This is a genomic window from Halobacteriovorax sp., assembly GCF_048381875.1.
In the GTDB taxonomy this organism is placed as follows: Bacteria; Bdellovibrionota; Bacteriovoracia; order Bacteriovoracales; family Bacteriovoracaceae; genus Halobacteriovorax_A; species Halobacteriovorax_A vibrionivorans.
In genome coordinates, this window is record NZ_JBLXBP010000002.1 from 575,613 (window position 1) to 690,955 (window position 115,343).

The 115,343-nt window shown below is 36.2% G+C and carries 122 protein-coding genes (1 of these 122 only partly in view); 44 read left to right on the plus strand and 78 right to left on the minus strand.

Annotation, left to right across the window (positions count from 1 at the left end; genetic code table 11):
* Positions 1-38: 38 nt before the first annotated feature.
* Entirely contained in the window at positions 39-947 is a 909-nt protein-coding gene (locus ACN5L8_RS07030; RefSeq protein WP_419172705.1) for a hypothetical protein, read from the minus strand.
* Between the two features lie 151 nt (positions 948-1,098).
* On the opposite strand from ACN5L8_RS07030, the gene gap reads away from it, so the two are divergent.
* The 3 genes from gap to tpiA are packed head-to-tail and all read left to right on the plus strand — an operon-like array spanning position 1,099 to position 4,080.
* On the plus strand, positions 1,099-2,118 hold the full coding sequence (gene gap / locus ACN5L8_RS07035) for a type I glyceraldehyde-3-phosphate dehydrogenase (protein WP_115361743.1): 1,020 nt from the start codon (positions 1,099-1,101) through the stop codon (positions 2,116-2,118).
* Positions 2,119-2,133: 15 nt separating this feature from the next.
* Positions 2,134-3,330 carry a phosphoglycerate kinase gene (locus ACN5L8_RS07040; RefSeq protein ID WP_120404196.1) on the plus strand — a complete coding sequence of 399 codons (1,197 nt, stop codon included), beginning with the start codon at positions 2,134-2,136 and terminating at the stop codon, positions 3,328-3,330.
* 24 nt (positions 3,331-3,354) lie between these two features.
* Positions 3,355-4,080: a triose-phosphate isomerase gene (gene tpiA / locus ACN5L8_RS07045; RefSeq protein WP_115361748.1), complete on the plus strand. Its 726-nt coding sequence runs from the start codon at positions 3,355-3,357 to the stop codon at positions 4,078-4,080.
* 12 nt (positions 4,081-4,092) lie between these two features.
* Here the strand turns inward: tpiA and ACN5L8_RS07050 are convergent, their stop codons facing one another.
* Together ACN5L8_RS07050 and ACN5L8_RS07055 are read right to left on the minus strand one after the other, a co-directional pair.
* Positions 4,093-5,199 carry a hypothetical protein gene (locus tag ACN5L8_RS07050; RefSeq protein WP_419172706.1) on the minus strand — a complete coding sequence of 369 codons (1,107 nt, stop codon included), beginning with the start codon at positions 5,197-5,199 and terminating at the stop codon, positions 4,093-4,095.
* 90 nt (positions 5,200-5,289) lie between these two features.
* Positions 5,290-6,177 (minus strand): endonuclease/exonuclease/phosphatase family protein, encoded by an 888-nt coding sequence (locus ACN5L8_RS07055; RefSeq protein WP_115361752.1) that lies wholly within the window; start codon positions 6,175-6,177, stop codon positions 5,290-5,292.
* A gap of 161 nt (positions 6,178-6,338) precedes the next feature.
* Between ACN5L8_RS07055 and ACN5L8_RS07060 the strand changes: the two genes are divergently transcribed.
* Positions 6,339-7,778, plus strand: a complete 1,440-nt coding sequence (locus ACN5L8_RS07060) for a phospholipase D-like domain-containing protein (protein WP_115361754.1) — start codon at positions 6,339-6,341, stop codon at positions 7,776-7,778.
* Positions 7,779-7,908: 130 nt separating this feature from the next.
* Positions 7,909-8,253, plus strand: coding sequence for a preprotein translocase subunit SecG (gene secG / locus ACN5L8_RS07065; protein WP_115361756.1), 345 nt, complete (start codon positions 7,909-7,911; stop codon positions 8,251-8,253).
* Positions 8,254-8,302: 49 nt separating this feature from the next.
* On the opposite strand, the gene ACN5L8_RS07070 is transcribed toward secG, so the two are convergent.
* The 3 genes from ACN5L8_RS07070 to ACN5L8_RS07080 form a co-directional block, all read right to left on the minus strand.
* On the minus strand, positions 8,303-8,995 hold the full coding sequence (locus ACN5L8_RS07070; RefSeq protein ID WP_115361758.1) for an ankyrin repeat domain-containing protein: 693 nt from the start codon (positions 8,993-8,995) through the stop codon (positions 8,303-8,305).
* A 92-nt stretch (positions 8,996-9,087) separates the two neighbouring features.
* Positions 9,088-9,558, minus strand: a complete 471-nt coding sequence (locus ACN5L8_RS07075) for a single-stranded DNA-binding protein (protein ID WP_115361760.1) — start codon at positions 9,556-9,558, stop codon at positions 9,088-9,090.
* A 210-nt stretch (positions 9,559-9,768) separates the two neighbouring features.
* The gene (locus ACN5L8_RS07080) at positions 9,769-10,194 is read right to left on the minus strand and encodes a hypothetical protein (protein WP_115361762.1); all 426 of its coding nucleotides are present in this window, start codon (positions 10,192-10,194) and stop codon (positions 9,769-9,771) included.
* Between the two features lie 385 nt (positions 10,195-10,579).
* Between ACN5L8_RS07080 and ACN5L8_RS07085 the strand changes: the two genes are divergently transcribed.
* From ACN5L8_RS07085 to ACN5L8_RS07115, 7 genes are all read left to right on the plus strand, one after another.
* Positions 10,580-13,312, plus strand: coding sequence for a Tad domain-containing protein (locus tag ACN5L8_RS07085; protein WP_419168832.1), 2,733 nt, complete (start codon positions 10,580-10,582; stop codon positions 13,310-13,312).
* Positions 13,313-13,436: 124 nt separating this feature from the next.
* Positions 13,437-14,384, plus strand: coding sequence for a histone protein (locus ACN5L8_RS07090; protein ID WP_419172707.1), 948 nt, complete (start codon positions 13,437-13,439; stop codon positions 14,382-14,384).
* A 68-nt stretch (positions 14,385-14,452) separates the two neighbouring features.
* Positions 14,453-14,695: a glutaredoxin family protein gene (locus ACN5L8_RS07095; protein WP_158536864.1), complete on the plus strand. Its 243-nt coding sequence runs from the start codon at positions 14,453-14,455 to the stop codon at positions 14,693-14,695.
* Between the two features lie 18 nt (positions 14,696-14,713).
* Positions 14,714-16,024: an HD domain-containing protein gene (locus tag ACN5L8_RS07100; protein ID WP_115361770.1), complete on the plus strand. Its 1,311-nt coding sequence runs from the start codon at positions 14,714-14,716 to the stop codon at positions 16,022-16,024.
* A gap of 50 nt (positions 16,025-16,074) precedes the next feature.
* Positions 16,075-16,749: a hypothetical protein gene (locus tag ACN5L8_RS07105; RefSeq protein WP_419172708.1), complete on the plus strand. Its 675-nt coding sequence runs from the start codon at positions 16,075-16,077 to the stop codon at positions 16,747-16,749.
* Positions 16,742-17,647 carry a hypothetical protein gene (locus ACN5L8_RS07110; RefSeq protein ID WP_115361774.1) on the plus strand — a complete coding sequence of 302 codons (906 nt, stop codon included), beginning with the start codon at positions 16,742-16,744 and terminating at the stop codon, positions 17,645-17,647. Before ACN5L8_RS07105 ends, ACN5L8_RS07110 begins: the two co-directional genes overlap by 8 nt.
* Positions 17,648-17,714: 67 nt before the next feature.
* A complete protein-coding gene (locus ACN5L8_RS07115) occupies positions 17,715-18,221 on the plus strand; it encodes a rhodanese-like domain-containing protein (RefSeq protein WP_115361776.1) in 507 nt (168 codons plus the stop codon).
* Between the two features lie 6 nt (positions 18,222-18,227).
* Here ACN5L8_RS07115 and ACN5L8_RS07120 read toward each other — a convergent pair whose 3' ends face one another.
* The 6 genes from ACN5L8_RS07120 to mreC form a co-directional block, all read right to left on the minus strand.
* Positions 18,228-18,713 (minus strand): MarR family winged helix-turn-helix transcriptional regulator, encoded by a 486-nt coding sequence (locus tag ACN5L8_RS07120; RefSeq protein ID WP_419168834.1) that lies wholly within the window; start codon positions 18,711-18,713, stop codon positions 18,228-18,230.
* A 78-nt stretch (positions 18,714-18,791) separates the two neighbouring features.
* Entirely contained in the window at positions 18,792-19,085 is a 294-nt protein-coding gene (locus tag ACN5L8_RS07125) for a hypothetical protein (RefSeq protein ID WP_115361780.1), read from the minus strand.
* Positions 19,086-19,149: 64 nt separating this feature from the next.
* Complete coding sequence (gene rodA, locus ACN5L8_RS07130) at positions 19,150-20,262, minus strand: rod shape-determining protein RodA (protein ID WP_115361782.1); 1,113 nt, start codon at positions 20,260-20,262, stop codon at positions 19,150-19,152.
* Between the two features lie 2 nt (positions 20,263-20,264).
* Entirely contained in the window at positions 20,265-22,283 is a 2,019-nt protein-coding gene (gene mrdA / locus ACN5L8_RS07135) for a penicillin-binding protein 2 (protein WP_120404189.1), read from the minus strand.
* Positions 22,283-22,813, minus strand: a complete 531-nt coding sequence (locus ACN5L8_RS07140; RefSeq protein ID WP_115361785.1) for a hypothetical protein — start codon at positions 22,811-22,813, stop codon at positions 22,283-22,285. The genes mrdA and ACN5L8_RS07140 overlap by 1 nt, the downstream gene beginning before the upstream one ends.
* Positions 22,810-23,700, minus strand: a complete 891-nt coding sequence (mreC, locus tag ACN5L8_RS07145; RefSeq protein WP_115361788.1) for a rod shape-determining protein MreC — start codon at positions 23,698-23,700, stop codon at positions 22,810-22,812. Before mreC ends, ACN5L8_RS07140 begins: the two co-directional genes overlap by 4 nt.
* Positions 23,701-23,830: 130 nt before the next feature.
* Here mreC and ACN5L8_RS07150 point away from each other — a divergent pair, with 130 nt between their 5' ends.
* From ACN5L8_RS07150 to ACN5L8_RS07160, 3 genes are all read left to right on the plus strand, one after another.
* A complete protein-coding gene (locus ACN5L8_RS07150; protein ID WP_419172709.1) occupies positions 23,831-25,294 on the plus strand; it encodes a peptidylprolyl isomerase in 1,464 nt (487 codons plus the stop codon).
* A gap of 24 nt (positions 25,295-25,318) precedes the next feature.
* The gene (locus ACN5L8_RS07155; protein WP_115361792.1) at positions 25,319-25,549 is read left to right on the plus strand and encodes a ferredoxin; all 231 of its coding nucleotides are present in this window, start codon (positions 25,319-25,321) and stop codon (positions 25,547-25,549) included.
* Between the two features lie 110 nt (positions 25,550-25,659).
* Positions 25,660-27,528: a hypothetical protein gene (locus tag ACN5L8_RS07160; protein WP_419172710.1), complete on the plus strand. Its 1,869-nt coding sequence runs from the start codon at positions 25,660-25,662 to the stop codon at positions 27,526-27,528.
* Between the two features lie 61 nt (positions 27,529-27,589).
* Here ACN5L8_RS07160 and ACN5L8_RS07165 read toward each other — a convergent pair whose 3' ends face one another.
* The 5 genes from ACN5L8_RS07165 to ACN5L8_RS07185 all read right to left on the minus strand — a co-directional run bounded on the left by ACN5L8_RS07165 (position 27,590) and on the right by ACN5L8_RS07185 (position 31,778).
* Positions 27,590-27,853 carry a hypothetical protein gene (locus ACN5L8_RS07165; protein WP_419172711.1) on the minus strand — a complete coding sequence of 88 codons (264 nt, stop codon included), beginning with the start codon at positions 27,851-27,853 and terminating at the stop codon, positions 27,590-27,592.
* A gap of 27 nt (positions 27,854-27,880) precedes the next feature.
* Positions 27,881-28,936, minus strand: a complete 1,056-nt coding sequence (locus ACN5L8_RS07170) for a hypothetical protein (RefSeq protein ID WP_205570967.1) — start codon at positions 28,934-28,936, stop codon at positions 27,881-27,883.
* 73 nt (positions 28,937-29,009) lie between these two features.
* Positions 29,010-30,149, minus strand: coding sequence for an acyl-CoA dehydrogenase (locus tag ACN5L8_RS07175; protein ID WP_115361795.1), 1,140 nt, complete (start codon positions 30,147-30,149; stop codon positions 29,010-29,012).
* A 2-nt stretch (positions 30,150-30,151) separates the two neighbouring features.
* Entirely contained in the window at positions 30,152-30,943 is a 792-nt protein-coding gene (locus tag ACN5L8_RS07180) for an enoyl-CoA hydratase/isomerase family protein (protein ID WP_419172712.1), read from the minus strand.
* Positions 30,933-31,778 (minus strand): 3-hydroxybutyryl-CoA dehydrogenase, encoded by an 846-nt coding sequence (locus ACN5L8_RS07185; RefSeq protein WP_419172713.1) that lies wholly within the window; start codon positions 31,776-31,778, stop codon positions 30,933-30,935. Before ACN5L8_RS07185 ends, ACN5L8_RS07180 begins: the two co-directional genes overlap by 11 nt.
* Before the next feature lie 248 nt (positions 31,779-32,026).
* On the opposite strand from ACN5L8_RS07185, the gene rpsT reads away from it, so the two are divergent.
* Positions 32,027-32,287: a 30S ribosomal protein S20 gene (gene rpsT / locus ACN5L8_RS07190; protein ID WP_419172714.1), complete on the plus strand. Its 261-nt coding sequence runs from the start codon at positions 32,027-32,029 to the stop codon at positions 32,285-32,287.
* 107 nt (positions 32,288-32,394) lie between these two features.
* Here the strand turns inward: rpsT and ACN5L8_RS07195 are convergent, their stop codons facing one another.
* Both ACN5L8_RS07195 and ACN5L8_RS07200 read right to left on the minus strand, forming a co-directional pair.
* On the minus strand, positions 32,395-33,345 hold the full coding sequence (locus ACN5L8_RS07195) for a hypothetical protein (RefSeq protein WP_419172715.1): 951 nt from the start codon (positions 33,343-33,345) through the stop codon (positions 32,395-32,397).
* Entirely contained in the window at positions 33,308-33,967 is a 660-nt protein-coding gene (locus ACN5L8_RS07200) for a hypothetical protein (RefSeq protein ID WP_120404183.1), read from the minus strand. The genes ACN5L8_RS07195 and ACN5L8_RS07200 overlap by 38 nt, the downstream gene beginning before the upstream one ends.
* 77 nt (positions 33,968-34,044) lie before the next feature.
* On the opposite strand from ACN5L8_RS07200, the gene ACN5L8_RS07205 reads away from it, so the two are divergent.
* A complete protein-coding gene (locus ACN5L8_RS07205; RefSeq protein ID WP_419172716.1) occupies positions 34,045-34,623 on the plus strand; it encodes a DUF721 domain-containing protein in 579 nt (192 codons plus the stop codon).
* On the opposite strand, the gene ACN5L8_RS07210 is transcribed toward ACN5L8_RS07205, so the two are convergent.
* Genes ACN5L8_RS07210 through ACN5L8_RS07255 form a run of 10 tightly spaced genes read right to left on the minus strand, consistent with a single transcriptional unit; the run spans position 34,597 to position 44,000 of the window.
* Entirely contained in the window at positions 34,597-35,223 is a 627-nt protein-coding gene (locus ACN5L8_RS07210; protein ID WP_419172717.1) for a methyltransferase, read from the minus strand. The genes ACN5L8_RS07205 and ACN5L8_RS07210 overlap by 27 nt on opposite strands.
* Positions 35,207-35,794, minus strand: a complete 588-nt coding sequence (locus ACN5L8_RS07215) for an L-threonylcarbamoyladenylate synthase (protein ID WP_419172718.1) — start codon at positions 35,792-35,794, stop codon at positions 35,207-35,209. Before ACN5L8_RS07215 ends, ACN5L8_RS07210 begins: the two co-directional genes overlap by 17 nt.
* Entirely contained in the window at positions 35,791-36,882 is a 1,092-nt protein-coding gene (locus tag ACN5L8_RS07220; RefSeq protein WP_419172719.1) for a hypothetical protein, read from the minus strand. The genes ACN5L8_RS07215 and ACN5L8_RS07220 overlap by 4 nt, the downstream gene beginning before the upstream one ends.
* 5 nt (positions 36,883-36,887) lie before the next feature.
* Entirely contained in the window at positions 36,888-37,961 is a 1,074-nt protein-coding gene (locus ACN5L8_RS07225) for a hypothetical protein (protein WP_115361816.1), read from the minus strand.
* Between the two features lie 10 nt (positions 37,962-37,971).
* Positions 37,972-39,342: an MlaD family protein gene (locus ACN5L8_RS07230; RefSeq protein ID WP_419172720.1), complete on the minus strand. Its 1,371-nt coding sequence runs from the start codon at positions 39,340-39,342 to the stop codon at positions 37,972-37,974.
* A 24-nt stretch (positions 39,343-39,366) separates the two neighbouring features.
* Entirely contained in the window at positions 39,367-40,119 is a 753-nt protein-coding gene (locus tag ACN5L8_RS07235; RefSeq protein WP_115361820.1) for an ABC transporter ATP-binding protein, read from the minus strand.
* The gene (locus ACN5L8_RS07240; RefSeq protein WP_115361822.1) at positions 40,120-40,920 is read right to left on the minus strand and encodes an MlaE family ABC transporter permease; all 801 of its coding nucleotides are present in this window, start codon (positions 40,918-40,920) and stop codon (positions 40,120-40,122) included.
* Between the two features lie 37 nt (positions 40,921-40,957).
* Positions 40,958-42,085, minus strand: a complete 1,128-nt coding sequence (alr, locus tag ACN5L8_RS07245) for an alanine racemase (RefSeq protein WP_419172721.1) — start codon at positions 42,083-42,085, stop codon at positions 40,958-40,960.
* Positions 42,082-43,434 carry a hypothetical protein gene (locus ACN5L8_RS07250; RefSeq protein WP_115361826.1) on the minus strand — a complete coding sequence of 451 codons (1,353 nt, stop codon included), beginning with the start codon at positions 43,432-43,434 and terminating at the stop codon, positions 42,082-42,084. Before ACN5L8_RS07250 ends, alr begins: the two co-directional genes overlap by 4 nt.
* Before the next feature lie 59 nt (positions 43,435-43,493).
* Positions 43,494-44,000: a shikimate kinase gene (locus ACN5L8_RS07255; protein WP_419172722.1), complete on the minus strand. Its 507-nt coding sequence runs from the start codon at positions 43,998-44,000 to the stop codon at positions 43,494-43,496.
* 98 nt (positions 44,001-44,098) lie between these two features.
* On the opposite strand from ACN5L8_RS07255, the gene ACN5L8_RS07260 reads away from it, so the two are divergent.
* The 7 genes from ACN5L8_RS07260 to acpP all read left to right on the plus strand — a co-directional run bounded on the left by ACN5L8_RS07260 (position 44,099) and on the right by acpP (position 49,667).
* Entirely contained in the window at positions 44,099-44,671 is a 573-nt protein-coding gene (locus ACN5L8_RS07260) for a YceD family protein (protein WP_115361830.1), read from the plus strand.
* A 113-nt stretch (positions 44,672-44,784) separates the two neighbouring features.
* Positions 44,785-44,994, plus strand: coding sequence for a 50S ribosomal protein L32 (gene rpmF, locus ACN5L8_RS07265; RefSeq protein ID WP_115361832.1), 210 nt, complete (start codon positions 44,785-44,787; stop codon positions 44,992-44,994).
* 148 nt (positions 44,995-45,142) lie between these two features.
* Positions 45,143-46,462, plus strand: a complete 1,320-nt coding sequence (locus ACN5L8_RS07270; RefSeq protein ID WP_419172723.1) for a cytochrome-c peroxidase — start codon at positions 45,143-45,145, stop codon at positions 46,460-46,462.
* 148 nt (positions 46,463-46,610) lie between these two features.
* Positions 46,611-47,609: a beta-ketoacyl-ACP synthase III gene (locus tag ACN5L8_RS07275; protein WP_115361836.1), complete on the plus strand. Its 999-nt coding sequence runs from the start codon at positions 46,611-46,613 to the stop codon at positions 47,607-47,609.
* Between the two features lie 17 nt (positions 47,610-47,626).
* Positions 47,627-48,580 carry an ACP S-malonyltransferase gene (fabD, locus tag ACN5L8_RS07280; protein ID WP_419172724.1) on the plus strand — a complete coding sequence of 318 codons (954 nt, stop codon included), beginning with the start codon at positions 47,627-47,629 and terminating at the stop codon, positions 48,578-48,580.
* Between the two features lie 8 nt (positions 48,581-48,588).
* Positions 48,589-49,353 (plus strand): 3-oxoacyl-ACP reductase FabG, encoded by a 765-nt coding sequence (fabG, locus tag ACN5L8_RS07285; protein ID WP_162929500.1) that lies wholly within the window; start codon positions 48,589-48,591, stop codon positions 49,351-49,353.
* 89 nt (positions 49,354-49,442) lie between these two features.
* On the plus strand, positions 49,443-49,667 hold the full coding sequence (gene acpP / locus ACN5L8_RS07290) for an acyl carrier protein (RefSeq protein ID WP_115361840.1): 225 nt from the start codon (positions 49,443-49,445) through the stop codon (positions 49,665-49,667).
* A gap of 50 nt (positions 49,668-49,717) precedes the next feature.
* Here acpP and ACN5L8_RS07295 read toward each other — a convergent pair whose 3' ends face one another.
* Entirely contained in the window at positions 49,718-49,978 is a 261-nt protein-coding gene (locus ACN5L8_RS07295) for a hypothetical protein (RefSeq protein WP_115361842.1), read from the minus strand.
* A complete protein-coding gene (locus tag ACN5L8_RS07300; protein WP_419172725.1) occupies positions 49,978-51,552 on the minus strand; it encodes a protein-glutamine glutaminase family protein in 1,575 nt (524 codons plus the stop codon). The genes ACN5L8_RS07295 and ACN5L8_RS07300 overlap by 1 nt, the downstream gene beginning before the upstream one ends.
* A 192-nt stretch (positions 51,553-51,744) precedes the next feature.
* Between ACN5L8_RS07300 and fabF the strand changes: the two genes are divergently transcribed.
* The 6 genes from fabF to ACN5L8_RS07330 all read left to right on the plus strand — a co-directional run bounded on the left by fabF (position 51,745) and on the right by ACN5L8_RS07330 (position 57,361).
* Positions 51,745-52,998 (plus strand): beta-ketoacyl-ACP synthase II, encoded by a 1,254-nt coding sequence (fabF, locus tag ACN5L8_RS07305; protein WP_115361846.1) that lies wholly within the window; start codon positions 51,745-51,747, stop codon positions 52,996-52,998.
* Between the two features lie 17 nt (positions 52,999-53,015).
* Complete coding sequence (gene glyA, locus ACN5L8_RS07310; protein WP_334678817.1) at positions 53,016-54,266, plus strand: serine hydroxymethyltransferase; 1,251 nt, start codon at positions 53,016-53,018, stop codon at positions 54,264-54,266.
* A 93-nt stretch (positions 54,267-54,359) separates the two neighbouring features.
* Positions 54,360-55,940 carry a YiiX/YebB-like N1pC/P60 family cysteine hydrolase gene (locus ACN5L8_RS07315; protein WP_419172726.1) on the plus strand — a complete coding sequence of 527 codons (1,581 nt, stop codon included), beginning with the start codon at positions 54,360-54,362 and terminating at the stop codon, positions 55,938-55,940.
* Positions 55,941-55,949: 9 nt separating this feature from the next.
* Positions 55,950-56,501, plus strand: a complete 552-nt coding sequence (gene nrdR, locus ACN5L8_RS07320) for a transcriptional regulator NrdR (RefSeq protein ID WP_233500255.1) — start codon at positions 55,950-55,952, stop codon at positions 56,499-56,501.
* Positions 56,479-56,955: a transcription antitermination factor NusB gene (gene nusB / locus ACN5L8_RS07325; protein WP_115361852.1), complete on the plus strand. Its 477-nt coding sequence runs from the start codon at positions 56,479-56,481 to the stop codon at positions 56,953-56,955. Before nrdR ends, nusB begins: the two co-directional genes overlap by 23 nt.
* Positions 56,956-56,959: 4 nt before the next feature.
* Positions 56,960-57,361, plus strand: coding sequence for a hypothetical protein (locus ACN5L8_RS07330; protein WP_419172727.1), 402 nt, complete (start codon positions 56,960-56,962; stop codon positions 57,359-57,361).
* On the opposite strand, the gene ACN5L8_RS07335 is transcribed toward ACN5L8_RS07330, so the two are convergent.
* From ACN5L8_RS07335 to ACN5L8_RS07355, 5 genes are all read right to left on the minus strand, one after another.
* Positions 57,358-58,122 carry a HEAT repeat domain-containing protein gene (locus tag ACN5L8_RS07335; RefSeq protein ID WP_419168846.1) on the minus strand — a complete coding sequence of 255 codons (765 nt, stop codon included), beginning with the start codon at positions 58,120-58,122 and terminating at the stop codon, positions 57,358-57,360. The genes ACN5L8_RS07330 and ACN5L8_RS07335 overlap by 4 nt on opposite strands.
* A 36-nt stretch (positions 58,123-58,158) precedes the next feature.
* On the minus strand, positions 58,159-59,181 hold the full coding sequence (locus ACN5L8_RS07340) for a hypothetical protein (protein ID WP_419172728.1): 1,023 nt from the start codon (positions 59,179-59,181) through the stop codon (positions 58,159-58,161).
* 119 nt (positions 59,182-59,300) lie between these two features.
* Positions 59,301-60,143 (minus strand): inositol monophosphatase family protein, encoded by an 843-nt coding sequence (locus ACN5L8_RS07345; RefSeq protein WP_419172729.1) that lies wholly within the window; start codon positions 60,141-60,143, stop codon positions 59,301-59,303.
* Positions 60,127-60,339, minus strand: a complete 213-nt coding sequence (locus ACN5L8_RS07350; protein ID WP_199506641.1) for a DNA gyrase inhibitor YacG — start codon at positions 60,337-60,339, stop codon at positions 60,127-60,129. Before ACN5L8_RS07350 ends, ACN5L8_RS07345 begins: the two co-directional genes overlap by 17 nt.
* Positions 60,336-61,136 carry an aminotransferase class IV gene (locus ACN5L8_RS07355; protein WP_419168849.1) on the minus strand — a complete coding sequence of 267 codons (801 nt, stop codon included), beginning with the start codon at positions 61,134-61,136 and terminating at the stop codon, positions 60,336-60,338. Before ACN5L8_RS07355 ends, ACN5L8_RS07350 begins: the two co-directional genes overlap by 4 nt.
* Positions 61,137-61,175: 39 nt before the next feature.
* Between ACN5L8_RS07355 and ACN5L8_RS07360 the strand changes: the two genes are divergently transcribed.
* From ACN5L8_RS07360 to ACN5L8_RS07370, 3 genes are read left to right on the plus strand one after another with little or no spacing between them, the layout of a single operon-like run.
* Positions 61,176-62,144, plus strand: a complete 969-nt coding sequence (locus ACN5L8_RS07360; protein WP_419172730.1) for an NAD(P)-binding domain-containing protein — start codon at positions 61,176-61,178, stop codon at positions 62,142-62,144.
* Positions 62,116-62,922, plus strand: coding sequence for a 3-methyl-2-oxobutanoate hydroxymethyltransferase (panB, locus tag ACN5L8_RS07365; protein ID WP_334678813.1), 807 nt, complete (start codon positions 62,116-62,118; stop codon positions 62,920-62,922). Before ACN5L8_RS07360 ends, panB begins: the two co-directional genes overlap by 29 nt.
* On the plus strand, positions 62,903-63,577 hold the full coding sequence (locus ACN5L8_RS07370) for a type III pantothenate kinase (protein ID WP_419172731.1): 675 nt from the start codon (positions 62,903-62,905) through the stop codon (positions 63,575-63,577). Before panB ends, ACN5L8_RS07370 begins: the two co-directional genes overlap by 20 nt.
* On the opposite strand, the gene ACN5L8_RS07375 is transcribed toward ACN5L8_RS07370, so the two are convergent.
* Positions 63,509-63,733, minus strand: a complete 225-nt coding sequence (locus tag ACN5L8_RS07375; RefSeq protein ID WP_133296935.1) for a hypothetical protein — start codon at positions 63,731-63,733, stop codon at positions 63,509-63,511. The two genes, ACN5L8_RS07370 and ACN5L8_RS07375, sit on opposite strands and share 69 nt — an antisense overlap.
* Positions 63,734-63,832: 99 nt before the next feature.
* Between ACN5L8_RS07375 and coaBC the strand changes: the two genes are divergently transcribed.
* From coaBC to ACN5L8_RS07395, 4 genes are read left to right on the plus strand one after another with little or no spacing between them, the layout of a single operon-like run.
* Entirely contained in the window at positions 63,833-65,059 is a 1,227-nt protein-coding gene (gene coaBC, locus ACN5L8_RS07380) for a bifunctional phosphopantothenoylcysteine decarboxylase/phosphopantothenate--cysteine ligase CoaBC (protein ID WP_419172732.1), read from the plus strand.
* The gene (gene panC / locus ACN5L8_RS07385; RefSeq protein ID WP_419172733.1) at positions 65,056-65,925 is read left to right on the plus strand and encodes a pantoate--beta-alanine ligase; all 870 of its coding nucleotides are present in this window, start codon (positions 65,056-65,058) and stop codon (positions 65,923-65,925) included. The genes coaBC and panC overlap by 4 nt, the downstream gene beginning before the upstream one ends.
* Positions 65,918-67,237 (plus strand): GTPase HflX, encoded by a 1,320-nt coding sequence (hflX, locus tag ACN5L8_RS07390; RefSeq protein WP_419172734.1) that lies wholly within the window; start codon positions 65,918-65,920, stop codon positions 67,235-67,237. The genes panC and hflX overlap by 8 nt, the downstream gene beginning before the upstream one ends.
* Before the next feature lie 30 nt (positions 67,238-67,267).
* Positions 67,268-67,621, plus strand: a complete 354-nt coding sequence (locus tag ACN5L8_RS07395; RefSeq protein ID WP_115361875.1) for a hypothetical protein — start codon at positions 67,268-67,270, stop codon at positions 67,619-67,621.
* A 3-nt stretch (positions 67,622-67,624) separates the two neighbouring features.
* On the opposite strand, the gene ACN5L8_RS07400 is transcribed toward ACN5L8_RS07395, so the two are convergent.
* Together ACN5L8_RS07400 and ACN5L8_RS07405 are read right to left on the minus strand one after the other, a co-directional pair.
* Positions 67,625-67,897 carry a peptidylprolyl isomerase gene (locus tag ACN5L8_RS07400; protein WP_334678807.1) on the minus strand — a complete coding sequence of 91 codons (273 nt, stop codon included), beginning with the start codon at positions 67,895-67,897 and terminating at the stop codon, positions 67,625-67,627.
* 99 nt (positions 67,898-67,996) lie between these two features.
* Entirely contained in the window at positions 67,997-68,344 is a 348-nt protein-coding gene (locus ACN5L8_RS07405; RefSeq protein ID WP_419168854.1) for a hypothetical protein, read from the minus strand.
* Between the two features lie 50 nt (positions 68,345-68,394).
* On the opposite strand from ACN5L8_RS07405, the gene ACN5L8_RS07410 reads away from it, so the two are divergent.
* Positions 68,395-68,682 (plus strand): hypothetical protein, encoded by a 288-nt coding sequence (locus tag ACN5L8_RS07410; RefSeq protein WP_115361881.1) that lies wholly within the window; start codon positions 68,395-68,397, stop codon positions 68,680-68,682.
* Positions 68,683-68,685: 3 nt separating this feature from the next.
* On the opposite strand, the gene ACN5L8_RS07415 is transcribed toward ACN5L8_RS07410, so the two are convergent.
* From ACN5L8_RS07415 to ybeY, 16 genes are all read right to left on the minus strand, one after another.
* Positions 68,686-69,489: a type II secretion system protein gene (locus ACN5L8_RS07415; protein ID WP_419172735.1), complete on the minus strand. Its 804-nt coding sequence runs from the start codon at positions 69,487-69,489 to the stop codon at positions 68,686-68,688.
* Positions 69,490-69,949: 460 nt separating this feature from the next.
* The gene (locus ACN5L8_RS07420; protein WP_419172736.1) at positions 69,950-71,683 is read right to left on the minus strand and encodes a 30S ribosomal protein S1; all 1,734 of its coding nucleotides are present in this window, start codon (positions 71,681-71,683) and stop codon (positions 69,950-69,952) included.
* Positions 71,684-71,846: 163 nt separating this feature from the next.
* The gene (locus ACN5L8_RS07425) at positions 71,847-72,995 is read right to left on the minus strand and encodes a glycosyltransferase (RefSeq protein WP_133296937.1); all 1,149 of its coding nucleotides are present in this window, start codon (positions 72,993-72,995) and stop codon (positions 71,847-71,849) included.
* Positions 72,995-74,080 (minus strand): DUF3108 domain-containing protein, encoded by a 1,086-nt coding sequence (locus ACN5L8_RS07430; protein ID WP_419172737.1) that lies wholly within the window; start codon positions 74,078-74,080, stop codon positions 72,995-72,997. Before ACN5L8_RS07430 ends, ACN5L8_RS07425 begins: the two co-directional genes overlap by 1 nt.
* Positions 74,073-75,164: a tetraacyldisaccharide 4'-kinase gene (lpxK, locus tag ACN5L8_RS07435; RefSeq protein WP_334678805.1), complete on the minus strand. Its 1,092-nt coding sequence runs from the start codon at positions 75,162-75,164 to the stop codon at positions 74,073-74,075. The genes ACN5L8_RS07430 and lpxK overlap by 8 nt, the downstream gene beginning before the upstream one ends.
* A 15-nt stretch (positions 75,165-75,179) precedes the next feature.
* Positions 75,180-76,316: a lipid-A-disaccharide synthase gene (gene lpxB, locus ACN5L8_RS07440; protein WP_419172738.1), complete on the minus strand. Its 1,137-nt coding sequence runs from the start codon at positions 76,314-76,316 to the stop codon at positions 75,180-75,182.
* Complete coding sequence (locus ACN5L8_RS07445; protein ID WP_419172739.1) at positions 76,313-77,260, minus strand: Gfo/Idh/MocA family protein; 948 nt, start codon at positions 77,258-77,260, stop codon at positions 76,313-76,315. The genes lpxB and ACN5L8_RS07445 overlap by 4 nt, the downstream gene beginning before the upstream one ends.
* A gap of 16 nt (positions 77,261-77,276) precedes the next feature.
* On the minus strand, positions 77,277-78,080 hold the full coding sequence (lpxA, locus tag ACN5L8_RS07450; RefSeq protein WP_233500256.1) for an acyl-ACP--UDP-N-acetylglucosamine O-acyltransferase: 804 nt from the start codon (positions 78,078-78,080) through the stop codon (positions 77,277-77,279).
* 17 nt (positions 78,081-78,097) lie between these two features.
* Entirely contained in the window at positions 78,098-78,574 is a 477-nt protein-coding gene (locus tag ACN5L8_RS07455; RefSeq protein ID WP_115361898.1) for a 3-hydroxyacyl-ACP dehydratase FabZ family protein, read from the minus strand.
* Between the two features lie 8 nt (positions 78,575-78,582).
* The gene (gene lpxD, locus ACN5L8_RS07460) at positions 78,583-79,605 is read right to left on the minus strand and encodes a UDP-3-O-(3-hydroxymyristoyl)glucosamine N-acyltransferase (RefSeq protein ID WP_419172740.1); all 1,023 of its coding nucleotides are present in this window, start codon (positions 79,603-79,605) and stop codon (positions 78,583-78,585) included.
* A gap of 76 nt (positions 79,606-79,681) precedes the next feature.
* Entirely contained in the window at positions 79,682-80,182 is a 501-nt protein-coding gene (locus ACN5L8_RS07465) for an OmpH family outer membrane protein (RefSeq protein WP_115361902.1), read from the minus strand.
* Between the two features lie 16 nt (positions 80,183-80,198).
* The gene (gene bamA, locus ACN5L8_RS07470) at positions 80,199-82,433 is read right to left on the minus strand and encodes an outer membrane protein assembly factor BamA (RefSeq protein WP_419172741.1); all 2,235 of its coding nucleotides are present in this window, start codon (positions 82,431-82,433) and stop codon (positions 80,199-80,201) included.
* Between the two features lie 156 nt (positions 82,434-82,589).
* A complete protein-coding gene (locus ACN5L8_RS07475) occupies positions 82,590-83,246 on the minus strand; it encodes an ABC transporter ATP-binding protein (protein ID WP_419168857.1) in 657 nt (218 codons plus the stop codon).
* Positions 83,247-84,440, minus strand: coding sequence for an ABC transporter permease (locus ACN5L8_RS07480; RefSeq protein ID WP_419172742.1), 1,194 nt, complete (start codon positions 84,438-84,440; stop codon positions 83,247-83,249). It abuts the gene before it with no gap.
* Positions 84,441-84,452: 12 nt separating this feature from the next.
* A protein-coding gene (gene prfB / locus ACN5L8_RS07485) for a peptide chain release factor 2 (protein ID WP_240406497.1) occupies positions 84,453-85,566 on the minus strand; the annotation gives its coding sequence in 2 pieces (ribosomal slippage) (positions 84,453-85,493 and positions 85,495-85,566; 1,113 coding nt in all).
* 17 nt (positions 85,567-85,583) lie between these two features.
* Positions 85,584-86,126: an rRNA maturation RNase YbeY gene (gene ybeY, locus ACN5L8_RS07490; RefSeq protein ID WP_334678799.1), complete on the minus strand. Its 543-nt coding sequence runs from the start codon at positions 86,124-86,126 to the stop codon at positions 85,584-85,586.
* 65 nt (positions 86,127-86,191) lie between these two features.
* Here ybeY and mazG point away from each other — a divergent pair, with 65 nt between their 5' ends.
* Together mazG and coaE are read left to right on the plus strand one after the other, a co-directional pair.
* Complete coding sequence (gene mazG, locus ACN5L8_RS07495) at positions 86,192-86,998, plus strand: nucleoside triphosphate pyrophosphohydrolase (RefSeq protein WP_115361912.1); 807 nt, start codon at positions 86,192-86,194, stop codon at positions 86,996-86,998.
* A gap of 1 nt (position 86,999) precedes the next feature.
* The gene (gene coaE / locus ACN5L8_RS07500) at positions 87,000-87,647 is read left to right on the plus strand and encodes a dephospho-CoA kinase (protein WP_334678798.1); all 648 of its coding nucleotides are present in this window, start codon (positions 87,000-87,002) and stop codon (positions 87,645-87,647) included.
* 205 nt (positions 87,648-87,852) lie between these two features.
* On the opposite strand, the gene ACN5L8_RS07505 is transcribed toward coaE, so the two are convergent.
* The 17 genes from ACN5L8_RS07505 to ACN5L8_RS07585 form a co-directional block, all read right to left on the minus strand.
* Positions 87,853-90,153, minus strand: coding sequence for a hypothetical protein (locus tag ACN5L8_RS07505; RefSeq protein WP_419172743.1), 2,301 nt, complete (start codon positions 90,151-90,153; stop codon positions 87,853-87,855).
* A 198-nt stretch (positions 90,154-90,351) separates the two neighbouring features.
* Positions 90,352-91,137 carry a FliA/WhiG family RNA polymerase sigma factor gene (locus tag ACN5L8_RS07510; protein WP_115361918.1) on the minus strand — a complete coding sequence of 262 codons (786 nt, stop codon included), beginning with the start codon at positions 91,135-91,137 and terminating at the stop codon, positions 90,352-90,354.
* A 16-nt stretch (positions 91,138-91,153) separates the two neighbouring features.
* A complete protein-coding gene (locus tag ACN5L8_RS07515; RefSeq protein WP_115361919.1) occupies positions 91,154-92,062 on the minus strand; it encodes a MinD/ParA family ATP-binding protein in 909 nt (302 codons plus the stop codon).
* 49 nt (positions 92,063-92,111) lie between these two features.
* Positions 92,112-93,587, minus strand: a complete 1,476-nt coding sequence (locus tag ACN5L8_RS07520; RefSeq protein WP_419172744.1) for a hypothetical protein — start codon at positions 93,585-93,587, stop codon at positions 92,112-92,114.
* A 1-nt stretch (position 93,588) separates the two neighbouring features.
* Positions 93,589-95,664, minus strand: coding sequence for a flagellar biosynthesis protein FlhA (flhA, locus tag ACN5L8_RS07525; protein WP_115361924.1), 2,076 nt, complete (start codon positions 95,662-95,664; stop codon positions 93,589-93,591).
* 22 nt (positions 95,665-95,686) lie between these two features.
* Positions 95,687-96,763: a flagellar biosynthesis protein FlhB gene (gene flhB, locus ACN5L8_RS07530; protein ID WP_419172745.1), complete on the minus strand. Its 1,077-nt coding sequence runs from the start codon at positions 96,761-96,763 to the stop codon at positions 95,687-95,689.
* A gap of 12 nt (positions 96,764-96,775) precedes the next feature.
* On the minus strand, positions 96,776-97,552 hold the full coding sequence (locus tag ACN5L8_RS07535) for a flagellar biosynthetic protein FliR (RefSeq protein ID WP_419172746.1): 777 nt from the start codon (positions 97,550-97,552) through the stop codon (positions 96,776-96,778).
* Between the two features lie 9 nt (positions 97,553-97,561).
* A complete protein-coding gene (fliQ, locus tag ACN5L8_RS07540; protein ID WP_419172747.1) occupies positions 97,562-97,831 on the minus strand; it encodes a flagellar biosynthesis protein FliQ in 270 nt (89 codons plus the stop codon).
* An 18-nt stretch (positions 97,832-97,849) separates the two neighbouring features.
* On the minus strand, positions 97,850-98,599 hold the full coding sequence (gene fliP, locus ACN5L8_RS07545) for a flagellar type III secretion system pore protein FliP (protein WP_419172748.1): 750 nt from the start codon (positions 98,597-98,599) through the stop codon (positions 97,850-97,852).
* A 36-nt stretch (positions 98,600-98,635) separates the two neighbouring features.
* Positions 98,636-99,805: a flagellar biosynthetic protein FliO gene (locus ACN5L8_RS07550; RefSeq protein ID WP_115361934.1), complete on the minus strand. Its 1,170-nt coding sequence runs from the start codon at positions 99,803-99,805 to the stop codon at positions 98,636-98,638.
* 12 nt (positions 99,806-99,817) lie between these two features.
* Positions 99,818-100,198: a flagellar motor switch protein FliN gene (gene fliN / locus ACN5L8_RS07555; protein ID WP_162929496.1), complete on the minus strand. Its 381-nt coding sequence runs from the start codon at positions 100,196-100,198 to the stop codon at positions 99,818-99,820.
* 16 nt (positions 100,199-100,214) lie between these two features.
* The gene (gene fliM, locus ACN5L8_RS07560) at positions 100,215-101,237 is read right to left on the minus strand and encodes a flagellar motor switch protein FliM (RefSeq protein WP_115361936.1); all 1,023 of its coding nucleotides are present in this window, start codon (positions 101,235-101,237) and stop codon (positions 100,215-100,217) included.
* Between the two features lie 63 nt (positions 101,238-101,300).
* Complete coding sequence (locus ACN5L8_RS07565) at positions 101,301-101,834, minus strand: flagellar basal body-associated FliL family protein (RefSeq protein ID WP_115361938.1); 534 nt, start codon at positions 101,832-101,834, stop codon at positions 101,301-101,303.
* A 291-nt stretch (positions 101,835-102,125) separates the two neighbouring features.
* Positions 102,126-102,404 carry an HU family DNA-binding protein gene (locus tag ACN5L8_RS07570; RefSeq protein ID WP_115361940.1) on the minus strand — a complete coding sequence of 93 codons (279 nt, stop codon included), beginning with the start codon at positions 102,402-102,404 and terminating at the stop codon, positions 102,126-102,128.
* Between the two features lie 119 nt (positions 102,405-102,523).
* Positions 102,524-102,961 carry a hypothetical protein gene (locus ACN5L8_RS07575; RefSeq protein ID WP_115361942.1) on the minus strand — a complete coding sequence of 146 codons (438 nt, stop codon included), beginning with the start codon at positions 102,959-102,961 and terminating at the stop codon, positions 102,524-102,526.
* Between the two features lie 107 nt (positions 102,962-103,068).
* The gene (locus tag ACN5L8_RS07580; RefSeq protein ID WP_115361944.1) at positions 103,069-103,863 is read right to left on the minus strand and encodes a DsbA family protein; all 795 of its coding nucleotides are present in this window, start codon (positions 103,861-103,863) and stop codon (positions 103,069-103,071) included.
* A 78-nt stretch (positions 103,864-103,941) separates the two neighbouring features.
* Positions 103,942-104,907, minus strand: coding sequence for a hypothetical protein (locus tag ACN5L8_RS07585; protein WP_120404163.1), 966 nt, complete (start codon positions 104,905-104,907; stop codon positions 103,942-103,944).
* A gap of 141 nt (positions 104,908-105,048) precedes the next feature.
* On the opposite strand from ACN5L8_RS07585, the gene ACN5L8_RS07590 reads away from it, so the two are divergent.
* On the plus strand, positions 105,049-105,690 hold the full coding sequence (locus tag ACN5L8_RS07590; RefSeq protein ID WP_419172749.1) for a hypothetical protein: 642 nt from the start codon (positions 105,049-105,051) through the stop codon (positions 105,688-105,690).
* A 3-nt stretch (positions 105,691-105,693) separates the two neighbouring features.
* On the opposite strand, the gene ACN5L8_RS07595 is transcribed toward ACN5L8_RS07590, so the two are convergent.
* Positions 105,694-106,845, minus strand: coding sequence for a SpoIID/LytB domain-containing protein (locus ACN5L8_RS07595; protein ID WP_412474087.1), 1,152 nt, complete (start codon positions 106,843-106,845; stop codon positions 105,694-105,696).
* A 79-nt stretch (positions 106,846-106,924) separates the two neighbouring features.
* Positions 106,925-107,764: a hypothetical protein gene (locus ACN5L8_RS07600; protein ID WP_419172750.1), complete on the minus strand. Its 840-nt coding sequence runs from the start codon at positions 107,762-107,764 to the stop codon at positions 106,925-106,927.
* Positions 107,765-107,925: 161 nt separating this feature from the next.
* Here ACN5L8_RS07600 and ACN5L8_RS07605 point away from each other — a divergent pair, with 161 nt between their 5' ends.
* On the plus strand, positions 107,926-108,138 hold the full coding sequence (locus ACN5L8_RS07605; protein ID WP_115361954.1) for a hypothetical protein: 213 nt from the start codon (positions 107,926-107,928) through the stop codon (positions 108,136-108,138).
* A 4-nt stretch (positions 108,139-108,142) separates the two neighbouring features.
* On the opposite strand, the gene uvrC is transcribed toward ACN5L8_RS07605, so the two are convergent.
* The gene (uvrC, locus tag ACN5L8_RS07610) at positions 108,143-110,023 is read right to left on the minus strand and encodes an excinuclease ABC subunit UvrC (RefSeq protein ID WP_115361956.1); all 1,881 of its coding nucleotides are present in this window, start codon (positions 110,021-110,023) and stop codon (positions 108,143-108,145) included.
* An 87-nt stretch (positions 110,024-110,110) separates the two neighbouring features.
* Here uvrC and ACN5L8_RS07615 point away from each other — a divergent pair, with 87 nt between their 5' ends.
* Positions 110,111-110,533, plus strand: a complete 423-nt coding sequence (locus ACN5L8_RS07615; protein WP_115361958.1) for a hypothetical protein — start codon at positions 110,111-110,113, stop codon at positions 110,531-110,533.
* Positions 110,534-110,745: 212 nt separating this feature from the next.
* Here the strand turns inward: ACN5L8_RS07615 and ACN5L8_RS07620 are convergent, their stop codons facing one another.
* Positions 110,746-112,626 carry a hypothetical protein gene (locus ACN5L8_RS07620; RefSeq protein ID WP_419172751.1) on the minus strand — a complete coding sequence of 627 codons (1,881 nt, stop codon included), beginning with the start codon at positions 112,624-112,626 and terminating at the stop codon, positions 110,746-110,748.
* A gap of 153 nt (positions 112,627-112,779) precedes the next feature.
* Between ACN5L8_RS07620 and ACN5L8_RS07625 the strand changes: the two genes are divergently transcribed.
* Complete coding sequence (locus ACN5L8_RS07625; RefSeq protein ID WP_334678792.1) at positions 112,780-113,328, plus strand: hypothetical protein; 549 nt, start codon at positions 112,780-112,782, stop codon at positions 113,326-113,328.
* A gap of 29 nt (positions 113,329-113,357) precedes the next feature.
* Here ACN5L8_RS07625 and ACN5L8_RS07630 read toward each other — a convergent pair whose 3' ends face one another.
* Both ACN5L8_RS07630 and murJ read right to left on the minus strand, forming a co-directional pair.
* Positions 113,358-113,798: a hypothetical protein gene (locus tag ACN5L8_RS07630; protein WP_419172752.1), complete on the minus strand. Its 441-nt coding sequence runs from the start codon at positions 113,796-113,798 to the stop codon at positions 113,358-113,360.
* Positions 113,799-113,898: 100 nt separating this feature from the next.
* On the minus strand, positions 113,899-115,343 hold the 3' portion of the coding sequence (murJ, locus tag ACN5L8_RS07635; protein WP_419172753.1) for a murein biosynthesis integral membrane protein MurJ. The gene runs 133 nt beyond the window's last position; only the last 1,445 of its 1,578 coding nucleotides appear in the window; its start codon lies off the right edge, out of view; its stop codon occupies positions 113,899-113,901.

The window sequence follows — 115,343 nt, forward strand, 5'->3', positions numbered from 1 at the left end:
AGCATATGGCCGAGTAAAAAGCTACGATATTAAAAGAGTTATGTTGTGACTTTAGTCACATCTGGAGAGCGAAATACTTGAAATAATGAGATAAGTTCCCGTTTTCTCTTATTCATGAAATTTTGATCTAGAATCGATGTGATTTCCTGATAGATCTCACGGTGCACATCACTGGCCTCATCAATTTCCGTATGGCCTTCTGACCTAAGAATATTAACAACATCAGTTTTTTGGTGATCACGCGCGACATTTGGGCCATCGTTAAAAATAAATGAGCGATCAAGGATATAGTTTAAATTCTTATCAACATTATTTGGAATGATATCATTATCAAAGCCTATAGAATCGAGAGTCACGAGTAGATCAACTTTTCGAAATCCACCTTCAATACTATTTAGGCGATTTGCTAAATTAACAACAGCATCTCCACCAAGTGAGTGACCAACTAAGACAATAGGCTCATTATCACCTCGTCTCATAATCTCCTCAAAGACTTGATCTTCATCTTGCCAACTAACAAATTCAGAATCAGAAAGGGACTTAGCGATATCCTCAAGTCCACCTTTTGAATTCAATGTTGAAAGGTGAAGCCCTTCTAGGAAATAGATAGCAGGCTTATTTATTGGTAATTTTGCATCTAAAGCATCTTTAAGTTCTTGGGCCTCACTAGGTCCATTACTCACTGGAGCACCAGCTGCTGACTTTGCAATCGTCGCCACAGCATCCACGGCCAGCTTCTTTCCTGCCGAGGCCAACGCAACAGCATCCTCAGATATCGATGCCTTAGCAGCAGTTTCAGCAATATCACCTACTTTCTTTGCCACTTCCTTAGCGGCCTCTTTTAACTCAGGAGCTTTTTCTTTGACGACGTTCTTAACACCCTTGTCGTAATCCGCTTTGGATTTATAGTGAATAAGTTTTGATGTGCTTTGATTATTGGTCTGCATTAGTAAAATTATACAGCGCTCACCACTTTATTGGGCAGTGAGCAAAAACGTCGCATATCCTTAGAAATATGTGCTTTCAGTAGGCAATCCCTCCTGATTGTGGCATATTACAGGGGAATTTTATTTTAATAATTAAGTACAGGAGTCAGGTATGTCTGGAAAAATCAGAATTGGTATCAATGGTATGGGCCGTATTGGTCGTACAGTTCTAAGAGAAATTTTTAATCGCAACATTGAAAACTTAGAAATCGTTGCTGTAAATTCTCCAGGTGATATCAACGACTACGTTCACTTAATTAAGTACGACTCAGTTTTTGGTCGATTTGATGGTGAAGTAAGTGTCGATGAAGCACATAAAATGCATGTTAATGGAAAAGAAATTTCTTTTCACAAATATAGAGACCCAAGTGAGATTCCTTGGACTCAAGACAAAGTTGATATCGTAATTGATGCTACAGGTGTTTTTAAGGATCAAAAGTCTCTAATGAAACATGTTACTGGATCTGTAAAAAAAGTAATCCTATGTTGTCCAGGTAAGGATGTTGATAACACAATCGTAATGGGTATCAATGAGAATACATACGATCCAGAAAAGCACACAGTTGTTTCAAATGCTTCTTGTACAACGAATTGCTTATCGCCAGTAGCAAAAGTTCTTAACGATAAATTTAGTGTCATCAATGGTCACATGACTACTGTTCACTCATATACAGGGGATCAAAATATTCTTGATGCTTCACACTCTGACCTTCGTCGTGCACGTGCAGCAGCTGTTTCAATGATTCCAACAACAACAGGTGCAGCAAAAGCTGTTGGTCTTGTTATTCCAGAACTAAAAGGAAAATTAGACGGTTTCGCAATCCGCGTTCCAACTCCAAATGTTTCTCTTGTTGATTTAACAGTAAATCTAGAATCAGAAGTTACAGAAGAAGAAGTAAACGCTGCTCTAAAAGAAGCGAGTGAAACTTCAATGAAAGGTATCCTAGGTTTTGAAACAGACCCACTTGTATCAGTAGACTATATGGGGATGAGAGAGTCTTCATGTGTTGATGCTTCACTAACGAAAGTTATTGATGGAAAGAGCGTTAAGGTTGTTACTTGGTATGACAACGAAGCTGGTTTCTCTAATCGTGTTATCGACCTTGCAAATTTCATCGGAAGCCAACTTTAAGAATTAGGAAAAACTATGGCATTACAATTTATTGACAGCATTGATGAGTCACAAATAAAAGACAAAAGAGTTCTAGTCCGCTTTGACTTCAATGTTCCATTGAATAAAGAAACGAAAGAGATTACTGATTCAACTCGAATTGATTATGCTCTTGAAACAATTAAGGTCATCCTAGAAAAAGGTGCTTCAAAATTAATTATGATGTCTCACCTAGGCCGTCCAAAAGGTGAAAGAAATGAAGAATTCTCTCTTGAGCCTGTTGCAACTTACCTTGCTGATAAGCTCGGAGAAGAAGTAACTCTTACTGAATCTTGCCTAGATCGCGGTATTAAAACTCTACTTAGTCTTAATTCAAATAAGATTATTCTTCTTGAGAACCTACGTTTCCATAAAGAAGAAACTGAAAATGACCGTGAGTTTGCACGTAAACTTTCTGAATATGCAGACGTCTATGTCAATGATGCCTTTGGTGCTGCTCACAGAAAACACGCTTCAACTTATGGAATAAATGCTTTCTTTAAGAATCGTGCATATGCAGGACTTCTTATGAAAAAAGAAATCGAGGCCCTAACAAAGATCACAGAAAGACCAGAGACTCCTTTTGTAGCAGTCGTTGGTGGTGCAAAAGTTAGTGACAAGATTAAAATTATTGAAAGACTACTTTCTAACGTATCAAATCTTCTTATTGGTGGGGCCATGGCCTACCCTTTCCTAAAAGCAAAAGGAAATGAAGTAGGTATATCTCTTTGTTCAGATGAAGACGTAAGACTAGCAAAGAAGATTCTGTCACAAAAAACAGCACATAAAATCGTTCTACCAATTGACCATTTAGGATCAACTGAATTTGGTGGGAAGCCACAAGTAATTGATAAAGTTGGTATTCCAAACGATCTTATGGGACTTGATATCGGAGAGCAAACTTCAGCTAAATATTCACAAATACTTTCAGGTGCTAAGACAATTCTTTGGAATGGCCCAATGGGTATTTTCGAAAATGAAGACTATGCTGGTGGAACACTTTCCATTGCAAAAGCTTTAAGTGAATCAGATGCCTACACACTAGTTGGCGGTGGTGATTCTGTAAGCGCAGTTAATAAGTCAGGACTTGCTGATAAGATGAGCCACGTTTCAACTGGTGGCGGAGCTTCTCTTGAGTTTATTGAGAAAGGTAGCCTTCCAGGAATTAGTGCTCTAAAATTTGGTGTTGAATAACTAAGAAATAATAAGGGATGAAATATGACTGAGAGAACGAAGTATATCGTAGGAAACTGGAAGATGAATCAAAATACGCAAGACGTTATCGCCTTCTTTGATGCCATCGACAGCACTAAACTTCGTCACGAAGCATGGATTGCTCCACAAGCAATCCACATCCCTATTTGCCTTCAAAATACAGATGACTTCAAAATTGGTGCTCAAAATTGTGCCACTGAAAATAGTGGAGCTTTTACAGGTGAGATCTCACCTGCTTCACTAAAAGATATCGGTGCAGAGTTTGTCATTATTGGCCACAGTGAAAGACGCTCAATTTTTAAAGAAGATGATCAAACACTTAATAAGAAAACAAAGCTAGCTCTTGAAAATGACCTATTTGTTATCTTCTGCATTGGTGAAACACTAGAAGAAAGAGAAGCTGGAAAAGTTGAAGAAGTTCTTGCAACACAACTTGCCCAAGGTTTAGCTGGAGTTTCAAGCGAAAAAATAATTATTGCATATGAGCCAGTTTGGGCAATTGGAACTGGTGTAACTGCTAGTCCAGAGCAGGCACAAGAGGCCCATGCATTTATTCGCCAATATATTAATGAAAACCTCTCTCTTGATGGAGAGAAAACATCGATTCTCTACGGTGGATCTGTTAAGCCAGCAAATGTAGAAGACCTCCTATCTTGTAAAGATATTGATGGAGGCCTTGTAGGTGGTGCTGCCTTAAAAGCAGACAGCTACTTAGGATTACACGTTTAGTAAGATAAAAGCTTAGTAAACTCTCACTTTCATTTCTTCTGAATCATTGCAACTTAGCTCATCATAAGTTACTAAGTCTTCATGCCCTGGAACTGTTCCCCTTGGTAAGTAGAGATTCTTTGTTATACCTAAGATTTCTCCATCAGGTTTTGCAAAGACTCGCCAATCAGTTCCCCATTCAGAATTAAAATCAAATTCTCCTAAATATTGCTTATCATCTGAATAATGAATCATGCTATCAACATGTAGTTTTAAATCACGACGTGAAATATCTGGGTGATATGGAAGATAGAAATTAAACTCCTGACGATCACCAGCTTTTCCCCCTGGAAGAATTTTTAAAATTCTTTCATTGTTTCTAATAGCAACTGGAGCCGAGTCCTTCTCTAAGATTCTCACTCCGCTTACATAGAAGCCATCTTCTTTACCGCATCGAAAGTACTTATTAACCGTCAGGTATTCTCCTGAAGCATAGAAGTCACTACGAAATAGAATCGAGTTTATCAAACGATCAGCTTTCTTCTTTTTTAAGAAGAATAAGCGCTTCTTAGCATAGCCAAGAGAGCCAACAGAAGCTTTTAGAGATTCCCTTAATCCCTTTCGAGCATCAATCTTTTCTTTAAATGAATGAGTCATTAGGTTTGGATTGTAGCGGTAATGTCCCTGGCGATAAATTTCTCTAAGGATTCCATCTGCATCGCAACCAACAAGTCCAAGAAACCTTAAATTTGGATGTACTGATTTAAATAACTCCTTAACATCCTTTCCGTTAATACTTAAAACTGCTCCCGTATTATTTGAGCCCGTCGTGTACTGATTTGTACCAGCAGCATGAGATGCCCAAAAGACAGCAATATTATTTGGATTGTGAAGTTCTCTTCGCAATTGATGAAAGTCAACAGCGTGTTTTACGACGATATTGTAACCAGATCTTCTAAAGTGCTTTTTGAAAATCTTTTCTAGTTTACCATCGATTTTCCAATCTTTTGGACGATACCAAATTCTTGGGGTTTCAAGTGAAGTTAATAAAACGACGTTTGGTACTGTTTCCTGAGCATATGTGAACTGGGCAGAAAGAAACGTCAAAACTGAGAGTGACAAAATTAATATAGTTTTCATGGCCAAGAAATTATCACAAAAATATGAACGCACAGGCCTAAGAAAACTTAATTTCAATTGTTAATATTTTTTAACCTTTAAGCTTCTACTCTATTTCAGGTCTAATCGAAAACTTACAGGACAGTGATCTGAAATAAATCTCTTATACCATGAGAGGTTCTCTAGCCTCTTTGCATTTGGGATACTCTTTCCACAAGTGCGCCAGACTTCAACATAGCGAGAGTTAAAACGATTTGAAACAAAGGCGTGATCAAATGAATGACCTGAGGTATTTGAACGATAAGTCCAATCGTAGTCACTAGTTCTTCTTGAAAGTCCAATTGAGTCGAGCTGCTTTCCAATTAACTCAAGGTCTGATTTTTCAAGCTCTGTCGAATAAGTTGGATACGAGTTTAAGTCACCTGCTATAACAAGTGGAATACTTTCATTTTTAAACTCTTTTATTCTTTTAATAAGTGTTTCAACTTGATGCATACGAACATTTGTACTGTATGGGCCAGCTTTTAAATGAAGGCCAACTAAGTGAAGTAGCGGCTTCTTAGAATAGCGATCAATTACCTTTCCATAAATCGCAGGCCTTAAGAAGGGACGGTTTTCAATAAGAGGAAAAATATAGTCATCATCACCCTTTACCGGAACAATATCGAGAGTCTTCTTTAAACAAATCATTAAATGTTGATGATTAAATTGCTCGTGATTATATGTCACACAATGATGTCCAAGCCCATCCATTAGATCTGCTAAGCGGGCCGTATCAATAATTTCTTGAAAAACAAAAATGTCAGTATTGATATATTTAGTTGTGAGAAACTCTTTAATAAAGGGGTCGCGATATTCATCACCACGGTGACCACTAATCTCCCCTCCAAGACCATACCAACGAATATTGAAGGTCGTGATTTTTAAACTGCTTGCGGCTATATTTAAACCAACAAGCGCACAGGCCAACCATGGCCATACTCTCTTAAGTTTTCCCATATAAAAATGGTAGATAAGAGATTACCGATGGTCAAAATAATTTTAATAGTAAGTAGCTGATTTTACGTCTATGTAATTTTATTTATTGAAAAATATTCTCGAGTCCTTCTCAACTTATATTAGCTAGGATACACAAAGCTGAAACCAATTAGGGAGAATACATGAAAAAGCTAATTATCCTTGCACTTTTCGCCTCGAATATCTTTGCAGGTACAAGCTTCTGGGCCCTTTTCTCACCTCATCAAGGTGAAGAAGCCTTTAATCAAATTTATCAGGCCATTGAAAACTCTAAGAGTAAGGTTTGGCTAACAGTCTATAGTTGGTCTGACTCAACTGTTGCAAAAAACCTAGAAGTTGCTTGTCTTTCTGGTGTTGATGTAAAAGTCGTTCTCCATCCGGCCCTTAGACGAAAGTCGAGAGTAATTGATTACGCAACGGCAATTGAAGATGCTGGTTGTGGTGTAAAAGTTTCAGTTAAAAATATGCATGAAAAGTTTTCTATTGTTGATGATGTATGGGCCTTCAACTCAAGTGCCAATCTTTCAGGTGGAGCCAAGTCACGTTATTCTGAAAACTTTATTTTCAATAATGACACAAGTCCAGAAGGACGCCTTGTTATCAAAACATTAAATCGTGAATTCAAATTCCTTTGGAACTCTTCAAAAGATCTTTATACAAATAAAGATGCAAAGGAAGATAATCAACCAGCTCTTGATTTAGTTGATCTAACAAATAATCCTGATGCACAGGAGAATCCTAGCTTTGTTTCAAGTTCTATGAACTTTAAATATAGCGAATATAGCAAGACAACAAAGAGCTACAAAAGTGGACGCTATTACCGTGTCTCTTCAAGAAAGGTTAATAAAAAGAGAACGTGGTTTGTTCGCGATGCTATGCTGAAGCTTATTAATGAAGCTCAAGAAAATATTCTTGTAAACGTAAACCACCTTGTCATTGAAGAAGTTTCAGATGCTTTAATTGAAGCAGTAAAGCGTGGAGTTGATGTAAGGATTGTCGCTGATAACCAGGAATATAAAAGTGGAACAAGCTCAAAAGAGATGGTTCCAAATTTTGTCAATGATTGGTTAGAGCTTGAAGGTAACGAAGGTAAGGTTCCACCAGTAAGAATTAAGTACTATTCTCACGCTCCTTCTCCAAGGCATTGGGCCTTAAACCACCACAAGTATATGATCTTTGATTATAACGAAGATGACTTCTCTAAGACAAAATTAATGAGTGGATCATATAATATATCTGAAACTGCTGAGCATTCTCAGTATGACAATATGTTCACTTACTCTGGAGAAACTTTCTCAAATCTCTTTGAAGACTTTAAAGGTGAATTTGATAATCTTTGGGGACTTAACCGCGACGAAAACGATAGGCCAACAAAAGAAGCTTGGGACCGTGTAGCAAAACCATATAATGGGCGTATCTATCTTCATACAAAAATGCCAGTGTCACTGACTTGGCCAGAAATTGAAGAAGTTCGTAGCGCTGTCTACCAAGCAGCACCTACGTTCTTCCGTGATGCTTACCGTAAAAGAGATTGTTACTTCTTTGATATCGAGAAACAAGTCTTCTCTGGTTGCCCTCGCTAGTCGAAATTCATTCATTTTAATAAATTATCATTTCATAACTCACTTGGTCATAGACAGTACTTGTCATGGCCAAGTTGAGTTGATATAAATTGTTGTTAATTTGTCTAAAATATTTAAAGGAATATAGATTATGGTTACTGGATTAATGATTTTTCACGGTGTTATTTCAATCCTTCTTATCGTTACTGTTTTACTTCAGTTTGGTAAAGGTGCTGAGGCAGGACTTCTAGGTGGTGCATCAGAAGCCGTTTTCACAGGTAGCCAGCAAGGAAATATCTTAAGCAAGGTTACTGTTGTTCTTACGATCCTATTCCTAGGTAATTGTATTCTACTAGCAAAGATTCAATCAGGTGGAGAAACAAAATCACTTCTTGATTCAGCAGCGCCAGTTGCAGCTCCTCTTAACTCTGATGCTCAAGCACCAGCGACAGCTCCAGAAGAAACTAAGACTGAGCAAGCTCCAGCTACAAAATAATTTCAAAAAGAAATTCATATAAAAGAAAAGCTCCCGATGGGAGCTTTTTTTATCTGCGATTGATTAATTTTAAAATTGAGTTTAATTCCATCTCTTGCGCATATTGAGCAACGCTCTTACCTGAAGCATCTGGAATATTTGGATCTGCCTTTAGTCGAAGAAGTGCTCTTACATTTTCAAAGCGATTATTCTTTAAAGCAATGTGAAGAGGTGTATCCCCTTGACCATTTTTCTTATTAACATCAAGACCTTTCTTCTTCACAATATAGCGAATCGACTCTGGTGTTGATTTTTTGGCCATGGCAAATAGACTTGCTGGCCTTCTCTTCTTATGAACTTCGCTTACTTCTGGAATCGAAGCGATGCCGCGAGACTTTCTCGCTTCAGATGCCTTAGCTTCCTCAACAAGCTGACGCTCATGCTTAAACTTATCTTCCACAAAAGTAACTTCATAATCATTGATTACAAATGAAGTATTTTCAATTTCATTTAGATTAACTTGCTCAAGGTCCCAATCTTTTTCGGTTTGAACAACTCTCTTTGGCTTATCATCTTTAATTCTGAGCTCTTCTTCGGAAAGCCCATAAAGGTCTGCAAGATAGCGATATTCTGCTTCTTCAGTTTCTGATAAAAGCATCTCATTGCTTTCGACCTTGTTTAAAGGCAGTAGGTCTCCATACTGCTCAAGACTTCCGCAAGACACTAAAATAGTAAGTAATGTTAAAATTCTTAACTGACTCATCAACTCACTTATCGCCAATAATTAAGAATTTCTTTAGAAAATAGTAAGGCCTCCGATTGGAGGCCTTAAGTATTGAAAATGTTTAGTATTTTCTAAAATGGGATGTCATCAGCAGTGAATGAAGCATTTGATGAGATATCATAACCTTGGTTCATATCATCTTGCTGCTTTGGCTCTTGGTTAAAAGAGTTGTTATTATTTTGCTGACCCATTGAAGCGCCTTGACCTGCACTTGCGTTTCCACCTAGGAATTGTACAGTTCTAGCGTTGATCTCAGTTGTGTATCTCTTGTTACCATCTTTGTCTTCCCAAGATCTTGTTTGAAGTTGACCTTCAAGATAAGCTTGGCGACCTTTTGCTAGGTATTGACCACATAATTCAGCTAGTTTTCCCCAAACAACAACTCTGTGCCATTCAGTTCTTTCTTGTTTTTGTCCATTCTTGTCTGTCCAAGACTCACCTGTTGCAAGTGAGAAATTACAAACAGCCATTCCAGATGGCGTGTACTTAAGCTCAGGATCTTGTCCTAAACGTCCTACTAAGATAACCTTGTTTACACTCATTTCGTTCCTCCAATTTCTTCGCGTATAACCGAAACAATCCTTTAGAATTCAGCTATAACCGCAAGGTTGTGTATTAGTTAAAATACATTACTAGAATAATACGACTTTCACCTATCTGAGAAGTCATAAATGCTAATGCAAATAAAAAATTACTTACGGCTGCGTCAAGAGCCCGAAATGAGATATCGAATAAATTGGAGATTCTAAATATTATTGAGTCATGTCTTCAAAAGCTTGGTCAACATTGTCAGGAGAGATTTCTCCATGGCCACCTTTTGTCTGCCAAAACTCTTTTACCTTTGCCTTTGCAATGCGAACATCTTTCTTATACCAAGAAGCGTCAAATCCACAATGAGGGCATGGAATTTCTTTTTTAAAAGTTAAGCGAAGAGTTGCTTCAAATCCTGCCCAATAAAGAAAGAAAGAGAAGACTCCAGCAAAACTCATGAATGGATAAAGAATTGCAGTTGTCACAACTGTCAGCATGAACATCTGTAGATAGTTCTTTGCATCTAGATGTGGATTGGTAACGACCGCTCTTTGAGTGCGACAAAGAGGACAGAAGAATTCAATATGAGCTTTCTTAAACTTATAAGTTCTCGACTCTAATGGATTAAAAGAATTCAATGTCTTCAATGGTCGCCCTCCTAAGCAGTGACAAAGTTAAAAACTTCGACTCCCCCATTTTACCAATATAAACGAGCATTTATAAGCAGGTAAAAAAGGTACCAGGCCTTGTCCTTATTCATCCATGAGCGAACAAAGCCTAGGCCTGGTAGTGATAAGCCCCTGAAATAAGGACTTAAAGAATGACCGAAAGGCCAAAGTAAGGTGGTTAGCCTTGCCTGTACCAACGTTCTACATCCAGGGATCAGGCACCATATCCTTGGTACCCTTAATAGATACAAGTTCAATGCCAAGATAACTCAGTGCAACTAACTGAAAATAGAAAGTGTTCATATGAATTGACGCATAAACGACACTTTCGGTAGCATTAAGTTACCAGCAAAATTAAGGCATTATGACACAAGCAAAAAATAAGCATCATTCACAAGTAATTAAAAATAGGAAGGGACAGATTAGTGTCTTCTTTGGTGTTACCCTTGTAGCAATTTTCTCATTTATAGCCTTTGTGGTTAATGTTGGATTATTCGTAAAAGCAAAGATCAATATGCAAAATGCAGTTGACTCTGCTGCATGGTCAGGAGCGGCCGCTCAAGCAAGACAGCTCAGCAATATCGCCTACCTCAATTGGGAAATGAGAAATACTTATAAGGAATGGATGTTTAAGTATTATGTTCTCGGTCAACTGGCCAATGAGAACACTCATGAAACTACTGGTGGAAACCAGATGAACTTTGCCCTTAAACGATTTGACGAGACGGGAGCAGGATTCAGTAGTGGTATTCAAGGCGACCATTATAATATTCCATCAATATGTCTTCACTTCGGTTCTGAAAATAATGAAAACCTTTGTACTATTTATCAGATCCCAGGACTTCCACGATTTCATGTTGCAGGTATTCCTGACGTTAGTGAAGAATTTGAAGCGACGATGAGTGCCTTTGTTGATTTAAAAGCAAAGAACTGTATGGTTCGTTCAACTTATAATTTCTCGGCAGCAAAGAATTATGCTTTTGCTGCGGGTGTTTCACAAAACGATATTCCTATAGCAGCAGCAGATCGTACAGGCTCATGGATTCAATCAATGGAACTGGCCCTTCGCATGAGAAATCTTGAAATGATTGTTAACCGTCCTCCTATAACAGAAGGTATTTGTGGTGGTGGCGGAGCCCCCGGCTGTCTTAACCCGGAAGTACTTAATAATGAAAATCAATCAATGGGGATTCCAATGAATGATCGGCCACTAAAAGCATATATGGCCGCCATGAAAAATATCTCCGGTGGAGTTTTTAAAAATAATACCGCTTTTGCCAATACATTTGTTCTCTACGAGTTAGCACCAGATACTTATAACCCTTCTCCACAATCCCTATCTAATTTCTTAATTCCAAACGATGCATCGTATACCAATGGAGAAACGGTTGTTTCGGCCAAGAGATATCTTGACCTCATCCCAATGGTGATGAACTTCTCAACATTCTTTACAACTTTTGCACCAACGACAGAAGCACTTTCGACTCTAGGTGTATCTGATAGTAGTGGAACGGCCGCTGAAGCCTCATGTGCCTCAACTAAGACGGCCTTTCCTGTTCCTGGCTATATTCTAGGATTTTACAAGAACCCTCGTGTTGTCACTTACTATGCAGTAAAAGCAAAAGCTCAATACACAGGTCTTTTAAACCCATTTGGAAAACCAATTGAGATGGCCGCTTATGCTGCTGCTAAGCCTTTTGGTGGAAGAATAGGGCCAGCACTAGTTGCACCAGGCTCTGAATATTCTGAGTCCAGCTACAATATTCCAAGAAGTGACAATAGCGGAGGATCACGTAGTACCGATTATATTATGGGCTTTAGTACTACAAATGACCCAAGACTTGAAGATGGGGCCAAAGTTCAGGGGCTACCACTTCCCGCTTCAAATGATTTCTTCTTAGATGTAAGCTCTTCCGATATTGCAATTGGTGGTGTTCCTTCAAATGTCGATACGAAGTTCACTCTTCCTAATATGATTTATAATCTCAACTCTGAAACAACAAACGATGGAAGGCTTCAAAACCTCCCATATAATACAGATCTCAATAGTCCAGCGCCAGTAACAGCAGGGCTTTTCACAAGACAACAATACGAAGACCTAAGAAGAAATATACCTAATTATACTGGGATGCAGGCCGGTGTTTCAGCTCAGGATCTAATTGAGAGTTATAAGAATGTAAGATCTCCTACCAATTATGACGTTCTAAATTATATGGTTCCAACACTTCTTGAGCTTGAGACAGATGATGATGCTGAACACTACTCAACACATCGCTACTTTAACCGTGATAATGAAACGATAGGATATTTCGCTCCGCTATTTCACGCAAACCTTCTCTTTAAAGACCAGTCTAATGTAAAGGGAGTACTTTACAGCTATATTGAAGGCCTAAAGGATTCAGTTATTGTTTATCGTAAGGCACTACAAGCCTATGCTCAAAAAGTAAGAGAAACTCCTGCTCAAGAAGCAGATGCCTATGTTGCCGCTTCAAAGGCCATCTTCAATGAAGATACAGATGGCGATCCTAGCGATGTCTCAACTGGAACAATTGGTGGACCTTTTGGAAATTGCCAAAAACAAAGTATCGCCTCTCGCTTTAGCTATTTTATATTAGGTGAAGACCAGCCACCATCGGAAGATAATTGTAATACCGCTCCTCTAATAACAACAATTGGTGAGTACTTAAACAATTTTCGAGGAAGCTCAAGCTTGTTCTATATAACGTCATATAGACAAAACAACAACGCACAGGGTCCAACGCCACTCCTCAATAATAATTTAATGAGAACTGGATACTCACCAGGAAAGGATTATGGTTCAGAAAATAATGGCCGTTCATCAAATCCTCTATCAGGACGTGACCGTAACCAGCGACGTAATGCCTACTCTACAAAGTTAATAAGTCTCGACTCGATTTCTAGCACAGATGTCGGCTATGGGAATAATGTTTCAAATTACCTGGAGTCTCAAAGGGGCTTTTCACCAGAAGGTGAAACACCGCGTACTCCTGAAGATATCAAGACAGGAGCAGATACTATTTACAATCTACTGCCAAGAGAACAGCTTAGTGAATTTGGTAGTGACTTATTCTTTTAACAAAATTTCCTATTTGCCCTTAAAATGGCCTCTATTGACCTAAAGTCAACAAAAATAGCTTGCGAAAATTTAAATTTCTTTTATATACTAGGGTCGATTCTAAAACTTTATCGCGAGGTAAATAATGGCAAAGAAGAAAGCGGCCAAGAAAAAGGTAGCCAAAAAAGCTACAAAGAAAAAAACTGCAAAGAAAGTAGCTAAAAAAGCTACTAAGAAAAAAACTGCAAAAAAAGTAGCTAAGAAAGCGACAAAGAAAAAAACAGCAAAGAAAAAAGTTGCAAAGAAAGCAACGAAGAAAAAAACGGCCAAGAAAAAAGTTGCCAAAAAAACTACAAAGAAAGCAACAAAGAAAAAAACGGCCAAGAAAAAGGTAGCCAAAAAAGCTACTAAGAAAAAAACTGCAAAGAAAGTAGCCAAAAAAGCTACTAAGAAAAAAACTGCAAAAAAAGTAGCTAAAAAAGCGACAAAGAAAAAAACTGCAAAGAAAGTAGCTAAAAAAGCTACAAAGAAAAAAACTGCAAAGAAAGTAGCTAAAAAAGCTGCTAAGAAAAAAGTAGCAAAAAAAGCGGCTAAAAAAGTAGCAAAGAAAACTACGAAGAAAACGACGAAGAAAAAGACTGCTAAAAAAGCAACAAAAGCTTCTCCAAAGAAAAAACAAACAAAAGCAGAAAGAGAAGCGGCAGCAGCACTTTCTCGTGAAGAGGCCATTGCTAAATACAAAGCTGAGCATAAAGCTGAACTAGAAGCTCAATTAGCAGATTCACTTAAAGAATATGAAATTGAAGATAAACTAGCTGAAGCCGAAGAAGCAAAAGTTGAAACGATTGAGGAAGCTGAAGGAAGCGTTGCTCTTGAAGCGGCTGAAAATTACAACGATCCAGGCCCAAATCTTCAAGAAGAATATAACCCAGATGATGAGCAAGACGAAAAAGATGATATGAGTTTTGGTTGGGGTTATAACGATGCTTTTGACTCTCCAGAAGAGGAAGTATCAGCAGATGATCTAGATGAAGATGAGCGCTATGCACTTGGCCTAGAAACATCTGATGATGATAAAGATGATTTATATTAAGATTTATTTACATCGATTATAAAATGATAAAAGCGGCTTCGGCCGCTTTTTCTGTTTGGGATAAAATTATGAAACTAGAACTATACTATTACGACTCATGTCCTTTTTGCCAAATTGTCCTTCAGGCAGTGAAAGAACTAGATATTAATCTAACTTATTGCGATATAATGAATGACACATCAGCTCTAGAAAGGCATATTAAGACTACAGGACGACGTACAGTTCCTTGCTTATACATTGATGGAGAACCAATGTTTGAGTCGCGAGATATCATCAACTGGTTAACGCAAAACAAAGAAAAACTAAAATAAGCTTGAGGTTAAATCCAAATGGAAGTTAGAGACCCGGTACATGGATCAATCCATATTTTAAAAGAAGAAGAACCAATTATTCGTGCAGACTTTTTTCAACGTCTTCGCAATATTAAACAACTTGGCTTTTCTGAATATATTTTTCCAGGTGCCACTCATACTCGCTTCATTCACTCAATCGGTGTAATGAGAGTTGGAGAGATGTCATTTGACCGTCTTTTCAAAGGCGTTGAACTTACTAAAGAACATTTAAGAATCAAAGAAACTTTTAAGCTAGCATGTCTTCTACATGATATTGGACATGCCCCTTTAAGTCACTCAACAGAAGTGGTTATGCCAAAGCTTAAAGACCTTAAAATACCAAAAGAGTACCTTGTAGCAAGAGACCTTAACAGCGATCGTCAAGCAACACACGAAGACTACACTATCAAGGCCATTGCAGATAGTTCACTTGCTCATAGCCTAAGAGAAGTTGAAAAGACTTTTGGCGTTGAAAGAAAGTATATAGCAGACTTAATTCGCGGAGAAACAAGCGACCACGAATATTTCACAATAAATGGTATTAGCTACTTCCCACTTCTACATCAACTTGTTTCAAGTGAACTTGATTGTGACCGAATGGACTACCTTTTAAGAGATAGCTACTTCTGCGGAGTTAGCTACGGTTCCTACGATCTTGACTGGTTACTTGATAATCTCGAACCAGCTATTATCGATGGAAAAGCAAGCTTAGGTATTTCGGAAAGAGCAGTAATCACATTTGATGACTTCTTACTAAGCCGCTACCACATGTTTATTATGGTTTACTTCCACTACCGCGCTGTTTGTCTTGAAAAGCTTCTACAAAGATATTTTAAAACTTCACCATATGAGTATTTAATCCCTGCTGATATTGAAAAATATATTGAACACGATGATTACCATCTAATGAAGGTTCTTCGTCATTCAAACAATCCTTACGCGAAGGCCATTGTTAACAACCAAACTCCAGAGAAGATTTTTGAATCCTTTAATAGTTCACAACTAAAGACATTAGAGGAAGTTCAAAAGTACTTAGAATCCTTAAATATTGAAGTCATCCGCTCTTCTTCAACTGGCCGTCTATCGAAGTATTATGCAGCAGATAAGCCAAATAATAACGAATACACGATGAAAGTAGTAAGAAATTCAAAAATGGGTGGACGTACAGAATACTTCGATATCAATGAAGCGACGGATCTTTTCCACAAATTTCAAAAGTCACATGCTATTAATCGCCTCCACTGTGACCTTGGGATGCTAAGCAAAGCTAATTTAGACGAAATTAATAAAATAATTTCTGCAAATTAATCTTTGAAAGTTTTTACTTAACTCTTCATCCTCGTCTATAATAAGAGGATATGAATAAGTTTTCACTTTATGTGCTATTAATTTTGCTCTATTTAGGAATCTCTAAGAGCTTCTCGCCCTCTGAGAAGAAGACAATCTATATTCCGAATGCAAATGCTTTTGCCTCTATTTTTAAAGGCTCCCCTATTTCAGTAATTCTTGAAAAAGAGTTCTCTACTGGTGCACTAATTAAAACTTATTATCATCAATATCAAATCATTCACGCCTTTAAAGCACCACAAAGATACAATATTAGAATCTCAAGAGACTTTCATCTTGAGAATAAGAAAAATATTGGGATGTCTCTTTTTAGAAGATTTGAAAACGGTGAAATCTCAACAGTTCCCCTACCTCCTGGTTCAATCTACATTGGTTCCCCTGCATATGGTACATGGAGAACTTCAGCCTCTGGTCAAAAAGTATGGCGCTTTCATCGAACATACAAAAACTTTCCAATGATCTTTCGCTGGGGAGACTTTACACCAACTTACAGCTTCTATCGAAAAATGATAGCTTTAGAAAAACTTGATACTCCTTTCTACGGACTAAATGATGAGTTTGGAACAGATGGAAAAGTGACTCAAGAAAATTACAAGTTAAAGAAGAATGTCAAAAGAGAAACTAACTTCAAAGATATTTTAAAGAAATATACCAAAATACCTAAATGGGACCTCAAGAATGAATGAGCTTTATGATAAATTAATTATTCGAGTTATATTTGCGCTCCTTATTTGCTTTATTGTTTATATTTATAAGCAAGCGCACCTTATTCTCTATCCTTCAATAAAGCATCAAATTCTTAAGAAATTTGCTCCATCTAAAAATTCAACAGATACTATACATCTCTTTGGTCGAATCATCGGTATTGGAATTATCTATTCAAATATTGTCATTAATGTATCTGATGGAGTTTACTTCGCTCTTGGACAATTATTTCTTGAATCGATTATGGTCATCATTCTCTACCTTGCTTCTCTATATATTTTAGAGAGTATTGTTTTGTACAACTTTGAATACGCAGATGAAGTTTTAAGGCGTAAGAACTATGCTTATGCGATCATTTGTTTTTCTCATTCTATTTCATTAGCCTATATTCTAAAGACTGTTATTAAGGTTTCAAATAGCTCTCTTATTATGACCGTTTTTCTCTGGCTATTTGCCATTGTTCTCATCGGCTTTTGTTCAAAGACATTTCAGATCATATCCAAGCTCTCGTTTAATCGACTCCTAGTTCAAAAAAGCTTGGCGGTTGCAATTTCTTACATGGGCTTTATTTTAGGCCTATGCATTATTATATCTTCAGCATTAGACCATTCATTACAAGATATTAAATGGTATACGATTCAGGTAATCTTAAAAATTCTACTTTCTATTATCATTATTCCAATTATTAGAAAGGGCCTTATTTGGGTCTTCTCAATTCAAGATGACCTTCAGGTTAAGAAAGATGAAACAGAAGAGAAAAAACTGAATGTTGAACTCGGTTATGGAATTTATGAGGGAGCGATTCTCTTCACTTCATGCTTCTTAACAACGGTTATTACTGGGAATATCTATTACGGAAATTTTTACCCGCTCTTCTAGCCGCGGCCTCATTCTCTCATCTTTAAGGTTTTTTAACCGAAATGGTTGGTAGAATGAGGAGGATTTCGTGGATTTAAAATACTTTCAAATGCTAGATTTTATCAATACAAGGCTTACTAATATTGAACGTAACCTTGCAAAGGTAGATGAGAAACTAGACTTCTCAGTTGCATTACAAAGAAATCACTTAATTCGTGTCAAAAATGGTGAATTCATTGATGATAATATGATCTTAATGGGACTTCCATATAACGATCTCTCACCTCGTCGCGCACTTGAAATTTATGAAGATAAGGATATGGATTATATTCTTCTTGATATTACTTCTAAAGGTTATGACAAACCAATTGAATTAGAAGGTGCAATTCACATTCCTTACGAAGAATTAGATCACCGCTATGTTGAGATCACAAATAAGACAACACCAATTCTCGTTATTAGTGAAGACGGCCTTAAGTCTATACAAGCTTGTGAAAAGCTAGTTAAGAAAGGATTCTTCAACGTTAATAACATCTCTGGTGGCTATAAGTTTTGGCCAGCAAATCAAGGTTCTGTTGTTTTGAAAGTTGCCTAAATACGTCTAGAAATCGAGAGAAAGATTTAATTGGATACGAGATTCAAGAGTATCTCTTTCCACGTTATTAAGCTTGTCGTGCATATTATCGAGAGTCGATAAAATTCGCTCAAGTTCAACTTCACCAATACGTCTTGAATAATTATTCTCGATTAGCTCTAATACGTCATAAAGTGAAAACTTAAACTTCTCACCATACTCCGTCAGATAAACTCTTTGCTCACGCTTATCAACTTCTGAAGACTTGCGAATAATGTAGCCACGTTTTTGTAATTCATTGAGATGGCTTGTCATTGTTTGTTTCTTTAAACCACAAGCTCCACCAATCTCTTTAATTGTTGGGCCTTCATTTTCACATGTATAAATAAGAATCTCGAGGAAACTAGGTCTTAGATCAGTAAAACCCTTATCCTGAAGATAAGATAAAATATGATTACTATAAATGCGATAGATTCTCTTAAGGAGACTACCAATTGCTGAAACGTTTTTCATTTCATACCTCGCTACAGCAATATTGTAGCGAGATCATTTCTCCATAGTCAAATATTAGTACTAAATTTAAATACGTTTTTAGAACGATCTTTCAAAGGCATGAATAAGATCATAAGGTACTGATTTTACAGCAGACATTTGCTGAGCAACTTCTTGCTGAATTTCACCATCTTGCATCATTCCATGGGTTGGTGAGTTAAGATCGGCCGTTTGGACATATTCAAAGTCAAGGCCCATCTGCCACATATCAGTTTTCAATCGATCAAATAATTCAAATTCTTCATTATGACCGAATGAATTGGCCATAACAGAACCCGATAAAATGCTAAGTAATGAGACAACTGTAAATAATTTGATCAACTTCTTTGCCATTTTTGCTCCATATTGCTGCTTTCTTTAATATAGTTGCAGGATTAATGCCAAATCGAAGCTGATCTTAGAAAAACCTTCTCGTATTGGAAATTGAAGTCGCTACACCGATACATATTCCAAAGGTCAATAATGAAGACCCACCATATGACATAAGAGGAAGTGGTAAACCTACAACCGGTAGTAATCCCATAACCATCCCCATATTGATAAAGGTGTGCCAAAAGAAAATACTCATAATTCCAATTATGGTGACGGATTCAAAGATCCTACTGACATTTACGGAGAGCCAGACAAATCGAAAAAAGAGAAAGAGGTATAAACCAATCAGAAGTATCGCTCCAAAGAAGCCATGTTCTTCATTATAGATTGAGAAAACGAAGTCAGTATGATTTTCAGGAAGATAATTAAGTGAAGCCTGAGAGGATTTTCTTAAACCTTTACCAAATATCTTTCCTGAACCAATAGCAATCTTTGATTGGATCGCATTGTAACCTGTCCCCTTAGCATCGGCCGTAGGATTTAAGAAAGTTCTAATACGATTTCGCTGGTACTCTTTTAATCCAAATTGATACATCACTCCCCCACTAAGAACTCCAACAAGTCCCAAGATAAGAAGTGTTTTCCATTTGAGTTTTCTAAAGAAAACCATTGTTGCAAATATAAGAAGAACAAGAAGTCCTGTTCCAAGGTCTGGCTCCACAACAATTAGAATGGTCGGAATAATGGCAAGGATTGCAGGTTTAATAAGATCCTTTAATCCGAGTTCAATATCAGGAGCGTAATTTCTAAAATAACGGGCCAAAATAAAGATCACTGAAATCTTCATAAATTCTGAAGGCTGAATTCTAATAGGCCCTATTAATAGCCATCGTCTTGCCCCCATTCCCTTATGACCAAGAACTAGTACTAAGACTAATAAGAGAATATTAAATAAATAGATCGGCCAAGCGAAACGATATAGATTTTGTGGATTAATAAAGCTAATAACAAAGGCAACAACAATTGAAAGTGCATACCAACCTAATTGAACTTTAAATAAGTTTGCATGAGCTGTACTGGCCGAAGCATGAGTTGCAGAATAGAGGTTTAGAATTCCAAAGAAAAAGATTACAAAACTCAAAAGAAAAAATGAGAAGTCATATCTTTTAAAAAATTCTTTGATATTAGATAAATCCATTATTAATCCTCTTCGCGTCCATTTTCTTCAGACTCTGAAGCTTGTTCTTCTTTCTTTTCTTTCTCTTCTTTTAATCGTTGAGCTTCTTCTCTCTTACGTCTTCTTTCTGCAAAGTATTTCTTCATAATGGCACGATCTTCTTTTGCATAAATTTGATGAAGATCTGGCATATACTTTTTCATATAAGTCGTAAGAACATCTCGAACAATTGGGCCCGCTGCACCTGAACCGGAACATCCGTGTTCAACGACAGCAGCAACTGCAACTCTTGGATTCTCATATGGTGCAAAGGCCACAAATAGACCGTGGTGTCTTTGGTTATATGGTTTTTCACTACACTTCGAAAATAGCTCTGATGTCGTCATTGAAATAACTTGAGAAGTACCAGACTTTCCGGCCATTTTAATACCTGTACCACGTACCCACCAACCTGTTCCTTTTGGATGATTGGCAACTTCATAAAGGCCTTGTCTGATGTCGACTAAAGTTTGCTCGCTAATGTCGGCCGTTTGAATGAGCTCTTCTTTATAACTTTTAATTATGTCACCTTTATTATTAAAAACTTCTCTCACAATTTGCGGCTTAAATACTTTCCCACCATTTGCAATGGCAGCATAAGAGACGGCCAATTGTAGAGGTGTTGCAAGAACATATGATTGACCGATTACACAACTTACAGTTTCACCGTCTTGCCACTTCTCACCAAAACGTTTCTCCTTCCATTCTCTAGTTGGAATAAGGCCAGTTGTTTCGCGAGGCAGAGCAATTCCTGTCTTTTCACCAAGTCCGAACATACGAGCATACTTTGCAAGGATATCAATATCCAGTTCAACAGCGATCTTATAATAGTAAACATCAACAGAGCGACGTAATGACTTATACAGATTTGTAATCCCGTGTCCAGATCGCTTCCAATCATTATAAGTACGACGTCCTAACCTGAAGCGAGGGCCACACATTATTTCATCTTTTGCTTTTATAATTCCCTCTTCGAGAGCAGCAATTCCTGTAAAAGTTTTAAAAGTTGAACCTGGAGCGTAGTGATCCTGAATTGTACGATCTCTTAGAGGACGATCAGGATTATTAATTAGCGAGTTCCAATACTCTGATGTTAATCCTTTAGAAAATTGTCCTGGGTCAAAAGAAGGACGTGATACCATTGTTAAAACTTCACCATTTCTAACGTCTACTGCTACAACCCCACCAACCTTTTCCTCAAGGGCCTTGTAGGCAGTAATTTGCATATCACGATCGATTGTTAATCTTAAATTATTTCCTGGTCTAGCTTTCTTATTTTGAATACCGGCCAAAAGATTACTCGTACCAATTGAGCGACGCATACGTCCTCTGGCATCGACTTCCATAATTTGGTATCCGTCTTCTCCACGTAAATAGCGATCAAAACGTTCTTCAATTCCGGCTTGTCCGATAAAGTCACCTAGCTTGTAATCAATATTATCTCTTTTACGATACCTTGGTAATTGGTTTTGAGAGATCTCACCAATATAGCCAAGTAAGTGTGAGCCAACTTCTTTATCTCGATATTCACGTGAAATAAATGTTTCGACCTGCACACCAGGAAGCTTTTCATTTTCAGTTTCGACAATGGCCACTTCTTTATTTGAAATATTCTTTTTAATTCTTACGGGACGGTATCTTGCTTGGCCACGATACTTCTTTAACGTTTTATAAATATCTTTCTCATCCATCTCAAGAATTTTTGAGAGCTTCTTTATAGTCTCTTTCTTATTCGTTAAATATTGAGGAATAATAACGAGGTCAAAACGAGGAACGTTATCAACAAGAAGTTGATTATTACGAGAAAAAATCATCCCCCTTGGTGCTTTAACTGTCTCTTTTCTTAAGCGGTTTTGAATCGAATATTGATACAACAGGTCCCCTTGATATATCTGTAAATACCAAAGGCGAATTAAGATAATCGCAAAAGCTAAAGTAATTAATGTAAATAGAATATCCGCTCGTGTCTTATGGGAGCGAACTACTTCTTCTTCAGCAAACATTAAACATTACTTCCCATAAGGCCTTCACCTTTCGTCTTCCATACCTTATCAAGTAAAGAGAAGAAAACTGGTGCCAATAAAGATAAAATTATACTCTCTGGAATAAAACGCCAAAACTTCTGAACAATATAATCAAAACTATCAAACTTTAAATACAGTAGTGATGAACTGATTAAGAACCAAAGAATTTGAAATATAAATGTAGTCAGCATCGTGATGAAGCTACTTGTAAAATGAAGTAGATCTCTTAAATATGCAATGACGATACAAATAAGAACACCTGCAATAGTCCCATACTCCCAACCTTCAATTGAGAAGAGTGAATGAACTAATTGAAGAGAGAGAATTATAAGAGCTAAGTAAGGAGTTTCTAATTTAAACCCAACATAGAGAACAATTAAGATATTAAATGGAATCATGTACTTATTAAGTCCAAATAAAGGAAGAAAGGCACTTGCCAAAACCTCTAAGACAATAAGGATTAAAACCGTAATTAATAAACGAATTGGGATATCTGATGACTTAATCATTTGTCATCTCCTTGTTCAGCGTTATTCTCTAGAGCTTGCCACTCCACTCTCTTTCTTTCTTGATCTTTTGTCGTTACAAGAACTGCAACTTCTTCAAGCTTTGAAAAATCAACCGCAGGAGTTACTTCAAGGTGCTGAGTAATCCCATAACTTTCACGTTCAATTTTTGTAATTCTTCCAACAGGAATACCTTTTGGATAAATATTTCCAAGACCAGAAGTGATAACAAGATCATTTAGGCGAACAGGATCAGTACGAACGACATACTTCATCACTGTTCTCCAGCCAGAATAACCTTCAAGTATTCCATAAGACCTTGTGCGATTTACAATAACATCAACGCGATTACTTGGATCAAGGATCGTTAAAATATCAGCGAAGTGATCTGTTAGACGGTATACATAACCAACAACACCTTCAGAAGTAACAACTGTTGACTGAAGTTTAATACCATCTTCAACACCTTTATTAATACGAATTACACGAAAGTCACTCGACGAGTCCCAGGCCACAACCTGAGCAGAGATCATTTCATGTTTTATCTTTTCTCCAAAATTTAAGATATCTCTTAAACGTCGATTTTCTTGCTCTAATTGCTTTAGTGCAAAAACCTCTTGCTTCAAGGCACCGATTTTTTCTTTCAGTGCAACATTTTCTTTCGACGCATTAACATTGAGCATATAATCTTCAAAAAAAGACGCGACATTTCCATATGCGTTGGAAATCCCTCTTTGAAGAGGTGCTAGTGTATCCATCATTACATTCTCGAAAATAGAGGCTTCTTTATAAGGGGCCTTACGTTTTGACACGCCGTAAAATGCAAGTGATAAGACAACGAGATTAATGATTAATTTGGTTCGAGATCCTTCCGATGCGATCAGCTTCATTCTAATCCTAAGTTGCTAATTTTTTTTATATTAAAATCGTACACAGGATTATTTAAACTGCCAATAATCTTTACGACCCACCTTATTTAAGTGATAATATCGGAAATCAAAAATTACATGGAGTGGTATAATGTCATCTAGTTTTCAGAAAAAATCATCGCAGATATTCCTGACTCTTTTTATCGGGATTATTGTAATTTCATTTATGGTTTCAGGACCAATGTTTAATACAGGTACACCTGATTCAATAGGAAGTGTTGCAGGTCATGATATAAAAGTTCGTGAATTCAATGCTGAAGTTCAAAGACAATCTGAGTTCTACGCAAATATTCTAAATGGTGGACAACCATTAACATCACAACAAATGTCTCAATATAAAGTTTATGACAATGCTATTAGAAACCTTGTTTTTCAAAAGTTAAGAATTGTTGTTGCTGATGATCTAGGAATTGTTGTTTCAAATGAAGAAGTTATCAACGATATTCAAAACCAGCCATATTTCCAAACAAATAAGCAATTTGATATCACAAAGTATAAAGCACTACTTTCATACAATAAATTCACTCCTGAAGATTATGAGAATGAAACGAAAGATCGTGTGGCCCTAAGAAGACTACAAAATATCGTTCAACACGTTCCTCTATCAAAAGGACTAGAAAACGAATTAAATGAATTATACCAAGACCAAAGAAATGCAAAAATTATTTCTTTAAAGCATAGTGAAGTTAGAAAGCTTGTTAATGTTTCAGAAAAAGAGATTACTAAGTTTTTAAGCAATGAAGAAAATAAGTCAAAAGTTGAAGCTCTTTTCAATGAAAAGAAGCCTGTTCTTTCAACACCTGAACAAGTAAGAACAAGACACATCCTTATTACTGTTGATGAAGGTAATGAAGAAGAAGCTCTTAAGCAGGCAAAGAAGATTAGAAAGGAAGTTAATCCTAAAAACTTCGTTCGTCTTGCTAAGAAGTATACTCAAGAACCACAAGGTAAAGAAAATGGTGGTGATCTTAATTGGGTAAAGCGCGGTCAAATGGTACCAGAATTTGAAAAAGCAGCCTTTGCTTTAAAAGAGGGTGAAATCTCTGAGCCAGTTAAAACATCATATGGTTATCATATTATCTATGCTCAAGATCGCAAAGATGCAGTCGTTGCTAAACTTGAAAATCATGAAAGAAGTCTTGCAAAAGAAATCTTACAAAAAGAAATCGATATAAAAGACATGGTGGCCAAGGCAACTAATGAGATTAAAAATGCAGCTGGAAGCGGTAAAGCTCTTAGTCGTTTAAAGAAAAAGTACAACTTAACTATTAAAGATCAAAATATTAATAAGCTTGAAGGTGCCGGTCCAACAGGTGCATTAGATGAGAAGCAAACAGCTGAGATCTTTTCAAAAGATAGCGGATTATTCACTTTTGATGAAGCAACACAAACAACAATTGTTGCGACAAAGCCAGCTGATGAAAAAGATGTAAAATCTTATAATATTGAAGGTCTTACAAATATTAGTTCTCAACAAATGATAAAAAATCTGCTAGATAACTTAAGCAAAGAATATACTTTTAAACAAAATAAATACGCTCAATTACCACAGTAATTATAGAATTTTTGGAGAAGCGAGATGGCCGATAAAAGCGCAAAATTTGATCAGAATGTAGATGGCAAATTCTATGTTGATGACCAATGCATCGCCTGTGATGCTTGCGTGATGGAGGCTCCTCGCTTCTTTGAAATGAATGATGATGAAGGACACGCCTTCGTAAAACTCCAGCCAACAAACGATGCTGAATTAGAAGAATGTATCTCTGCCCTTGAAGCATGCCCAGTTGAGGCCATTGGAGATGATGGTTAAACCTCATTTTCTTTGCAATTTCAAACCCTTAGCTCTCTTCTAACTAGTTAAAATCACATTAAATTTATCTAAAGCTTCTGCCTCAAATAACCGAGTAGTATAATATGGTTATGAGGAAAACTCTTACGCTATTCACACTCTTGTCTCTGACAACGGCCCTTGCAAATGACAATGGAGAGGCCCAGTATCTACAAGTTATCAGTAGTAAAAATCCTCTTTTTAAAAGTGCTATGCAAGTTGAAGGCGTTCGAGAAATGTATTCAGAGTGTTATCAAATTGATGCGCAAAATGGAAAGCTTGAAGATGGCGACAATAAATTAAGTAATTGTTTATGGGATCGCATCAAAGCGGATGAAGGTATTAAAGAAAAAGTCATGAAGCTTGTTAATGAGCAAAGTGGCGAGGAAGGTACTGGACGCTATCGCACGACCATGGAAACGACAAAGAAACAGTCGGCAGGATTAAAAGGCCTGAAGGAATTTTTCCAAAAACGCCTTGAAGAGGCCCTTTACGGTGAGTATCAAAGTGATAAAGGCCGATTTGAAAAAATCGCTGATCAAAGAACTTTCTTTGAACTCTATAAAACTCAACTTGGTAAAAATATTATTGCTTCAATGACATCATATTGTATTGAGACTGGGCCATACGCTACAGAAATACATCAAACAGGAATACCAGCATATCCCCTTATTCATTTTAGTGATGAAAAAGCGAGTGGTGATAAGAACAAAAATATCGCTAGTCTTAATAAGCAAGACATCGAAAAAGGTGCATATTCAAATTGGGAACGATGTATTCAAAACCTACCTGTAATTTGTGCTATTGGCTCGAGTGCTAATAAAGATGAAGTTACCTATAAGAAATATGATGTTTCAACAAAGAAACAAAAAGATTCAAAGAAGTATTCAGATATTCTTGGCTCATGTGAAGACCGCATGAAGAAGGGAAAAGACCCTACAGCAGATGAAACTGAAACATGTGAGAAAATTGTCGATAACTCTAATATGAGGGCCTGCCAGGTTGTTCAATATATTGAACTAGCTAAGCAAAGTCTTCTTAAAACAGATGATATCGTAGCCAAACTCGATAAGAAGTCCGGAATGGCCGGAATTCAAAATGTTGAATTCTATGACTCAACTAAGAATCAAGACGAGAGTATCAATGCTCTAACGACGATTTCTTCAGGTGAGGCCCTTGAGGCCTTATCAGAAGGTCACAAGCAAGATGTTGCAAAAATGGAAGAGTGCTATAAAGACGGAGCAATTGTAGATGCTGAAGCTTGTAGTCAATACTTAGCAACAGATAAAGAAGAACAATACGCACTTCTAGGTGAGCTAAAAGTCCAACAAGAAGCGACTCTTGAAAAGTTAAAAAATAGTGAAAACGATCCAGAAGAGATCGCAAAGATCCTAATTGAAGAAGGTTATACAGAAACGCAGGCCCAAGAACTTGCAACAATTCAAGGTGTAAAAGAACAAGTTGAGAGTCGTTATCAAGCAAAGAAAGATGCCATCCTTGCTTCTTTAAGAGAAGAGATTGAAGCCCATACAACAACAGGTGATGAGTTTGATGCTAATAATGCCCAGGATGTTGAAAAAATCGCAAAGATTGCTAAAGATATTGAATCACGACCAGAGAACTTTTCAAAACTAGTTCACTATAACAATATCATTTCATCATTTCTTGAGGTTTCTAGTACTGGTGAAGATGGTGAAGAAGTTAAAAACCGAAACACCGCTTCCCTATCAGCTGAAATGAAAAATTCATTTCTATCTGAAGAAAATAAGCAGAAATATGAAGAGATGAACGTAAATTTAGCAACACTTGGCTATTCAGAGGATCAGCTTGGGGAGAGATTTGCTCAGGCAGGAATTGATTACTCTGAAGCTCCTAATGACGATACAACTGTAGAGTTGGAAGATATCAATAAACTGATCTTTAGTTTATTTGATGGGGCCGAGAATATTCAAGAGGAATAGAGTTTCCCATAGGTTCCTCTCATAGGGTTCCGGTTCGGGTTCTTCGGGTTCCAGCAGACTTTTACGTAAACAGTGCGTTGCTTTTTGCTAATTTTTGCTTGCGCAAAAATGTCGCTTTCTTTTGCGGGGTTCTTTTGCTTATTTTCACTTCGTGAAAATGTCGGTTTTTATTTGCGGGGGTTTTGGCTAACTTTAGCTTCGCTAAAGTGTCGCTTTTTCTTTGCGTTTTCTTTCCCATTGCTCCAGAGGCAACAAAGCCGGGCTTGAACCCGGCTTGTTGAATTAGTTTAATTTCTTTTGCATGGGGAGCTGGCATAGCGTCCAATAGTTTGCCTTTGGGCAAACAATGACGCTATTCCTCATCCATAATAGCTTTAACAGATGACTTTGTTTCGAAGGCGATGTCTTGATCATCTTCTGCATCAATATCATCAACTTCATCAAAGCTTTCATCTGCTTCAATATCCATCTCACGAAGAACATCAACGAAAGACTTATCATCAGCAAGATCTTTTAAAACCTCGTCGATAACTTTTACTGGATATTTAGAAGTGATCTCACGAACAAACTTCTGTAGCATTCCCTCTTCAAGGATTGTTATTTTGTTTTTAATTTCTTTCCAATAACCAATATAGTGAAGACGACAGTAACCGGCCGTTGTCGCTGGATTATCACATCCTTTAGCTAGACAATCATCAGTATCACCTAGGAAATAATCTAAATTATCGGCCATATCAAATACTTGTTCGATACGGTCTTCTTCAGCTTCTTTCTTTTCTTCAGCTTTTGTTTTCTTCTTGGCCTTTGGTGCAGGCTTCTTCTCTTCAACGACTTCCTCAACTACCTCTTCTTCAGTAAATAGTTCCGGCTGCTCTTCAACTGCCTCAACTACTTCTTCCTTCTTTGCTTTAGCTTTTGAAGTTTTCTTCTTAGGTGTCGCTTCAGCCTTTTTTGCTACTTTATTTTCTGCCTTCTTCTTAACTGAAGAAGCGGCTTTTTTAGCTGTCTTCTTCTTTGTTGAAGAAGTTGCTGCTTTTTTAGCCACTTTTTTCGCAGTCTTTTTCTTCGTAGTTTTCTTTGCTACTTTTTTAGCCGCTTTTTTCGCAGTCTTTTTCTTCGTAGTTTTCTTTGCTACTTTTTTAGCCGCTTTTTTTGCAGTCTTTTTCTTCGTAGTCTTCTTTGCTACTTTTTTAGCCGCTTTTTTTGCAGTCTTTTTCTTCGTAGTCTTCTTTGCTACTTTTTTAGCCGCTTTTTTTGCAGTCTTTTTCTTCGTAGTTTTCTTTGCTACCTTCTTCTTTGCAGAAGAAGTAGCCGCTTTTTTTGCAGTCTTTTTCTTCGTAGTCTTCTTTGCTACTTTTTTAGCCGCTTTTTTCGCAGTTTTCTTCTTAGTAGTTTTCTTTTTGGCCATGCCTACTTTCTCCAAGATTTTCTTTAACATAACAAGTTAAAACCGTATCACTTCTCTTTCAATAGAACAACGCCTACTTTAAGCTCTTAAGCTCGTTAGCGGCAATTACGACTCTTTGAATTTCTGAAGTCCCTTCATAAATTTCAGTAATCTTAGCATCACGGAAGAACCTCTCAACCGGATACTCTTTAGTATATCCATTACCACCACAAACCTGAATAGCTTGAGTCGTAATCCACATTGCAGCTTCAGCAGCAAAAAGCTTGGCCTGAGCAGATTGTAATGAGTACTCTTCACCATTATCTTTTCTACGAGATGCTTCCCAAATAAGAAGACGTGATGCTGCAAGTTTTGTACTCATATCAGCTAACTTAAACTGGATTGCTTGAATTGCATGAAGTGGCTTACCAAACTGAACTCTTTCATTTGAGTAATGCTTAGCATAACGGAATGCAGCTTCACCAATACCAAGTGCCTGAGCAGCAATACCGATACGTCCACCATCTAGTGTATTCATCGCAATTTTGAAACCTTTTTCATACTCACCTAAAAGATTCTCTTTTGGTACTTTTACTTTATCGAATGCGATTTGAGCTGTTGATGATCCTTTGATCCCTAACTTATCTTCACATTTCATTACTTCAAAACCTTCAGAGTCACATTCAACGATGAATGCCGAGATTCCTTTGTAATTATCTGTTTTTGATGTCTTAGCGAAAACAACTGCGATATTAGCTTCTTTACCATTTGTAATGAAGTTCTTTGTTCCACTAATCTCAAAGTAGTCACCTTTATCTTCAGCAAATGTTGTCAGAGAACCTGCGTCTGTACCAGCATTTGGCTCAGACAGACAGAAACAACCAATATGCTCACCAGAAGCTAGCTTAGGAAGATACTTCTTCTTTTGCTCTTCATTACCAAAGTTTAGAATTGGGTAAACACATAGTGAAGTGTGTGCCGAGATTAAAACCCCTGTTGAAGCACAAGCACGAGAAATTTCTTCTACGATGATCGAGTAAGATACATAATCCATTCCTGCTCCACCATATTCTTCTGGAACATATGAACCTAGGAATCCATTCTCACCGAGCTTACCAACGAGATCACTTGGAATCTTTTCATTTTTATCAATTGAAGCCGCTAGAGGAGCTACTTCGCTATCAGCAAATTTAGAAACAAGGTCTCTAAGTTCTTGGTAGTCACTTAACATCATTATTATTCTCCCTTAAATTCTGGTTTTCTTTTTTCAACAAAGGCCTTTGTTCCTTCTTTCATATCATAAGAAGAGAAGATATCGCCAAAGTGGCGAGCTTCAATATCTAGACCTTGTTCATTAGTCAGGTCATTTCCTTCGTTCATAATTTGTTTTGATATGGCCACTGCATTTGGTGAGTTTTTAGAAATTGCTTCCAATGTCTTCATCGCCTCACTAATCATTTCATCTTGTGAATCAAAAGAACGAACAACTAACCCGATTTCTTTTGCTTCATTAATATCAACATTACGGCCACTATAAATAATTTCTTTAGCGCGATTGCGTCCAATTAACTTTGCTAATCTCTGTGTACCACCAAAGCCTGGAACAAGACCAAGTTTTACTTCAGGCTGCCCAAAAACTGCTGTCTTCGTTGCATAAATAAAGTCACATGCCATGGCCATTTCACAACCACCGCCAAGTGCAAAACCATTTACACAAGCGATTACTGGAATATTTAAACTTTCAAAAAGTAGCGTTACATCTTGCCCAAGAGTTGAGAAGTCATGCCCTTCATCAACTGTCATATCACTCATTTCAGCAATATCTGCACCAGCAATAAAAGCTTTGTCACCAGCTCCAGTAAAGATCATCCCTTTAAGCTCATGACCTTCACTTAGTGAAGATAAAAAATCTTTTAACTCGTGAAGTACTTGTGAGTTAAGTGCATTATATTTCTTTTCACGATTTACTTTTAAAATCCCAATTTCATCGAGCTTTTCAAAAGCAATTGTTTCAAAATTAGTATTCATAAACACCCTTCCCTACTTTGCGACCAAAGCGACCAGCTGTTACATACTTCTTAAGAAGTGGGCATGGACGATACTTTGTATCACCTAGGCCATCATGTAGAACTTCCATAATAGCTAAACATGTATCAAGTCCAATAAAGTCAGCAAGCTCTAGTGGTCCCATTGGCTGGTTACATCCAAGCTTCATAGCATCGTCGATCCCTTTAGCCTCAGCAACTCCTTCGTATAGAGTGTAGAAAGCTTCATTGATCATTGGCATAAGGATTCTATTAACAGCAAAGCCTGCTACATCATCTGCACGTACAACAGTTTTACCCATTTTTGTTGCTACTTCTTCAACAGCATTAATTGTTTCAGCACTTGTTTCAAGCCCAGTGATTGTTTCAACTAACTTCATTACAGGTACTGGATTCATAAAGTGCATTCCAGCAACCTTTTCTGGACGTGAAGTAGCTGCAGCAATTTCAGTAATTGAAATTGAAGATGTATTTGAAGCTAAGATTGCTTCAGGTTTTGCAATCTCATCTAATTGCTTAAAGATTTTGAATTTTATCTCTTTATTTTCAGTAGCTGCTTCAATGAAAAGGTCACAATCTTTAAGATCATTCATTTCTGAAGTTGCACTTAAGTTAGCTAGTGTTGAATCAACAAATGATTGTTCCCACTTACCTTTTGAAACACCTTTTTCTAATTGCTTTTTTATAAAGCTCTGTCCGAACTCAAGGCCTTCAGCTGAGATATCATACATAAAAACTTTATAGTCATTCATAGCGGCAACTTGAGCGATTCCTCGACCCATCTGCCCTGCTCCTATAACGGCAATTTGTTTAATCATTGTGTCTCCTTTGTATTGGCATTCAAAGTACCTAAATTATAAAGGATCGTCCATTAAATTACTATTTCACTCAGATATATCAAATACTTAGACGCCATGAATCATTTAATCATAAAAAGGAGCTAGGTCCATAAATCCTATTGTAGAGATGTGTAATATTCACTTTTCTCTTGCAAAAATGCATTGTGCGGATTATAAAAAGTGACTTATTAATTAGATGTTGAACAAGTTAAACGTAGGAGTCCATTGTGGCAAACCACAAATCTTCAAAGAAAAGAGCTAGACAAGCAATTGTTAGAAACGAAAGAAATACTTCAAGAAGAACTGCTGTAAAAACAGCTGTTAAGAACGTAAGAAATGCTATTGAAGCAGGTAAGAAAGAAGAAGCATCAACTCTTCTAGTTACAGCTCAAAAGCTACTTGGTCGTCTAGCAAAGCACGGTGTTATTAAAACTAACACAGCTGGAAGAAAAACTTCTAGACTAGCAAACCAAATCAACAAGCTTTAATCTTTAATTAGATAGTTTGATATATAAAAAGCGGAGAGCAATCTCCGCTTTTTGTGTTTGTAGCTATATCTTTTAAAATACTAACTTCTTAATTTTTTCTTATAATTTTAGAGACAGAGGTATTCTCTACGGATTTGATCTCTAAGCCAAAGGTCTTTAGACTTGGCCAGCACTTCAAAATTAATCATCTTCTGCTGAATATCGATTAACTCTTCAAAATTCCACTTTTTAGATGCTAACTGAATTCCCCTATCATACTTACTAAGGGATTTTTTAGTGGCCAAATAGCTAGGGTCAATAATTTTTGATATATGGCCCTGAAATGAACGGAAGAAATCCATATATAAACTAAAATCATCTTCCACTAATAATAAGTTGAGGTAGAACCTTTTTAAGTTTTGCTGATTAAAAAGATCTGTCTGATCAAAGAAATCTAACTTTCTCACCTTTATAAGCTCTCTGGCTTTTGCAAGAGAGATATTCCCATTTGCGTCCACATGGTGAGAAAGAATATGACATGAATTGAAATAATCACCAACATTATCCTGGACTGACTTTTCAATAAAATTCTTCACTTGAGGATTCATTTGAAAACCAAAGTACTTAGCAAAAATATCTAAGTATTGGCCAAAATGCCATGGCTTTGGTGCAGCGATGGCCAAAGCATTCATATCTTTAGGAAAAGCTTTAGGCAGACGCCCTTTCGTTATGAAGATAATTGAGTCTTCAATTAAGTGACGATTATTATTAAATGCTTCAAAAGCATTAGCTTTAATATCCTGAGCATCAATAACAACATAAGGGCCATTAGTCCCAAATAGACCGCCTCCAGCAAGAAGCTCTTGCTCTACAAAGTCGATATTAAACTCATTAGGCCACATCTTCTTTGTCTCACCTTTTAATTTGTCACAAACGATTTTTGAAATAAATTCATCTGGGACAGCTAAATGGTATAGGCCATTTAATTCACTAAGAACTTTTGAAACTTGATCAACGCTATTAATATCAAAGCTTTGCTTTTTAGAAGGCATAAAGAAGAACCTCTCTAAAGTCATCACCGAAATCACTTGCTCCATCAGCTAGGGACTTCTTAAAAGTACCTCGATTCTTTACACTTCTAAGAGGAGCAGCACTGTCAATTCCACCAACTGTATTTTCAATAATATAAGAATCACTTATATTAAAAGTCTTTGAAAAGATACTACGAGGAAATTGAGAGTGGTCAATTTTATAAAATGATTCATAGAACTGAATTTCATCATTATTTGGCTTCTTAAAGACTGTCACTTGTATCTGAAATTGATAACTTCCAGATGTAGCTAGATAGAAGGCATTTCTATTTCCACCCAATTGATTCTTCTGCTCATCATTCATTAAGGTGTCACCAGTTTCAGTAACTTCTTTCCCCGCTTTTTTTCGACTAGTGATCTCTGCAAGTAAAATTGCATCACTGTCATAATTCTTTCCTGTTCTAACCCTTAAAGAACTAAAAGAAGAAAGAGTTTCAACAATTTCATCAGTATATATTTGAGAAAGACCTGATATTCCAGTGTGATTTTTTACAACAAAAATTGTAATACTATTAACTCCTTGGGCCTCAAATGGGTTATTTGACTCACTGAAACGATACCCTGCACAAGAAGAAAGTAAAATTAAACAAGTTAATACGAAAAACCTCATATTAATAATATGCCTATGATTCAATCAATCGTCTATTACTTTGACTGGTAAGACCTCTTTAATATATGATGCATCTTGTGAAAAAGCTGAAAAATCTCAAAAATTTAAAAGATGTTTTAAAAGATATCGATAGTGACTTCAGTAAAAACGCTGGTGTTGCGAGCGTTTCAAGTTATGGTAGTTATAGTAATAAACAATCTAACTTTAAAGCGAATAAGGCCATTGATCTCTTTGACTTTCTCGAGCTCTCAAGTTCTTGGAATAAGATCGTAGGGCCAAGGCTTTCTCAATTCACTATTCCACTTAAGCTAAAAAATAAATCTCTAACGATTTTAACTTCACATCCTGTTTACGCTCAACAGCTTAAATACATGGAAACAGAAATTATAAAATCAATTGGAAATGTTCTACCTGCAACAAAAGGACAGATTAAGAAAATCTTCTTCCAAGTAGATAATCAATTCTTCCAGAAAAAGAAGTCGGAAGTCGAAAGAAAAGAGATAGTAAAACAAGAAGTTGAAAATCGTCTACATCCACAATCTCCAGAATACAAAGCCATTATGAGAGATGCTCAAGAACAATTTTCAGATATTGAAGATGAAGAGCTCAAAAAGTCATTAACTTCAATATTAATGCAACTGAGAACGAAGAAGTAAGAAAATCGAAAAGCCCTCCGCCTCCTCAACCTTCTCTATATAATAGATCTTAGAAATACCTCTTAGTAATTCTTTTACTTGCTCATCTTCTCGACAAACAAAGAATAGAACACCATTTTGGCTCAGTAAATTAGCAGCGTGAACGATATAACTCTTAAGCTCATCACCAGAATACTCCCGGCAAGTTCTTTTCTTTTCATTCTCACTTGATCTTCCATGGCCATTTTTAAAATATGGTGGATTCATCACAATAAGGTCAAAGTCTTTTACTGTATTAAATTGAAGAATATTTTCGAAATGAACCTGATATTCAAGGCCATTTATTCCTCTTTTAACTTGTTCAATATTACGATGAAGATGAGAGTTGTAATCATCTTGCACTTCAACAAAATGAATCTCTTTTATCGAACTGAGAGGTTCTTCTTCTAGTTTTTGTAAGATCTCGAGTCCAATGACACCACAACCACAGCAGAGATCAGCGAGCTTATCAACGACAAGCTCATGAAATTCAATATGCTCGGCTACACAATTTGCTAACTCAATTGAATCACGAGAAAAATGATAAAAGGAAGGCTGGGAATAATCAGTAATTAATGCCATGAGATTTTAACACTTCTAAAATATTGTCAATATGATTACCTTCTCGAACAACTTGGGCCGTCAATCCTGAGATTAAGATAATAGTTGATGAATGCCCACTCGGTTTAAGAAAATCTGAACTAATGAAATTACTATCAGGACAATATCGATGCCAAAATTCATTTGCTTCTTCAGAATCGTAAATCGGAGGCTGACCTGTTTTATTTAAACTTGTTGAAGTAATGAATCCAGGAAAGTCCTTAATACACTCATCTATGATCTCATTTTGAATGACTCGAAAACATATAAAGTCCGTTTCATCAAATGGACCTTCAGGAAATTGAAGGGATAAACTCGCCTTCGGCAGTCCCACTGTGATTTCGTATTTGAAAAGGTCATCAAAAAGAGCTGCATAGGATTCTGAGCCATGAAAAGTATCAATCAAATTTTGAACATCATTAGTTAATATACTCAAAGGCTTTCTAATTGAAGTTCCCTTCACTTGAGCAATGAGTTCATACGTTTCAATAGAGAATGGATCTCCTCCAATTCCCCAGACAGTATCCGTTGGATAAATGAATAAGTCTTTCATAAATCAACCATTAAGTTTTTAATAATTTCTTCGTTTCTTTGTCCAAGATATAACAGCTGATACGCAAGCCAGCTACTCTTTTTTTCTCTTAATTTCTTATTTAGAAAAGTTCTTTCAATACTAAAGATTGGCCTTTCAAAATACTTATCACGTTTGACCAACTCTTTTTTAAAAACAGGGTTACGCAATCCAGAAATCAAGGACATCATTTTATCAAAATTATAATCCTTATACTCACTAGCTATTTTATCGATAATCTTATCTCGGCCACTTCCAACCTTTGGTAGGTTGTATTCGAATAATAGGCCATTATAATCAGATAACTCTTTTACAGCTGGAGTCGCAAAGAACCTCTCTACTAAGCGCTTCTTTTCATTAAAGTTCTCAAGCTCCTGCACCCAAAATGGAGTCATCTTAACTCCATATTTATAACTTGTTATATCAAACTCAAGAGTTGCTCCAAAAGTTTGATTTAAAAGCTGTGTTAACTTTAATCGACTATCACCAGTAGATATATGAGTGAATTTTTTAAAAAACATTAATTTATAAAATTCATCTATACTGGACTCGTTTACCAATTCAAATGTTCTATTAATATATTTTGCATACTTCTGTCTTGAATTTGGAATGATATTTTCATTAATCCAAACAGAATAATTTGTAATATCTCTACCTAATAAGTCGATAATAACAGTGGTTAGCCATTCGTTTTTATTTAACGAAGAAGCGATTATTATTTCTAAAAGTAATTGATGAATATTCTTTCTCTCTAAACTTTTTAAGAAGTTTTGATGAGCTACTTTTTTACTATCAAACTTCATTTTTAAAGCTTCTTCAAACTCCAAAATAGGCTTATCAGAACGAGACTCAACATAAGACTTTATAACGATATCTGGATAAAATAGATGCTGACACTTGGCCTGAAACTCAACCCAAGGCTTCTCGTCACTTTTAAGTTCTGACGTCGTAAAAGCATAAATCAAATTGAACTCAAATTGTGTAATTTTATCACAAGTACTAGGAGGTGTTTTAATAAAGTCCGGTATATACTCGACACCTTCTAATGATAAACTATATGAAACATTCACATAGTTTAGAAAAATCTTTTTTTTTTATCCTGTGATCTAAACTCTTGCGCGTAAACTAAGCTAGTTGGTGTTTTAAATTGAATATCAGAAAACAATTCCTTACCTACAAGCTTTGAATAGAATTTTGAAATAAAGAAAAGAAGAACAATTAATACAGCAATAGCAATATAGACAAAGCTATAATCGTTTTTTCTTTTCTTCTTTTTAGCTTTTGATTTTTTCTTAGCACCTGACTTCTTCTTTTTTGAAGGACGAGGCATTTCGACGGCCTTCATAGGCTCGATATTATCATCTTCAATACTATCTAAATCCGGTGCAGTTGGTGGTTGTTTTTTTTCAGACTTAAGAATCTCTTCTGCTTGAGCAGCTAGTTCATCTTCTTTATTCTTTTCTACTTCTTCAACAAATTGATCAATTTGGCTTACTTGAGAAGCTTCTTGTGCAACTTCCTCAGCAGGTGTACTTTCTGAAACACCGCCAATATCTGGGAAATCGAGATCATCCGATGAAGGAAGGATTACTTCTTCTTCCTCGATATCCATAGCACTTGTTGCTTCGGCTAAACTGATTGATTCGTCATTGGCCACATCTGCCAGTGGTTTTTCTTGAACAATATTAGGCTCACTACTTGGAGCTGCAACTGCTGTATCACTGTAATCAATTGGCTCTGGAAAATCTAAGTCATCTTCAGCAGGAAGTAATATTTCTTCTTCATCATTAATTGTTGTTGAAATATCTGTTGCAGGGTTTTCAGAAGATAATGGTGTTGCAGGGATTTCATCCCCATTTTCTTTAGAAATTTTTTCTACGATACCACTTGTTTTAACAAGTTTTGTTACGCTATTTGCAACTTTCGTCTTGGCCTCTGCTACAGGATTGAAGGTTTGTTCTTCATCTCCATAGAGAAACTTATTTAATAGGTCTTCTTCTTTGACCCAAAACCAGTAACCATTACCGCTACAAATCTCATCCTCTCCAGAGAGGGTTCCATTTTGTACAAACTCGACAACCTTCTGCTTTGAAAGTGGACCGAGTATTTTTTTCGATTCTGTTCTAATTAACCAGTTTCTTTCCGTCATTACTTATTCTTTATAAGAAAATCCCTACTAAGCCTTTTATATCTTCGTCATTAAACTTTAATCCTAAACTATAAACCATACCAGGATCATTAATTAAATCTTCACCCTCAATTTTACCATAAATTACACTCCATAGTTGAAAATCTAATCCGATACGAATATTTGGCCCAATATTATCTCGGTAATCGAAAACCTCAAGGCTTGTAATGGTATTCCAGTCATCAAAATTATAATCAACAGCAAGACCACCATAAGAATCGATAAGTCCTCCACGGAATGTCCAATTGTCGATACGACGTCCTAATTGAAGGTTGAGGAGAACGTCATTGTATTTTCTAACCTTCTCATCCTCAATAGTCGTTGTCCCACCAACAGTTGTTTCTGTAATCTTTCGTCTTTCTGGCCCAAATTCAGAAGTCGTTACACCTACCAGGTAAAAACGGCCAGGGGATGGAAAGATACGAAGTTCAGCAGTTGTGTCTGTTTGATCAGTTCTCGTATTTGCACCAGTATAAACCGACAATTGTGTTCGGATACTATCAACTCGACCAATTACTTTTTGAACACTTGATAGAGTTGACTTAACTTCATCAGCAATCTCTTCTTCAACAAGAAGCTTACCAACTGTTCCCTTCCCATCTTTAATATTTTGAACAAGGTCCTCAAGATCGGCCATCATATTATCAGCTTTCTTAAGAATCTCTTTTACATCTGCAACAGCACTTGCTGGCTCGTTTGCATCTGTCTGGTATGCTATTTGAGCAGTAAAGTCTTCGAGATTATCAATAATTCGTTGAAGTTTTTGATTATTCCTTCCAACGAGATCATTAAGTTTACCTGTTAATTCTTTCGTATTCGTTATCGTCTCCTGAACATCAGCTACGATCTTTTTCATCGCTGGCTCACCACCCTCAGGAACAAAAGACTCTTTAATACTTCCAACAAGAACTTTTACATCTTGCATAACTTCACTTGCATCTTTTAGAAGTGTTTCAATACCTGCTTTTTCTTCTGCTAGAAGCTCTGAACCATCAGGAAGAAGTTCATCATTATTAGCAACGTAAATCTCTAAGTACTTATCACCTAAGAAACCTACTGATCGAATTCTAAGTTTGGAGCCCTTTGTGATCTTAACTCTTTCAAGAACCTCAAAACTAATACGGGCCTTATTTCCAGTTAGTTGAATATCTTTAATTCGTCCCGCATTAATACCAGCAACTTTGATTGGAGTTTTTGGAAAGATACCAGAGGCATCATTAATAGTTGTGTAATAATCATTATAAGCTCCAAAACCAGATTGGTTTGAAGTTACAACTAAGGACATAACAACAACAGCTATCATAGCGGCCAAGGCCATTAAGCCGACTTTAAATTCATTCATATAATTCCTCTTCCCTGGAACTACCTATAAATTAATAAACTCTTGAACCAATGGATGGTCTGAGTTTTTAAAATCATTTGCAGGTAGATACTCAACAATATTACCACGGTTTAAAAAGGCAACGTAGTCGGAAATTTCAAGCGATGCTTTTACGTCGTGCGAAATAATAATTGAGGTTAATCCAATATCTTTATGTAATTTACTTGTTTCTATGATCAAATCGTTGACCATTTTAGTTGTAATAGGATCAAGTCCAGTTGTTGGCTCATCATAGAGCATAAGTTGTGGACTTAGGGCCAGTGCTCTTGCAAGACCTACCCTTTTTCTCATACCACCAGACAATTCACTTGGTAGTTTATCAAAAGAGATCTCCTGAAGACCTACTGACTTTAATAAAGAAGCTGCTTTCTCTTTAATTTCACTTTCATTTAATTTTGTGAATTCAATTAATGGAAAGGCCACATTTTCAATTGTTGTCATTGAATCAAAAAGTGCCGCATATTGAAAAAGCATTCCGTAGTTTTGACGGAATTCACGAAGCTTATCTTCTTGAAGAGTTGATAAGTCTTTTCCCAAAACCTCAATTGATCCAGAAGTTGGATGATGAAGTCCTAGGATATGCTTTAAGAGTGTTGATTTTCCAGCTCCTGAAAAGCCGAGGATTGTAGTAATACTTCCTCGTTTTATATCAAAGTTTAATTCACTTAAAACAGTGTGCTTACCAAAAGTCTTGGTTAAGTTTCTAATTCGTACTGAATGATCATCAAACTCTAACATCTACATCACCTGCACTAAGAAACTTGTTAAAAAATAATCTAAAACTAAAACCGAAATCATTCCCCATACAACAGCGAGGTTTGTCCCCTTACCGACTCCTTGTGCACCTTTTGTGACAGCAAAGCCAAAGTAAGTTCCAATTACTGAAATAACGAAACCAAAGACAGTCGCTTTAATTACACCTTGGAAAATATCTGAGACATACATAAATTGTCCAAGCTTAGACAAGTATATGGCATCATCAATCTGCAAGGCATAGGTTCCGACAATGTATGAGCCAACATTCCCTACTAATAAAAAGAAAACTGATAATAGTGGAACTGATAAAGTACCAGCAATAATTCTTGGAACAGCAAGGTATTGCATACTACTAATACCCATAACTTCAAGAGCATCAATTTGTTCAGTAACTTTCATCGTTCCAATTTGTGCTGCCATAGCAGCCCCTGCTCGACCTGCAACAATTAGCCCTGTTAAAACAGGAGCCAATTCCTTTGCTAAAGAAATTGCAACAACTGGACCAACAAGAGAATCAACATTGATTAACTTAAAGCCAAAGTATGTTTGATAGGCCATAACCATTCCCGTGAATGCACCGGCCAAGAAAATAATAAATAGACTTTTGTTTCCGACAAATTCCATTTGTTCAAAAAATAATTTGAAACGATACGGCCTCTTCGTTAACCAGTAAAAAAAGTTCACAATGAACTTCATCACTTTGCCAAGACCTGCCAAATTGAAAATAACTAATTTTCCTATATTTTCATTAAAGGAAACAAATGTTCTAAGTAAAAGATTCATTACTTAAATTCTAATGGAAAAAGAATGAAACTGCTACTTACTGTCGATATATTTTGGGAATTCTTTCAGTTAAGTGAATGAACACTTCGTAAGGAATAGTCTTTGATTCGACACATATATTAGAAAAGTTTTGACCATTTTGATCCCATACGACAAACCTTTCTCCATTTTTGATTGTTAAGTTTGTGTTAGGAAACAAAATCTGTGCCATATCCATATTAACTCGCCCTACAATTTGCCCTTCATACTCTCCATGATTAAGGTGAACATTTTGATAGCGAGTTGAAAAACCATCACCATATCCTAGAGCAAAAACTCCTACTGTACCTGCTGATGGGCATGGGGTTGCTCCATAGCCTATAGGCGTACCTCGATCAACTTGGAAACTATCAATAAAGGTTGTCTCAAGTTTAGAGATCAACTTTCCTTTCCAGCAACTCAACTTATTATACTGAGGCAACAAAGAAGACGGGCCATACATCATTAATCCTGCACGAACATGAGACTCTTCAAGTCCAACCTTTTGCTCAATTGCACCAGAGTTTGCAATTGATGATTTATGAATTTCAATTCCAGAACTATTGATTTGAGACTTTAATTCTTTCCAATTCTCTTTTTGAGTTAGATTTCTCTTATTTTTTTGCATTGATAAGCTTGAGCTCGAAAAGTGGGTCATCAAATGATAAATACTTGATCGGCCATGCTTTTTGATTATTTGAATCGCATAATCAATTCGATCCATTTTTATTCCGAGTCGATTCATTCCCGTATTAAATTTTAAACAAAGTGGGAAGTAGCGAAATTCCTCATGAGACAAGAAGAACTCTAAGTTTGTTTCATTTGAAATAACTGGGATAATTCGATTATTTAAATAAATATCTGCTGCTTCTTGAAGGTCTAGGTTCACATCAGAAAAGACATAAACTTCAAACTCTCCATTTGGAATTTCTTCACGAAGCCTAAGAGCCTCTCCAATACTGGCACAGCCAAACTCTTTTATGCCAAGCTCATAATAAGCAAACTTAACAACTGGCACCAGTCCATGTCCATAGGCATTGGCCTTGACCATAAAGAGAGTTTCATTATTAGGACAAATTTCTTTTAAAAGTTGATAGTTTTGCGCAAGAGTGGAGACATTAACCTCCATACTACTTTTTATTCTCATAAGGTACTATCTTGAAACGCTCTTTTTCCTCTCAACTTTCGTGATGTCGTCACCATTGAATACCCAGAGTAAGGAATTTCAGAAACATTTAACTGCATTGATAGAATAAGACTCTTATCTTTTCCGCTAAAATACTTTCCTAATCTTATATTCTTACAAAGGTCTTGAGCGGCTGCATAACTTTCATCAAAAAAGTCATTTTCCACATCCAGTACAATTGATTCAAAAGAGATATTGTAAATATTGCCAATACTAGTGATTTGAGAAAGATAAACTTTCATATCTTTCCAAAATGTATTCCAGTCAAATGAGAAGTCTGATCTTAACTCCATTAGATCTGTAATTTCAGAAGTATCAATCGATATTAAATTCCTTCCATGACTAACTTCAGAGATATTTGATAATAATTCAAATGGCCCTTTAGCCTGTGCGATAGAAGAAACATGAGTTAATGAATTCTTTATTTGAGAATAAATCCCACTTAAAAGTGTTTCTATGACCTGCCAATTAAAGTTAAATAAATAGTCGCGATCAACTTCAAGTGCTACAACACTAGTTGTATCGACACCATTTTCCGATAATTCTAAGGTAACAACAGGATTGTGAACTAGGTTAGAAACAATATTCTTCACCATATTCATTCCATTTTCATTAACACCTTTAAGTTTAATATGACCAAGCCAAACCTCAGGAACTTCAATAGACTTATGCCCATCATGCTTTAAAGGTGAAAGCTTATTGGTCTTTTGATTTAATTCAAAAATTGTATAACCTGAGACAAACTCTAAAGGTTCAAAAACATTTGTTATAAGAGAAGTTAAATCATTTTCTTCTCTATTAAAATTAATGCTGTCACAAACTTCAAAGAAGTCTTTCCCATAAAGAGTCTTCGTTCTTTCACTTTCAAGACTCGCAACAAGTGCTTCTTGACGGTGACGGTACTTATCATGAAATGATTCAAGTTGAGCTAATTGTCTCTTTAACGATGTTTGTTGATTGTACTGATTTAGTACATGTCTAATTTGCGCAAGCAAATCTAAATCGCGATATATAATTCCAATATTCTCATTCGTTGCAACAGTCTTCAGTTCTGAATTCGTTGAAACAATGAAAGCTCTCTTAACGGCCTTTAACTCAGATCGATTAAAAAGAAATTGTCCCTCAAATGTCGCATCATTTGCACTTGCTATAACAAGGTCGTATTGCTTTTGTAAGTGAGCGATTAAGAAAGAGTCTACAGTGTCATATGAGTCGACAACTGTATTAATACTTTTGAAAATTTTTGAAAATGATTTACAGTCATCAATCATTGATGAAAGGATCGCAACTTTTGGACTATTCATTGTCATGGCGCAAAAACTCCTTCTAAGGACATAACATCGCTTAAAATCGTATCAAAAGAGACGTTCTATAGCAATTTTAAGAGGTCCTGGACTGTATTTATTTCAAGAATTTCTTCTTGATTAAGTAAAAGATGACTCTTTTCATAAGTAGGAGCTCTCTTTTTATAGAGATTTTCCATAAACTCGCGGCCATATTTAGCAAGAGGGCGATTTCCATCTTTCTTTAAACGTTGCCAACACTCTTCGAAGTCACATTTTAAATAGACTATTTTTCCACCAATCTCTTCTATAAAATCTGCTACACTCTTTTCATCAAGAGCACCTGCTCCTAATGTAATCATATAGTTATCCTTCATATTTTGATGTAGGAGCTTGAGCATATCAAATTCATCCTTACGAAATTCATCAATACCGATCTCTTGGATATACTCCCCAAGACTGTCGTAGCCAGTCCCCATTCGATTAAAAATCTCTTCATCCAGATCAAATACTTGAAATTCACTATCTTTAGATAGTTTCTCACCAAAAGTTGTTTTGCCGGCTCCAGAAAAGCCCGTTATAAAGATTCTCATACGTAAAAAACTACACGATTCCCACCATAATGTCCTAATTTTCTTGCATTTTGGCCTTACGCAATATACACAGAAGGACATCTAAATTTAGAGGAAATATGCAAATAGTTAATAAAGAAAATAGCTTTCTAAAAGATTCGACAATCCTAATCTCACGAGTTGGAGACGAGTTTGAAACTTACAATCTTACTGATAAAGATTGCACTTGGGTAAAAGAGATTCTTGATGGAATCACAAAAGACTTTGAACCTGAAGTTAAGCCGGAAGGTTTTGAAGGCTTAAGCGTAGAGCTACAACTAAAAAATGCAAGAGACTATACTTTTGGTGAGCACTTAATCGTCAAAGGAAAGGTATCAGGGGCGTATACAGCAACTTGTATCCGCTGCTTAATTGATACACCACAGACTTTTGATTCTGAATTCACAGCTGCATATGTAAATAAGCGCTACGAAGACGATCCTGAGTACGAAGAGGTTGATGAGATTTTTGTAAGTGATGAAATGGCAGATATGTACTTTCATAATCGCGGAAAGGCCGACTTAAAAGAAGCCTTGGCAGAATGTTGCTTTTTGGCAGTAAATCACTACCCTCTACATGACGCAGATTGTAAAGGTCTTTGCCAAATATGTGGTGTTGACCAAAATTCAGAGACTTGCGAGCATGCGAATTAAGAATAGATAAAAACAAGGCCTCTTTTGGCTTGTAAAAATGACGTGAGTGATGTATTTACATAAGCTCATTTATAAAAGAAATAATTTTGTAGTTGAATATAACGGAGTAGAAAATGGCAGTACCTAAGAAGAAGACAAGTGTTTCAAGAAAAGGCCTAAGAAGAGCTGGACAAACACACAAGCTTTACGCGAACAATGTAGTTGTAGCTGATTCAACAACTGGTGAACTTACTAAGAAGGGATGTATCTCTCCTTCAGGTTACTGGAAAGGTAAGCAGATCTTCACTACTAAAGCGGATAGAGAAGAAACAACAGAAGAATAAGATAATTCATTATTTTTCATATAAGAAAGGCCCACTCTTTGAGTGGGCCTTTTGTGTTTAATATCTTTCTAAAGCTAATAAAAATCAGTTTGACCCATCAAACTCTTCTCTTGTATAAAGATAGAAAATATTCAGAGAGAGAACACACATGAATAAAATTTTAATCATTCTAATGATGACAGTTTATGCATCAGCAATGTCACCACTAGATAAGTCACTTGCAACCCTAATTGAAAAGCATCAACTGACATCACTTCCAGAGTCAAAATTACAAAACCAGAATGAGGTTATCCTAGGTTCGAGGCTTTTTGCTGAACTTCAATTAAGTGGAAATAACGACATTACTTGTATGCACTGTCACCATCCAATGCTTGGCACAGGTGATGATCTTCCTTTCTCAATTGGAACAGGTGGAAAAGGCCTAGGAACAGGACGTGTTCAAGATGGTAAGGGTAAAATTATTAAGCGCCACGCACCTACTCTTATAAATCTTGGTTACGATGATATTGTTGATATGTTCTGGGATGGAAGAGTACACTACGATAAATCAAAACAAGAGTTTATGTCTCCAAGTACTGAGCTTAATGCAAGAAAGGACTTATGGAGCAAGTTTAGCGGCTCTCTTGCTGTTCAAGTTATCTTCCCACTACTCTCGCCCGAAGAAATGCTTGGTGAAAATAATGAAATTGCATCACTTGAAGGTGACTTAGAAAAATGGAATGGACTTGTCAAACGACTTTTAAATGGTAAGAAAAATGCCATGTATCAAAACCTCTTTAAGCGCGCCTACCCTCAAGATTATAAAAAGGGAAAAATAGATATCACTCATGTGGCAAATTCTCTTGCAGCTTTTATTACAAGAAACTTCAATGTTGTGAATACACCATATGACCAATACCTTGATGGAGACTTAAATGCCATGAATGATAGCGAGAAGCGCGGATTAAAGGTATTCCTTGATAAAGGAGCATGTATCAATTGCCATAGTGGTCGTCATTTAACAGATTGGGATTATAAATCGATTGGACTACCTGAAATTGGACCTATTGATGCTCAAGCTTCTCTAAACGATAAGGGAAGATATGAAGTAACAGGGGCCAAGGCCGATCAATATAACTTTAGGACACCTCCTCTTAGAAATATTCATCTTTCAGCTCCGTACATGCACAATGGGGTTTACTCAACATTAGAAGAAGTTGTTGATCATTATAATCACACTCGACGAGCTATCAGAAACTACGATGTTTCCGAAACAATTCAGGCCCTTTATGAAGAAAAAATCGTAAAAGATGAAAGTTTTGTTAACAATAAACTTAGATTTCAGTTAATAAGTGATGATGATATTAGACGTCCACTGAGTCTGACTGAAAACGAGAAGGCTGACCTCGTTCAATTCCTCAGAACAGGGTTGGCAACAAAGCGTCTCAGAGGGCTATCTGAAGATTTATCAAGTAAACAAACTAAATAATATGAACGAAAGGCCACATCAGTGGCCTTTTTTTGTAAAACCTATACAAAAACACTGCGCATCAATTCATAACGCCCCTTCCCTTCCCCATCATTGCTATACTACCTAAAATAGGGCCAATTTTTATAACCAAGGTTAGGAATTTTAAATGAATACAAAAGTTAAAATTAAAGGAACAGGGATCTACGTTCCTAAAGAAGTTAGAACAAATGTCGACCTCGAAAGCATGGTTGAAACTAGTGATGAATGGATCTTTGAAAGAACAGGTATTCGCCAAAGACATATCTGCTCTACTGAAGGTGGAGAATGGCCAAGTGATATGGCCTATCATGCAACAATGGATGCATTAAAAACAGCTGGAATGGAACCAAATGATATCGACATGATTGTCTTTGCTTCTGTTACACCTGATTACAAGCTTCCAAATACAGCATGTATTCTTCAACAAAAACTAGGCATTACAAATAAGTGTGCGGCAATCGATATTGCAGCAGCTTGCTCTGGATTTGTTTACGGAATCAATATGGTCACAGGACTGATAAAAATGGGTGCAATTAAAAATGCACTAATCGTAGGTTCTGAAATGTTATCACGAGAAGTTAACTGGGAAGATCGTAACACTTGTATTCTTTTTGGAGATGGTTGTGGTGTTGCTATTATTGGGGCCAATGAAGATGGTGATGATTCAGATATCCTATCACTTGAGCTTGGTGCCGACGGTTCAGGAAAAGAATTCTTCGACCAACCAGTTGGAGGAGCAATTGATCCAATCACAGCTGAGCACTTAGAAAATAGAACTCACTATATGCAAATGAAAGGAAAAGAAATGTTCCGTGTTGCCACTAGAACACTTGCAGACAATGCAAAGAAAGTTTTAGAAAAAGCAGGAAAGGATCTTGAAGAAGTCGATTGGCTAATTCCTCATCAAGCGAATGTGAGAATTATTGAAACAACAGGAAAACTTTTAGGAATCAATCCTGAAAAAGTTATTATCAATATTGATAAGTATGCCAATACATCTGCGGCCACAGTACCGATTGCAATGCACGAAGCAATTACAGACGGTCGAATTAAGCGCGGACAATTATTATTACTAGATGCATTTGGTGCCGGATTAACAAGCGGTGCTACATTACTTAAATACTAATTAAAAGGTTTATTGATATGAAGAAAGTAGTATTAATCTTCCCTGGTCAGGGATCACAATATGTTGGAATGGGAAAAAGTCTTGAAGGACACCCTTCTTTCGAATTACTAGAAAAAGCAAATAAGACTCTTGGTTATGATCTTTCAAAAATTATGCTTGAAGGTCCTGCTGAAGAGTTAACACTAACTCAAAATACACAGCCAGCAATTCTTACTTATTCAATTGGCCTTTATCAAAAAGCCAAAGAAATTTTAGACGAAGCAGGAATTGAAGTATCATGTGTTCTTGGTCACTCAGTTGGTGAATACCCTGCGCTAGTCGCTGCCGGTACTCTAAGTTTTGAAGACGCACTAAAGTCTGTGCACAATCGTGGAAAATATATGCAAGAAGCCGTTCCAGCAGGAATGGGTAAAATGTATGCTGTCATGAGAGTGCCAGCAGAAATTGTAGAAAAGGCATGTAAAGAAGTTTCATCAGAAGGTAATGAAGTTATGCCAGCAAACTTCAATGAACCTGGTCAAATCGTTATCTCAGGACATGCTGATGCATGTGATAAGGCCGTTGCTTGGATTTCAGAAAACTTTTCTGATCCACATAAGACTGTTGAACTTAAAGTAAGTGCTCCTTTCCATTCAAGCCTAATGAAGCCAGCTCGAGAGAATATGGCAGCATTTTTTAATGACGTAACTTTTAATAAAACGACAATTCCTTATATTGCCAACATCGATGCCAAAAAGTATCAAATTGGTACAGACGGTGACATCGTAAAAGACAACCTCATTAAGCAAATTGATGGTTCTGTACTATGGACTCAAAGTTTCCAAAGTCTTGATGACGATACTCTTTGTATTGAAGTTGGGCCAGGAAGAGTGCTAATGGGACTTGCTAGAAAAATTAACCGCAATATAAAAGTCATCTCACTTGATAAAGACGGTGCATTTGACGAGCTAAAAGAAGCTTTAAACTCATAGGAGCATATATGATTGCAACTTATAATGACCTTAAAAATAAGAAAGTTCTAATCACTGGTGCTAGCCGTGGTATCGGTTTAGAGATTGCAAAATCTCTTGCAACTCAAGGTGCTCACGTTGTCTTCAATTATCGTGAGGGTAAAGAAGAGGTCGCAAAAGAAGTAGAAGCAAAACTAAAAGAGCTTGGTGCTTCAAATGTAACAGGACTCATGTTTGATCTAAATAACGAAGAACAAATGAAGACTGCAGTAAACGACTTCACAAAAGAATATGGCCCACTTGAGGGGTTAGTAAATAATGCCGGAGTATCAAAAGACAGCCTTATCCTTAGAACGAGAAAAGCAGATCTGGATGCAATTATTGATACAAACCTAAAGGGTGCAATCATGTTAACAAGTATTTGTTCTCGTGGTTTCCTAAAGGCCGAGAATGTATCAATTGTTAATATCAGCTCAATTGTTGGCCTAATGGGTAATATTTCACAAACAGCTTACTCTGCTTCTAAAGCGGGGCTAATTGGAGCAACAAAGTCAGTAGCGAAAGAATTAGCTAGCCGCAACATTCGCTGTAACGCAATCTGTCCAGGTTTTATTGAAACTGATATGACTGATTCTCTCGAAGAAAAGGCTAAAGAAGCCTATATTGCTTCAATTCCAACTTCACGCTTTGGGTCAACTGAAGATGTATCAAACCTTGTTTGTTTTCTTCTTAGCCAAGCGTCAGGATATATAACTGGTGAAGTAATTAAAATTGACGGTGGACTTTATATCTAGAAAAATATTAATATACTAAAATTAAAAATTTAACATAACTAATAGAGAGAGATTGAGTTTAAAGCTTAATATTTAATTAGGAGACAAATATGGAACAAAAAGTAATTCAACTAGTAGCGGATCAAACAAAAATCGATATCGCAAAAATCAACGCTTCAACATCATTCGTAGATGATCTAAACCTTGACTCATTAGACATCGTAGAACTTATGATGAAAATGGAAGATGAATTTGATATTCAAATTCCAGAAGAAGATGCAGAAGGTCTTAAGTCTGTTCAAGACGTTGTTAAGTACCTTGAGTCTAAGCAATAATCTAATTTAAATTTTAGATAAAAAGAAAGCCTGCTATTTGCAGGCTTTTTTTATTCTACAATCTTACAAGACTTTATTTCATATGTTTTATAGTCGTAATCTATTTTAACTTTTCTATCATTCTTAGTTGATTCTTGAATACACTTTAACTCTTTTTCATTTGCCTTATAAAAAGTTGCACTTTCAATAAAGGAAACAAGAGTTTTTCCATCTTTATTAATAATCTTTGAGACAGTGTACTTTGCACTACTAATACTTGAGGCAAAAACAGAGCTACATAATATTGAAAGAATTAAAAATACCTTGTGCATTATTGTAACCTCTTACCTAAATCAGTTAAAAGAGCTCTCGCGGCAGTAACCCTTTGCTCTTTTGTAAGTCTTGTCTTGTCCTGAGGATGAAATGTACTTCGATCAGAAATCGTAAATGTATTTCGACCAACTGAGACAGCATCTAAACTTGGTGGGAAGCCAACTTGATCGAGGTTCTTTTCATTAACACCCATAAGCCTTAACCACTCATCAGGCTCAACTGGGCGATCTGCTACGGCAGGGTCAATAACCATTTTTTGTACATGACCTCGCCCATTATTAACATATACTACTGGAGCAACATGGTAAGACCATGGATGAGGTGAAGATTTTGATTTCAAATATCCAGAGGTCCATGCCTTATCAGCAATGACTCCTTCTTCTTCCATCATATTAACCATAAGTTCAGCTCTGGCATAACAACCATCTGCTGTATAACGCCAAGTTAACTCTTTCATTTTCTTTGCTTTATCAAAGAGCTCTCCTGCTTTTTTCCAAGAGATAACGCCACTTGATCGAGGAACAAATTCTTGCGACTCTTTATAACTTTCGGCCGTGTAATATGAATCACCATCACGACAGCTATTTTTTGGAAGGAATTTCTTATTAATATACTGACTATTGATAGTGCCATTAACAACTTCAACAAGATGAACAAAGTCTAGGTTTGCTCTTTCATTATTAGTTTGTACACCAAGGCTAATAATATCGTCTTTAATCTTCTGAGAACAATGTGGAATGATTGTCTTGAGATAATCACTAAAGCGGGCATCTTGAAAACTAAAATAGGCCGTAGGATTACTTTGTAAGTTTTGAGGTGCCTTTCTTGCAGCTGTTAAACGAGATGTTTTATAATCGTCATTTAATTCTAGGACTGCACCATTCATTGTTCTTGCTATAGTTATTTGAGAATCACTCTTGGTAAACTTTGCATTACCTCGTGAGTCACGAGTGTAGTTAATTGGCATGAAAATATTTCGAGAAGGATCAAAAATAAAGAAATGGTTGTCTCCACACTTTTTAATGGGACACTTTGTACTCATCTCACAATGAATATTTCCATCTTTTTTAGTGTTAACCCATAATAAGTTTGAAGCCTGAGCAACAACTGATTTTAACTTATTTAAGCTATCATCTAAGTCACTATCAAAATCTTCAAGATCTTCTAAAATATTACTATTTTCTTTTTTAGCAATTTCTATCGCTTGTTCGATTGATTTTTTTCTTTCTGCAATTTCTTGTAACTTTGTAATAGGTGTTGTGAATTCTGAGGTTGCTCTCTCCTCATTAATCTTATCACTTAAACTGTTGTAATATGTCGGAACACCATTTTCAACGATCTGCTTAACAGCAAATGTTTTTGAAGTCCCACCTTCAGTAACAAGACCTAAAAGATGTCCCCTGCTATTGATTTGAACAATCGCTCTTTTTCCACCGTTTTCACAAACGACAACCGGTACATTTGAAGGAGCCTTACAATTATCAAAGCTGAGATCATCAGAGAAGACAACTGATGCTGCATGTGTATAAATAGAAAAAATTGACAAAACCGATAGGATAATATTTTTAGTCATAGAGGCATTATCGGGGTAATTACCTAAAAATATTAACTTATTAAGAATTAAATTCGCTATTTCTTATAACTTATTGAAATATCGTTTAAATTTAAACAGAACCCATTGAATTCTGTAAAATTTAAGAGCCTCAAAGACTTGTCAAATGGCCTTCAAAATTATCAAATACTAGGAAAAAATAAGGATATGTATATGACGACAAATAGAAATCGCCGTGTAGTTATAACAGGACTAGGAACAATCTGTGGCCTAGGTAAAAACACAAAAGAAGTATGGAATGGGATTGTTGAAGGAAAGTCAGGAATCTCAGAAGTTGAAAGTTGGCCAGTACCAGATCTTGCAATCAAGATTGCTGGAGAGGTAAAGGACTTCGAACTTTCAGAAGATATAATGGAAGCAAGAGAGGCCAAGAAATATGACCGCTTTATACACTTTGCTCTTCATGCAACAGATGAGGCCTTAAAAGACTCTGGAGTTAATCTTGAAGAGTTTGATAAGTATAAAGTAGGTGCAATCCTTGGTGTAGGAATTGGTGGCTTCCCTATTACTGAACAAACAGCAAGAGCTTTTGTTGAAAAAGGGCCACGACGTATTTCTCCTTTCTTCATTCCAGCTATCATTCCAAATATGGCATCAGGTGTATTAAGTATTAAGCATGGATTTATGGGTGTTAACTACACTGTTTCATCTGCTTGTGCATCTTCATGCCACGCTATTTCAAATGCTGTTGAAGAGATTAGATCTGGCCGTCATGACCTAATGATTACAGGTGGAACTGAAGCTGTAATCTGTAACCTAGGTATGGGTGGCTTCATTAATATGAAAGCATTCTCAAAAAGAGTTGATGAGCCAACAAAAGCATCAAGACCATTTGATATTGATCGTGATGGATTCGTTATGGGAGAAGGTGCTGGGATTCTAGTGCTTGAAGATTATGAAAGTGCTGTTAAGCGTGGAGCAACGATTTACGCTGAAGTAGCAGGACATGGAGCAACTTCAGATGCTCACCATATTACAGCTCCTCATCCTGAGGGAGATGGTGCTTACGGTTGTATGAAAAAAGCAATCGAAGACGCAGGAATTTCTCCAGAAGATATCGAATATGTTAATGCACACGGAACTTCGACTCCTCTTGGAGACGTTGCTGAAACTGGTGCTATTAAGCGAGTTCTTGGTGAAGAGCATGCAAAAAAAATTAATGTATCTTCAACAAAGTCAATGACTGGTCACCTTCTTGGTGCAGCTGGTGGTATTGAAACAGTCTTCACAGCGCTTGCGCTACACACTGGAACGATTCCTCCAACTATTAATATCGACAATCAAGACCCGAAGTGCGATCTTAATTACACGGCAAATAAGGCCGTTAAAAAAGATATTAAATATGCGCTTAACAATTCTTTTGGATTCGGTTCGACAAATTCGTCACTCGTATTAAAGAAAGTTTAAAGTCAAAAAGGATTAAGATGTTTCATAAAGACGCCGTTAGCCTAGAAAAAATGGATGAGGAAATTTTCTCATTAACTAATAAAGAATTAGCAAGACAAGAAGAAGGTCTTGAACTTATTGCTTCTGAAAATTATACATCAAAAGCAGTTATGCAGGCCCAAGGCTCAGTTCTTACAAATAAGTACGCTGAAGGTCTTCCAAAGAAACGCTACTACGGTGGTTGTGAAGTTGTTGATACGGTAGAACAAATTGCAATTGATCGCCTATGTAAAGTCTTTGGTTGTAAATTTGCCAACGTTCAACCACACTCAGGATCAGGTGCTAATATGGCAGCCTACTTTTCTATCATCTCACCTGGTGACAGAATCTTAGGGATGAACCTGTCTGAAGGTGGTCACTTAACACATGGTTCACCGGTTAATTTTTCTGGAAAGTATTTTGATGTAAAATTTTACGGACTTAATCCAGAAACTGAAATGATTGACTATGAAGATGTAAGACGTGCAGCTCAAGAACATAAGCCAAATGTAATTGTAGCTGGTGCAAGTGCTTATCCTCGTACAATTGATTTTGCAAAATTTAGAGAAATTGCTGATGAAGTTGGTGCTTATCTATTAGTTGATATGGCCCATATTGCAGGTCTTGTTGCCGCAGGTCTTCACCCTTCACCATTTCCACACGCTCATATAGTCACATCAACAACTCATAAGACGTTAAGAGGTCCACGTGGTGGAATCATTCTTACAAACGATGAAGAGCTAGCAAAGAAAATTAACTTTAATGTCTTCCCAGGAATTCAAGGTGGCCCACTAGAGCATGTTATTGCAGCAAAAGCAGTATCTTTCAAAGAAGCACTTGATCCACAATACAAAGAGTATCAAAAACAAGTTATTACAAATGCACAGGCCCTTGCTAAGCAGTTAACAGATCTTGGTATGGAATTAGTTTCAGGTGGAACAGATAACCACCTTGTTCTTATGAAAACAGATCCAGCAGGAGTAACTGGTAAAGTGGCAGAAAAGGCCCTTGAGCAAGCAGGTATTACTTGTAATAAGAATATGATTCCAGGTGATACAAGATCACCATTTGTTACTTCAGGTATTCGTCTTGGAACTCCAGCTCTTACAACGAGAGGAATGAAAGAGGACGAAATGAAGAAGATAGGAACTTGGATTGTTGAGGCCCTTAAGAATGCAGAGAATGAAAGTGTTCTTGCAGATATAAAAGGACAGGTCCAAGCTCTTTGCAAAGAATTTCCAGTATACTAATTTCAATACATTAGGGAGCTTTTCAGCTCCCTTTTTCATCTCCTAAATTTATTGTCTTAGCTATCCGATAAGTCTTTCAGTGAGGAAAGATTGATGAGGATTAACATTTCGAAATTACTACTATATTTATCAGCAAGCTCTCTGTTGAGCTCATGTGCTAGTGTCGATCAAATTGAGATGGCCTATGATAATTATCGTAACTCTGTTAGCCGCTACATCGCTTCAGTAAAAGGACAATACCATCCTTCTGAATTTGAGATTAATAAAGATAATCTCTATAAGCTACAAGAAGAAATCGAATTGAATTTAGTTTGGAGAAAGAATTTTGCTAATGCAAAAAAGAAAGAAGATCAAAACTCCTTAAAGTTTATTTCTCCCTACTTTAATCAAAACCAAAAGATTACTGCTAATCTAAATCGCTTTTTGAAGAATATTGACTGGGTAACAGACCCTACTACTCGCTTTGAAATACGCACTGATAAAATTTCATCGATAGAACAACGAAAAGAAATATATTTCGTAGGAAATCGAAAGCTTAAAAGAAAAGAAAGAGATGTCGATTTTGCTATAATCAATCCTTATGATGAAATTGGACAAGATACATTTAAGGCCATAAAAGTCGGTCTCATTGCTAATATTGCGATTTATGAAAATCATCTTTTACTTAAAAGAAAAATTGCAGAGGCAATAAAAATTGAATCCGACCCAACACTTCAAAAAGAACTTGAACTATATCATGAGAAGTTAGAAGAGAAGTTAAAGAACTCTCCTTCACATATGAAATTAGCAAATCTCTTATCGATGTATCGAGATATCACGATCTTTGAGAAGGCAAAAACAAAATCAAAACTTTCTTACTATATTGACCCTTTAATTGAAGAGACTCTAGTTTATAGTAATGTTCACAAAGAGCTTCACAAGAAAAAGAGATGGAATCAAGAAACTAAAGTGATCCACGATATAGTTGCAAAGATGGCAACGACAGTAGACAAGCGCTTTGCCGTTTACTTTAAGAAGTCTATCAAGTTTGAAAACCCAACTTATGGTGAAGTGACAAAAATTGGTAAGAATGAAAAAGCACATCTACTCTATCAACTAAAACCTATGGATATTGTCTTTATTCATAATGAAAATAATTTCAACAATGCTGTTGTTGAAAAGTTTTGGGATAATGTAGGAATCTGGATTGGAAGCTGGGACGATATTGTAAAATTAGGACTTTCCACTCATCCTCTGATCAAAGAGCATCAAGAAAAAATTCAAACGAAAGAGTTAAACTTCCTAGTCTCAACCAGACAAGGGGTTAAACTTAAGAATATGAGCTCGATATTAAATCAAGACGATATTGCAATTGTTAGAAAACGAAGACTTAGCTACGAAGAAACAGTTAAAGGCCTAACTCTTGCCTTTAGCAATCTTGGAAAACCTTATGATTACTCAATGAATCCACAAGTTAAAGAGAAAGTATCTTTTGCGCAGCTCGTCTTTGACAGCTTTCCTCAAGTAAATTGGGATAAGTCACATATGTATAAACAAGAAGCAGTTTCTCCGTATAAGATTACACAGCGCACCGGTGAAGAAAAAGACTTCTTCACAGTTCTACTATATCGAAATGGTAAAGAAGTTCTAGAAGACCTTGAGGAAAATTTTCGAACCATTTCCTCTCAAAACTAAAATGGGAATATGCAATGCATCTCAATTATGATAGAAATAATTATGTATTGCCCAAATTGCCAAACACCAAACACTAAAGTTATCGACTCGCGTCATCTTTCGGATGGACTTGCTGTTCGCCGTAGACGTTCGTGCCCAAAGTGTGATTTTCGCTACACAACTTATGAGAAGCTTCAGCTTCAGGTTCCGGCCATTGTTAAAAATGACAAAAGACGTGAGCCATATAATCGTGAAAAGATCTCAAAAGGTATCAATAAGGCATGTCAAAAAAGACCTTTAACAACAGCACAAATTAACCGATTAATTGATGATGTTGAAATGACTTTATCTCAAAAGAATAATACTGAAGTTGTGGCCAAGGTTGTTGGTGAAGTTGTGATGGAAAAGTTATACGAATTAGACCCTGTTGCCTATGTTCGTTATGCTTCTTTTTATTGGAACTTTAATGACATTGATGGCTTCATTGAAAGTTTACAAAAAAGTATTGGGCAATTTACAAATATAAAAGAAAAGATTTTTATCAATAAGGATATACTAAGTGAAAAACCAAGCATTCAATAATAAATCAGCTGCTAGAAGCTTTGCATTTAAATTCATCTACAAACTCTTTCTTAAAGATTTCAAAAATGATTTAAGTGACTATCAATCTGACCTTGAGAAATTAAAAGTTGATATTGAAGAGTTTGAAGAGTCATATATTAAAGAAGATGATGAACACAGTGATAATGAATTAAATCCAAGTGTTCAAAATTATGGAAATAAGCTTATCACAGGTGTTATCAAAAACTTTGAAAGCATTAAATCCACAGCTTCGGAGTGTATTCTAAAAAGAAGTTTTGACTCTGTTGATGCTATTGAAAGAGCTATTATCTGCCTTGGTATTTATGAGATTAAATTTGAAGAAACACCAAATAATGTAGCCATCAATGAATATGTAAATCTTGTAAAGAGTTACGGGAAAGAAGACTCTAAGAACTTTGTAAATGGCCTTTTAGACAGAGTGAGTAAGTCTTAACGATATGTCAGTAAAAGAAGAGATCTTCACATTAGTAAACGAAAAAGTAGGAGCAGTGATTTGTCTATATGACCAGTCATCTTCTAACTCTATCGATGTGATTGAGGCAATTAACCATCTGGTTGACGGAACTCTAGAAGAACGAATTCTAAAAAAGAAGAATCAAGATTTAATAAAAGAAGATTATTCTCATTTCTTCTTTTCAAAAAACTTTGGACAGCAACTTAATATCATTTTTAGTCAGATACCAAAGACTCCTACTAAGAATGAAATCAATCAATTTATCTCTATTCTTGATAAGCAATACGATATAGAAAATGAATGTGAAGTTGTAATTATAAAGCCTACTGGAAATTCATTTAAATTCCACCACCCAAGCCTACAAATTCATCACTTTGAATATTAGCGAATAACCACTTTTGCTTGAGCAAATTTAGACCAGAATCTTTTCTTTTCTTTAAGACTAGTTGCAGGAGCTCGGCGTCCTGTAATCTTTTCTAACGTATCAGATATTTCAGAATGAATATCAGAATACTTCGGCTTTTGAATCATCGATAAAAGTGGACCTTGGGCCTTTTCAAACTTTAAGTCTCCAATTGTATTAATAATTTCTTTTACAATATGGGCCCTTTTAGATGACTTTAATTTTTCATTAATATGATAATTTCTCTTATCATAAAGCATTGCCCAAATATTTGGAGCAAGCCCTGTAAGATTAAGCTTCTTTACGTTTTCAAGTGCTTGGTAACGAACAATTAGAGAATTATCTTTTAAAGACTTTTTGTAAATATCAGTATATTCAGTTTGCCCTAGAGCGAGTAGAGATTTTAAGGCGGCCATTCGCATTACCCAATTTGGGTGCATTGTGAATTTTGAAATAAATGGTGCCGACTTCTTCCCCATAATTCTTCCAAGTAAAAATGTTGCCATCCAACGATTCTTATCTGGATACTTATCACTTTTCATGACATTTATAAGGGCCGCAACAGACTTTCCTTTAAGCTTTAAGACTTGTTTCTTAAGCTTATCCATATCTGCTGTTTTCATATTATATTTGAATTGTCTTTCTAGCTTTTGAGTTAGAACAGAACGCTGTGCCTTTTGGTTAACTGCGGCAGTAGTATTTAAACTTGCAAGTATCGTTACAATTAAAAGTAGTTTCTTCAAAAGACATCCTTGTCTGCAAAAAATTTGCTCTAAATATTATCCTAACATTTTTTCAAATTCGCTTAGTAACTCTTCAGCTGATTTCTGCTCACCTGCTCCATCATCCTTAGCTTCTTCAGGTGCAGCTTCAGCAGCAGGGGCCGCGGCTTCTTCAATAGGTGCCGGAGCTTCTTCAGCAACTGGCTCTGGTGCAGCTTCTGCAATTGGCTCCTCAGGAGTTGGCTGTGGCTGCTCAGGTGCTGGAACTTCTTCAGGTTCAGGAGGAGTCGTAGGCTCTTCTTCAGGAACTGGAACTTCAGCAGGCTCAGGAGTAACATCAATCTCAGGCTCTTCGGCCGGAGTTGGATCGATTTCAGGTTCAGGCTGAGCAGGAGTTGGATCCCCACCAGCTTGAGCAAGTTGAGCTTTTAATTGTTCGTTTTCTTGCTTGAACTTTCTTAGATCGGCAAGATCACCTTCAATCATTTCATATTCTTTAAGACGAGACTGTAGTTCGTCTCTTTCATCTTTAAGAGCATCAATTTCTTCATTAGAGGCGGCCGCAGAATCACCAGCAGCTTTAAGTGCTGCAATTTGTGCCTTAAGGTCTGCGATCTCTGTATTTAACTTTGTAATAATTGCAGCTGACTCTGAATCATCACTACTACCTGCTGCACTTAATTGTGCTTCAAGATCTTTTATAAGAGATTCTTTATTTGCAACTTGCCCTTTTAAGGCAGCTATTTCGGCATTCTTACTTGCAAGCTCGGCCCCATCAACATTACCAGTAGGTAAACTTCCACCTGGAACAACAGATGGTATCCCCTCTCCGGCCTCAAGCCCTCCACCTCTAAATAGAGATGACTTTAACGCATTTGAATTTTGAATTACTGAATCGAGATAGCTCTTTAATACATTTGCTGGAATTTGATGTTGTAATTCCTGCATACGTTTTCTTGTGTAAAACCAGTAAACGACAATGACACAAATTAACAATATAAGAACTGAGAACAAAATATAGAAGACGTTATCACTAACGTACATCATTTCTCTCGATAATCTTGTAATAGTACCAGTCACTTCTTTATTCCTTTTAAATTAGATAAACCTTTGATTATTTTAACATAATCAGCATTATTTAAAAGATATGAAAAAAGAGCAATTATGAACCCATTATTTCCATTTATAAGGTGAGTTTTTTAGTCAGAAACCATTTCACTAAGTTTCTTATAAAGAGGATTTCTGCCAACTATGATTGTCTTAGAAAAAATATTATGATCATGACCATTATACTCAGTTATTTTTGCCCCAGCTTCTAAACAAATGATCTTTCCTGCGGCCACATCCCAAGGAGCAAGCCCCTTCTCCCAAAAACCATCAAAGATTCCTTGGGCCACATAACATAAGTCGATGGCCGCCGAGCCCAATCTTCTCACAGCGGAGATACTTGTCATGACTTTTTTAAACTTACGGAATTCATCATTGAACGGCTTGCCTTTTTCAGTTGCAAAGCCAGTTGCTAATAAGAAACCCTTTGAACGAGATTTATTTTGCTTGAGTCTCTTCTTATCTTTTCCCTTAATAAAGTATGAACCGTTGCCTTTAGTTGCACAATAAATCTCTTTGCGTTCAGGGATATAGATAACTCCAACAACCGGTTGAAGCTTATATGTTAAGGAGAGGCTAATACAATAATGTTCAAGTCCATGAACAAAATTATTCGTACCATCCAAAGGATCAATAACCCACATATAATCATGGTCTTGATATTCTTTTAAATATTTATAATTGCCTTGATACTTCTTATAAAAGTCTTCTTCGGCCAAAACAGGAATCTCTGGATTTAACTTTTTAAGCTTTTTAATTATATACTCTTCAGAAGCATGGTCTGCTGCAGAGACTGCCCCTTGAGCTTCTTTAATATCAATCTTCAGATTAGCTAAATCTTTTTGATAAGGAGAAAGAATCTTACCTGCTCCCTTTGCTATTGAAATAAGCTGCGCTTCATAAGCTAATAAATCTTTCTTAGTAATCTTCTTCATCCTGTCTCTTCTTTATAACTGCTTCAAGGTCTGAGTCTGAAAGAGGCTCATGTGAAGCCACTGTATAATTCTCAGTTAGCCACATCCCTAAATCAACCATCTTACATTTTTCACTACAAAATGGTCTAAATTCACTTTCATAATAATTAAACTCTTGTGAGCATTCAGGACACTTAACATTCAACTTCTTTGTCACCAAATTTCTCCGTAAAATTCTTTGATCATATCTTTTATCTTACTATCTTCATTATATGCTACTTCACCTATACTTGAAATATGCCTTATGCCATTAAATGAACTCGTCGCAAAACAGCTATCAAATTCATGTAGTTCAGCAGCATGTACTCGCATTTCTTTAAATTCATGGCCTGTTTCACTTAGCATAAATTTTACGCGATCAAGAGTGATTCCATCTAAGACTCCATATTCTGCTGTTGGAGTTATATAAGTATCCCCTTTTTTCAAAATTAGGTTTGACGTGGGAAGCTCCAATAAATACGAATCATGATCTAGTAAGAGAACATCATCATAACCATTAAAAATGGCCTCTTTTCTTATCTTAAACTGATATTGATAATCGCTACGTTTTAAATAGTCGGGAAAATTTCGATCAGGATAATAACAATGAGTTGTTAACTTTAAAGGTGTAGTCACCTGTTCTTTTTCTAAGGCCCATATCCAAAACTGAATATCACCAGATAACTCACGATAGAAAGTTATTCTCAAATAAGCATGATCAATGTGGACAAATTCATCTAATATTTGGGCCGTCGCTAATTGTGCTTCATCGATAAGACCTTTATCAAATTGCTTAGGCCAACAAAACTCGAAGCACTTTTCAAGTCGAGCTCGATGTTGGTCCCAAAATATGGCCTTACCTGAGCGAACAAGGGCCGTGGTAAAGAATGAATTCCCCCATAAGTTCCCTTCATTAATAAATGCATCTCTTGCCGATAAACCTTTTCTCGAAAAATAGATTACTTCCTGTGCCATAACTTTCCTTATTGTTATAAAACATGATATCTAAAAATCATGATGACAGATAGTGATAATCAAGAAATTCTAATTATTGGATTTGGCTCTCAAGCAAAATCTTGGGCAATGAACCTAAGAGACTCAAAGCGAAATATTCATATTGGCCTTCGATCAAATAGCTCTTCTATAGAGCTGGCCAACGAATTAGGCTTTAAGGTTCTTGATATTGAAAATCTTGCACTACCTCAATACGAATTTATCATTATCCTTACACCTGATGATACCCATAAAGAGATTTTAACTTCACTTAAATTTTCTAATAAGAAAAGTAAGCAAAAATTTATTTATGCCCATGGTTACAGTGTTATATACGATGAGCTAAGGAAGCTACTTCCCCATCACGAACATATGCTCTTAGCACCGAAGGCCATCGCAAGTGAATTAAGATTTGGTTATGAAACAAAAGCTCCTTTAACTGCTGTTATCAATAGCGATGCTGAGTCTAAAGATGCCCTTAGAAGCTTGGCCAAAGATTTGGGTATTACTATTGGTCCAATTGAGAGCAGTTTTAGAGAAGAAACAATTTGTGATTTATTTTCAGAGCAGTCTCTTCTTTGCTCAGTCATTCCACAGGCCGCACGCCTTTCTTTTGAAACTCTTGTAAATAAGGGTCACTCGCCGGAGATTGCGTATATCGAATGTTGGCATGAGGTAAAACTCATTGCTGATGCTATGATTAAACACGGGCCAAGTGCTCTTCTTAAATTAATTTCACCTAATGCTTTCTTGGGTGGAGAGAAAGCTAAGTCACTGATATTTGATGAAGGGTATCAGCAGAAACTCCATAAAATCTACAATGAAATCGATAATGGCCAATTTGCCCATGAAATTCTTCATAGTGATTTCCAAATGCAGCTGAAACAAGCTATAAGTGAGTGGGATAATCTTGAAATTTCCAAAGTTTATCAACGCTTTGGAAAAAAATTGGTTCATGTGAATGAAAAAGTTAACAACGAGAAAAATTAGAAGCTTCAAAGCCGAAAAGACTAAAACTTCACTGCAAGTTCTCACTTGCTATGACTTCCAAACAGCGCAAATGTTAAATGAGACTCAATTAGATATGATTCTCGTTGGCGACAGCCTTGGAAATGTCGTTTTAGGATACGATACAACTGTTGAAGTGAGCTTAGAAGAAATGGCAATCTTTGGAGCGGCCGTTAAAAGAGGTGCTCCTAATAAATTCGTCATTGTCGATATGCCTTTTGGTTCTTATTCTACTTTTAATAAGGCCATTGAAAATGCGACCAAGATTTATCAACAAACAAAAGCTGAAGCCTTAAAGCTTGAAGGCGCTTTCCCTCATCAACTTGAGATAATCAACCGCTTAACTCAAAGTGGAATTCCTGTAATGGGACATATCGGTTTAACTCCTCAAAGTGTTCATCAACAAGGTGGATACTATACTCATGGTAAGACTGATGCCGATAAAGAAAGACTTTTAAAAGAGGCAAAAGACTTAGAAGCTGCCGGATGTTTTTCCCTAGTACTTGAGTGTGTAACAGAAGAGATTGCAAATCTTATTACAAAAGAGATTTCAATTCCAACAATTGGCATTGGTGCAGGCAACGGTACAGATGGACAGGTTCTCGTAATCAACGACCTTTTAAAGATGGGTCCAGGAAAGTACCCTAATTTCTGTAAGCCAATTGCAAATTTTTACGACTTAAAGCTAGAGCTTGTTTCAAAGTATATTCAGGATAAGAAAATTCCTCAAGGAATTGATAATGCCGACTTACACCATTGATAGTGGCAACACATTTATTAAAGTAGCGAAGTTTGAAAATAATATTCTTTCAAAGATCACTCGCTATACGCCAGAAGACTTTAATCCAACATTTCAAAAAGATGAAAAAATCATTTTTTCAAATGTATCCAAAAATATTATCCACAAATTACCATCGTATGCCATAGCTGCAGCTGAGCTAATAGAAGACTTCAAGTCTACTTATGATCAATCAACATTTGGTGTGGATCGAAAAATCATTTCACATTATCTTCAAAAGAAGTTTCCAAATGAAAATATTCTCATTATCGATGCGGGTAGTTTTATTACTTTTGACTATATAGAGAGTGGAATCCATCGAGGCGGGCCCATCTACCTTGGACTTGGGAATTACCTCAAAGCTTATCCGGCATTTTCACAAAATCTTCCTCTAGTTGATAATGTAAAAGCAGGAGAATGTGCAAATACGAAAGAGGCCATTAGCACAGCATTCACTCAATATCTTTCAATGATTAAAAATGAAATTCAGAAATTTCAGACTGATCAAGTTATCGTAACCGGTGGTGACGCTAGAAACTTTCAAGACTGTGCAGATGAACAAGGCGATCTAATGCACCATGCTCTCTTTGAACTTAGCAGGGATTTCGATAGCTCGGTACTTCTTCCCATTACTTAGTCGAATCCAGTAACCTTCTTGCACTTCACCATCAATAACAATATTAATTGGCTTCATTGATACAATGTGATCATAGTTTATATAAATTGGCTCACAAGTATCTCCCAATGCTTGAACATCGCGTTGTGAAATAATCGAAAACTTACCAAATTTCATATACTTACCTTTGTTACATCGTTTCAAATTCAATGGCCTAAACCCTTTAAAACATATATAAGGGAGTCTCAGGGTATTAACAACCATAAAGTTAACTATATGAAAATATTAGTAGGTGTATGTGGTTCAGTTTCCGCTTACAAGTCAATTGAGTTTGTCAGAGGACTTGTTAAGGCCGGCCACCAAGTAAAAGTCATTTTAACAAATGGAGCAAAGAAATTTGTTTGCCCAAACCTATACTCATACCTTGGCGCCCAAGAATTTTACGAAGCGAGTGCTGACTTTAGCGGCAGTATTGAGTCAAAGAGTGTACTTCATATAGAATTAGCAAAGTGGGCCGACAAGCTCCATATCTACCCGGCCAGTGCCAATACGATAGCCAAGCTTGCCATGGGTCAGGCCAATGACCTACTTAGTAGTGTCTTCCTCGCAGGATGGGATAAGTTTCAAACAATTATTTACCCGGCCATGAACACTTCGATGTGGACCAATCCAATTACCCAAGAAAATATTGATTTAATAAATCGTCTTGATAAGCATGATCATATCTATATATATCCACCACAGAGTGGAACACTCGCCTGCGGTGATACTGGTAGTGGAAAAATTCCCGATGTAGAAGAAGTGCTAACAAATTACGATGCCATAAACCTTGGTATCACTGATAACTCTCCTCATGTTGTCATTACAGCAGGTGCAACAGTTGCTCCAATTGATCCTGTTCGTTTTGTCACGAATCCTTCATCAGGAAAGACAGGACTTGAGATAGCAAAACAATCCCTTCGCCTTGGCAATCGCACCACAGTTCTTTTAGGAGAAAATTCATGCGATGGCTTTAAGCACCTAGCAAAACTTCCAGGAGTTAAAATCATTAAGGTTCGTACAACGGATGAGATGTATGAAGCAGTGAAATCTCTTGAGAATCGTTTTGATACATATATTTCAACTGCCGCTATTAGTGATCTTAAATTTAAAACCGCTGGTGACAAGTTAAAGAAAGACACTCTCTCAAATTCACTTGAATTTGAAAAAGCACAGGATATTCTAAGCTATGTAGTTTCAAATCAAAGTCCTTCTCAATGTATTGTTGGATTTGCAGCTGAGACACAAATGACTAAAGAAGTCTTGGAAAGCAAATATAATCGTAAACCAACAAAGCTATTAATAGGTACTCATGTAAATAGTGGACTTTGTGATAAGGCACGCCAAGGATTTGGCAATGATAGTGCAACATATACGATTCTTGAAAATGGAAAAGTTGCTTTTGAAGGAGAACTTTCAAAGCTTCAATTGGCCAAAGAAATATTTGAGAGGATTAAATTGTGAAAGTTATCACAAAACGTAATGAACTTATTAACACAATGAAGGAAGTTTCCCACCAAAGTCTTGGACTTGTTCCAACAATGGGTAATCTTCATGCTGGACACATGAGCTTACTTGAAAGTGCTCTTAATGACTGTCAGCAAGTTGTTCTAACAATTTTTGTTAACCCAAAACAATTTAGTGCAAATGAAGACCTCTCAACATACCCAAGAACTCCTCAGGAAGATCTCGATAAGATAAAAGAAACTGCGGGCAATCGTGCTAACGATATTATCGTTTTCATGCCAGAGGGTAATGCGGAAGTTTATCCTCCAGGATTCAATACAACGATTAGTGTTTCTGGAATAACTGAAAAGCTTTGTGGAAAGAGTCGTCCAACTCATTTTGCAGGAGTGACAACTGTAGTCTACCAACTATTTACTCTAATAAATCCTGCTCGTGCTTATTTTGGACAAAAAGATTACCAACAAGTATGTGTTATTCGTAAGATGGCACAGGACTTAAATTTAAATATCGATATTAAAACCGTACCAATTATAAGAGAAGAATCGGGACTTGCCCTCTCTTCTCGAAATGGTTACTTATCAAACGAAGAAAAAGAAATCGCTCTAAATCTACCTATAAAATTAGAAGTTATTGAATCTCTTTTAAAGTTCAATACTTGGGTAGACGCTGGAGCACAATTAAATGAAATACTAGAATCAACACTAAGTGATAAGGCCTGGGACTATCTAGATATTCTAGATAGCAAGACTCTTGAAGATGTTGATCAAAATACAAAAGAAGTCGTTATCGCTGGAGCTTATTTTGTTGGAGATCGTCCAACGAGAATCATCGATAACCGACTAGTGGAAATTACATATGCTTGATAATGAATTTTATATCTCACGTGAGGCAAAGGCCTCCCTTGTCTCTTTAATTTGTCCTAAGTTTAAAGAACATGCGACAGAAAAAGATACTCTTCGAAGTTTAGAAGAGCTTCGAGAGCTAATGCGCACTTTAAATATTGAAACAGGTGAACAGTATATTCAAAATAAGAAGACTGTTGATGCTGGAACGATTTTAGGAACAGGAAAGCTTGAAGAAATTGCAGCAGCGGCAAAGGCCGAAGGCTCATCTCTACTCGTTTTTGACTGTGAGTTAACTTCTTCGCAAATTAGAAATATCAAGAAGCTGACAGGGCTATCTGTCGTTGATCGTTGCCACATTATTCTTGAGATCTTCTCAGAGCACGCAAGAACAAAAGAAGCACGTATTCAAATTGAAATTGCTCGTCTTCAATATATTCTTCCACGACTGGCCGGATTCTGGTCACACCTTGGCCGTCAAAAAGGTGGTATTGGTGTCCGCGGTGGTGAGGGTGAGCAACAAATTGAGCTTGACCGTCGTATTATTCGCGAAAGAATTGAGTTCTATAAACGCGAACTTAAAGAAGTTGAAAAGTCTCGTATTGAACAAAAGAAGCGCAGGTCAAAAAAAGCAATTACGACAGCACTCGTTGGATACACCAATGCAGGTAAGTCTTCTTTAATGAATCGCCTATGTCGTGTTGATGTACTTGAAGAAGACAAGCTCTTTGCAACACTTGACTCAACTTTTAGGATGTTAAATCCAGATACAAAACCGCCAATGATCCTTATCGATACGGTTGGTTTCTTATCAAACCTACCAAATACTCTAATTGATGGTTTTAAAACAACTCTTGAATCTGCTCTTGAAGCTGATCTTCTTATGATTGTTTGTGATATTAGTGACCCAAATTACGAAAAACATCTTGAAGTTACTAACAATGTTCTTAAAGAACTAGGGCTTGAAGACAAAGAACGTATCATTATCTTTAATAAGAAAGATAAATTAAATGATAAAATAGCTGAAAATATTATTAAGAGAAAGCATCCAACTAGCTTCGTAATTTCAAGTTTTGATAAAGCTGACATTGATAATTTACGTCAATATGTCGTGGATTACTTCTTAGAAAAACAAAATAATTACGACCTATTTATTCCTTATGATGCTGGAGCTGCCCATTCAATCGTTGTTTCAAAAACTAACGTAATTAAGACAACTAATCATGAAAAAGGGATCTATTATCAAGTTAAAGTACCTGACTTTATTTATAATCCATTAGGTTTACAAAAATTTGAGCTTGGGCCACACGACCCTCTTCTTAAAGAAATCTAAATTTAATCTTAAATAATCCGACAAGCGAGTATGAAGAAAATTATACTCGCATTAATATTTAGCTTTATAGCATCGACAGCTTCTGCTGGAATAACAACAATCGACGTAGAATCATATCATCGAACTGATATGGACTTTATGTTCTTAATCAAGAATAAGAAATACGATAAAATTGTTCTTGATTGCCAAGGCTTTATTAATGGCCTCAATATGTATAGTACAAGAGGGCATGATATCTTCACTCTTCCAGGCTATGGACATTGTATAGCAATCCATAACGAGATAATCAAAAATATCAAAGCCAAGAAGAGCTCATGCCTTGCTATTAATGATTCAGAAGGTAAAGTACTAGTTCTTGATAGCAAGTGCCCTGCTCAACCTTAAGAGCTAGGCCAATCGCTTAATTAGGTGGTAGCCAAATTGCGTTCTAACGATTGGTGACATTTCACCAACCTCAAGAGCAAATGCAGCTTTTTCAAATGGTGCCACCATCATTCCCTTTCCAAACTCACCAAGGTCTCCACCTTGTTGCCCAGAAGGACAATTCGAATAATCTTTTGCAAGCTCTTCGAAGCTCTTCCCCTCTTGCATCTTTTTTAATAAGTCTTTTGCTTCAAATTCTTGATCCACCAATATGTGGGCACAACGAATCTTGCTCATGTTATTTCCTTTGAATAGATTTTTTAAGAATGAAATCGCCAATAGTATGTTCCTATTATTACAAGTAAGATAACGGCCAGTCCCAGCCACATGTAAAACTCATCCTTCTCCATTGAAGTCTCCACAAATACGATCGAGATTAGACATGAGATTTGCAATATCAAGAGGTGCTTGAATGACACGCTTTGCGCCTTCTTCTCCCTTAGTTACGAGCTCTACAACTGGAATTTTTTCACAAAACTCAGCTTCAATCCTCTTAATTGTTTCAGCTGAAATTGTTGAAATATCGACGAGAATGACTTCAGGCACAATATCTCGGATGAAATGGAAAGCATCATCTTCATTTGAAAGCGTAAAAAACTCTCCTCCAACCTCTTTACCTAAAGCCTCTATAGCAGTGATCATCATTTGGTTGTCGGATAGAAAGAATAGTTTTTTAATTTTCACGTTTAGGTCCTGATATGTTACATTAAAACAATAATCGAAATGGAGATCTTATGTCGAGTCGCATTAAAATTATTGATAACTTATCTAATTCTACCCTATATGAGTTTTCAATGGAAGACGCAGACCGTGCATATGAGAAGTCAGAGGAACTTGAGGAAATGGGGCTTGATATAAAGCTTATTATCCCTTCAGTTTCAGAAACACTCATTAAATCTCTAGGTGCAAATGCTGATAAAATTGAAAAACTCAAAGAAATGATGGATGAAGAAATTGCATCCCATATCGAAGAAGAAGGTAGTTGCTCAATTTGTCTTCCCGATGGAAAAATTCATCAATAAGAGCTAAAACTCTTCGTTCATCAAGGCTTCCATCTTCTTATTTGATTCTTGAAGTACCTTTAAAGACTCCATTGCCTTTTGAAGTTCAGGACTATCTTGAACGGCCTTCTTGATATCTTCCTGTGAAATTTGCTGTCCCGTTTTCTGACTTGCTTCTTGTATAGACCTTTGAAAGACCTTGTCCATATCATCCTTTGAACTTAAACTCTCACTACTGCTATCATCCTGAGATTTATTAGTGGCTTCCGTGTTAGAAATTACAGAAGGACCAAGTGGGAGATAAAGCCCTCCTAAAACACCACAATCTGAGATCTTATCCTCATTATCAACATACATATCAATCTCAAAACTCTTATTTAGTTTTTTCGCTCCATAGGAAGCGTTATTTATTCGTGTAAGTTCAACGTTTAAGACGGCCTCACCGCGGTGAAGTTCGCGGTCTTCAATCTTATTAACAAATAGATCACTTATATACATCGATGAAAGAATATAGTTAGTACCGGCCACTTTTTCTTCAAGAGAATACTTTGCTTCTCCATCGGGTCTTAAAATCTTTTCTACTATTAATCGATTCTCTAAGCGGCCAAGCTTCTCAAGAGTTCTTTTACAAGTTCCAGGCTTCCCCATATAGGCCTTCATCCCCTGAAAGTAGTTATTTAACTCGGTCTTATTGATATTTGTCTTTGTCGATTTAATCTGATTTTGCTGATATTTCATAAATGCTAAAGCTAAGAAACCCAAAAGTCCCGCAGCAATAACTATTTCCATTAAGGTAAAACCATTCTCATTTTTCGTAAATTTAAGCATGGGTACATTTTAGTGGATAAATGGATTTTATGGTAGTAGGTATTTCATGTAGTTTCGGGAACTTGTACAAAAAAGGCCACCTTTCGGTGGCCCTATATATCTTTTTATTTAAGATATTCTTTTTTTGCACATCCTGCGGCAAAAGTGCCCCAACGGGCAGTTTTGAAGCAGAGATGGATGTGATTCAAGAATCAAAGAGCGAAGCTCGCGTGATTCGGTTGTTTACCACAAATAAAAAAGGCCACCTTTCGGTGGCCTTATATATCTTTTTTATGAAGATATTCTTTTTGCTAACTTTAGCGTAGCTAAAGTGTCGCTTTCTGCTCGCCAACTTTCCCATTGCTCCTTAGTCGAACCGTCGTGCATAAATGCACTCCTCTCGGTCAGTTGCTTGCTCCTTTTGAGGGGAGCTAGCACCGCAAACAATAGACTGGCCTTAGCCAGTCAATTTTGCGGTTGCTTACTCCTCATTTCCTAGGTTGAAACCCTTAAGAACGTCACCAAGAGTTGCAGACTTAACTACATCTTGTTGCATTCCTTGAGTATCAGAGTTTAGAGCAGACTTGATAGAAAGAGCGATTTTCTTCGCATCTTTATCAAGAGAGATAACCATAGCCTTAACTACGTCACCTTTCTTAACTACGTCTTCTGGCTTCTCAACTCTATCTTCAGATAGTTCAGAGATGTGAACTAGACCTTCAATACCAGTTTCAAGTTCAACGAAAGCACCAAAATCAGTTACTCTAACGATTTGAGCTTCAACGATTGTACCAACTGGAAGTCTTGTTTCAATCTTCTTCCAAGGATCTTCTTTAAGTTGTTTAACACCTAGACAGAATTTTTGGTTTTCTTTATCAACTGAAACTACAGCAGCTTCAATCTCGTCACCAACATTGTATTCTTCGTTTAGGTTGATATTCTTCTTAGTCCAAGAGAAATCAGATACGTGAATTAGTGCATCTACTTCTTCTCCAAGGTCAACGAAGATTCCAAATTCAACAATTGATTTGATTTTTCCGTTAACTTTTGAACCAACAGGGAATTTAGCTTCTAGAGCATCCCATGGGTTTTCTTGAAGTTGCTTGATACCAAGAGAGATTCTCTTGTTTTCTACATCTACTTCTAGAACCTGAGCTTCAACAATTTCACCTACAGTAAAGTGCTTAGTTGGGTTCTTGATAGAGTTTGTCCATGACATTTCAGAAACGTGGATTAGACCTTCGATTCCGTCATCAAGTTCAATGAAGATACCGTAATCTTTAACAGATACGATTTCACCTTTAACTTTTGTACCAGCAACGTACTTATCTTGAGCTGCTTCCCAAGGGTTTTCTTGAACTTGCTTAAGACCAAGAGAAACTCTTTCTTTATCTTTATCAAACTTAAGGATTTTAACTTCGATTTCATCACCTAGAGTAAGGATATTTGATGGGTGCTTAACACGTCCCCATGACATATCAGTGATGTGTAGAAGACCGTCAATTCCACCTAGATCGATGAATGCACCGTAATCAGTGATGTTTTTAACGATACCCTTAACAACCATTCCTTCTTCAATTTGAGAAAGAACTTCACCACGTAGTTTACCTCTTTCTTCTTGAAGAATAGCTCTTCTAGAAAGAACGATGTTTCCACGTTTCTTGTTGAATTTAATAACTTTGAATTCCATCTTTTTACCGATGTACTTATCAAGGTTTCTTGTAGGTCTAACATCAATTTGTGAACCTGGTAAGAATGCCTTAACACCGATATCAACAGAAAGACCACCCTTAACTTTTGCAACAACAGTACCAGTAACTGGAGTACCATCTTCACAAGCTTCAGAAATTTTATCCCAAGCTTTAAGGATTTGAGCTTTGTCCATTGAAAGAACAAGGTTTCCTAGGTGTGACTCTAGCTTATCTAAATAAACTTCAATTTCGTCACCCATAGATACTTTTAGAGAACCATCGTAGTTAGTGAATTCTCTTTTTGGAACTAGTCCTTCTTGCTTGTAACCAATGTCAACAAGAACATAGTCTGGTGAAATGTTAACAACTTTACCTTTGAAAACTTCACCTTCTGTGAAAGTTGGAGTTTCTGTCGAATCTAATAGTTTCGAAAACTCTGTCTCTTCCTTTGTCTCGATGTCTTCACCAAGAACAACTTCGTAATCTTGCATCCAAGATTGTTTTAGATTGTTTAAATCTGTCATAATTTACCTCACGGCAGACAACTGAAAGTGTCCAATCAGCGTCTTAATTTTGATATCTAAAGGCAAAGCCTTTAGCGCAAATCTCTTCTACTGAAGACAATTTACATTTTTTGATTTTGCGCATCTTATGATTTTTGGGACTCTACGTCAACAATAAAACCTATTAATTATAGAATCTTATACGTTTATTAAGGTGCTTTTCGTAGAGTTTGAATAAATTGTATTTATAGCCATCAATACCGTGCTCATTCCATAATTCATCACGAGAATTAAAACACGCCTGCTTATACTCTTTATTCTTTAAGACGATCTCTTTTACCTTGGATCTAAGCTCTCTTGCATCTCCTTGTCGATAAGTTTCAAGGGAGCCATGATAAATTCGATGAAGTTCCTGAGTTGTGGCATTGCGCGGCACAACAGTGGGAATTCCTTTTAAGATGGCCAAGAGTGCATAATCTTCAATTGGTGACTTTGAAGTATATGATATCCAAATATCAGAGCGTACATTGTAAATATCATCGGCCTCATGAAACTCGACATAATTCTCAAGCTTATATTCTGCAATTTTTTCCTGAAGCGGCTTATAAAGAATATTTCTTTTCCATTTACGATTAGAGAAAATATGTAATTTAAAGCGCTTTGGCATTGTGCTGTCGAGATTTAAGGCCCATAAACTTTCAAGACAGACAGTTAAGTCATTTAATTCAACTTCATGATCATTAACCCAGCAAGATAGGTGCGTTAGGCTTTCCTCATCGAAAGTATACTTCTGATCAAAGTTAATTTTATCGACACCAAGACCTGAAGAATAAATCTTTCTTACGGGAACATCCATATGAGCATTGATCGACTCTATCATCTCTCTAAAAGGAATGAAGATCAGATCAATTCTTTTAATTAATGGACGATACCAGAACTGCTTGTAAAACTTCTTCATTTCAAAATTAATTGTAAAGAATAAGGCAGTAAGGTTTCTCTTTCTTAAATAAGAGGCTAAAGGCCAAAGAAAGTTTAATTGATAGCAGTGAACAATATTAATATCGTATCTTTTGATGATACCTCTAAGTTTATTTAACTTATACCAATTCCAGACACGAAGCTTTGTTGTCCCTGTATGAAAGATACAATCAATCCCCGCCTTCTTACATTCACGATGTAGAAACGAGTCTTTTAAACAGTATAGAAAAATATTATGCCCAATTTCTTTTAGCAGTAAGCAATCTCTAATGAGCATTCTCTCTCTAGAGCCAGAGTTATACGTAGGTGATACGTAGAGAATATTTTGTTGTTTTCTAAAGATATTAATCATCATTATTTCTTATATTCACCTTTCTTATGACTAATAAGCTCACCTTTTACAGCACCTATTTTAATTTTAGCGGCAAATTTTAGAAGCATTCGACTCTCATCTGTTGAGAACCAAAAGTTAATATCTCCAGACTTTTTCAAAACACCAGGAAACTGAGTTTGAGCTGTTATTCGATAAGCCTGAAACTTCTTATTCATGACTTCGACTTCTTCTACATTATCCACTTCTGCTTTTAGGATCCAAACCTTCCCTCTTGTTACAATTGGGAATTCAAATTTTGAACCAATTTTCATTGGTAGCCCGCGCAGGAAATATAATGCCGAGAAAGAGTCAGTAAAATAACGTGGTAAGTATTCTTGAATCTTCTTATTCTTAGTCTTTCCATCTTTTAAGCGATGATAAAAGAAATAAGTCTTTAACTTATCATGATCAAATAATTGTAGATCATCAACAAGCTGACCAGACTCTCTTTGCTTCATTTCATACTTAAGAGGTGAAAAGCCACCTTTTTCAATATCAACATAAACATCGAGTGTATCTTTTAACTTATAAATACCTTCAAAGTATTCTGCAGATTCTAAAAGCCCATTAACATGGAGAACTTCTTTACCGCCCATTGTCGCCATTGGCATTGTTCTAATGGTTGCTGTACCTGCTTTAAAAATTGACCACCCAATTTCAAACTTAAATTCTTCACCAATTAAATACATTGGACGATAAGACTTCCAATACTCTTTAGATTTTTCATCAATCGCAATATATTGCTCAGGATAATCATCAAGAGTCTGAGGGTTTATGGTTTTTTCTTCTTTTTTCTCTATCTTCTTTTTGGTTACTTTTTCTTTAAGCTTCTTCTCTTTGGCCTTTTCTTTTTTAACGATTTCTTTTTCTTCTTTAGTTGGCTCTTGAGTTGCAGACTTCAATGATGGTTCAGCAACAGGATTTTCTGTTTTAAACTTTTCTAAGGTTTCACGGTCACCATTTTCAAAGATCTCAACGAGATCTTTTTCATCACTCTCACCTTGCATAAGTGCCCCAGCACAACTAACAAGTAATAGAAGAAGTATGATTGAAAGAAGTTTATTCAACTTGCCCCCTAGAGTCTCTAATAACAGAATCAATTCTTTGTTTTACTAATTCCTCACCCTTTAGAAATTCAATTCCAATTTGTAAGTAATGGATGCGCTCACTACTTGAACACCTCTTCATTTTAACAATATCTTTTTCTGTTGTAAGAATGATGGCATCCTTTTCTTCCGCTAAGGACACTAAGCTTTCTAACTCATTGACTTTATATAGGTGATGGTCAGGAAAATTAAAATCATCAACTATATTGGCGTTTAGCTGTTTAACTAGCTTTAAAAAAGACTGTGGTGAAGCTAACCCAGATACACAAATAACATTCTTTCCATTTAATTCATCAAGAGCAATATCTTCTTCGTGTAAGAGATTTCTAATCGCCCCAGGTGCATACTTAAACTGACCACTTGGTGTATCTTTCTTACAGTGAGTAAGGACAAACTTCTCCAATTCATCTAATTCGCTTCTATCAACCAAATCAGCTCGTCCAAATAAGACGACATCTGCTTCCTTAAGAGCACTTAGTCCCTCTCTAAGATATCCCCTAGGTGGACAATGATATTTTGAAATCGGCAAAAGAGAGTCAAATAGTACGATATTTAAATCACGCTCTATTTTTAAATGCTGAAACCCATCATCAAGTAGGACGATATCGGCCTTTTCTTCTTCATAGTAGCGTCTTAGATTATCTCTACGATCAGCTCCAACAACAACACTAGCATTCTTTAAGTTTCGACTTAAAACTAGGGCCTCATCTCCAAAAACAAATGGGTTTTCAGATATTTTCTTTCCCGTTTTAATAATTCCGCTAGAGTTTTCAAGCTCGCCTTTATAACCTCTTGTTAGAACCATTGTCTTTTTTTCTAGTGAGTCATTTAGATAATTCCCTATCCATAAAGTGAATGGTGTTTTACCAGTTCCACCAAGAGATAGGTTTCCAATACTAATAATAGGCACTTCAAACTTTGAAGAATTAAAAACTCCCATCTTAAATGCGAAACGACGAAGACGATAGATCCATTCCCACAAGAAACTTACTGGAGTAAGAAGCAGGGATAGCATGTTGAAAACTTTTACATTTAACTGACTCATGAGTCTTTTTTCCTATTATCCTTCAGGGTAAGCTTGCTTAAGCTTATCAATCAAATACTGAGAGATCTCAATATCCTCTCCCTCAGTTAATTCTTTTACTTTCTTGAGTTCATTAATAACAAACTCATAACGTTCTTTATTTTCAAATAACTCTTTTGCCTTCCTCTCTAAATTATAATGGCCAAAAGCATCTCCTAATAACTCAGGATAGACATCATGTCCGAGAATAAGATTAGGAATTGAAACAAATCCCTTATATTTTACGATATTCTCAGCAATAAAAGTATTGAGTAAATTTAAATCATAAGAAATAACACTTGGTACACCATATAAGGCAAGTGAGAGATTTACCGTACCACTAGTTGCAAAAGAAAAATCGGCTTCTTTTAATGCTTCATCTAGTTGATCATCACGATAAATTTTATCAAACTCATCTTCAAAGCGAGAGAAGAGTTCATTATCAACAGAGCTTGCTTTAACAATAGTTAAGTTAAAATTATATTTTTCTTTAAGATTTCTTACGGCCTTTATGAACTCTGGAAGCATAAATTCAATTTCAAACCGACGACTACCAGGAAGAAGAAGTAAGTTAAATTCTTCATTCTTAAAGTCTACACATCTACGTGTAAAATCTTTAAGAAGCGGCTTTGTCTTTTTCAAAAGAGGATGCTCAATTGTAATGGCCTTACTTACACCACGATCCATAAACCACTTTTTTTCAAAGGGTAAGATGCAAAAAAGCGTATCAACAGATTGTTGGAGATACTTCGTTCTCCATTCTTTCCAAACCCATGCCTGAGGTGCAACATAATAGAGAACTTTTACGCCTAATTTCTCAAGTTTCATTGCTAACTTTAGATTAAAGGTTTGAAAATCAATCAGTATAGCAACCTTAGTCTCTCTCTTCTTTACTTCATCGATAAGATGACGATATGCCTTGTAGTAAAAAGGAACCTTTCGTATTGCTTCAGTGACTCCCCAAGTTGAGAAGTCCTTTAATTCATATAGTAGTTCAACGCCAGACTCTTTCATCTGACTACCGCCTACTCCATAGAAATGGATATCCGAAGCCCCTTCTTTAAGGGACGGAAGAAATGTCATTGCATGTTCTTCACCAGATTTCTCACCAGCAATAATTAGACAGCTTTTCAAACTAAGTTAACCTCTTTGTTTTCATTCAATGAAGTATTTACGGCAGCAATTAATTCCATTGCAGCAATCCCATCATCAATTGTTACAAATTCTTCAGTATTATTTGTAATTGAATTATAGAATTTTTCTTGCTCAATATAGAGATGATCTCTCTTCTCATAGTCAAACTCGTGAATTTCTTGTTCACTATCAGATTTAATATCTTTTGAATAAGAAACTTTATTATTTAGAAGATCGACTCTTAAGATTCCATTAGCTGAATTTAGCTGAACACTTCGTTCTGTCTTTACATCATTTCGAGAGTTCTCAATTGTTACAACAGAATGACCGTAATTTAATAGTGCTTTAACATGATCAAATTTATCAGTGAGAACCTTCATTCCATAAGCTCTAATTGACTTAGGCTTACCAAATAACATCAGAGCAAGATCGAGATCATGAATCATCAAGTCCTCAACAACTCCAACATCTGCGGCCCTTCCTTTAAAAGGAGAATTTCTTACAATAGTTGCGACGCTATTATTTTTAACGATCTCACCAAACTCTTCTAATCTCTCCCAAACCTGGTGACATCTTTCACTATGTCCAACTTGTAACTTAACACCCGCTTTAGAAGCTAGTTCTTTTAATTCCTTAGCTTCTTCAACTGTTACCGTTACAGGTTTTTCACAAAAAACATGTTTTCCATTTTCAAGGAGGCTTTTAGCTATTTCATAGTGATAACTTGTAGGTGTTGCAATAACAGCAGCATCAATCTCTTTCATCACTTCTTTGATATCTGAAACAATTTTGGTTTCTGGATATTTTTCCTGTGCTTTTTTCTGATTCGGCTCATAAGGCTCTACAATAGCAATCAGTTCACATCCATCTAATTGATGGGCCTTCTGAGCATGCCACTGTCCGAGGTGACCAAATCCAATTGAAGCAACTTTTACTTTTGTCATAATTAAAACCTAGTTCTTAAGTTAAAAATGGTGCAATTCCCATTTTCGTCGAAATAATATGTTCTTTAATTTGTGCAATAATTTCATTATTCGCATATGGCTTCATAAGCTCTTCTGTTTCAACAAATGTACGAGGAGAATACGTAGAAGCTTCCATATCACGGAAGAAATCAACGATTTCTGAAATAGCATTTCTTTCCACTCCAGCACGACGAAGACCAATAATATTGATTCCACGAAGCTTTGCGCGATTTCCATAAGCAGTACAATAAAGAGGAATATCTTTATCAATTGCAGAAGCACCACCGATATATGCTCCCTCTGCAACTTTAACAAATTGTGAAATATTTGTTCCACCACCAATAATAACTTTATTACCGACTTTTACGTGACCTGCTAGGTTTGTCGAATTGGCCATGATTACTCGATCCCCAACAACTACATCGTGACCCAGGTGAACTTTTGCCATAAGAAGACAATTACTACCTAGAGATGTTTTTTGGCGATCCTTCATCGTTCCACGGTGAATTGAGACATATTCTCTCATTACATTATTATCACCAATTTCAACTTCTGTTGGATCTTCTTTATAAGTTAAGTCTTGTGGTTCTTCACCAATAGAACAAAATTGATAAAACTTATTATTGTCACCAATTTTAGTATGACCATTTATAATAACGTGATTTCTAATTTCACAGTTTTTTCCAATCTTTACATTTGGACCAATAATGCAATATGCACCTATTGTTGTCCCCTCTCCAATTTCTGCACCTTCAGAAATAAGTGCAGTCGGATGGAATCTTTCATTCATATCACTCATAATGAGCTCCTTGCTTGTTATTCTTTAACTTTAAAAGTTGCTAAGACCTGACACTGGCTCATTAATTCTCCATTGTGAAAAATCTTACAATCATTTTGTAAAAACCCTGTTCGCATTTTTGTACAAACAGTCTCAATTTCTAATCTCATCCCTGGATAGACAGGCTTTCTAAACTTTGCACCCTCAATTGATAATAGCGCAACTTCGAAGTCACCTTCTTCTAAATTTTTATAATAAAGTTTTAACTGGAATGAAGTGAACTGGGCCATCATTTCAACTTGAACAACTCCTGGAAGAATAGGATTCCCAGGGAAATGACCAGCAAAAATTGGATGGTCTTCTCTCGTTGTATAATTTCCTTTAACAACAGCACCAACTAGATCTTTGATATCATTGACCTCACCAGTCGCTTCAACACTTGTAATTTCATCAACAAATAAAAACGGTTCCCTGTGAGGGAGAATTTTCATTACTTCTTCTTTGCTTAAATGCATAACCTTACCTACCTTTTAATATTCTTTCTAATAAAGGCAATTGATCTTAAAAATTCACGCATTGGCCTTGCAGGATAACCTCCAACAGTTTCCTGCGCGGCCACATTACCGATAACAGTTGATCCACCAGAGATCTGAGCGGCCATTCCTACCTCTAAGTTGTCAGCGACAGCAGACTTACCACCAAAGACAGCATAATCACCTATCTTTGTACTTCCACCGATTGCAACCTGTCCGCACAGAATTACACCTTTCCCAAGTTGAACATTATGACCAACTTGAACATGATTATCTATTTTAGTTCCACTTCCAATACGTGTCGGTGTAAATGTTCCTTGATCCACACAAGAATTCGCACCGATTTCCACATCGTCACCAATAACAACTCCACCGAAGTGCCAGATTTTATGATGAACGCCTTGATGGAAATTATAACCAAAGCCATCACTACCAATAGTAGTTCCTCCATGGATTCGACAATTCTTTCCAATGACAGTTTCGGGATAAATTGTCACATTTGAATAAAGAGTCGTTCCCTGAGAGATTTTAACATTTGGCATAATCACGCAACCAGGCATGATAAAACAATCGCTTTCAATTTCGACATTTTCGCCGATGAAAACACCTTCAGCAATTTTTACAGAAGGGTGAATCTTAGCACTTCCATCTTTTCTACCATCAAGCTCAAAAGCAATACTACCTCTTTGCTTTTCATAGAAAACCTTTGATGCTTTTGTAATTGAAATTGGTATATTACTAGAAGTTAACAGAGCAAGTGTATTATTTGAGAGAGACTCTCTATCTTCTTGATCTAATTCTTCATAAAGCTTTTCATCGATAATAATTACAATTTTATTTTCGACTTTGGCCTGTTGATATTTTTTAAAGAATTTTTTATTTCCTAAAAATAAGACCTCTTCATCATTAATTTCCTCAATTGAAGAAATACTATTCAAAGATAAATCTTTATTTCCTGCTAATAACTTTAAATCTGAATCATTTTTGATGAGGCTTTCAAGACTAACTTTCACTTTTTACCTCCTCCTTTAAAACGACAAAAGGGAATACATAAAGTATTCCCTTAAAAGAGTCTATATCAGTAAAAAATTACTTATGTTTCTTATCGTAAGCTGTAATAACATCATTTGTGATGTCAGTAACTTTCTTAATGTAAAGAATTGGAGTTGTTGATGTTTCATATGTCCAATCAAGACCTTTCTTTTTAGAAACTTCTTCAACAACAGCTTTAATTTTATTTAAGATAGGACCTTTTGCACTTTGTTCCATCTTAGCAAGCTCACCCTGATACTTTTGCATTTTTTGTTGAAAAGTGAAGAATTTCTTTTGAAGTTCCTGACCTTTCTTCTGCTTTGTTTTCTCATTCATAACAAGAGCTTGTTTCTCAAACTTCTCTTTCTCTTTTACTAGAGATTCTTCTTCTTTCTTAAGTTCAGCTTGCTTCTTATCGATTTCTTTTTGCAGCTTGTCCTTAATTTGCTTTGACTCTTTAACAGATAGTAGAACTTTTTGAACATCAACTCGCCCAATATTCATCGCACTTGCAGTTAAAGAAGAAAAAAGTAATCCAACCATTAATAAGTTTTTCATATCGTCTCCTTACGAATTAGAATAATTGCCCAATATCAAAATGGAATTTCGTCCCGCCGTTCATGTCCTCATCAGGGTTAATAGGAATACCCCACTCAAACCTTAGTACACCAATTGGTGAGAACCAACGGAAACCAAACCCATAATCCATATATATTTTATCAACATTGTTGAAATCAGCAGCAGTACCAGCATCAAAGAAAGTAACAAACTTAAGTCCCGCTTCTTTTGCTAGAGGATGCTCTAACTCAAGAGTTGTAAATGCTGTAAATGGAGCACCAATATTAAACTCTTCATCTTCACCATCTGAGTTCTTTGCCGTCTCCTTAGGTCCAATATCTTCAATATCGTACCCTCTTAAGTTTCTTGCACCACCAAGTGAGAATTTCTCATTTCGTGGAATTGGAACACCCTTGTCTTCAATTTTACCAGTATATAGACGACTTCTAAAGACTAACTCTTTCCAAACAGGATAGAAGTAACGAATATCAATTTCATTCTTCCACCACTTCTTGTCACCACCTATACCTGCGTACTCTGTTGCCACATTCCAGTAGTAACCATCAGTTGGCTCAAAACGGTTATTTCGCTTGTCTTTAACAACAGCAACTCTTGCAGAAGAAGTAACACCCGCTTCATTTTCATCAACCGTTTGGTCTTTGATATCTGTAAGTTCAGTTTCTTCAAGTTTATAAGTGGTATAAAGTCTTGTGTATTCAAAAATTGGGTAACCAACTCGAGCTGCAAAACCATGTTTCTTATAATCATATGAGTCAAGTTGTGTATCGACTGTTCTAAAAATCTCTCCACCTAAAGTCCACTTAGAGTCCATAAAGTAAGGTTCAGTAAATGACAGAGAGAAGTTCTGTGTTTCTTTTGCAAGATTGGTAGAGAATGAAAGCTGTTGCCCTAGTCCTCTAAAGTTATTTTGAGAAACAGAGGCTTGGAAGAATCCACCTGTTGCAGTTGAATAACCGGCTCCAACTGAAATCTGTCCAGTACTTTTCTCTTTAACACTAATTTCAACATCGAGAACATCATCCTGTCCCGGAGCTGAAACAGTATTGAAAACAACACTTCCTGGTTCAAAGAAACCTAAACGATTAACATTCTCTTTAGATTCTCTAAGGCCTGTACCAGAATATTTGCCACCCTCATGAATCTTTAATTCACGACGAACAACTTTATCACGAGTTTTTGAGTTACCAGTAATTGAGATACGACCAAACTTAGCAAGCTTTCCTTTCTCAAAAGAGTATTGAATATCAACTCGATTCTCACCTGGAACTAATTGAATATTTCTAATAACGTTGGCAAAAGCATAACCAAGATCTTGATAAGATTCTGTTAGACGTTGAATATCTTTTCTAAGTAATTCCTCAGAATAAACTTCTCCGGCCTTAAGCTGAGTTTTTTCAAGAAGCTCTTCTTCTGTAAAAAGAAGCTCACCTTGGAAGTAAATATCACGTACTTCAAACTTTGGTCCCTCTTTAATTTTTACAGTAATAAAGACCCATTTCTTATCTTCTGAAACTGTAACTTCCGGAACGGCTACATTAACTTGTAAGTAACCCTTCGTTGAATAGAAGTATTTAAGACGCTCAATATCTGTTTTAAAATTTAGCTCTTTAAAGTTTCCAGAACCCGATAGGAACGAGAAGATACTCTCCTCTCTTGTTTCCATTATTGACTTAAGCTCTTCTTCAGCAAACGCTGTAAGACCTAGGAAGGTAATCTTTTTAACACGAACTTTATCGTACTCACTGATGTGATAAATTAGATGAACATTCTCATTATTAACTCTTCTAATTTCATATGAAACATTTGCAAGGTAGAAGCCCTTTTCTTCGTAAGTCTTTTCCATCTTACGAACATCGGCCTGTATTGAGTTAACATCAAGGATTGAGTATTCTCTGGTTTTTAGACCTTCACTCAAATCATCTTTATCAACTTCATCATTTCCTTTAAAAATGATCTTTGCCACAATTGGCTTTTCGACAACTTTGAAAATTAGCTTCTGCCCCTCTTGGTGAGCTTCAACTGATTCAAAATATTTTAAGTTATAAATAGTCTCGATATCGTTAAAGAGAATCTCATTTGTCAGAGTAAGACCTTTACGCGCGCGAAGCTTATCAAGAACAGCTTCTTTCTCTACTTTCTTTAGACCTTGAATTTGAACATCTGAAATTTTAAACAGACGTTTAGTAGGACCTATTTCATTTGCAATAACATTGAAGGTTATTGAAAACACAATAATATATATAAAACTCTTCCAAGAGTTAATCATTCAGTCTCCGTGATTTTGTCTTGTGTGCATGCTGACAAAAAATACTTGAGTAAAAAAATATCAACAATCTTACAAAGTTACAAAAAGAAAAACGAACACAGTGCGACACAAAATTGTGTTTTAATGCAATATTCCATCCACCATCGTGTGAGTTCTCTCAAATTTAGCGGCCATTTCTTCATCGTGAGTAACAACAAGAAGTGTTGTTCCCAATTCTTTTGAAAGATTAAAAATTAGATCCGCTACGATTTTAGAGTTTTTCGAATCGAGATTACCTGTAGGCTCATCACATAGTAACATCTTAGGCTTAAGTGATAGAGCACGTATCAGGTTAATACGCTGTTGCTGGCCACCAGAGATCTCAAATGGGTATCTTTTAAGACACTCCTGGACTCCCAGGGCCTTTGCTAAAGACTCAATATACTTCTTCGTCTTCGACACACTGTGCCCACCTAGTCTTGCTGGCAATAAAATATTTTCCAAACAAGTTAGTGATGAAAGAAGAAAATGAAATTGGAAAACAAATCCTATTTTCGAATTACGATATTTCGCAAGCCCCGCGTCATTTAATTTGCCAATATTGAGGTTATCGACAGTAATTTCTCCTGCAGTAATATTCTCAAGGCCACCAATCAAATAAAGCAGTGTTGATTTACCACAACCAGATGAACCTTTGATGACACATCTTTCTCCCTCACTAAGTGAAAGATCCACACCTTTTAAGATATGTGAGTTTCCAAAGTCTTTTTGAACATTCTTTACATTTAAAACAGCCATTTATGAAAACTCCTCTCTCAGGCCTTGGGCCATTGATTTAGAATCTAATCTCTTTAGAACGAGATAAGTTAAAAATAATATAAGAGCTAATGAGATGGCCCCAACAGCGAAAATATCTTTGAAAGCCAGATACAACTCAATACGGCTTAAGTGATAAACATTTGTCGGTAATGAGAAAATATCTAAAGTCCCTAAAAGATAATCAAAGATTTCAACACAAATTAAAGAACCTAAAAATGCCAAAAGCCAGATGCCAACATTTTGAACAACCCAAAGAGTCTTAAACTTACTTGGAGACAATCCAATCGCATATAATAAGAATATTTCTTGAGATCTTCTTTCCTTAGAAAAGATGATAAAGGCCAGGCAATTAAATATTGCCAAGATGACAACAATTGAAAAGACAATTGAGATCATATACTTTTCAAATTCAACCGCTTTTAAAAACGTTGCAAAGTCACTCCAATAAGGGGCCACTGTAAATTCATAATAGAAAACACTTCTCATATCTGAGACGACTTCATTTATCTTATTAATTGTGCGGTATTCGGGTTCGAGCCTGAGGCTCATGATATTAATCTTTTTCCCAACTCCAAGAAGCTTTTGAATATGATCTAAATTCACGTAAACAAAACGATTGCGATATTCATGAATTTTAAACGGAATAATATCAACAACTCTTAAAACAGCATTTGTGGGAAGATACCTCTCTCCTAGTTTCCCAGCAGAAAAACTAAACTTGAGAGTATCTCCCTTTTTGACCCCCAAATTCTCGGCCAACAGATCCCCGATAATAACTTCATTTTCTTTTGGCATGAATAGGCCATTATCAAGTTTTTCCACACCTTCATCAACACCGACAACAAAGACAGCTTTTCCTTTTTCGTCTTTATTTGCAAAAGATTGTGTGCGAAGCATTGGTATTTTAGTTTGAATTGGAAAGTTATTCAGGTCTTTTACTTCATTTTCATTTAACTCAAAAAAACCACTATTTGCAGTAAGAATGATTTCTCCACTACCTGCATTTAAAGACTTCTTAAGAGTCACCCCAAAGCCATCCATTAGAGCAAGGCTACATAAAATAACGGCCAACGAAAACATTAAGCCAAGTATAGTAGCAGAAATAAAGTAACGTGAAGAACGATCACGAAAAAAGAGTAATTGGAAATCTTTTAAAAGATAAAAAAAGTTCAATGCTATATTTCCTTATCCTTCTTTCTTACCATCAACAGACCATCTTAAGAATGCATCCATGAATCCATCAATATCCCCATCAAGTACTTTTTCAGCTTGAGAAGATTCGAAATTTGTTCGGTGGTCTTTAACCATTTTATATGGATGAAGAACATAAGAGCGAATCTGAGCTCCCCAACCAATTTCTTTCTTATTGGCCTCTTCTTCAGCGGCCGCAGCTCTTTGCTTTTCAAGCTCAAGTTCATAGAGACGAGACTTTAAAACTTTCATTGCTTGAATCTTATTTTGAAGTTGTGAACGCTCGTTCTGACATGTTACCACGAGTCCTGTTGGATGGTGTGTAATTCGAACCGCAGAATCTGTCGTATTTACAGACTGTCCACCGGCACCACCTGAGCGATACACGTCAATACGAATATCTTTATCGGCCACTTCAATTTCGATATCATCATCAACTTCTGGTGAAACAAAAATTGAAGCAAAAGAAGTATGCCTACGATTTGCTGAATCAAACGGAGAAATACGAACAAGGCGATGTACTCCTGTTTCAGACTTTAAATTTCCGTAAGCGTAATTTCCTTCAATCAGCATAGTTGCAGATTTAATCCCAGCACTATCTCCATCTTGTACATCTAAGACCTGAACCTTAAATTTCTTTTGTTCGGCCCAACGATTGACCATACGAAATAACATACTTGCCCAATCACATGATTCAGTCCCACCTGCACCAGCATTAATACTTACAATTGCATTATTTGAATCGGCATCATCTGAAAGTAAGACTTTAAGTTCAGCTTTATTGAAAGCATCGACGAATTCATCAGCAATGCTTATTGCACCTTCTGCTGATTCCTCATCACCTTCTCCAGCATATTCGAGTAGAATATCGAATTCATCGTATAGATCTTTTAATTTTGTATATGTATTTGTGACATCCTCTAAGAGGTTTTTTTCTTTTTGAACTTTTGTTGCGTTAGTATTGTCATCCCAGAAGCCAGGCATTGCTTCCATCTCTTGAATCTCTTTGATACGTGCAGACTTTTGGTCTACATCAAAGTGACCTCCTAAGACTTTCTAATTTATCCTTATAATCCGCCATGAGTGATTTTTTCTCACTAAGGCCAATACGTGTACTCTCTTCCATTACTTTCTTGCCTTTTTTATTTTTAAGAGAATCTCTTTTTCAAGCGACTCCATAATCTCTTCTTCTTTTTCAGATATTTCGTGATCATATCCTAACAAATGTAGGAGTCCGTGACAAAATAAGTGAATAACCTCTTGCTCAAGACTTAAGTTAAATTCACGTGCTTGTTTCCTAGCGACATTGCGACTGATGATGATATCACCAAGCATTACAGGTCCAGGTAGAACGAAATCCGTACTGTCTGGTCTAAGGCTTTCATACATTGGAAACGACAAGACATCAGTGGTCTTGTCTTTGTTGCGATGCTCACTATTAATTTGACGCATTCTTTTATCGCCACAGAAGTGAAGATCGACTTCTATTTCTTGATGAATCTTCTTATCTAAACAAGTATTCTTTGAGAAAAGGAAATTACTTAAGACCTTTAGTGAGTCCTGCATCATCTTTTCACATGCTTCTAATCCCCATTTAGACCTAGCGTTATCTGTTAAGTGAATAACCAATTTTGATTTATCAATTTGAATGGTTTTAGTGTAGGCCATTATTTCCAATCTCTTCATTCTGGGTGTAATATTCAGTTATTAGATTATATTACCAAGGCTAGATTATGTCACTAAGCGAAATGGAAAGATTAAAAGAGGTTGTGGCCAAATTAAGAGATCCTAAAGATGGATGTCCATGGGATTTGGAACAAACTCATAAGTCACTTCTTAAATATTTAATGGAAGAATCTTACGAATACATGCACGCCGTGGAAGATGGTGATTATAGAAAAATGGAAGACGAGTTAGGTGATGTTCTCCTACAAGTCGTGCTCCACTCTCAACTAGCTAGTGAAGAAGGAAAATTTAATCTTAATTCTGTTGCTAAAACTATCGCTGACAAAATGGTAAGACGCCATCCTCATGTCTTTACGAATAATAAGGCCCGCGATATTAAAGAAATCAAAGACAATTGGGAGGCCATCAAGAAAGCTGAGAAGGCCCAAGAAGAAAGTCTAAAGAAGTATGAAATATGCGATGAGCTTCTATCTTTTCCGGCCCTGACAAGTTCAGCAAAGATTGGAAAGAAGACAAGTAAAATAAACTTTGACTGGGAAGAATACTCTCAGGTTATGTATAAAGTGGAAGAAGAGTGGCAAGAGCTTAAAGAAGAGTTAACTCCAGGACGCGACTTAAATAAGGCACGTGTTCAAGAAGAGATGGGTGATTTACTTTTTTCAGTTGCTCAGTTAGCACGACACCTGGATCTTGATCCAGAAATGACTCTTAGAGAGGCCAACCTTAAGTTCAAAAGAAGATTTAATCAATTAGAAGATATAGCAAGACAAGAAGGTATTGCGATTCGAGAAAGTTCACAAGAAGAACTAGAAGGACTTTGGTCTCGTGTAAAAGAGATTGAAAAAAATAAATAATATGAAATCATCCATTAAATTAAAAAAGAAATATATTTCTCTAAAAAAAGACAAGCGTCTTTACGAAATGCCATGCCCAATTGTTGGTCTGACTGGTGGAATTGCCACAGGAAAGTCAACAGTCTCAAAAATTCTAAAAGAAAAGAACTTTCCTATTATTGATGCGGATGCATTGGTTAAAGAAGTCTACAAATCTAAAGAGTCTATAGAGCATTTAAAAAAGTATTATTCACAAGTAATTAACGATGAGGATGAAATTAATTTCAAGCTCCTTCGAGAATACTTCTTTCAAGATATTCAAATTCAAAACGATATCGAAAGTTTAATCTATCGCCAACTACCTGAGATATTTCTCAATGCATATAAAGACCTTGGTTCTCCAAAGGTTATAATCTACGACGTTCCTCTTTTATTTGAAAAAAATCTTGCACCATTTATTGATTTCAAAGTCGTGGTGTATTGCCCAAGAGCAAAACAAGTAGAGCGTTTAATGGCACGTGATGGAATCGAAAAGGACCTTGCCTGTAAGATCCTTTCTAAACAGATCAATATTGAAGAGAAGGCCAAACTTGCTGACTATGTCATTGATAACTCTGGCAGCGCTGAGGATCTTAATTTAAAACAATTCTTAGATCATTTTGACTTTTAGTTACGCGGTCCTAAAATTAGTTTGGGTTGGACTAACTTTAGCTTCGCTAAAGTGTCGCTTTTTTTTGCGACTGCTTTCCCATTGCTCCTGAGGCAACAAAGCCGGGCTTGACCCCGGCTTGTTGAATATTATTTTCTAGCTAAAGATATGGGGAGCTAGCACCGCAAACAATAGACTGGCCTGAGCTAGTCAATTTTGCGGTTGCTTAAATAATAGGGTGACTGTCAGCAACAGTATTTTCAATTTCACCATTTTGAGTTCTTAAGTTTTGGAAACTTCCATAAAGTCCTCTAAGTGATGAAATTAATTCTTCATCTTCTTCTTGAGCGAAACGAGATAATTGTTGAGTTTGCGTTGAAACTTCATTCATTTCGCCTCTGATTGTTTTAAATGTCTCTTTAATTGCTCCAACATCAGGAACTTCTTTACTGTCCATAATAATCTGAACCTTAGAAAGACCAACATCTAATTGAGTTGATACCTTTGAGAAGTTTCCTAGAGTTGAATTAAAGTCCCTAAGCTCACCTGCAAATTTTTCAATTGTAGCATCTGTCGCTACACCTCTTTGAATTTGATCAACGATTTGTGAACTTCGTGCTCTAAAGAGTTCAACTTGTGACTTAAGTGACTTAAATTGATCACGAGATTTAACAAGGCCAGCAAAGGCAGCCTTATTTTCATTTATAATTTCAACAATCTCACTTGAACGAGTCGCTAATTCGATCTCTTCATTGAAAAGACGATTACTCATCTCCACCATGTAACGATTCATTTCTTCAAACTTAGCTCTCATCTCAACTACTGATACAATCTTATCCTTAGCAGATTTGAACTTATTGATTGCTTCTTTTTGTAAGTCCTTTTGACCTTCAAAAATAATTCTTACATCATCGATTATCTTATATTGTTCAAATAAGTTATTTTCAAGAAGCTCTACCTCTTTTAAGAAAGATGCTTTTTGACTTAAGAAGTGATCGTTAACTTTTGTGAATTTATTATATACATTATCAATACCAGCAGCAGAGAAGTCTTGTTGTAACTTTTCTTTTAACTCACCTGAGAAGCTAGCTTCAACTAAAGCATCAAGAGACTTACACACCGGTGAGACGACTGATTTCATTTGATTTGTTAAAGTCTCTTCTAAACTTCTTAATGGATAGAAGATAACCATAATTCTTTTTTGATCTGCATATTCAACCGGTGAAACATACATTTCAAAAGGAGCAGCTTCTTTATCATTTTCTGTTTTTACCTGAATTTGATAAATTCCAGCAATACCATCTCTTACAGCACTAATAACAGGATCGTTTTCACCGAGGTTTGTAAATGTGCTTAGATAGTCCCAAGTAATACTGTGATCATTTTTAGTATTATCAATACTCCAATGCTCATAAAATAATGAGTTTGCCCAAACAGCATTTAAGTTTGAATCAAGTAATAAAGAAGAAAATGGCATTGCGTCTTGAAAGATTGATCCAAAGCTCATTCTCTTATGAATATAACCACGATACTTTTCAATTTCTTCTTTAAATAAATGAGACCATTCCCCTTCTAATTTTGCACTGACTGGAATAACTCCATCTTTGATAAGATCTAGAGAAGTTTTTTCTAAGATCTTAGATGCCCTTCTTTCAGTGTAGGCAACCATAAATATTCCACCTGCAAATACGAGAGTAAGGATACCAACGATTGCAATTAGGCCATATAGCGTAGTTTTAGAAGCTTCATTTAATTCAATTTTTTGGTAAGTAAGTTTTGGACCAAATTTCTCACTCCAAATCTTATATGATTCATTTGTTGAGTTCCAAATTGATCCAAAATCTCTAAGAGAGTCTAGTGATCTTTTTAAGAGATTTAATTCTGTTTTTAATGTCCCAAGTCGGATAACAATCAAGTTCTTATCTTCATCAGATAATACCGATCTCATTGTTACTCTTTCCATATAATTAACATCTGATGAAATCGACTGATGTAATTTCTTTAAATTTGAATATGTATAAAAGTTAGAACTCTTTGTTGTGCCTACTGAGATTTTTGTTTTAATCTTTGTTGAAACTCTTGTTAATGTACGCCATTGATTGTGGACGACAAAGTTTTGAAAACCAATCACCTTTGTTCTTAAAACATTAATCAATGTCGACTTATTTGCAGAAGCTGTAATATCATTTAACTTCTTTTTCAAATTAGAGAAGTTCTCATTCAAAGCTTCATATTCTTCAATATTAGCAATATTATTTAATTCATTTACACCTGCTTCAAATCTTTCAAATTCTGAGATCGCTTCTTTCGTACGATCAACTCGAACAAGCTCTTTAATACTTGTTAGGGCATTTGAATTTTTAACTTCATCAAATTTTGAAGTCGATTCATAGATCATCGTCATTCTTTCAAAATTAGCAGGTCCTTTTTTCCAAAAGGTCCATACACCAGCGGATATAAGAGCTGTCGTTAGAATAAGAGAAACTGAGAAATAGATGTACAACGGCTTGCTGAAACGAAGCTTCATATTATTTATCTCCTAAATGGCGGCTAGGGAAAGTCACTTCCATATGTTAACGGTCCTTCACTTCCTGTGAACGTAAGAATTTCTACATCTATTATGCTATTTTTTGCCGGGTTTTTAAAGGGTTAATTCATTTAATTTATAGGAAAAAAAAGGCCCTCTTTCAAAGAGGGCCTGATTATTTTGATCTGTTATTTTTTATTAGCTTACTAGTTCTTCATAACCTTCAAACATATTTTGTAGCTTAGCTTTAAGCTTCATTACAGCTTGTGTATGAAGTTGTGATACACGTGATTCCGTTACATCTAATACCTGACCAATCTCTTTAAGATTTAGATCTTCATAATAATACAGTGATAGTACTAGTCTTTGTTTCTCAGGTAATTGCTCAATACCCTCTTTAATTTTATCTCTAAAGTTTTTATTAGAAACAGCAGTAAAAGGATTCATTGATTTACTGTCTTCATTTAAACCGGCCATTGCTCTCTTATCATTGCGATTAAAAGTTGCCGAATCATCAATATTTAAGATTGAAACTGATTTTGCTTTATTTAGCATTTCATGGAACTCTTCTTTACTACATTCAAGTTCCTTACACATTTCATCATCAGTAGCAGGACGACCTAATTCTGATTCAAGCTTCTGATAAGCACGATCAATAGTCTTTGCCTTCTCTCTTACTGAACGAGGTACCCAGTCCTGTGAACGTAATTCATCAAGGATAGCTCCTCTTATTCTAAACTCTGCATATGTTTTAAATTTATTATCACGAGTTGGATCGAATTTCTCGATTGCATCCATTAGCCCGATAACTCCACATGAAATAAGATCATCTAATTCAATATTAGATGGAAGACGTGAAGCAATTTTCTGTGCGATATATTTAATTAGTGGTGCATATTCCACAACGATTTCATCTTTTACTTTTGGATCTACTGTTGAGCGGTAGTCTTTTAAATTCTTTAATTTTTTGGCCAACGATGACATCTCTCTCACTCCTTGATTAGGCTAACTGTTGTGGACTAGTTCCGGACTCACTAAATCCATTTAGGATTACCGGTGTAATACGACTATCGTCCTCGTCGGAAAATTTATTAATGATCTTTGTGTAATATTTTGAAAGGGAATTCTTTTCCGTTTTCAAAAGTGCATGATCAAATTTATCAGATGGAATTTCGATATTTTTAACCCCACCTAAAACACTCAAGTTTGCCTGCATAAAGCTTGAAACAGTATCAACGAGCGAACGTACAACTTTATTGTATTGTTGATTCGATTCTACTTTGTTTACGATTAAATGGTTGTCTTTGATATTGTATTTTTGATTTAGAATTTTAATTAGTGCGTATGTATCTGTGATTGATGAACGATCTGGATTTACAACCATGAATCGGTAATCAGAATAGGCTTGAAGATTGATCGTCTCCCTATTCACACCAGCTGGACAATCAAGAATAATATGATCGTATTCCGTACGATGTTCAGCAATAATATCGATAATGAATTTATCGTGAGAGAAAGATTTCTCAAAGAGATCGCTATTACCATTACATCCACTTAGAAGATCTATATTACCTAATTTATAGACACATTCTTCAAATGGCTTCTCATTAGAAATAAGGGAGTAAAAGTTGTCATTTAAAGGAAGCCCTAGCTTAACTGCCGTGTTAGAAAGATTGTAGTCACAATCGATTAAAAGAACACGTTTTCCTTTAGAACTTAATTCATTGGCCAACATCAAAGCTGTCGTTGTTTTACCAACTCCACCTTTTCCTGAACCAACAGCTATAATTTCGCAATCGTCACTGATTAAATTAAGAGATTCTTTTACGTTAAGATCTTCTAGATTAGAGATCTCATCGCTGTCACTTCTATGTGACATCAACCAAGTTGAAAGATCGTTTCTGGACATCCTGTCTCCTAAACAAAACTTAAAATTTAAATATAAAAAATAAAATCAGCTACAGCTTAAATATTCCTGCCAAAATCCTTTCGGCAGTTGCAGCTTCGAGGTCATCTGGAACAATCTCACCTGTTCCAAAAAACTTATATGGTAGCGAGTTAAAATCAATTGCTAAATTAAAGAGTGATCCATAATTTAAACACTGATCTAAATGCGTCACCACGAGACCGTTAGCAATATTTGCATAACGATTAAGTACTTTTCTATTATACAACTCTGTGTTGATTCCCGAAAGACAGATTAAAACTTCCACATTTTCAAATGAACGTCTTAGGCCATCTACGAACTTCTTGATTTCATTGATTTCTTGATTTGTTGCCTTGTAGTCGATAAAAACATTTTTCTTGGTTTCTATTGATTTTCTTGTTTGCGCAACGATTTCAGAAATTGTTTCACACACATTTGATTCAACATTGAAGAACTTTTCAGAGAAAGAAGTATTATCTTTATATCCAACTTTTCCCTTATTTCTAATAATCACTGAATCATCTTTAAGAGCAGAAAGCTTCGTTAACATCGAGCTCTGCCCACAAGTAGCATCAGAGATTAGTACTGTTACAGTCTTTGAAGCTTCGTTATCGACTGAAGAAAAAAGTGGCATCGCCGTCTTTACTTCACCCATCATCTCTTTAAGAGCAAATTCGAAAACTGTATCTGGATTTTCTTTATCATCATCAGAAAGATCAAAATTTGCTTTGCGAACAATTTTTTGAATATATCTTTCTTCAATATCTAGACTTCTAAAAATTGTTACCATTTCCTTAACACCAAGTGCTTGCGGCTTAGTCATCCCCTGTACACTTTGTGTTAATTCATAAATCTTTTTTTCAAGATCATCGATTTTATTTCTTTGTGAATCAATTAAATGATTTACTTCTTCATTATTAATTGATGGTGTAGATGGACCAGTTACATAATTGTCTTGCATTGCTGGTCTAGCTTGAGCAACCTTTGGCTCCTCAACTTCAATCTCATCATCAAGAGAGAAATCTCCATTTAAGAAATCATTGAAGTTTTCAGAGTCTGCATTAGCTGTTGCTTTCTTAACTTCTTCTCTATCAATAGAGCTTAAGAAATCATCAAGTCCTGATGCAGAATTTGAAGTCGATTTTTCTTCAAGAGAGTTAACACTTTTGTTTAACCCAAGGCTTCCATAACCGGCCATTGGGTTTTTACTAGTGCCTTGATTTTGTTTATGTTGATCATGTGAATTTATCATATTTGCTATATAAGATGAGTTATTTTGATAAAAAGAATCTTTTTGTTCAGGATTTAAAACGCTATCAACTTGAGCTTTTTTCGTGTAGTTCTTCTCAGAGATTGCAGCAGTGATCTCAATTTTTTTCTTTTTGAAAGCACCCTTTATTCCCTTATTCGTCTGTGTTTTAAGAATAATTGCATCAGGTCCTAGCTCGGCCTTAATATTTGCTAATGCCTCATCTAAAGAATCTGCTTCAAATTTCCTAACGTACATCCTATAACCTCACCGTTCCAAGCGATCTAATATTCACATCTGGACTTAATTCATTATGACTTACTACAATTAAGTTTGGTATGAATTTTTCTGTTAATTTCTTAAAGTGGCCACGGATAACAGGTGAACATAGAACAACCATTTTTTCACCCATATTCGTTGCCTCCTCTATTTTCTCATTTAAACTGGCCAAAATCGATTGGGTAATTCTTGGGTCTAAAGAAACTTGTTGACCATTTTCTGTTTGTATGAGATTGCCAGCAACCTGCTCTTCTATTTTACGATCTAACGTAAATATCGGCAAATCACCATTTGGAGACTTAATAGACTCAGTGATAGTGCGGTATAACGATTGTCTGACATTTTCTGTCAGAAGATCTGTATCCTTAATTTTCACTCCATATTCAGATAAAGATTCTAAGATCGTTCTTAGGTCACGAATGGAAACATTTTCCCTTAAAAGGTTCTGTAATACCTTTAAAACAGCTCCTAGAGGAAGAATATCTGGAACGAGATCCGCAACAATTTTTGGATAATGTTCTTTAAAATTATCAAGAACACGAACAAGTTCTTGGCGTCCAAATAATTCATGTAAATTAGTTCTGAGTATTTCAGTCAAGTGAGTTGCAAGAACAGTTGATAAGTCTACTACTGTATAACCATTAAATCCTGCATCATCTTTTTGATCTTCTGTAATCCAAACGGCAGGAAGACCGAAAACTGGCTCAATTGTTTCAATTCCATCAATTTTCTCAATAACACTACCAGGGTCCATGGCCAGGAAGTGATCAGGAACAAGTTCACCTTGAGCAATTTCGACACCTTTAATCTTTAAAGAGTAGCCACCTGGAGCAAGTTCAAGGTTATCTTTAATACGAACAGATGGAATGATAACACCCCAATCCAGAGCAAATTGCTTTCTCATATATGTGATACGCTCAAGTAAATCACCGTTTTGTGATGAATCGACGAGATTTACAAGTCCATATCCAACTTCTAATTCAACAAGTTCAAGATTAAGGAGATCCTCAAGTGACTCTGGAGTCGATTTCTTCTCGTCTTCAACAACTGATTCAGCTGCAACTTTCTCCTGAGCAATTTCATTTTCCATTTTATTTGAAACAAAAAGAAGAGCTAAACCGACAACAATAAATGGTAGCTTTGGAAGCCCTGGAATAAGTGAGAAAATAAGAAGCACACAACCTGCAATTAAGATTGCTTTTGGGTGAAGCTTAAATTGCTTACTCATTTGAGCACCAAGATTATCTTCACTTGTATTTCTTGTTGCAATAATACCGGCTGCAGTTGAAATAATTAGAGCTGGAATTTGAGAAACAAGACCATCACCTACAGTCAGTAGAGTGTATGTTTCAGCTGCTTGACTAAAGTTCATATTATATTGGCCAACACCAACAATAATTCCACCAATAACGTTAATTGCAGTAATTAAGATACCTGCAATGGCATCTCCTCGTACGAATTTGGAAGCACCATCCATCGACCCGTAAAAGTCAGCTTCTTCAGCAACTTCAGCTCGTCTTTGTTTTGCTTCAGCATCATTGATAAGTCCGGCATTTAAATCGGCATCAATGGCCATCTGTTTACCAGGCATTGCATCTAACGTGAAACGAGCACCAACTTCTGCAACTCTTCCAGCACCTTTTGTAATTACCATGAAGTTAATAATTACTAAGATGATAAAAACGATGATACCAACAACAAAGTTCCCTTCAACAACAAATTCACCAAAACTTCTAATGATCTCACCAGCAGCACTTGTCCCCTCACTTCCAGAACGAAGTAAAATATTTCGAGTTGATGCTACGTTTAGAGAGAGACGAAAAAGTGTTGTTACAAGTAGAACGGCCGGAAAAGTAGAAAACTCTAATGGCTTCTTTGTATAAACAGAAACTAATAGAATAATGATTGAAAATGAAAGAGTTGTCGCTAAAAGTAAATCAAGTACAATTGGTGGAACAGGAATAATCATGACTGCAAGAACAGCTAGAATCCCGACTGCAACTGCAAGATCTGAATTTTCAGTTAATACTTTTAATCTCTTAAAGATACCATCCATGATACTTTTCCTAATACTTCAATTAACTTAGAGCTTTGTTCTTTCTCTTAAGCTTATAAACAAACGCTAATACCTCAGCGACTGCTTTATAAAGAGTGCGAGGAACTCCTTCCCCAACTTTTACTGATTTATATAATGCTCTTGCTAAAGGTACATTTTCTACAATTGGAATATTGTGTTCTTTAGCAATTTCTCTAATTCTCATTGCAAGGTGATCAGCACCTTTTCCAACAACCCCAGGGGCCACCATATTTTCTTGATCGTATTTTAAAACAATTGAGATATGTGTTGGGTTTGTGACAATTACATCTGCTGTCGGTATATCTGCAAGCATTCTCTTTTGGGCCTGCTCTCTTTGAATACTACGAATTCTTTGTTTAACTTCAGGGGATCCATCTTGTTCTTTTGATTCTCTTTTTGCTTCTTCTTTTGTCATCATGAGTTTCTTCTTATGAGAATACTTTTGATAAGCAAAGTCAGCAGCTGCAATAACAACAAGACCAGCAAGAATTGTAAAACCAAGTTTAATAAGAATATCTTTACCAATAATAAATGCTTGAAAGAAGTCAACATGAAGAAAGCCTACAAAAGATGCAATATCTTCTTTCATATAGAAATATACAATTCCTAGAATGAAAACAAATTTCAAGACACCTTTAACGGCCTCAACAACTGCTTTCATTGAGAATAGTTTCTTTATTCCCTTAATTGGATCAATTCTTTCTGGTTTCCACTCTAAAACTTCTGGTGCATAGATAAAGCCAATTTGCGCAACATTTGCAACGATTCCCATGCAAAGAGCGACTAAGCAAACAGGTGCAGCACATACAAGAGCAGTTGAAGCTGTTTTATTGGCAATTGTCTTTAAAGATTTTTCAGTAAATGCCGTAGCAGGATCAAGATACATAATCCATCTAATGAATTCTTCCATTTCTTGATAAATGAAAAGAAGAGAAAGACCCAATGTCATGATACAGGCGGCCAGTACTAACACACTGGTTAGTTCTTTTGAGGATGCGACCTCACCCTTTCTTTTCGATTCGTCAATTCGATGCTGGGATGGATCTTCCGTTTTTTCCTGATCTGTTTCTTCGGCCACGACTTACTTCCTTTAAAGTATAAAGTTAAACCACTCGCCTAATCTTTCCGTATACATTTTAAATGCAACGTGAAAGAACTCATCGCTTGTTGCCGTGAATACTAGTAGACCTAGGCCAATATTAACGACAAAGCTCACCATAATGATATTCATTTGTGGTACAGTTCGAGCAATAATTCCTAGAATCGAACTGATGAGCATATTTGTAAAAATCAATGGTGTTGCAAGCATAATGGCAGCAACAAAAATTGATTTAAAAGCTTCAATATAGAAAATATGAGACTTCGCAAAGACACCCATATCGTAGATATGAATTGAATAAAAAGATTGAAAAATCCCTTTAAACATCGGTAAAAGTGCTCCGGAAGATATAACCATTACAAGAACAGTCCATTGTATAAGTTTTTCGAAAGGACCCACTTGTTGACCTGAAGAAGGATCAAAATAGCGAATCGCTGCAAATCCAATTTGCTGGGTAATAATACTACCTGCTGACAGGAAGATACCCATGATTGATTTTACCAAATATCCAATTATCAATCCAATGAGTGTGTAAATAATAGTGAGGGCCCAGAAGTTATCCTTCCCTAAGTACATGATATCTTTAGTAACTTCTTCTTGTAGATATGGAAAGAAACAAAAGCTCATAACAAGAGTTGAAAGGATCTTAACCATCATTGGGATTGGTAAGTTATCATAGATCGGTAGCTGAAAGTTAATAGCTAATAATCTGGTAAAGATTAACCAAAAGGCGATTATAGGGACAATGTCAGTAATTTGAATTGTCATAAATTAGTGTTACCTACCAGTTACAAGTTGAGGAATACTAATGATCAGCTCTCTTGTAAAAGTCGTTAACTGATCACTCATCCAAGGAGCTGTTAAAACAAGAGCTCCAACAATTACAAGGATCTTTGGAATAAAAGAAAGTGTTTGCTCATTGATTTGAGTAACAGCTTGAAAGATAGAAACAAGAATACCCATGATAAGGGCCCCTGCTAGCATTGGAGCTGAGATCATTAAACCAATAGTAACTGCTTGTCTTGCGATGTCTGAAAAAAAGTCCATCCTGTTCTCCTATGCTTTTTAGTTAAAAGACCTTAAAAGTGAACCTGTGACAAGTTGCCAACCGTCGACAAGAACAAATAGTAATAATTTAAAAGGCAATGAAATAACAACAGGAGGAAGCATCATCATCCCCATCGCCATTAAAACTGAAGCCACAACCATATCTAAAATAAGAAATGGAATATAAAGTAAGAAGCCAATTTGAAAGGCCGTCTTAAGTTCAGAAATAATAAATGCAGGAATTAAAAAATGAATTGGAACATCGTTAATTGATTGTGGAGCTTGCCTTCCTGTTACATCGTAAAACAATCCAATATCGGCTTTACGAACTTGCTTATTCATAAAACCGCGAAGAGAAGTTTCAATACGATCAAGAGCTAAAGTAGTCGAAATCTTCTTATCCATATATGGTTTTACTGCGTTACTATAAATTTCTTCACCTGTTGGCTGCATAACAAAAACAGATAAGAACATAGCAAAACCAATAAGAAGTTGATTAGGCGGCATACTTTGAGTACCTATTGCTTGCCTCATGAATGAAAGAACCACAATAATTCTTGTAAAACATGTACAAAGAATTAAGATAGCAGGCGCCAGCGTTAAGACAGTAAAAAGAACAGTTAACTCAATCGTGTCAACTAAATCAACACCTTGTCCGAAATTAACAGAAAGACCAGGAAGTCCCAGGTTTGTTGATTGCTGTGCAAAGATAGTACTTAGCCATCCGCCGATACTAAATACTAATAATGCTTTTAAAAGATTCTTCATTCAACTTCCTATTGAATTGATTTTTAAATCAAATATCTATTGTAAAGACTTCATGTCTTTTACTTTTTTCTTAATTTGAGCAGTAAGACTCACCTTCTCTTCACTTGTTGCTTGTCCTGCTAGACTATTTAAAATTGCTTCCTGTGAAGATCTTGTAGAGTTGCTTGCTTCATGCATATTTTGAGTTACCTCTTTTAATTTAAACTCTTTTGAACCTTCATTTGCAGAATCAAGGTTTGTATCAAAGTTAGATCCAGTAATTTGTTTTTCACCTTCCTTAAAGAAAGCTGATGTATCTTCAATCTCTGTTAAAAAATCCATTCCTTTTTCTGACTGTGCCATTAAAAAGACTTGTTTTTGAACTCTAACAACAAGAAGACTTCTTTTTGGTGCAAGATATGTTGTCGATAATACTTCTACCATCTTTGCACTAGAGAAGATTCCTAATCCACCTTTCTTAAGCATTCCCTTTCTAAAAAAGTTCATTAGAAAGAAGATACCGGCAGCAAAAAGAGCGAAGAATCCGATAAATTTAAAAATATAAGTCGACATTTGAAATCCACCCTTTTCAACTCCAGAAGAAAGAGAGCTTACGCTATCTTCTACTTGTTGTTTTTTCTCTTTTGCTAATGCTAGAAGAGAATCATTTGTATCATTTAGTTTCTTATTATTAGGTTTTTCGTTCTTTGTTACTTCTTCTTTATCTTTTAAAAGTTTTTCTAAGTAACTTTCATCATATGCTTCTGCTTTTTTAGTTTTAGCAGGAGCCTTCTTTGGAGTAGCTGCTCTTGTTACAGCAACTTGTTTTTTAGAAGCTGAAATTGGAAAGAACATTTTAATTTGGTTATCTCCAACCTCTAAACTTACTTTATCTTCCTTACCTCTTAGTTCATAAGGAAGAATGGCACGTACACGAGCAACATCTTTATTGAATTGATACGCCATAAGTTTCGTATCAAATTTATTATTCACAGAAACTTGTTTTTCAATTTTTGGCCAAACAATTGTTCCATCAAGAGCAACTTGAATAATATCATCCTTAATTGTTAACTCAGGAGTATCTCGGTAGTTACCTTTTAACGCAATGGTTACAACACCAGTACTTCCATCTTTAGTTAACTCAACTTTTCCAATTTCAACTCTTGCATAAGCATTTGCTGTTATTAAAGAAAGTGCTAAAAATAATAATTTAAATCGTTTGGCCATAATAAGTTCCTATTATTTAAGGTTTTCAATTCTCTCAATTGGCGAAATGATATCTGTTAAACGAATTCCAAACTTTTCGTTAACAACAACAACTTCACCTTTAGCGACAAGCTTCCCATTTACTAAAATCTCAAGAGGCTCACCAGCTAACTTATCAAGTTCAAGTACAGAACCTTGTCCTAGTTGCAGAAGGTCTTTAATAATTACCTCTGTACGCCCTAGTTCAACTGTTACCTTTAGAGGAATGTCTAAGATAAAATCGAGGTTTTGTACCTTTAATTTATTAATCGCATCATCACCGGCCCTAATTTCATCAGCAAGTTTTTCAACTTCCATCGTATTGAAATTTTCTAGACCTTGTACTTCATTATTTAATTCTGTTTGATCGCTCATTTATATACTCCCTTTATTACTCTACTTCGATATCCATAGAAACTTTCGGTGTTTTATCAACATGTGTGACTTGTACCGCTCGGCTTCCTTTATATGTTCCAATTAAACACTGTAACTTCTCTACTCCCTGAATTGTTCCCTTAACTTCACTTGAAGCTTCTTGGTTCAATGGAATAATATCTCCACTTTGAAGAGTAAGAAGATCACCCACTGTCATCTGTGCCTCACCAAGTTTGACCACAATCTCAGCTTTCGTATCTTTAATGTGCTCATTCATTGCACTTGTCCAGATACTATCTGCCATGTCGTTATCAGTTTGGTAATTAGATGAAAGCTTTTGCTTAATTGGTTCAATTGTTGAGTAAGGAACAACGATCATAATCGTTCCAGATGCAGACTCAAATTCAACTTCTAGAGTTGTTGCGATAATTACATCTGATGGAGGAACAACCCCAACGAATTGTGGGTTAATCTCTGTTCTTACATATTGTGCATCAATTCTGTGAACTTGTGCCCAAGCTTCCTCAAGGTCAGCAATGGCCATATCCATAACTTTTCTCATGAATGAAAGTTCAATTGCTGTGAATTCCTTTCCTTCAATCTTTGTAAATGGACGATCCGTTCCACCGAAATATGAATCAATAATTGCATAAGCTAACTTTGATTCAAAAACTAGAAGAGCAGGACCTCTTAGTTCATTGAACTTCATAATACACATACACGAAGGAATCGGTAGTGTGTTTACGAACTCACCAAACTTAAGAAGATCAGTTGAGATCATTGAGATCGTTGAAATCTTTCTTAAAGAATTTGAAAGTGATACACGAAATGAACGAATAAATCTTTCGTAGATGATTTCAAGAATAGGCATTCGCCCACGAATGACTCGGTCTTGATTAGTTAAGTCATAGGGCTGTATATTCTCATCTTCAGCTTCATCATCGAAATCGCCACCATCACCTAAAAAATCATCTGCTTCACCATCGTTTACAGCGTTTAATAGAGCATCGACTTCGTCTTGACTTAAAACCTGTGCCATCGTTCCCCTCCTAGGATTTGATGATCTTGGCATCCTGCCAAAAGTTAAACTTTTATTTATGTACTAGTTGATCTGGAAACCAACGTAGTAAACATCTAAAACTTTTCCATCAACGAGATATGAGTTAATCGCTGATTTAATTTCTTCTTTAAGGTATTCCTTACCTTGTACTTTAAGAAGATCATTTGGCCTCTTTGAGTTTAGAATACTAATAATTGTATCTCTAATCTGAGGCTTTCTTGCTTTATATTCTTCCTCTTTTGCATTTAGAGAAAGCTTAAGTACAGCATTTAAACGAATGTAGCGTTGAGGCCCATCACCTTGTGAAAGGTTTGCTGTAAAGCTATCAAGAGGAAAGAGCTTACCTTCTTCTTCTTGTGCTTCACCAGTTGTCACAACGTCTGCTTCCTTATTTGCTTCGGCCATTTGGGCCTTAACAAGATCTTCTACTGAAGATTGCTGCGATAATTTCACATGTGTCTGATACTGAAAATAAGCGATTACACCCATTAAGATAATATTCAGTAGTAGAGCTACTGTTAAAAGAGGGCTTTTACCACTTCCTTGGTTTGTATTATCAGCACTTCCATCTGCCATACTTATAAATCCTTTACTTCACACAGAAAAAAATTCCTTTATAAACTGTGCCTCGTCAAAAATTATACATCCTACCGGCAAATTCTACAAGATAGTAAAGAATGTTCTACCACATTCTATTGCCCTTTAAAGGAATTCTAACCGTTTAGCTTGTATGTAAAAATTGGCCGGTGTCAAAATGTCGACGCTTTTTTGACGCTTATTGAGTTGAGAGGCAAATTTTTCCCCTCTAGAAATAAGAAAGCCTCCCAAAGGGAGGCTTCTTATTATGAAACTAATTTAAATCTAAAATTAGAACATTTCCTTCCAAGCTTTACCTGGCTTGAATTTTGGAAGAGTCTTAGCTTTGATTTTAATCTTTTCACCAGTTGCTGGATTGATACCAGTTCTAGCTGCTCTTCTTACTTTTGTGAAAGTACCAAAACCGATTAGTGATACATCGTCACCTTTCTTAACAGCTTTCTTGATTGTTTCAAGAGTAGTTGATACGAAAGTATCTGCATCTTTCTTAGTTAGGTGCTTAAGTTCTTTGTTCTTTAAGATTGCTTCTACAAGTTCTTTTCTGTTCATGTAAACTCCAAATAGTTAGTTATTTAGTTGTTGTAAAAATAGGATGAGGCCTGAAACACGCTTTGACAAGGCTTTTTAAGCCTTTTTTTTTAATTAAGTTATTTTTTTTATTTTTTAGGTTATTTTAGACTTTTTTCTTGCCAAACTACCACTTCTTCCTCTAGTGCGATTCTAACGGCTTTAAGCCACTCTAGCTCTAATTGAGAGTGCTCTTTTATGTCTTCAATTTCAACAAATAATTGAATGAAGACTGGGCCGAGTTGATGATAGAAAACTTCCATATTAGGAATCTTTATATCAACAGGAAGGTGCTCGGAAAGTTTATCAAGAATTTTTTCAAGCTCTAAGATTTCATGAGCAAGTTTATAAATCGAGTCAGTTTTAAGTAGAGATGAAACATGCTTGATATAAGCATGATCAAGTACATTTTGTTCAATGAGGTTATGAGGAATATCATCATGTAAAAAATCAGATAGAGAATAATCGATCTGCTTAGCAGATTCACGCATATATTCTTTATTAATTTTTACTTGGTTATGATCAAAGAAGCTTGTCATTTTTAACCTCCATTATTTCTAGTATAACAGAAGATTAGATTTTGCCCAAATAAGAAGGCCTGCAATGAATGCAGGCCTCTTATTAAATATAGAAATGTATATTTGAATTAGTTCAGCTTTAGCTTCCCTTTCTCTTTTAATAGATCAATGATCATTTCAAAGTGTGACATTGGGTAAGCACCTTTAACTGGAACACCATTGATTACGAAACCAGGAGTTCCTTGGATTTCAAATTTTCTTGCTTCAGCTTCATCGGCCTTAACTCTATTTACAACGTACTCAGACTTAACATCTTTAGCAAGTTTAGTCATGTTAGCACCAACTTTCTTTGCTGCTTGCTTTAGGTACTTTTCTTTGTACTGTCTAAGTTTCTGCTGACCTTCTTGAGTAAAAAGCATATCGTGGAATTCAAATGCCATCTTTGGATCTTGTAGACGAAGAGCTTCATAGTACTCTGCTGCAATTCTTGCTTCAGAATGGAATGAAAGTGGAAGGTGCTTATAAATAAACTGTACTTGACCTTCATACTTTTCAAGCATTGGCTTTACAACATTTTCAAACCCTCTTGTACAATATGGACATTGAAAATCAGAGTATTCAACTAGAGTGATCGCTCCACCTTTTGTACCACGGATAGATTCATCCTCTCTAATTTCTGGCTTAAGAGGGTTCTCAATAAATCCATGAAGTTTTTTATTCTCTTCCTCTTCTCTTTTCTTTGCCATTTCAGCTTTTGCATTTTGAGCTGCTGTTTGTAGAGCTTCCATAACTTCAGCAGGGTTTGCTTTAATTGCTTCTGCTAAAATAGTTGGATCGTCTTTAAGAGCTTGTTTGATTTGATCTTTACCTACACAGCTGGCAAGTAGAAGAAGTGACATTACAATGCCGATTGATTTTTTCATTACTATCCCTTTTGTTGTTTTAAACAATAATTTCACGTCAAGTTATTATTAGAATTCTACTTGAACAAAATGAAATACTCAATCATCTTTTGCAGAGTACTCTTTTTCCATGTAGTCGAGATAGCGGTTTATGACACGTGTTTGATTACGCACATACTTATAACCGATTAAATGAACTCTTGAGGCATATCGTCCACTAATGAATGATCGCATTGTGGCAAAAATCCCGAAAGCAGGTGTAGCAACCTTGTTATAGAGATAGAGTAGAAAAATACCATAAGAAATAATATTGACAATAATTGTGATGTAGAGAATGTCGTTTTGCAGTAACGCCATGTTAACTAAGTAATCTTTAAAAACTTTACTATCTGTTAAGATATGATTAACCACCATAATAATGGCGTCAAAAAGAGCAAAGTTTATGATCGTAATAATCATTCCCATCAGTATACAAACAATCGCAACATAGAAACTCTTATTAAGGAAGAACATTGATTCAAAGACAGGCTTGTGTATCTTTTTGTATTTATTTGGAACTTCAATTTTAGTTAAAACTCCACTCTTTCTAAAAGTTTCAGTAGTTGTAAAAAACCAGTCACTAAAATTCGATAGTAATCTTAGCTCAGAACTAAAATCAGCATCAAATGTTGCATCTTTATTTTCTGCACATAGAAACTCATTACAATAGTCTGCTATCTCATCAAATGGTCGAAGCATTAATTGAGCAAGAATAATTCCTGCAATTAAGAGACAAATAAATGAAAAGATCACCCATGGCCAAACTTCGACTAAGCCTATTTGTAGGTAGTCTAAGATAAGATCATCAATAATGTAATCAAGATCCTTTCTAAATGTAGTAATATAGATAACTGCCGACTTTAAAAGAAACCAATTTAAGATGAAGCCAGCAATGATTGATAGAAAAGGTAGAACGGCAAAAATGAGTCCTAGCTTCAAACGAAACTTTGCCTGGTCATCCTTTTTAAAGTCTTTTAAGGATTGTGCTACGACATTAAACATTGATTTCTTGAAATTTTCGTACATAAGTAATTCTATAAGTTGTTTTAATTACATATCTTTTCGGCTCATGTTCTTTATTTCTTAATTAATTTTATCAATTTCTAAAGAAAATCTTCAGAGTCGCCGATACAGGAAGTAGCGTGAATATTAATATTTGAGGATATTATGAAAAAGTTTAAATTATTGATGGTTGCTACAATTACTTCAATGTTAATTACAAGCTGCGGTAGTGACTCAGGTGGCGGTGGCGGTGCTACAAACTTCACTGGTTGGGGATCTAACGGAAGCGGTAATGTTGCAAGAGGTGTTGAACAACTTCACAATAGCCTTGAAGGCCACTTCCCATGTAGTACAGAAAGAGTTTTCATGAGTACTTATCTTGATAGTTATCAAACAACGTCCCAAACAAATGGAACGGGAATTATTGGTAATTTAAAACAAGGTGCCATGGGTGGAGAAACTGGTGATTACTATGCGGGAGCAAATGGTAATAGCGATATTCTCATTATAGCTAAAACAACAAATGGAAATAATGTTGGATTCAATTATTATTTCTCTTTTTGTGGGCGCTACTTTACTGATAATCAATATGGAACTGGAAGATACCCTCTATTAGCAAAAGAAAGAGGTGTTAACGGTATTCAAATGACTTCACCTTCAGTTCTAACAGCAACTGCATTTTGTCCAACAAATGTAATCTCTGCTGGTCAATTCTACGTTTATGTACCACAGTACACTTCACCAAATGGTGTACCGTTACAAGCAACAGCGTTGACAATCAACTTTGCTCCTCCGGGATGTCAGTAAGACTTAATACAATTTTAAAATATTTAATTTAGGAAAATAATGGGCCAGAATTTCTTTATGGCCCTTTCCTTTTTGGGCAAGACCTAAGGCACCTACCTGACAAAGGCCCACACCATGGCCATTACCTTTTCCAACGAATTGAAGTCCTTCGCGGCCAAGATCAACAAGGTAGAAGTAATTAGAAGGAAAGTCTACTCGACCAAAATAGCGACGAAATAAACTCTTTTTAATCTTTATCTTATTCTTTCCATTTCGAACATAGATGGCCTTCGCATTTTTCTTGTCTGGATAAATTGAAAGTTTCTTGTGTAGCTTTTGTTTTTTTACATATCCCTTTCTCATACCCCACTCAATCATTTTTTTAAAACGAATTTGAGTGATCTTTGAATCCCAGTTCTTCTTTCTTTGGCAATAGGCACACTTTACAGTGGAGTAACCATGAACTTCATTTGTCCATACATCGTCAGGCTCTAGAGTATTTCCGCCACAACTTGCATGAAAAAATGCAGGGACTAGATTTCCATCTTTATTAGTAAGTACCATTCCAGCTGTTTTTCTAGCAGCTTCAATTGTACTTGCTGTTACATCATTAAATGTTCCGTTTACTTGATGCTTTTCTGAATTCTCTAAATCGTAGAGTGTATCATTTTGAAGTCCTGAACTCATCATATGATGAATTGCATATGTTCTAGCTGCTACGGCCTGAGCTTTTAAGGCCTCAACTGGCCAAGAAGCATTCATCTCTTTTGCTAGTAGTGTTGCAATGTAATCATCTAATTCCATCTCATTGACAACATCGCATGACTTTCCATCTTCACTTGTTACAATGTGCATCTGCCCCATGAATTGTTTTTTTTCAAAACCAATAAGACCTGTCTTTGAAGTTAAAGAAGCGAGATATTGTGGCCTTATCGAGCGAGCATGCTTTAAATTTCCGCAATTTATTTTTATTTTCTTAAAGCCTTTAAAGCTTTTCGATTTATTAGTTGCAATAACTTCTCTCGTTATTCCAACACCTTCTAGAAAGACCTTGTTTAAGTTCTTAGCGACTCTCACTTTAATAGTGTGACCTGACTTAAAATTTTGAAGTGGACTAATTCTTGCAAAAGAATTGAAAGTGAATAAAAGAATAAAAAGTAAGAATAGACTTCTCAAATATCATCGTCCTGATTCGTGCGGCATCCTTGCCAAGCAACTTAATCTATTAAAATGATATATGATTTTACTATACTACTCAACTTGTAAGAAATTTAATCGCCTTTTGCATATCGGCCCAAGCCGTTTTCTTCATCGACTCATTAACTTCTAATAGCTTAGGGTGGAAAAGTGGCATTGTTTCAATTACCTGAGTTTTTCCATCAACTTCAGTTTGAATAGAATGGAATACACCATGGACATTTGCCAATCGAACCTGCTTGTCTAAGCACAGCTTAGTGGCAGCCGCTCCAAGAGGAACAAGAAGAGAAGGCTTAAAGTGTGCACAACAAGAAAAAATAAATTCTTTTGCATCTTTTTTAATAAAAGGAACTCGAATAAAGCGCCCTGAAGAGATTTTCATCGCCTTAATCATTCTTCCCATAATATCTTGATCAGACTCAATCATTGATAGCGGAAGAAAATCAGGAAACTCAGACTCCTCTATTTCATCTAATCCAAAAAAGATAATATCAATTTCACCTTGATAGTCCTGATAACCAGGAATTGTCTCTAGTTTCCAATTTTCATTATATTTTTGAATTAAATTTATGAACGATGTATCAACTTTAACCAAAGATGAGCTGGCCTTTTTTTCCACTTCAATCTTTACTGGCGCAGGGTTGTCTTCTATAGGAACTTCAATTTTCGTTTCTTGAGGCCTTGCTGCAATCTCTGGGACATTCACCTCAAAAGACTCTTTCTTGGTCAGGTTAGGCTTATTAGAGGCTTCATTTGAGCTAAGAGTACGACCTACTAACTTAGGAAACCACAGGGTATTTTCAAAGATTTTTGCATAGTAATTCGGCTTCTCATTAGATGAGATTTTTAGCTTATTATTGAAATCTTTAGTTAATTTTGAAATTAGTTGCTGTGCCATTCAATTCTTTCCTATGGGTAAAATATCCCTAAGGCACTAAAATTAAAAGCTTAAATTTTAGAAGATTTATAAGCCTCCGATAAATCTAGCATACCCACTGAGGACACCCTGCATCAAAGAGTCCAAAGTTACGGGGAATTAGATTTTAAAGGAGCTACTACATGTCTTTCGATCCAGATTTCCAACTTGAAAATTTCGAAGAACTTTTTGGGGATTTCGAGCAAGTACATAAAGTATTAAATGAGTGTCCAGTTTGTGGTTCAAATATGGTTCACACACACTTATCAGATTATAAGAATTTGTACATACACGAGAATTCGAGATGTACTGATTGCGGGCACGGCAATCGAAAAAAAATTCACCATATCAACTAGCACTCTATTTCTGAGGGAATTCTTTTAAAAGTTTTAATTGAATTCTCTCAGCAATACTCTCCTTCACATTTAACTTGTGGCTAATTTCAATCAAAGATAATTGCGCAAGCTCTTTTAAAGTTAAATCCATATTCTCGTGAATAGTTTTTAAAGTCTTCTCTCCAATCCCCTCAATATCATCAAACCATGAAGTAAAAATTCGATCCTTTTCTTTCTTATGATGTAGCTTACGAGAAAAACGATGGGCCTCATCTCTCATTTGAACAACAATTCTCATTAGTGAAGGCGTCTTCTTTAAAATATATGGATTAATGCGATTAGGAATAATTAAGCGCTCATCAGAACTTGAAACCTCTTTATCCTTAAAAGTTTCACTCTTACTTGTTTTTATTTTTGCAATTCCAACAACAGGAATATCTAATTCAAAATCTTCCAAAACAGCTAAGAAGCTTGAAACCTGCCCTTTACCACCATCGACAATAAAAACATCAGGTAGCTTTCCTTTCTTAAGCCTTCTTGCGAGAACTTCTCTCATCATAGCAAAGTCGTTATTACCTTCAGGCCTCTCTTCCAAATGGTAGTAACGGTATTGAGTCTTATCGGGTTTTCCATCGCGAAAAACGATTTGAGAAGCAGTTGGAGACTTACCTTGCCAAATGGCAACATCAAAACATTCTAAAATCTTTGGTGTCTCTTTTAGTTTTAAAAGTTCCTTTAACTTATTTAAACCGATCCAAGGGCCATCCATATTTTTAACGCGAAAGCGCTGATGCTCTTTTGCATGATCATACGTTAATTCATAAAGGGACTTCATTTTTCCAATTGGCTTTTGAACTTCTATTTCTTCGTCCACAACCTCTTTAAAAGCCTCGCTAATCATTGCAAGATCATTCTTTTTCTCGTCGATATAAATGCGACTTGGAAGTTTTTCTTTAGTATTAGAATAGTACTGAAATAGGAATGTTTGAAAAAGTTCGTGATTCTCTTTGTCACTATCCCCTTTCCCAAAATGAAAGTTCTTATGTCCTAATAAAATTCCCGATCTCATCATATAAATAGAAATATCGACTTCTAGCTCTCCCACATGATAAGCGGCAATATCAAAGTCTTTCTCAGTAGATAATTCTACATTTTGTTTTTGATAGGCCTTTGAGAATTCTTTTAATTCTTCAATGCTATCGCGGATTTCAGCAGCACGTTCAAAATGCTCTTTTTCAGCTTCCTTAAACATTCTCTCTTCAAGAGTTTTTAAAACCTGACTACTTCTTCCCTCAAAGAAATTAATCACATTATTTAAATCAACCTCATAATCTTCACGTGAAATATAATCCACACAAGGAGCAGAACATTGTCGCATTTGATAGATAAGGCACGGCCTTTTTCGTCTGCGCATCTCCTCAATTGAACAGTCTCTCAATGTAAATGACTTGGTTAAAATACGAGAAATCTTGTGAATATTACTACCTGTGGTGAAAGGACCAAAAAGGCGAACCTTCTTCTTTCTCTTAGGTCTTCGAGTATAAACTAGTCGTGGAAACTTTTCATTGAGATCGATTTGAATATAGGGATAACTCTTATCGTCTTTTAATTGAATATTATACTTAGGTATATGCTTTTTAATTAAGTTATTTTCTAAGATATATGCTTCAGCATCAGTCTTAGTCATGATGAAATCAAAGTCCTGAATATGAGAGACTAGGATCTGTGTTTTCGGTGACTTCTCTGAACTATTAAAATAACTAGAAACTCTCGCTCTAAGATTCTTCGCTTTACCAATATAGAGGATCTCTTCGACGCCTGCTCGCTTGCGTTTCATCAAATAGCAGCCGGATTTCGTTGGTAAATGTTTTGCTTTTTCAAGAAGCTGTAAAGTATTTTTCTTCATTATAATTATCTACATATAACCTTTTATTCTCTTTACTTTAACACTATTCCCCATTAAATTGATCAGATCATTAAAAGGAAGAGGTAAATGTCAAAACTAGGTGTTGGTAAGGAAATTGTAACATATTGTAGCAAATGTAAACTCGATCTTGCTCATTTAATCGTAGCAATGAAAGATACAGAAACTCCACATAAAGTTCTGTGTAATACATGTAAGTCAACTCACGCATACAAAGCTAAAAAAGTAGCTTCTCCAAGTGCTGCTCGTAAGAAGGCAGGAACTAGAAAGAAGCGTGTTTCTACTGAAGATAAAATTATCAACATTTGGGAAGATGCAATGGCAAAGCTTGATGGTGATCCAATCAAGTACAATATTCGCCAAAAATTTGAAATTGGTGATGTTATCGGCCACCCAACTTTTGGCCCTGGTTTAGTTGAAAAGAACCTGGATGCCAATAAGATCGAAGTCGTTTTCCGCGGCACAATCAAAGTTCTCATGCATAACAAATAAAAAAAGAGCTTAATAAGCTCTTTTTTTATTTGTACGTCCTTCGTTTGAAATGAGGGTATATACGAGAGAGAAACCTTTAGGTTTCTCAGTTCGCCAAAAACGCAATACAAAGAGCTTAATAAGCTCTTTTTTTATTTGTGCGCCCAACGCAAAAAAGCCTCCCATACAGGAGGCTTTTAAATCTTATATCTCTCTATCTTTTGTCAAAGAATCTAGTTCATTCCCCAATTCATTCCAGCGCCACCTTGGACACCAATACTGAATTGACCATTAAGTGCTCCACCGGCCATTGAGCCGTAATTTACACCAGAGTTATACATTCCAGAGTAATTATTAGCATAGATATTCTGCTGAGCATTCTGTAAATTTCTATAAAGGGCCTGATTTGCATACATTGCAGTTGCTTGGTTTTGGTAGTTACCTTGAGCAACAGCTTGTCCCTGTAGTCCATTAATATAGCTTTGGAATTGTTGTGTTTGGTATGCAGAGTTTCCTCCACCATTAACACCCCAGTTTCCATTAGCACCCCAGCCACCGCCAGCGTTACCATTTAGACCCCAGCTTGTTCCACCGTTGACTCCCCAGCCACCGTTGTTTCCAGCGCCCCAGTTACCATTACCTCCGCCGGCCCAGCCGCCATTAACGCCCCAGCCACCGTTGATATTACCATTTCCACCTGGGTAAGTGTTACCACATGAACATGGTGCAGAGATACACATGCAGGCCATATTTCCGCCTCCATTTCCGCCCCAGTTTCCACCAGTGTTAATTCCCCAGTTTCCGTTACCACCGGCTCCTGGATATTGTCCTGGTGCTGGATAAGTTGGATAAACTCCACCGTTTCCACCCCAGTTTCCGCCTCCATTGACGCCCCAGCCTCCGCCAGCAACACCACCTGGATACATTCCTGGATAACCTCCGGCTCCAGCACCGCCGTTAATACCCCAACCTAAGTTGAATCCTGCATTAACACCTGCTCCTGGATACATTCCCATTCCAGAACCTGGGTACATTCCCCACGCTCCACCTGTATTCATTCCCGGATAAGCACCGATTCCAATATTAAGTCCAAAGCCTGCACCGGCTCCAGCTCCAGGGTAACCAGACATTCCTGGATACATTCCAACACCCATTCCGTTGCCCATTCCCATTCCGAAATTAGCACCAAAACCTGAGCCGAAACCAGATCCAAATCCAGCTCCATATGGGTAGCCACCCATGCCCATACCCATACCTGCACCCATTCCAAATCCTGGATACATACCACCGTAGATATTTCCGCCAGGGTACATTCCTGGGTATCCACCCATTCCCATACCACCATTCATTCCGACACCGCCATTAATACCGATTCCGAAACCTGCGTTACCACCTGTAAGAAGTCCAGCAAGAGCTGATCCTGCAAGAGATCCTAGTGGATTCATATAAACATTTGCTTGGTAACCGCCACCAAAGCCGTTACCCATTCCACCCATTCCAGGGTATCCACCCATGCCAAATCCTCCACCGCCGTAGATTCCTCCACCGAAGTTTGGTCCGGCCATTCCACCAAGGAAGCCACCTGTGTAACCTTGACCTAGCCAGCCATTTCCTACACCACCAAACATTCCACCAGTAAGTCCAAGACCACCAGCATATGCACCATAACCGTAACCATTACATGAATTGAGCATATTTGATTGCTCATCTGGAAGGATTGGGTTTGCCCCTCTTTCTAGGTTGTAGTTATGATATGAGTCGATTGAGCCATGACATGACTTAATTCCGTTTTCAAAAGAATTTGCCCACGCTTCTTGTGAATCAGCAGCGTGTTTTGATTGAAAATAAACACTTCCCATAGCAGCAAGAGAAGGGATTGCAACTTTAGCGACTTCTGCCCACTCGTTTCTTTCTGGTAGTTTAGGTAAACATTCCACACAGAAGTCACCGTTGTCTGAACCACCTCGAGAAGCTCTGGTTACACATGCCGCTGCATCATCTTCATAGCCATTGTCTCTTAAATAGATACAATCGCTGATATCGATTTCAGCATATGTGTTGAACATCAGTGCTGCTAACAAGATGCTCTTTGCGCTAATAAGTCTTAACTTCATAGTTTTCTCCATAAAAACTTTAACAATCCTCATCTTCTTAACGACAGAATATGAATAAAACTTAAGCATTACGGCGACTTTTTTTATAAACTACTGATTTAACTGATTAATATTACGTTTACGAAGACAAAAAGACAGGCTAAATTGTCGGGTATGAGTAATACATTTTGGTGGATCCTTCTCATTTGCGTCTTAATTTTTGCCACTTATGCTGCCTTTGTTATTAAAGGTGAAAAGGAAGTGGCCCTAAAAGATGCTATCCCCTTCCCATTTTTTGGATTAGAAATTCCCGTACCACCTTGGTGGACATTAACAACTAACGAAGATGAATTAAAAATATTTGAAAGAACTGACACACGCTACGAGTGGCAGTCGCGCTTTAGTTTTTCAACAGAAGAATACAAAGACCTGCAAGATGCTTTTGAACAACTTGCAATTAAAAATCAACTTGTCTTCGATAAAGACACTTCCATTATTCATGAACCAACTTCCTTTAAAGAGCTACTAGACCAAGGGATCGAAACTCTTAGGGTGGAAGGAACCGCAACCAAAGCTCACGAGCTTCGTGTCTACTACGATGCTGCCTTATTAAAAGTTGATGATGGGATTGTGATATTAGAAAGTGAAAGCTCGGTTTTAAATGGTCTACTTGAGGGACCGTTTTTTGAGCAAGCGCTACATCACATCAAAAAACAGAAATAAAAAAGGCTCCTTTCGGAGCCTTTCTAATATTAACGACTTCTAAAAGTTCTAATATTTTGTACTAAGAAGTTGTGAATCTCTTCGTCCGTTCCGAAAACGTCATCGATGAATTCACAGTCAATTAAGAATCTTGTCATTCTCTTTGCAATATTATGAAGAGACTCTACTAAGTAAAGGCCACCAATATTTTCACCACTAAAAGACTTAATGATTTCTTTACGAGCGTGATTAAACATTTCTGACTCAGTTACATCTTCAGGCATATTATCTACACCCATTTTCTCTTCAACTTCTTCAATTGCTTGGTCACGAATATCTTCGTCAGTTGCAAGCGCTACACCAAACTCAGTTGCCATTGCTTCGATAAGTTTCTCGCGATTTGAAATATCGAACTCAATAACACCTTTCTCTTTAAGTGTATTAATTGTATGACTCGCTAAATTTTCGAGTGTTTCAAAGTTTGTTCTCATTTAATGCTCCAAATATATAATCTTCTTAAGTTTAACGACTTGCAAGCGGTGAAGCAAGGCAAATAATGTAAGAAACTAATAAAATTCTAACGACATAGGACTACTTTCGACGAAGAAGCTTATTTAAGAAGCGCTGAATTAAAACGTAATCACCTAAGACACTTAGCGCAATAAGATAAGCTAATCCCCCTCCTAATGCACTTATACTAAATGCACCAAGGTTATCCACAGTAGAAAAAATATTCAATGGAAAAAAGGAACGTAAATAAGATGCTGTAAAAAAAGCAGCGACAGCGCATAAGCAAATTTTAAAAAATCTAATTGGAAAAAAGAATGTTAACTCTAAATTTAGCATGCGAAATAAAAGTACTGACTGAGTAACGATGATAAAGATCATTGAAACAGAAGTTCCCATTGCAAGAATTTTAAAGCCATAAGTTTCAACAAGTGAAATACAAAAAATAATATTAATAAGTACTGCAATTGAAGAAATCGTTACAGGAATCTTTGGCCTATCCAATGTATAAAAACTCGGTGAGAAGACTTTATATAGGCCATAAAAAGGTAGACCAATCAGATATGCGTAAAGGGCCTCCGTTACCATCTTAGTATCATCTAGCCCAAATGCTCCTCTTTGAAATGAGATTGCAACAGTATCTTGAGCAAGAGCAAACATCAGGGCCATGGCCGGCATAAGTACAAAGAGACTAGTTATATAACTTGTTTGTAGTGCTTTTTTTGCATCTTCTTCATTTCCACTTCTCCACAACTCAGAAAAATAAACGAGATTTGAGTTTCCAATTGAAACCCCTAGGATTCCTACTGGAAATTGAAAGAGACGAAAAGCATATTGAAGCCATGAGACGGCACCGATAACAGTACCTGTAGCTAAAAATGTTGAAACAAGTAAATTGATTTGCGTTGCTGCAACACCAATTGTTCCAATACTCATACGCTTTAAAATTTCTTTTACATCTTTTGAGAAGACATCAATCTTTTCAATTTTAAAAAGTCCTTTACTAAAAAGCATTGGAATCTGAATGGCCATTTGAACAAAGCCACCAACAAGGACACCGATACCAAGAGAGACAATTGCATGAAGTCCTCTGGCCTCTAAAAACTTTGGCATGGTTACCATTGAGATAATCATAATAACGTTAAAGAAAGCTGGTGCCATCGCTGGCGCAAAGAACATACGATAAGTATTTAAAACTCCCATAAATAAGGCAGCAACAGAAACAAAGGCCAAAAAAGGAGACATCATACGAGTTAAGAGAATCGACATCTCAAAGCGATTAGCGTCCCTTGTGAACAACTCATTAGTAAGAAGCTGAATTAATTCAGGAGCGAAAATAAAAATAAGCCCACAGATTAAGGCCGTCACACTAAAGAGAACAATGGCCATTGACCATAATAAAGTTCTGGCGTGCTTATCCCCGTCGACTTTTGCACTGGTAAAAATTGGCACAAAAGCAGCTGAAAAGGCTCCTTCAGCAAAGAGATCTCTAAGCATATTGGGAATTCGAAAAGCAATCTGATAGGCAT

Coding starts and splice junctions, on each gene's coding strand:
- ACN5L8_RS07030 (WP_419172705.1), bottom strand. CDS start 947: ATGCAGACCAATAATCAAAGCACATCAAAACTTATTCACTATAAATCC.
- gap (WP_115361743.1), top strand. CDS start 1,099: ATGTCTGGAAAAATCAGAATTGGTATCAATGGTATGGGCCGTATTGGT.
- ACN5L8_RS07040 (WP_120404196.1), top strand. CDS start 2,134: ATGGCATTACAATTTATTGACAGCATTGATGAGTCACAAATAAAAGAC.
- tpiA (WP_115361748.1), top strand. CDS start 3,355: ATGACTGAGAGAACGAAGTATATCGTAGGAAACTGGAAGATGAATCAA.
- ACN5L8_RS07050 (WP_419172706.1), bottom strand. CDS start 5,199: ATGAAAACTATATTAATTTTGTCACTCTCAGTTTTGACGTTTCTTTCT.
- ACN5L8_RS07055 (WP_115361752.1), bottom strand. CDS start 6,177: ATGGGAAAACTTAAGAGAGTATGGCCATGGTTGGCCTGTGCGCTTGTT.
- ACN5L8_RS07060 (WP_115361754.1), top strand. CDS start 6,339: ATGAAAAAGCTAATTATCCTTGCACTTTTCGCCTCGAATATCTTTGCA.
- secG (WP_115361756.1), top strand. CDS start 7,909: ATGGTTACTGGATTAATGATTTTTCACGGTGTTATTTCAATCCTTCTT.
- ACN5L8_RS07070 (WP_115361758.1), bottom strand. CDS start 8,995: ATGAGTCAGTTAAGAATTTTAACATTACTTACTATTTTAGTGTCTTGC.
- ACN5L8_RS07075 (WP_115361760.1), bottom strand. CDS start 9,558: ATGAGTGTAAACAAGGTTATCTTAGTAGGACGTTTAGGACAAGATCCT.
- ACN5L8_RS07085 (WP_419168832.1), top strand. CDS start 10,580: ATGACACAAGCAAAAAATAAGCATCATTCACAAGTAATTAAAAATAGG.
- ACN5L8_RS07090 (WP_419172707.1), top strand. CDS start 13,437: ATGGCAAAGAAGAAAGCGGCCAAGAAAAAGGTAGCCAAAAAAGCTACA.
- ACN5L8_RS07095 (WP_158536864.1), top strand. CDS start 14,453: ATGAAACTAGAACTATACTATTACGACTCATGTCCTTTTTGCCAAATT.
- ACN5L8_RS07100 (WP_115361770.1), top strand. CDS start 14,714: ATGGAAGTTAGAGACCCGGTACATGGATCAATCCATATTTTAAAAGAA.
- ACN5L8_RS07105 (WP_419172708.1), top strand. CDS start 16,075: ATGAATAAGTTTTCACTTTATGTGCTATTAATTTTGCTCTATTTAGGA.
- ACN5L8_RS07110 (WP_115361774.1), top strand. CDS start 16,742: ATGAATGAGCTTTATGATAAATTAATTATTCGAGTTATATTTGCGCTC.
- ACN5L8_RS07120 (WP_419168834.1), bottom strand. CDS start 18,713: ATGAAAAACGTTTCAGCAATTGGTAGTCTCCTTAAGAGAATCTATCGC.
- ACN5L8_RS07125 (WP_115361780.1), bottom strand. CDS start 19,085: ATGGCAAAGAAGTTGATCAAATTATTTACAGTTGTCTCATTACTTAGC.
- rodA (WP_115361782.1), bottom strand. CDS start 20,262: ATGGATTTATCTAATATCAAAGAATTTTTTAAAAGATATGACTTCTCA.
- mrdA (WP_120404189.1), bottom strand. CDS start 22,283: ATGTTTGCTGAAGAAGAAGTAGTTCGCTCCCATAAGACACGAGCGGAT.
- ACN5L8_RS07140 (WP_115361785.1), bottom strand. CDS start 22,813: ATGATTAAGTCATCAGATATCCCAATTCGTTTATTAATTACGGTTTTA.
- mreC (WP_115361788.1), bottom strand. CDS start 23,700: ATGAAGCTGATCGCATCGGAAGGATCTCGAACCAAATTAATCATTAAT.
- ACN5L8_RS07150 (WP_419172709.1), top strand. CDS start 23,831: ATGTCATCTAGTTTTCAGAAAAAATCATCGCAGATATTCCTGACTCTT.
- ACN5L8_RS07155 (WP_115361792.1), top strand. CDS start 25,319: ATGGCCGATAAAAGCGCAAAATTTGATCAGAATGTAGATGGCAAATTC.
- ACN5L8_RS07160 (WP_419172710.1), top strand. CDS start 25,660: ATGAGGAAAACTCTTACGCTATTCACACTCTTGTCTCTGACAACGGCC.
- ACN5L8_RS07170 (WP_205570967.1), bottom strand. CDS start 28,936: ATGGCCAAAAAGAAAACTACTAAGAAGAAAACTGCGAAAAAAGCGGCT.
- ACN5L8_RS07175 (WP_115361795.1), bottom strand. CDS start 30,149: ATGATGTTAAGTGACTACCAAGAACTTAGAGACCTTGTTTCTAAATTT.
- ACN5L8_RS07180 (WP_419172712.1), bottom strand. CDS start 30,943: ATGAATACTAATTTTGAAACAATTGCTTTTGAAAAGCTCGATGAAATT.
- ACN5L8_RS07185 (WP_419172713.1), bottom strand. CDS start 31,778: ATGATTAAACAAATTGCCGTTATAGGAGCAGGGCAGATGGGTCGAGGA.
- ACN5L8_RS07200 (WP_120404183.1), bottom strand. CDS start 33,967: ATGAGGTTTTTCGTATTAACTTGTTTAATTTTACTTTCTTCTTGTGCA.
- ACN5L8_RS07210 (WP_419172717.1), bottom strand. CDS start 35,223: ATGGCATTAATTACTGATTATTCCCAGCCTTCCTTTTATCATTTTTCT.
- ACN5L8_RS07215 (WP_419172718.1), bottom strand. CDS start 35,794: ATGAAAGACTTATTCATTTATCCAACGGATACTGTCTGGGGAATTGGA.
- ACN5L8_RS07225 (WP_115361816.1), bottom strand. CDS start 37,961: ATGACGGAAAGAAACTGGTTAATTAGAACAGAATCGAAAAAAATACTC.
- ACN5L8_RS07230 (WP_419172720.1), bottom strand. CDS start 39,342: ATGAATGAATTTAAAGTCGGCTTAATGGCCTTGGCCGCTATGATAGCT.
- ACN5L8_RS07235 (WP_115361820.1), bottom strand. CDS start 40,119: ATGTTAGAGTTTGATGATCATTCAGTACGAATTAGAAACTTAACCAAG.
- ACN5L8_RS07240 (WP_115361822.1), bottom strand. CDS start 40,920: ATGAATCTTTTACTTAGAACATTTGTTTCCTTTAATGAAAATATAGGA.
- alr (WP_419172721.1), bottom strand. CDS start 42,085: ATGAGAATAAAAAGTAGTATGGAGGTTAATGTCTCCACTCTTGCGCAA.
- ACN5L8_RS07250 (WP_115361826.1), bottom strand. CDS start 43,434: ATGACAATGAATAGTCCAAAAGTTGCGATCCTTTCATCAATGATTGAT.
- ACN5L8_RS07255 (WP_419172722.1), bottom strand. CDS start 44,000: ATGAGAATCTTTATAACGGGCTTTTCTGGAGCCGGCAAAACAACTTTT.
- ACN5L8_RS07260 (WP_115361830.1), top strand. CDS start 44,099: ATGCAAATAGTTAATAAAGAAAATAGCTTTCTAAAAGATTCGACAATC.
- rpmF (WP_115361832.1), top strand. CDS start 44,785: ATGGCAGTACCTAAGAAGAAGACAAGTGTTTCAAGAAAAGGCCTAAGA.
- ACN5L8_RS07270 (WP_419172723.1), top strand. CDS start 45,143: ATGAATAAAATTTTAATCATTCTAATGATGACAGTTTATGCATCAGCA.
- ACN5L8_RS07275 (WP_115361836.1), top strand. CDS start 46,611: ATGAATACAAAAGTTAAAATTAAAGGAACAGGGATCTACGTTCCTAAA.
- fabD (WP_419172724.1), top strand. CDS start 47,627: ATGAAGAAAGTAGTATTAATCTTCCCTGGTCAGGGATCACAATATGTT.
- fabG (WP_162929500.1), top strand. CDS start 48,589: ATGATTGCAACTTATAATGACCTTAAAAATAAGAAAGTTCTAATCACT.
- acpP (WP_115361840.1), top strand. CDS start 49,443: ATGGAACAAAAAGTAATTCAACTAGTAGCGGATCAAACAAAAATCGAT.
- ACN5L8_RS07295 (WP_115361842.1), bottom strand. CDS start 49,978: ATGCACAAGGTATTTTTAATTCTTTCAATATTATGTAGCTCTGTTTTT.
- ACN5L8_RS07300 (WP_419172725.1), bottom strand. CDS start 51,552: ATGACTAAAAATATTATCCTATCGGTTTTGTCAATTTTTTCTATTTAT.
- fabF (WP_115361846.1), top strand. CDS start 51,745: ATGACGACAAATAGAAATCGCCGTGTAGTTATAACAGGACTAGGAACA.
- glyA (WP_334678817.1), top strand. CDS start 53,016: ATGTTTCATAAAGACGCCGTTAGCCTAGAAAAAATGGATGAGGAAATT.
- ACN5L8_RS07315 (WP_419172726.1), top strand. CDS start 54,360: ATGAGGATTAACATTTCGAAATTACTACTATATTTATCAGCAAGCTCT.
- nrdR (WP_233500255.1), top strand. CDS start 55,950: ATGCAATGCATCTCAATTATGATAGAAATAATTATGTATTGCCCAAAT.
- ACN5L8_RS07330 (WP_419172727.1), top strand. CDS start 56,960: ATGTCAGTAAAAGAAGAGATCTTCACATTAGTAAACGAAAAAGTAGGA.
- ACN5L8_RS07345 (WP_419172729.1), bottom strand. CDS start 60,143: ATGAAGAAGATTACTAAGAAAGATTTATTAGCTTATGAAGCGCAGCTT.
- ACN5L8_RS07355 (WP_419168849.1), bottom strand. CDS start 61,136: ATGGCACAGGAAGTAATCTATTTTTCGAGAAAAGGTTTATCGGCAAGA.
- ACN5L8_RS07360 (WP_419172730.1), top strand. CDS start 61,176: ATGATGACAGATAGTGATAATCAAGAAATTCTAATTATTGGATTTGGC.
- panB (WP_334678813.1), top strand. CDS start 62,116: ATGAAAAAGTTAACAACGAGAAAAATTAGAAGCTTCAAAGCCGAAAAG.
- ACN5L8_RS07370 (WP_419172731.1), top strand. CDS start 62,903: ATGCCGACTTACACCATTGATAGTGGCAACACATTTATTAAAGTAGCG.
- ACN5L8_RS07375 (WP_133296935.1), bottom strand. CDS start 63,733: ATGAAATTTGGTAAGTTTTCGATTATTTCACAACGCGATGTTCAAGCA.
- coaBC (WP_419172732.1), top strand. CDS start 63,833: ATGAAAATATTAGTAGGTGTATGTGGTTCAGTTTCCGCTTACAAGTCA.
- hflX (WP_419172734.1), top strand. CDS start 65,918: ATGCTTGATAATGAATTTTATATCTCACGTGAGGCAAAGGCCTCCCTT.
- ACN5L8_RS07395 (WP_115361875.1), top strand. CDS start 67,268: ATGAAGAAAATTATACTCGCATTAATATTTAGCTTTATAGCATCGACA.
- ACN5L8_RS07400 (WP_334678807.1), bottom strand. CDS start 67,897: ATGAGCAAGATTCGTTGTGCCCACATATTGGTGGATCAAGAATTTGAA.
- ACN5L8_RS07410 (WP_115361881.1), top strand. CDS start 68,395: ATGTCGAGTCGCATTAAAATTATTGATAACTTATCTAATTCTACCCTA.
- ACN5L8_RS07415 (WP_419172735.1), bottom strand. CDS start 69,489: ATGCTTAAATTTACGAAAAATGAGAATGGTTTTACCTTAATGGAAATA.
- ACN5L8_RS07420 (WP_419172736.1), bottom strand. CDS start 71,683: ATGACAGATTTAAACAATCTAAAACAATCTTGGATGCAAGATTACGAA.
- ACN5L8_RS07425 (WP_133296937.1), bottom strand. CDS start 72,995: ATGATGATTAATATCTTTAGAAAACAACAAAATATTCTCTACGTATCA.
- lpxK (WP_334678805.1), bottom strand. CDS start 75,164: ATGAGTCAGTTAAATGTAAAAGTTTTCAACATGCTATCCCTGCTTCTT.
- ACN5L8_RS07445 (WP_419172739.1), bottom strand. CDS start 77,260: ATGACAAAAGTAAAAGTTGCTTCAATTGGATTTGGTCACCTCGGACAG.
- lpxA (WP_233500256.1), bottom strand. CDS start 78,080: ATGAGTGATATGAATGAAAGATTCCATCCGACTGCACTTATTTCTGAA.
- ACN5L8_RS07455 (WP_115361898.1), bottom strand. CDS start 78,574: ATGCATTTAAGCAAAGAAGAAGTAATGAAAATTCTCCCTCACAGGGAA.
- ACN5L8_RS07465 (WP_115361902.1), bottom strand. CDS start 80,182: ATGAAAAACTTATTAATGGTTGGATTACTTTTTTCTTCTTTAACTGCA.
- ACN5L8_RS07475 (WP_419168857.1), bottom strand. CDS start 83,246: ATGGCTGTTTTAAATGTAAAGAATGTTCAAAAAGACTTTGGAAACTCA.
- ybeY (WP_334678799.1), bottom strand. CDS start 86,126: ATGGCCTACACTAAAACCATTCAAATTGATAAATCAAAATTGGTTATT.
- mazG (WP_115361912.1), top strand. CDS start 86,192: ATGTCACTAAGCGAAATGGAAAGATTAAAAGAGGTTGTGGCCAAATTA.
- coaE (WP_334678798.1), top strand. CDS start 87,000: ATGAAATCATCCATTAAATTAAAAAAGAAATATATTTCTCTAAAAAAA.
- ACN5L8_RS07505 (WP_419172743.1), bottom strand. CDS start 90,153: ATGAAGCTTCGTTTCAGCAAGCCGTTGTACATCTATTTCTCAGTTTCT.
- ACN5L8_RS07510 (WP_115361918.1), bottom strand. CDS start 91,137: ATGTCATCGTTGGCCAAAAAATTAAAGAATTTAAAAGACTACCGCTCA.
- ACN5L8_RS07515 (WP_115361919.1), bottom strand. CDS start 92,062: ATGTCCAGAAACGATCTTTCAACTTGGTTGATGTCACATAGAAGTGAC.
- ACN5L8_RS07520 (WP_419172744.1), bottom strand. CDS start 93,587: ATGTACGTTAGGAAATTTGAAGCAGATTCTTTAGATGAGGCATTAGCA.
- flhA (WP_115361924.1), bottom strand. CDS start 95,664: ATGGATGGTATCTTTAAGAGATTAAAAGTATTAACTGAAAATTCAGAT.
- ACN5L8_RS07535 (WP_419172746.1), bottom strand. CDS start 97,552: ATGACAATTCAAATTACTGACATTGTCCCTATAATCGCCTTTTGGTTA.
- fliQ (WP_419172747.1), bottom strand. CDS start 97,831: ATGGACTTTTTTTCAGACATCGCAAGACAAGCAGTTACTATTGGTTTA.
- fliP (WP_419172748.1), bottom strand. CDS start 98,599: ATGAAGAATCTTTTAAAAGCATTATTAGTATTTAGTATCGGCGGATGG.
- ACN5L8_RS07550 (WP_115361934.1), bottom strand. CDS start 99,805: ATGGCCAAACGATTTAAATTATTATTTTTAGCACTTTCTTTAATAACA.
- fliN (WP_162929496.1), bottom strand. CDS start 100,198: ATGAGCGATCAAACAGAATTAAATAATGAAGTACAAGGTCTAGAAAAT.
- fliM (WP_115361936.1), bottom strand. CDS start 101,237: ATGGCACAGGTTTTAAGTCAAGACGAAGTCGATGCTCTATTAAACGCT.
- ACN5L8_RS07565 (WP_115361938.1), bottom strand. CDS start 101,834: ATGGCAGATGGAAGTGCTGATAATACAAACCAAGGAAGTGGTAAAAGC.
- ACN5L8_RS07570 (WP_115361940.1), bottom strand. CDS start 102,404: ATGAACAGAAAAGAACTTGTAGAAGCAATCTTAAAGAACAAAGAACTT.
- ACN5L8_RS07575 (WP_115361942.1), bottom strand. CDS start 102,961: ATGACAAGCTTCTTTGATCATAACCAAGTAAAAATTAATAAAGAATAT.
- ACN5L8_RS07580 (WP_115361944.1), bottom strand. CDS start 103,863: ATGAAAAAATCAATCGGCATTGTAATGTCACTTCTTCTACTTGCCAGC.
- ACN5L8_RS07585 (WP_120404163.1), bottom strand. CDS start 104,907: ATGTACGAAAATTTCAAGAAATCAATGTTTAATGTCGTAGCACAATCC.
- ACN5L8_RS07590 (WP_419172749.1), top strand. CDS start 105,049: ATGAAAAAGTTTAAATTATTGATGGTTGCTACAATTACTTCAATGTTA.
- ACN5L8_RS07600 (WP_419172750.1), bottom strand. CDS start 107,764: ATGGCACAGCAACTAATTTCAAAATTAACTAAAGATTTCAATAATAAG.
- ACN5L8_RS07605 (WP_115361954.1), top strand. CDS start 107,926: ATGTCTTTCGATCCAGATTTCCAACTTGAAAATTTCGAAGAACTTTTT.
- uvrC (WP_115361956.1), bottom strand. CDS start 110,023: ATGAAGAAAAATACTTTACAGCTTCTTGAAAAAGCAAAACATTTACCA.
- ACN5L8_RS07615 (WP_115361958.1), top strand. CDS start 110,111: ATGTCAAAACTAGGTGTTGGTAAGGAAATTGTAACATATTGTAGCAAA.
- ACN5L8_RS07620 (WP_419172751.1), bottom strand. CDS start 112,626: ATGAAGTTAAGACTTATTAGCGCAAAGAGCATCTTGTTAGCAGCACTG.
- ACN5L8_RS07625 (WP_334678792.1), top strand. CDS start 112,780: ATGAGTAATACATTTTGGTGGATCCTTCTCATTTGCGTCTTAATTTTT.
- ACN5L8_RS07630 (WP_419172752.1), bottom strand. CDS start 113,798: ATGAGAACAAACTTTGAAACACTCGAAAATTTAGCGAGTCATACAATT.